Origin of the sequence: Sulfitobacter sediminis (genome assembly GCF_040811725.1) — a bacterium.
In the GTDB taxonomy this organism is placed as follows: domain Bacteria; phylum Pseudomonadota; class Alphaproteobacteria; order Rhodobacterales; family Rhodobacteraceae; genus Sulfitobacter; species Sulfitobacter sediminis.
In genome coordinates this window covers 1-115,343 of the sequence record NZ_JBFNXX010000010.1, presented here as the reverse complement: position 1 = coordinate 115,343, position 115,343 = coordinate 1, and the positions used below count along the sequence as shown (strand labels likewise).

The 115,343-nt window shown below is 65.0% G+C and carries 102 protein-coding genes, 2 tRNA genes and 1 pseudogene (1 of these 105 running past the window's edge); 53 read left to right on the top strand and 52 right to left on the bottom strand.

The genetic code is table 11. From position 1 onward, the window contains the following. Positions 1-101: the beginning of a CtrA inhibitor SciP gene (sciP, locus tag AB2B41_RS14140; RefSeq protein WP_367878454.1), read on the bottom strand. The gene continues 178 nt to the left of window position 1, outside the view; the window shows 101 of its 279 coding nt (coding positions 1-101); its start codon is at positions 99-101; its stop codon lies off the left edge, out of view. 124 nt (positions 102-225) lie between these two features. On the opposite strand from sciP, the gene mnmA reads away from it, so the two are divergent. Then, the gene (gene mnmA / locus AB2B41_RS14135; RefSeq protein WP_367878453.1) at positions 226-1,368 is read left to right on the top strand and encodes a tRNA 2-thiouridine(34) synthase MnmA; all 1,143 of its coding nucleotides are present in this window, start codon (positions 226-228) and stop codon (positions 1,366-1,368) included. Positions 1,369-1,420: 52 nt separating this feature from the next. Here mnmA and lpxB read toward each other — a convergent pair whose 3' ends face one another. From lpxB to pyrH, 13 genes are all read right to left on the bottom strand, one after another. Beyond that, positions 1,421-2,581, bottom strand: coding sequence for a lipid-A-disaccharide synthase (gene lpxB, locus AB2B41_RS14130; RefSeq protein WP_367878452.1), 1,161 nt, complete (start codon positions 2,579-2,581; stop codon positions 1,421-1,423). Then, complete coding sequence (locus AB2B41_RS14125; RefSeq protein WP_367878451.1) at positions 2,578-3,378, bottom strand: LpxI family protein; 801 nt, start codon at positions 3,376-3,378, stop codon at positions 2,578-2,580. Before AB2B41_RS14125 ends, lpxB begins: the two co-directional genes overlap by 4 nt. After that, a complete protein-coding gene (lpxA, locus tag AB2B41_RS14120; RefSeq protein WP_367878450.1) occupies positions 3,375-4,157 on the bottom strand; it encodes an acyl-ACP--UDP-N-acetylglucosamine O-acyltransferase in 783 nt (260 codons plus the stop codon). The genes AB2B41_RS14125 and lpxA overlap by 4 nt, the downstream gene beginning before the upstream one ends. Beyond that, positions 4,154-4,615 carry a 3-hydroxyacyl-ACP dehydratase FabZ gene (gene fabZ / locus AB2B41_RS14115; RefSeq protein WP_367878449.1) on the bottom strand — a complete coding sequence of 154 codons (462 nt, stop codon included), beginning with the start codon at positions 4,613-4,615 and terminating at the stop codon, positions 4,154-4,156. The genes lpxA and fabZ overlap by 4 nt, the downstream gene beginning before the upstream one ends. Positions 4,616-4,682: 67 nt before the next feature. Continuing rightward, entirely contained in the window at positions 4,683-5,246 is a 564-nt protein-coding gene (locus AB2B41_RS14110; RefSeq protein WP_367878448.1) for an OmpH/Skp family outer membrane protein, read from the bottom strand. Positions 5,247-5,250: 4 nt separating this feature from the next. Then, positions 5,251-7,608: an outer membrane protein assembly factor BamA gene (bamA, locus tag AB2B41_RS14105; RefSeq protein WP_367878447.1), complete on the bottom strand. Its 2,358-nt coding sequence runs from the start codon at positions 7,606-7,608 to the stop codon at positions 5,251-5,253. 148 nt (positions 7,609-7,756) lie between these two features. Then, a complete protein-coding gene (locus AB2B41_RS14100) occupies positions 7,757-7,888 on the bottom strand; it encodes a hypothetical protein (protein ID WP_367878446.1) in 132 nt (43 codons plus the stop codon). A gap of 120 nt (positions 7,889-8,008) precedes the next feature. After that, a complete protein-coding gene (rseP, locus tag AB2B41_RS14095; RefSeq protein ID WP_367878445.1) occupies positions 8,009-9,355 on the bottom strand; it encodes an RIP metalloprotease RseP in 1,347 nt (448 codons plus the stop codon). Positions 9,356-9,359: 4 nt separating this feature from the next. After that, positions 9,360-10,532, bottom strand: coding sequence for a 1-deoxy-D-xylulose-5-phosphate reductoisomerase (gene dxr, locus AB2B41_RS14090; RefSeq protein WP_367878444.1), 1,173 nt, complete (start codon positions 10,530-10,532; stop codon positions 9,360-9,362). An 8-nt stretch (positions 10,533-10,540) separates the two neighbouring features. Further along, the gene (locus tag AB2B41_RS14085) at positions 10,541-11,335 is read right to left on the bottom strand and encodes a phosphatidate cytidylyltransferase (protein WP_367878443.1); all 795 of its coding nucleotides are present in this window, start codon (positions 11,333-11,335) and stop codon (positions 10,541-10,543) included. 10 nt (positions 11,336-11,345) lie between these two features. Further along, positions 11,346-12,092 carry a polyprenyl diphosphate synthase gene (uppS, locus tag AB2B41_RS14080; protein ID WP_367878442.1) on the bottom strand — a complete coding sequence of 249 codons (747 nt, stop codon included), beginning with the start codon at positions 12,090-12,092 and terminating at the stop codon, positions 11,346-11,348. 94 nt (positions 12,093-12,186) lie between these two features. Beyond that, positions 12,187-12,750, bottom strand: a complete 564-nt coding sequence (gene frr / locus AB2B41_RS14075) for a ribosome recycling factor (RefSeq protein ID WP_367878441.1) — start codon at positions 12,748-12,750, stop codon at positions 12,187-12,189. A 327-nt stretch (positions 12,751-13,077) separates the two neighbouring features. Then, on the bottom strand, positions 13,078-13,806 hold the full coding sequence (gene pyrH, locus AB2B41_RS14070; protein ID WP_367878440.1) for a UMP kinase: 729 nt from the start codon (positions 13,804-13,806) through the stop codon (positions 13,078-13,080). Between the two features lie 95 nt (positions 13,807-13,901). Between pyrH and miaA the strand changes: the two genes are divergently transcribed. The 5 genes from miaA (at position 13,902) to AB2B41_RS14045 (ending at position 20,725) form a co-directional block, all read left to right on the top strand. Then, entirely contained in the window at positions 13,902-14,786 is an 885-nt protein-coding gene (gene miaA / locus AB2B41_RS14065) for a tRNA (adenosine(37)-N6)-dimethylallyltransferase MiaA (protein WP_367878439.1), read from the top strand. A 75-nt stretch (positions 14,787-14,861) separates the two neighbouring features. After that, positions 14,862-15,650 (top strand): helix-turn-helix domain-containing protein, encoded by a 789-nt coding sequence (locus AB2B41_RS14060; protein ID WP_367878438.1) that lies wholly within the window; start codon positions 14,862-14,864, stop codon positions 15,648-15,650. Between the two features lie 318 nt (positions 15,651-15,968). Continuing rightward, positions 15,969-17,054 (top strand): ABC transporter permease, encoded by a 1,086-nt coding sequence (locus AB2B41_RS14055; RefSeq protein WP_367878437.1) that lies wholly within the window; start codon positions 15,969-15,971, stop codon positions 17,052-17,054. Between the two features lie 267 nt (positions 17,055-17,321). Beyond that, entirely contained in the window at positions 17,322-18,533 is a 1,212-nt protein-coding gene (locus AB2B41_RS14050; RefSeq protein WP_420014301.1) for an ABC transporter permease, read from the top strand. A gap of 101 nt (positions 18,534-18,634) precedes the next feature. Further along, positions 18,635-20,725, top strand: coding sequence for a dipeptide ABC transporter ATP-binding protein (locus tag AB2B41_RS14045; protein ID WP_367878435.1), 2,091 nt, complete (start codon positions 18,635-18,637; stop codon positions 20,723-20,725). 59 nt (positions 20,726-20,784) lie between these two features. On the opposite strand, the gene AB2B41_RS14040 is transcribed toward AB2B41_RS14045, so the two are convergent. Both AB2B41_RS14040 and AB2B41_RS14035 read right to left on the bottom strand, forming a co-directional pair. After that, on the bottom strand, positions 20,785-21,318 hold the full coding sequence (locus AB2B41_RS14040) for a hypothetical protein (RefSeq protein ID WP_367878434.1): 534 nt from the start codon (positions 21,316-21,318) through the stop codon (positions 20,785-20,787). Positions 21,319-21,478: 160 nt separating this feature from the next. Beyond that, positions 21,479-22,075 carry a lytic transglycosylase domain-containing protein gene (locus AB2B41_RS14035; RefSeq protein ID WP_367878433.1) on the bottom strand — a complete coding sequence of 199 codons (597 nt, stop codon included), beginning with the start codon at positions 22,073-22,075 and terminating at the stop codon, positions 21,479-21,481. A gap of 218 nt (positions 22,076-22,293) precedes the next feature. Between AB2B41_RS14035 and AB2B41_RS14030 the strand changes: the two genes are divergently transcribed. Together AB2B41_RS14030 and AB2B41_RS14025 are read left to right on the top strand one after the other, a co-directional pair. Continuing rightward, the gene (locus AB2B41_RS14030; RefSeq protein ID WP_367878432.1) at positions 22,294-22,800 is read left to right on the top strand and encodes a single-stranded DNA-binding protein; all 507 of its coding nucleotides are present in this window, start codon (positions 22,294-22,296) and stop codon (positions 22,798-22,800) included. After that, positions 22,800-23,237, top strand: coding sequence for a GNAT family N-acetyltransferase (locus AB2B41_RS14025; RefSeq protein WP_367878431.1), 438 nt, complete (start codon positions 22,800-22,802; stop codon positions 23,235-23,237). The genes AB2B41_RS14030 and AB2B41_RS14025 overlap by 1 nt, the downstream gene beginning before the upstream one ends. Here the strand turns inward: AB2B41_RS14025 and aroB are convergent. Further along, positions 23,228-24,346: a 3-dehydroquinate synthase gene (aroB, locus tag AB2B41_RS14020; RefSeq protein WP_367878430.1), complete on the bottom strand. Its 1,119-nt coding sequence runs from the start codon at positions 24,344-24,346 to the stop codon at positions 23,228-23,230. The genes AB2B41_RS14025 and aroB overlap by 10 nt on opposite strands. Beyond that, entirely contained in the window at positions 24,339-24,914 is a 576-nt protein-coding gene (locus AB2B41_RS14015; protein WP_367878429.1) for a shikimate kinase, read from the bottom strand. The genes aroB and AB2B41_RS14015 overlap by 8 nt, the downstream gene beginning before the upstream one ends. A 100-nt stretch (positions 24,915-25,014) precedes the next feature. Between AB2B41_RS14015 and AB2B41_RS14010 the strand changes: the two genes are divergently transcribed. Genes AB2B41_RS14010 through AB2B41_RS14000 form a run of 3 tightly spaced genes read left to right on the top strand, consistent with a single transcriptional unit; the run spans position 25,015 to position 27,698 of the window. Further along, positions 25,015-25,164, top strand: a complete 150-nt coding sequence (locus AB2B41_RS14010) for a hypothetical protein (protein ID WP_367878428.1) — start codon at positions 25,015-25,017, stop codon at positions 25,162-25,164. Then, complete coding sequence (locus AB2B41_RS14005) at positions 25,165-26,721, top strand: hypothetical protein (RefSeq protein WP_367878427.1); 1,557 nt, start codon at positions 25,165-25,167, stop codon at positions 26,719-26,721. A gap of 2 nt (positions 26,722-26,723) precedes the next feature. Beyond that, entirely contained in the window at positions 26,724-27,698 is a 975-nt protein-coding gene (locus tag AB2B41_RS14000) for a site-specific tyrosine recombinase XerD (RefSeq protein ID WP_367878426.1), read from the top strand. On the opposite strand, the gene AB2B41_RS13995 is transcribed toward AB2B41_RS14000, so the two are convergent. Continuing rightward, positions 27,635-28,456, bottom strand: a complete 822-nt coding sequence (locus AB2B41_RS13995) for a metallophosphoesterase family protein (RefSeq protein WP_367878425.1) — start codon at positions 28,454-28,456, stop codon at positions 27,635-27,637. The genes AB2B41_RS14000 and AB2B41_RS13995 overlap by 64 nt on opposite strands. Positions 28,457-28,538: 82 nt before the next feature. Between AB2B41_RS13995 and AB2B41_RS13990 the strand changes: the two genes are divergently transcribed. Both AB2B41_RS13990 and AB2B41_RS13985 read left to right on the top strand, forming a co-directional pair. After that, positions 28,539-29,846 (top strand): HlyC/CorC family transporter, encoded by a 1,308-nt coding sequence (locus AB2B41_RS13990; RefSeq protein ID WP_367878424.1) that lies wholly within the window; start codon positions 28,539-28,541, stop codon positions 29,844-29,846. A gap of 174 nt (positions 29,847-30,020) precedes the next feature. Beyond that, the gene (locus AB2B41_RS13985; protein ID WP_367878423.1) at positions 30,021-30,923 is read left to right on the top strand and encodes a hypothetical protein; all 903 of its coding nucleotides are present in this window, start codon (positions 30,021-30,023) and stop codon (positions 30,921-30,923) included. Between the two features lie 5 nt (positions 30,924-30,928). Here AB2B41_RS13985 and AB2B41_RS13980 read toward each other — a convergent pair whose 3' ends face one another. Next, complete coding sequence (locus AB2B41_RS13980) at positions 30,929-33,352, bottom strand: GcvT family protein (RefSeq protein ID WP_367878422.1); 2,424 nt, start codon at positions 33,350-33,352, stop codon at positions 30,929-30,931. A gap of 117 nt (positions 33,353-33,469) precedes the next feature. Beyond that, entirely contained in the window at positions 33,470-34,768 is a 1,299-nt protein-coding gene (locus AB2B41_RS13975) for a DUF2254 domain-containing protein (protein ID WP_367878421.1), read from the bottom strand. A 171-nt stretch (positions 34,769-34,939) separates the two neighbouring features. On the opposite strand from AB2B41_RS13975, the gene AB2B41_RS13970 reads away from it, so the two are divergent. After that, positions 34,940-37,357, top strand: coding sequence for a GcvT family protein (locus tag AB2B41_RS13970; RefSeq protein ID WP_367878420.1), 2,418 nt, complete (start codon positions 34,940-34,942; stop codon positions 37,355-37,357). A 37-nt stretch (positions 37,358-37,394) separates the two neighbouring features. After that, positions 37,395-38,009, top strand: coding sequence for a nucleotidyltransferase family protein (locus AB2B41_RS13965; RefSeq protein ID WP_367878419.1), 615 nt, complete (start codon positions 37,395-37,397; stop codon positions 38,007-38,009). Positions 38,010-38,028: 19 nt separating this feature from the next. Here AB2B41_RS13965 and AB2B41_RS13960 read toward each other — a convergent pair whose 3' ends face one another. Together AB2B41_RS13960 and AB2B41_RS13955 are read right to left on the bottom strand one after the other, a co-directional pair. Beyond that, complete coding sequence (locus tag AB2B41_RS13960) at positions 38,029-40,932, bottom strand: Hint domain-containing protein (protein WP_367878418.1); 2,904 nt, start codon at positions 40,930-40,932, stop codon at positions 38,029-38,031. A 358-nt stretch (positions 40,933-41,290) separates the two neighbouring features. Then, a tRNA-Leu gene (locus AB2B41_RS13955) sits at positions 41,291-41,374 on the bottom strand. A 127-nt stretch (positions 41,375-41,501) separates the two neighbouring features. On the opposite strand from AB2B41_RS13955, the gene AB2B41_RS13950 reads away from it, so the two are divergent. Next, on the top strand, positions 41,502-42,080 hold the full coding sequence (locus tag AB2B41_RS13950; protein WP_367878417.1) for a YqaA family protein: 579 nt from the start codon (positions 41,502-41,504) through the stop codon (positions 42,078-42,080). Continuing rightward, on the top strand, positions 42,077-42,541 hold the full coding sequence (locus tag AB2B41_RS13945; RefSeq protein ID WP_367878416.1) for a disulfide bond formation protein B: 465 nt from the start codon (positions 42,077-42,079) through the stop codon (positions 42,539-42,541). The genes AB2B41_RS13950 and AB2B41_RS13945 overlap by 4 nt, the downstream gene beginning before the upstream one ends. Here the strand turns inward: AB2B41_RS13945 and AB2B41_RS13940 are convergent. Continuing rightward, a complete protein-coding gene (locus AB2B41_RS13940) occupies positions 42,538-42,963 on the bottom strand; it encodes an Lrp/AsnC family transcriptional regulator (RefSeq protein ID WP_367878415.1) in 426 nt (141 codons plus the stop codon). The genes AB2B41_RS13945 and AB2B41_RS13940 overlap by 4 nt on opposite strands. Positions 42,964-43,072: 109 nt before the next feature. On the opposite strand from AB2B41_RS13940, the gene rocF reads away from it, so the two are divergent. Together rocF and AB2B41_RS13930 are read left to right on the top strand one after the other, a co-directional pair. After that, a complete protein-coding gene (rocF, locus tag AB2B41_RS13935; RefSeq protein WP_367878414.1) occupies positions 43,073-43,993 on the top strand; it encodes an arginase in 921 nt (306 codons plus the stop codon). Positions 43,994-44,004: 11 nt separating this feature from the next. Next, positions 44,005-45,057 (top strand): ornithine cyclodeaminase, encoded by a 1,053-nt coding sequence (locus tag AB2B41_RS13930; RefSeq protein ID WP_367878413.1) that lies wholly within the window; start codon positions 44,005-44,007, stop codon positions 45,055-45,057. 303 nt (positions 45,058-45,360) lie between these two features. On the opposite strand, the gene AB2B41_RS13925 is transcribed toward AB2B41_RS13930, so the two are convergent. From AB2B41_RS13925 to AB2B41_RS13915, 3 genes are all read right to left on the bottom strand, one after another. After that, positions 45,361-45,945, bottom strand: a complete 585-nt coding sequence (locus AB2B41_RS13925) for an HNH endonuclease (protein WP_367878412.1) — start codon at positions 45,943-45,945, stop codon at positions 45,361-45,363. Positions 45,946-46,083: 138 nt separating this feature from the next. Next, a complete protein-coding gene (locus AB2B41_RS13920) occupies positions 46,084-46,749 on the bottom strand; it encodes an alpha/beta hydrolase (RefSeq protein ID WP_367878411.1) in 666 nt (221 codons plus the stop codon). Continuing rightward, positions 46,749-47,393 carry a DNA-3-methyladenine glycosylase family protein gene (locus tag AB2B41_RS13915; protein ID WP_367878410.1) on the bottom strand — a complete coding sequence of 215 codons (645 nt, stop codon included), beginning with the start codon at positions 47,391-47,393 and terminating at the stop codon, positions 46,749-46,751. Before AB2B41_RS13915 ends, AB2B41_RS13920 begins: the two co-directional genes overlap by 1 nt. Before the next feature lie 137 nt (positions 47,394-47,530). On the opposite strand from AB2B41_RS13915, the gene AB2B41_RS13910 reads away from it, so the two are divergent. After that, a complete protein-coding gene (locus tag AB2B41_RS13910; RefSeq protein ID WP_367878409.1) occupies positions 47,531-48,745 on the top strand; it encodes an MFS transporter in 1,215 nt (404 codons plus the stop codon). 4 nt (positions 48,746-48,749) lie between these two features. Here AB2B41_RS13910 and AB2B41_RS13905 read toward each other — a convergent pair whose 3' ends face one another. The 4 genes from AB2B41_RS13905 to cysS form a co-directional block, all read right to left on the bottom strand. Beyond that, positions 48,750-49,526, bottom strand: coding sequence for a squalene/phytoene synthase family protein (locus AB2B41_RS13905; RefSeq protein WP_367878408.1), 777 nt, complete (start codon positions 49,524-49,526; stop codon positions 48,750-48,752). Next, on the bottom strand, positions 49,523-50,260 hold the full coding sequence (locus tag AB2B41_RS13900; protein WP_367878407.1) for a class I SAM-dependent methyltransferase: 738 nt from the start codon (positions 50,258-50,260) through the stop codon (positions 49,523-49,525). Before AB2B41_RS13900 ends, AB2B41_RS13905 begins: the two co-directional genes overlap by 4 nt. Continuing rightward, a complete protein-coding gene (gene cimA / locus AB2B41_RS13895) occupies positions 50,257-51,882 on the bottom strand; it encodes a citramalate synthase (protein ID WP_367878406.1) in 1,626 nt (541 codons plus the stop codon). The genes AB2B41_RS13900 and cimA overlap by 4 nt, the downstream gene beginning before the upstream one ends. A 139-nt stretch (positions 51,883-52,021) precedes the next feature. Beyond that, a complete protein-coding gene (gene cysS, locus AB2B41_RS13890; protein ID WP_367878405.1) occupies positions 52,022-53,407 on the bottom strand; it encodes a cysteine--tRNA ligase in 1,386 nt (461 codons plus the stop codon). Positions 53,408-53,633: 226 nt separating this feature from the next. On the opposite strand from cysS, the gene AB2B41_RS13885 reads away from it, so the two are divergent. Further along, positions 53,634-54,803: a pyridoxal phosphate-dependent aminotransferase gene (locus tag AB2B41_RS13885; protein WP_367878404.1), complete on the top strand. Its 1,170-nt coding sequence runs from the start codon at positions 53,634-53,636 to the stop codon at positions 54,801-54,803. A 66-nt stretch (positions 54,804-54,869) separates the two neighbouring features. Here AB2B41_RS13885 and AB2B41_RS13880 read toward each other — a convergent pair whose 3' ends face one another. Continuing rightward, the gene (locus tag AB2B41_RS13880; protein ID WP_420014298.1) at positions 54,870-55,466 is read right to left on the bottom strand and encodes an outer membrane protein; all 597 of its coding nucleotides are present in this window, start codon (positions 55,464-55,466) and stop codon (positions 54,870-54,872) included. 446 nt (positions 55,467-55,912) lie between these two features. On the opposite strand from AB2B41_RS13880, the gene AB2B41_RS13875 reads away from it, so the two are divergent. Continuing rightward, on the top strand, positions 55,913-57,451 hold the full coding sequence (locus AB2B41_RS13875) for a trimethylamine methyltransferase family protein (RefSeq protein ID WP_367878506.1): 1,539 nt from the start codon (positions 55,913-55,915) through the stop codon (positions 57,449-57,451). A 106-nt stretch (positions 57,452-57,557) separates the two neighbouring features. Here the strand turns inward: AB2B41_RS13875 and AB2B41_RS13870 are convergent, their stop codons facing one another. Continuing rightward, on the bottom strand, positions 57,558-57,815 hold the full coding sequence (locus AB2B41_RS13870) for an EF-hand domain-containing protein (RefSeq protein ID WP_367878402.1): 258 nt from the start codon (positions 57,813-57,815) through the stop codon (positions 57,558-57,560). Between the two features lie 242 nt (positions 57,816-58,057). Here AB2B41_RS13870 and AB2B41_RS13865 point away from each other — a divergent pair, with 242 nt between their 5' ends. Next, on the top strand, positions 58,058-58,561 hold the full coding sequence (locus AB2B41_RS13865; protein ID WP_367878401.1) for an RNA polymerase sigma factor: 504 nt from the start codon (positions 58,058-58,060) through the stop codon (positions 58,559-58,561). A 473-nt stretch (positions 58,562-59,034) separates the two neighbouring features. Here AB2B41_RS13865 and AB2B41_RS13860 read toward each other — a convergent pair whose 3' ends face one another. The 5 genes from AB2B41_RS13860 to pdxH form a co-directional block, all read right to left on the bottom strand. Then, positions 59,035-62,676 (bottom strand): vitamin B12-dependent ribonucleotide reductase, encoded by a 3,642-nt coding sequence (locus tag AB2B41_RS13860; protein WP_367878400.1) that lies wholly within the window; start codon positions 62,674-62,676, stop codon positions 59,035-59,037. Between the two features lie 700 nt (positions 62,677-63,376). Next, positions 63,377-63,453, bottom strand: a tRNA-Pro gene (locus AB2B41_RS13855). 56 nt (positions 63,454-63,509) lie between these two features. After that, complete coding sequence (locus tag AB2B41_RS13850; RefSeq protein ID WP_367878399.1) at positions 63,510-64,013, bottom strand: DUF192 domain-containing protein; 504 nt, start codon at positions 64,011-64,013, stop codon at positions 63,510-63,512. Further along, the gene (locus tag AB2B41_RS13845; protein WP_420014297.1) at positions 63,959-64,546 is read right to left on the bottom strand and encodes a cold-shock protein; all 588 of its coding nucleotides are present in this window, start codon (positions 64,544-64,546) and stop codon (positions 63,959-63,961) included. The genes AB2B41_RS13850 and AB2B41_RS13845 overlap by 55 nt, the downstream gene beginning before the upstream one ends. 96 nt (positions 64,547-64,642) lie before the next feature. Further along, positions 64,643-65,248 carry a pyridoxamine 5'-phosphate oxidase gene (gene pdxH, locus AB2B41_RS13840; RefSeq protein ID WP_367878398.1) on the bottom strand — a complete coding sequence of 202 codons (606 nt, stop codon included), beginning with the start codon at positions 65,246-65,248 and terminating at the stop codon, positions 64,643-64,645. A gap of 230 nt (positions 65,249-65,478) precedes the next feature. Between pdxH and fabI the strand changes: the two genes are divergently transcribed. The 8 genes from fabI to AB2B41_RS13800 all read left to right on the top strand — a co-directional run bounded on the left by fabI (position 65,479) and on the right by AB2B41_RS13800 (position 73,712). Continuing rightward, on the top strand, positions 65,479-66,285 hold the full coding sequence (gene fabI / locus AB2B41_RS13835) for an enoyl-ACP reductase FabI (protein WP_367878397.1): 807 nt from the start codon (positions 65,479-65,481) through the stop codon (positions 66,283-66,285). Positions 66,286-66,287: 2 nt separating this feature from the next. Then, positions 66,288-66,896, top strand: coding sequence for a LysE family transporter (locus AB2B41_RS13830; protein ID WP_420014296.1), 609 nt, complete (start codon positions 66,288-66,290; stop codon positions 66,894-66,896). A gap of 1 nt (position 66,897) precedes the next feature. Further along, complete coding sequence (gene gpt, locus AB2B41_RS13825) at positions 66,898-67,416, top strand: xanthine phosphoribosyltransferase (RefSeq protein ID WP_367878395.1); 519 nt, start codon at positions 66,898-66,900, stop codon at positions 67,414-67,416. Positions 67,417-67,504: 88 nt separating this feature from the next. Then, the gene (locus tag AB2B41_RS13820) at positions 67,505-68,683 is read left to right on the top strand and encodes an aminotransferase (protein WP_367878394.1); all 1,179 of its coding nucleotides are present in this window, start codon (positions 67,505-67,507) and stop codon (positions 68,681-68,683) included. A 64-nt stretch (positions 68,684-68,747) separates the two neighbouring features. After that, entirely contained in the window at positions 68,748-70,589 is a 1,842-nt protein-coding gene (locus AB2B41_RS13815; RefSeq protein ID WP_367878393.1) for a peptidyl-prolyl cis-trans isomerase, read from the top strand. A gap of 9 nt (positions 70,590-70,598) precedes the next feature. Beyond that, complete coding sequence (trpE, locus tag AB2B41_RS13810; RefSeq protein WP_367878392.1) at positions 70,599-72,110, top strand: anthranilate synthase component I; 1,512 nt, start codon at positions 70,599-70,601, stop codon at positions 72,108-72,110. 3 nt (positions 72,111-72,113) lie between these two features. Then, positions 72,114-73,157, top strand: a complete 1,044-nt coding sequence (locus AB2B41_RS13805; RefSeq protein WP_367878391.1) for a succinylglutamate desuccinylase/aspartoacylase family protein — start codon at positions 72,114-72,116, stop codon at positions 73,155-73,157. A gap of 54 nt (positions 73,158-73,211) precedes the next feature. Then, on the top strand, positions 73,212-73,712 hold the full coding sequence (locus tag AB2B41_RS13800; RefSeq protein ID WP_367878390.1) for an aggregation factor core: 501 nt from the start codon (positions 73,212-73,214) through the stop codon (positions 73,710-73,712). A 107-nt stretch (positions 73,713-73,819) separates the two neighbouring features. Here AB2B41_RS13800 and AB2B41_RS13795 read toward each other — a convergent pair whose 3' ends face one another. Continuing rightward, a complete protein-coding gene (locus AB2B41_RS13795) occupies positions 73,820-75,538 on the bottom strand; it encodes a divergent polysaccharide deacetylase family protein (RefSeq protein ID WP_367878389.1) in 1,719 nt (572 codons plus the stop codon). Positions 75,539-75,704: 166 nt separating this feature from the next. On the opposite strand from AB2B41_RS13795, the gene AB2B41_RS13790 reads away from it, so the two are divergent. From AB2B41_RS13790 to lexA, 7 genes are all read left to right on the top strand, one after another. Further along, on the top strand, positions 75,705-76,286 hold the full coding sequence (locus tag AB2B41_RS13790) for an anthranilate synthase component II (protein WP_367878388.1): 582 nt from the start codon (positions 75,705-75,707) through the stop codon (positions 76,284-76,286). Next, positions 76,283-77,299 (top strand): anthranilate phosphoribosyltransferase, encoded by a 1,017-nt coding sequence (gene trpD / locus AB2B41_RS13785; protein WP_367878387.1) that lies wholly within the window; start codon positions 76,283-76,285, stop codon positions 77,297-77,299. The genes AB2B41_RS13790 and trpD overlap by 4 nt, the downstream gene beginning before the upstream one ends. Beyond that, positions 77,296-77,964, top strand: a complete 669-nt coding sequence (locus tag AB2B41_RS13780; protein ID WP_367878386.1) for a uracil-DNA glycosylase — start codon at positions 77,296-77,298, stop codon at positions 77,962-77,964. The genes trpD and AB2B41_RS13780 overlap by 4 nt, the downstream gene beginning before the upstream one ends. Next, complete coding sequence (gene trpC, locus AB2B41_RS13775; protein ID WP_367878385.1) at positions 77,961-78,773, top strand: indole-3-glycerol phosphate synthase TrpC; 813 nt, start codon at positions 77,961-77,963, stop codon at positions 78,771-78,773. The genes AB2B41_RS13780 and trpC overlap by 4 nt, the downstream gene beginning before the upstream one ends. Beyond that, the gene (gene moaC / locus AB2B41_RS13770; RefSeq protein ID WP_367878384.1) at positions 78,773-79,246 is read left to right on the top strand and encodes a cyclic pyranopterin monophosphate synthase MoaC; all 474 of its coding nucleotides are present in this window, start codon (positions 78,773-78,775) and stop codon (positions 79,244-79,246) included. Before trpC ends, moaC begins: the two co-directional genes overlap by 1 nt. Further along, positions 79,243-80,415 carry a molybdopterin molybdotransferase MoeA gene (locus AB2B41_RS13765; protein ID WP_367878383.1) on the top strand — a complete coding sequence of 391 codons (1,173 nt, stop codon included), beginning with the start codon at positions 79,243-79,245 and terminating at the stop codon, positions 80,413-80,415. Before moaC ends, AB2B41_RS13765 begins: the two co-directional genes overlap by 4 nt. Positions 80,416-80,480: 65 nt before the next feature. Then, positions 80,481-81,182 carry a transcriptional repressor LexA gene (lexA, locus tag AB2B41_RS13760; protein WP_367878382.1) on the top strand — a complete coding sequence of 234 codons (702 nt, stop codon included), beginning with the start codon at positions 80,481-80,483 and terminating at the stop codon, positions 81,180-81,182. Here the strand turns inward: lexA and AB2B41_RS13755 are convergent. Next, positions 81,146-83,233, bottom strand: coding sequence for a ComEC/Rec2 family competence protein (locus tag AB2B41_RS13755; protein WP_367878381.1), 2,088 nt, complete (start codon positions 83,231-83,233; stop codon positions 81,146-81,148). The two genes, lexA and AB2B41_RS13755, sit on opposite strands and share 37 nt — an antisense overlap. 114 nt (positions 83,234-83,347) lie before the next feature. Between AB2B41_RS13755 and gltX the strand changes: the two genes are divergently transcribed. The 4 genes from gltX (at position 83,348) to AB2B41_RS13735 (ending at position 86,938) form a co-directional block, all read left to right on the top strand. Then, positions 83,348-84,748 carry a glutamate--tRNA ligase gene (gene gltX / locus AB2B41_RS13750; protein WP_367878380.1) on the top strand — a complete coding sequence of 467 codons (1,401 nt, stop codon included), beginning with the start codon at positions 83,348-83,350 and terminating at the stop codon, positions 84,746-84,748. Positions 84,749-84,869: 121 nt separating this feature from the next. Beyond that, entirely contained in the window at positions 84,870-86,165 is a 1,296-nt protein-coding gene (gene gltA / locus AB2B41_RS13745) for a citrate synthase (RefSeq protein WP_367878379.1), read from the top strand. A 267-nt stretch (positions 86,166-86,432) separates the two neighbouring features. Further along, positions 86,433-86,642 carry a hypothetical protein gene (locus tag AB2B41_RS13740; RefSeq protein WP_367878378.1) on the top strand — a complete coding sequence of 70 codons (210 nt, stop codon included), beginning with the start codon at positions 86,433-86,435 and terminating at the stop codon, positions 86,640-86,642. Next, complete coding sequence (locus AB2B41_RS13735) at positions 86,639-86,938, top strand: hypothetical protein (RefSeq protein ID WP_367878377.1); 300 nt, start codon at positions 86,639-86,641, stop codon at positions 86,936-86,938. Before AB2B41_RS13740 ends, AB2B41_RS13735 begins: the two co-directional genes overlap by 4 nt. Positions 86,939-86,944: 6 nt before the next feature. Here AB2B41_RS13735 and AB2B41_RS13730 read toward each other — a convergent pair whose 3' ends face one another. From AB2B41_RS13730 to AB2B41_RS13685, 10 genes and pseudogenes are all read right to left on the bottom strand, one after another. Beyond that, entirely contained in the window at positions 86,945-87,721 is a 777-nt protein-coding gene (locus tag AB2B41_RS13730; RefSeq protein ID WP_367878376.1) for an enoyl-CoA hydratase-related protein, read from the bottom strand. A gap of 74 nt (positions 87,722-87,795) precedes the next feature. After that, positions 87,796-88,248: a cytochrome c-type biogenesis protein gene (locus tag AB2B41_RS13725; RefSeq protein ID WP_367878375.1), complete on the bottom strand. Its 453-nt coding sequence runs from the start codon at positions 88,246-88,248 to the stop codon at positions 87,796-87,798. Beyond that, positions 88,245-90,212 (bottom strand): heme lyase CcmF/NrfE family subunit, encoded by a 1,968-nt coding sequence (locus AB2B41_RS13720; protein WP_367878374.1) that lies wholly within the window; start codon positions 90,210-90,212, stop codon positions 88,245-88,247. The genes AB2B41_RS13725 and AB2B41_RS13720 overlap by 4 nt, the downstream gene beginning before the upstream one ends. 83 nt (positions 90,213-90,295) lie before the next feature. Further along, positions 90,296-90,801: pseudogene (locus tag AB2B41_RS13715) on the bottom strand (3TM-type holin). After that, positions 90,792-91,403, bottom strand: a complete 612-nt coding sequence (locus AB2B41_RS13710) for a holin-associated N-acetylmuramidase (RefSeq protein ID WP_367878373.1) — start codon at positions 91,401-91,403, stop codon at positions 90,792-90,794. The pseudogene AB2B41_RS13715 and the gene AB2B41_RS13710 overlap by 10 nt, the downstream one beginning before the upstream one ends. Positions 91,404-91,476: 73 nt before the next feature. Continuing rightward, positions 91,477-91,920 (bottom strand): cytochrome c maturation protein CcmE, encoded by a 444-nt coding sequence (gene ccmE / locus AB2B41_RS13705; RefSeq protein WP_367878372.1) that lies wholly within the window; start codon positions 91,918-91,920, stop codon positions 91,477-91,479. Positions 91,921-91,924: 4 nt separating this feature from the next. Next, positions 91,925-92,950, bottom strand: a complete 1,026-nt coding sequence (gene argC, locus AB2B41_RS13700) for an N-acetyl-gamma-glutamyl-phosphate reductase (protein WP_367878371.1) — start codon at positions 92,948-92,950, stop codon at positions 91,925-91,927. Positions 92,951-93,010: 60 nt separating this feature from the next. Then, positions 93,011-93,820 (bottom strand): glutamate racemase, encoded by an 810-nt coding sequence (gene murI, locus AB2B41_RS13695; protein ID WP_367878370.1) that lies wholly within the window; start codon positions 93,818-93,820, stop codon positions 93,011-93,013. 16 nt (positions 93,821-93,836) lie between these two features. Beyond that, positions 93,837-94,718 (bottom strand): lysophospholipid acyltransferase family protein, encoded by an 882-nt coding sequence (locus tag AB2B41_RS13690; protein WP_367878369.1) that lies wholly within the window; start codon positions 94,716-94,718, stop codon positions 93,837-93,839. A gap of 62 nt (positions 94,719-94,780) precedes the next feature. Then, entirely contained in the window at positions 94,781-98,179 is a 3,399-nt protein-coding gene (locus AB2B41_RS13685) for an indolepyruvate ferredoxin oxidoreductase family protein (RefSeq protein ID WP_367878368.1), read from the bottom strand. 170 nt (positions 98,180-98,349) lie between these two features. On the opposite strand from AB2B41_RS13685, the gene AB2B41_RS13680 reads away from it, so the two are divergent. After that, entirely contained in the window at positions 98,350-99,249 is a 900-nt protein-coding gene (locus AB2B41_RS13680) for a LysR family transcriptional regulator (protein ID WP_367878367.1), read from the top strand. Between the two features lie 323 nt (positions 99,250-99,572). After that, a complete protein-coding gene (gene purL, locus AB2B41_RS13675; protein ID WP_367878366.1) occupies positions 99,573-101,732 on the top strand; it encodes a phosphoribosylformylglycinamidine synthase subunit PurL in 2,160 nt (719 codons plus the stop codon). 267 nt (positions 101,733-101,999) lie between these two features. Here purL and AB2B41_RS13670 read toward each other — a convergent pair whose 3' ends face one another. Next, entirely contained in the window at positions 102,000-103,271 is a 1,272-nt protein-coding gene (locus AB2B41_RS13670) for a vWA domain-containing protein (RefSeq protein WP_367878365.1), read from the bottom strand. 60 nt (positions 103,272-103,331) lie between these two features. Beyond that, entirely contained in the window at positions 103,332-104,240 is a 909-nt protein-coding gene (locus tag AB2B41_RS13665) for an AAA family ATPase (RefSeq protein WP_367878364.1), read from the bottom strand. A gap of 195 nt (positions 104,241-104,435) precedes the next feature. Here AB2B41_RS13665 and AB2B41_RS13660 point away from each other — a divergent pair, with 195 nt between their 5' ends. The 9 genes from AB2B41_RS13660 to AB2B41_RS13620 all read left to right on the top strand — a co-directional run bounded on the left by AB2B41_RS13660 (position 104,436) and on the right by AB2B41_RS13620 (position 115,211). After that, positions 104,436-105,470: a glycosyltransferase family 2 protein gene (locus AB2B41_RS13660; RefSeq protein ID WP_367878363.1), complete on the top strand. Its 1,035-nt coding sequence runs from the start codon at positions 104,436-104,438 to the stop codon at positions 105,468-105,470. Beyond that, positions 105,467-106,102, top strand: coding sequence for a hypothetical protein (locus tag AB2B41_RS13655; RefSeq protein WP_367878362.1), 636 nt, complete (start codon positions 105,467-105,469; stop codon positions 106,100-106,102). The genes AB2B41_RS13660 and AB2B41_RS13655 overlap by 4 nt, the downstream gene beginning before the upstream one ends. Next, a complete protein-coding gene (locus AB2B41_RS13650; protein WP_367878361.1) occupies positions 106,099-108,450 on the top strand; it encodes a glycosyltransferase family 2 protein in 2,352 nt (783 codons plus the stop codon). The genes AB2B41_RS13655 and AB2B41_RS13650 overlap by 4 nt, the downstream gene beginning before the upstream one ends. After that, entirely contained in the window at positions 108,450-109,499 is a 1,050-nt protein-coding gene (locus AB2B41_RS13645) for a glycosyltransferase family 2 protein (protein ID WP_367878360.1), read from the top strand. Before AB2B41_RS13650 ends, AB2B41_RS13645 begins: the two co-directional genes overlap by 1 nt. Before the next feature lie 107 nt (positions 109,500-109,606). Further along, positions 109,607-110,557, top strand: coding sequence for a phosphoadenosine phosphosulfate reductase (locus AB2B41_RS13640; protein ID WP_367878359.1), 951 nt, complete (start codon positions 109,607-109,609; stop codon positions 110,555-110,557). A gap of 62 nt (positions 110,558-110,619) precedes the next feature. Then, positions 110,620-111,657 (top strand): dihydroorotase, encoded by a 1,038-nt coding sequence (gene pyrC, locus AB2B41_RS13635; RefSeq protein ID WP_367878358.1) that lies wholly within the window; start codon positions 110,620-110,622, stop codon positions 111,655-111,657. Then, a complete protein-coding gene (locus tag AB2B41_RS13630; protein ID WP_367878504.1) occupies positions 111,584-112,534 on the top strand; it encodes a threonine dehydratase in 951 nt (316 codons plus the stop codon). Before pyrC ends, AB2B41_RS13630 begins: the two co-directional genes overlap by 74 nt. A gap of 349 nt (positions 112,535-112,883) precedes the next feature. Next, the gene (locus AB2B41_RS13625) at positions 112,884-113,561 is read left to right on the top strand and encodes an orotate phosphoribosyltransferase (RefSeq protein ID WP_367878357.1); all 678 of its coding nucleotides are present in this window, start codon (positions 112,884-112,886) and stop codon (positions 113,559-113,561) included. Between the two features lie 153 nt (positions 113,562-113,714). Further along, on the top strand, positions 113,715-115,211 hold the full coding sequence (locus AB2B41_RS13620; protein ID WP_367878356.1) for a replicative DNA helicase: 1,497 nt from the start codon (positions 113,715-113,717) through the stop codon (positions 115,209-115,211). Positions 115,212-115,343 lie beyond the last annotated feature (132 nt).

The following is a 115,343-nucleotide window of genomic DNA, read 5'->3' as shown; positions in this document are numbered from 1 at the left end:
ACCCAGCGCCTGGTGTTCTTGGGCGGCAGGTCCGCCTGGCTCATGATACTGCCGTCGGCCAGGGTCACCGATCTGGGACCATCGACTTTCTTAAGGTACATCCCATGCATTCCTCGTTTCGCACCGGGGGCAATCTGACCTCACGCCCTTAACGCGGCATGAAGCCCGCCCTTGTGAGTACTTAGGATTTTCCTATATTCCCCCCGATACCTCCCGGAGACCGACATGCCGCTCGATCAGACCCCACCGCTGAACTCGCTTGGCTTTGCGAAGCCCCCCGCCGAAACGCGGGTGGTCGTCGCGATGTCCGGCGGCGTCGACAGCTCAGTCGTGGCGGCCATGCTGGCCGAGGAAGGCTATGACGTCGTGGGCGTGACGCTGCAGCTTTACGACCATGGTGCAGCGCTCGCCAAGAAAGGCGCCTGCTGCGCGGGCATCGACATCCACGACGCACGCCGTGTGGCCGAGGACATGGGCTTTCCCCACTACGTGCTCGACTACGAAAACGTCTTCCGCGACGCGGTCATCGACGAATTCGCCGACAGCTACCTCGGCGGGGCGACACCGGTGCCCTGCATCCGCTGCAACGAGCGTGTGAAGTTCAAGGACCTGCTGGAAACCGCCCGCGACCTCGAAGCCGATTGCATGGCAACCGGCCATTACATCCAGCGCAAGATGGGCGCCCACGGCCCCGAATTGCATTGCGCCGCCGACGCCAGCCGGGATCAGAGCTATTTCCTCTTCTCCACCACGCCCGAACAACTCGACTATCTGCGCTTCCCGCTGGGGCATCTGCCGTCCAAGGACGACACCCGCGCGCTCGCCGCGAAGTACGGGCTGAGCGTGGCGATGAAGCCCGACAGCCAGGACATCTGCTTTGTCCCGAACGGCGACTACGCCGCCGTGATCCGCAAACTGCGCCCCGAGGCCGCCGATCCCGGCAACATCGTCGACACAGAGGGCAACGTGCTCGGCCAGCACGAGGGCATCATCCACTACACCATCGGCCAACGCCGAGGACTGGGGATCGGCGGCCTTGCAGACCCACTTTACGTGATCAAGCTCGACGCTGACCGCAAGGAGGTCGTCGTCGGCCCCAAGAGCATGCTTGCCACCCGCACCGTCCCGGTGAAAGAGATCAACTGGCTGGGCGACGCCCCGCTCACCGCGCGCCCGGAATGGCCCATCGCGGTCAAGGTCCGCTCCACCCGCCCCCCGCGCGACGCGATCCTGCGCCCGCTAACCGAAACCACTGCCGAGGTCGAACTCCTCACCCCAGAGGAAGGCGTCTCACCTGGCCAGGCCTGCGTCTTCTACGACCCCGAAAGCACCCGCATCTTCGGCGGGGGGTGGATTCACAAGGGCTGACCTGCCCCTCTTTCTGGTCACATAAAGTCCCGGGAGTTTGAGGGCAGAGCCCTCAAGTGTTCGACATCCCCGCCAGCACCGCCCGCGCCGCGCGCAGCCCCGGTGCCTCGCCACCGCGCCCCAGCCGGTCCATGGTCACGCGCATCGCCTCCAGCTGCGCCTCCGGTGCCGCCAGCACCTTGAGCACCTCCGCCGCAATGGGCCCCGGACGGCAATTCGCCCCGATGAATTCCGGCACCGCGCGGGTCTCCGACACAAGGTTCACCAGCGTCACCGTATCCACCTTGACCATCCGCCCGATGATCTGACGGCTCAGCCAGTTCATGTCGTAGGCGATCACCATCGGCGTCTCGCTCGCCGCCAGTTCCAGCGACACCGTGCCCGACGCCGCCAGCGCCACGTCCGCCGCGCGGAAAGCCGCGCGCTTCTCCGCCGCCGGGTCCGCCACATCCTCGGCCAAAGGGTTCAGGATGATGGGCGCGGGCGACCAGTTCTGCGTCAGCCGCCGCACAGCCGCCACCACCGGTGCCGCTGCGGGGATCACGACACGCATCTCGGGCCGCTCCAGCTGCAGCCGCGCCACCACCTGCTGGAACACCGGCCCCAGGCGTGCCACCTCGCTCTGACGCGAGCCAGGCAGGACGAGCAAGAGCGGCGCGTCACCGAGTTTGTTTCGCGCGCGAAACATCTCGGCCTCCGCAACCGTGGCTTGTGGCTCGGCCACCACCGGGTGGCCGACGAAGTCGCAGCGCATGCCAGCGGCTTCCATATAAGGCGGTTCAAACGGGAAAAGCGCAAGCACGTGATCGACATAGCGCGCCATCTTCTCCGCCCGCCCGGGCCGCCAGGCCCAGACCGTGGGGGCCACGTAGTGCACCGTCCGGATACCGCTTCGCGCCTTCACCCGCCGCGCCACGCGGAGCGAGAAATCGGGGCTGTCGATGGTGATCAGCACGTCGGGCTTCATCTCCAGCACCGCCTGCGCCGTCTGGTTGATCCGGGCCATCAGCGCACGGTAGCGCGGCAGGATCTCGGCCAGCCCCATGACACTAAGTTCAGACATGTCGAAGCGGCTTTGCAACCCCTGCGCCGTCATCTCCGGGCCGCCGATTCCTTCAAACCTCACGTCAGGTCGCAGCTCTTTCAGCCCCGCCATCAGCGCCCCGCCCAACCTGTCGCCCGAGGGCTCCCCGGCGAGGATGAAGACCCTCACGCCGCACCCCCCTCTCGGACCCAGAGCACGAGACCGTGCTCATCGGCCAGCGCCGCACAGCGTTCGGGTTCGAGCAGGATGACGTCACCGGCATCGACCACCACACCCGCAAGACCCGCAGCATGCGCGGCTTCAATCGTGGCGGGGCCAATGGTCGGCATGTCGATCTCGCGTATCTGCCCTTCCTTGGGCCCCTTGCAGAGGATCGCGCGCATCTGGCGCGCGCGGGGCGGCAGGGTCGCGAGCAGGTGATCCGTCCCGCCCATGGCCTCCACGCCCAGCACCTGTTCCGCGCCGATCACGCAGGCCTGCCCGATGTCGAGCGGGGCAAGGCCCGCAAGTACCGCCTCGCCCCGCGCCGCATCCCGGCGCATCTGGGCATCGGGCCAGGCTTCAGAGAGTACGCCCTGTGCGGCCACGAGATCGGGCAGCAGTTCGTCCGCGCCGACCACCTCGAAACCGGTCTCTTCGAACAACTCCTTCAGGATTTGCAGCGCGCCGTTGTCGCCTGCGGCCAAGGCCTTCTGGAACAGCGGCACCAAAGGCAGGGTCTCGGCATCGAGCTTCGAGGGATCAAGCTCCGGGCGATCAATTCCGCCACAAAAACAGACCTTTGTGACGCCCTTCTCACCCAGTTTCACCAGTAACGAACCCAAGGTCTCCAGCCGAAAGGTCAGGTCAGCCTCCAGCCCCTCCGGCACGACGCCTTCGTAGGCACAGACCAGCGGGGGCTCCGCCTGCGCGGCGGCCACCTCGGCAGGCAAACGCCCGCGCCCGGCGATCAGCGCGAGGCTCATTTCGGCGTCAGAAAGTGGCGGCCGGTATCGGCCATGACAAATGCGACGATCTCGCGGACATAGTCGCTCTCTGTCTCATCGCCGAGCCGCTGCGCACGGTCCTGAAAGGTGCCCTCGCCCTGCGCCAGCATCTGGAATGCGGCCCGCAACGCGGTGATGTCAGAGCGCGCGACCCCACGGCGCTTGAGCCCCACGAGGTTCAGCCCGTCCAACTCCCCGCGCGGCGCCTGCACGAGGCCATAGGGAATGACGTCGTTCGTCACCATGGTCACCGCGCCGATGATGGCGCCGCGGCCGATGCGCACGAACTGGTGGATGCCCGAAAGGCCGCCGACGATCACGTCGTCCTCGATGATGCAATGCCCGGCCACGGCGGCGGAATTCACGATGATCACCCGGTCGCCCAGTTGCGCGTCATGGGCGATATGGCAGCCCGCCATGAACAGCCCGTCGTCCCCGATGCGCGTCACACCGCCACCGCCCTCGGTGCCGCAGTTCATGGTGACATGCTCGCGGATGCGGTTGCGTTTGCCGATGACGAGGCGGCTCGCCTCGCCCTTGAATTTCAAGTCCTGCGGTATCTCACCGATCACCGCGAAGGAGAAGATCACCGTCCCCTCGCCCACCTCGGTCCGGCCCGTGACGACGGCGTGCGATTTCAACTCGACGCCGGGCCCCAGCACCACGTCGGGGCCGACCACGCAAAACGGTCCGACCTTGGCCGAAGGGTCGATCTGCGCCCCTTCCTCGATCACCGCCGAGGGGTGAATGTTGCTCATTTCGGCAGGTCCGTCATGGCCATGAACTCGGCCTCGGCGGCCATCTCGCCATCGACGGTGGCGACACCCGAGAAGCGCCAGATCTTGCCGCCGGGCTTGCCGCGCAGGGTCTTGATGTCCATCCGCAGGACATCGCCGGGCACCACCTTGCGGCGGAACTTGCAGTTGTCGATGGACATGAAGTAGATCAGCATCTCCTTGTCCAGCAGGTCCAGCGCAACGCCGATCATCACCCCCGCCGTCTGCGCCATGGCCTCGACAATGGTCACCCCCGGCATGATCGGCGTGCCCGGGAAATGCCCCTGGAAATGCGGCTCATTATTGGTGACGTTCTTGTAGCCCACGGCAGAGGCCGTTCCGTCGATCTCTTCCACCTTGTCGACCAGAAGGAAGGGATAGCGGTGGGGCAAGATGCGCTGGATCGTCTGAATGTCCGCGCTTTTCAGTTCCTGGCTCATGCGGGGTCCTTTGCCTGAATTTCGTCTCTCAGGGCTATCAACTTCGCACCAAACCGGCAAGCCGCCGTCAGTTATCGCCGCTGCCCAATGTTTCATCGAGTAACGCGATGGCATCATCCGTGATCTCGATGGCCGAGGCGCTGACAAAGACCGAGCGCCGTTCGAGGATCACCGCCGCCTCCGCCTCGCGCATCAGGCGCTCCAGCACCGGGGCGGCGGCGTTGAGAAAGACCTCGCGCTCCTGCTCGAGCAGCGCGTTCAGCGCACGTCCCTTCGCGGACTGGGCCTGACGGGTGTCCTGTACCTTCCTGTCGAAGGCATCGGCCAGTTCGCGGAATTCCTCGGGGCTCATGGTGGCGCGCTTTTCGGTGAGCTCGCGCTCTTCTGCCTCCAGGTCGGCCTCGATCCGGCGGTTCTCGGCGGTCAGTTCCGCCCCTTTCGCTTCGATCTCGGCGGCGACGCGGCGGCCAAAGGCGCTTTGTAGGAAAAGACGCTCGGAATCGATGGTCAGCACCGGGCTGATCACCGATCCGCGGTCCAGCCCCGCGCCGGGGGTCTGCTGGGCGTGGAGGGACGGCGCGGAACTCAGGGCGGCCAGCGCGACCACGGCTGCAAGTCGCGCGCCGCGCATCACATCAGAACTGCGTGCGCAGCGTGACTTCGAAGGTCTGCTCTTCGTCAAAGTCTTCGCTCTTCAGCGCCTTGGACACGTTGAACTGCAAGGGGCCGACCGGGGTTTCCCAGAACACCGAGAAGCCGATCACGTGGCGGAATGAACCGTCCTCGCCCACGATATTGCCGCCATTCAGGTCCACGTCGTCGAGGTCCCAGAGGTTGCCGATGTCATAGAAGACGCCGCCGGAAATTCCGTATTCCTCGGGCAGACCGATGGGGAATTCCGCCTCGAAGCGCGCGGCGACATAGAGGTTGCCGCCCAGCGGATCATTGACCGAACCGCTGATGTCGCGCGGGCCGATGCCGCCCGGCTCGAAGCCGCGCAGGATCGACGGGCCGATGAGGAAACGGTCGACCACGCGGTTCGTCCCCTCCTGCCAGGCAAGCGCACCGCCTTCGAGCGTGGCGCGCAGGGTCACGTCCTCGTTGAGGATCTTGCGCTCGCCGATGACCTTGGCGGTGGTCTTGATGAAGGTGCTGTCGCCGCCCAGACCCGCGAAATCCTGCGAGAACTGGAACAGAACGCCCGCGTTCGGGTTCAGCCCGCCGCGCCGGTTGTCATAGGTGTATTCATAGCCAAGGGCCGACGACCATTGCGCACCTGCCGCGATATCGGCGGCGACGGTCAGGCCGTTCTCGATCGGGTCACGCTCCAGCATCTCGATCTCTTCTGCGGTGTAGCGCAGCGACAGGCGCCCGTTTTCGCTGATCGGGAAGGTGATCGACGGCTGGAAGACCAGGCGGTTCGTATCGTAGGAGAAGAACGACGAGTTCGTCTCGGCGTAATCGAGGTTAAGACCAAAGGCCACGTCCCGCCCCAGAAGTGCGGGTTCGACGAAGTTGATCCCGTAGCGCGTCGCATCCTCGGCGGTCGAAAGCGACAGCGTCAGTTTCTGACCACGGCCGAGGAAATTTTCCTCGGCAAAACTGATGGCAAGGCCGAAGCCGTCGTTGTTCGAGAAGGAGCCGCCGAAGTTCAGCGATCCGGTGGGCTTTTCCTCGACATCGACGTCGACGACAACCTGCTCGCCGCTGCTGCCTTCGCGTGCGTTGACCGAGGCCGTCTCGAAATAGTTCAGCGCGCGGATGCGTTCGGCCGCCTGGCGGATTTCGCGCGGGTTGAAGGGGTCGCCCTCGACGCTGTTGAACTGGCGCCGGATCACGCGGTCAAGCGTCGTGGTGTTGCCCTCGATGTCGATCCGCTCAACGAAGACCCGCGGCCCGCGCGAGATCACGTAGGTCACATCGAGGGTCAGGTCGCGGTCGTTCCGCTCAATCCGCGGCTCTACGCGCATGAAGTCCACGCCGTCGCGGATCGCCTGCCGTTCAAGACGGGCAATGTCATTTTCGACCAGCGTCGGCGAATAGACCGCACCGGGGCGGACCTTGATGATCTGTCGGTAGGCATCCGCGTCGACGTTCGGCATTTCCGAAACGAGGTCGATCTCGCCGAAGCGGAATTGTTGTCCCTCGACAATGTTGTAGGACACGAAATAGCCGTCGCGTTCCTGCGTCAGCTCGCTGTTGACGGCGGTGGTGCGCATGTCCACGTAGCCGCGCGAGAGGTAGAAGTCGCGCAGAAGCTGCTTGTCGACCTCGACACGGTCCTCGACAAAGGTATCGCGTTGCACGAGGCGGCGGAAAAGGCCGGCCTGCTTGGTGCCCAGCACGCGGCGCAGGCGGCGGTCGGAATATTGGCGGTTGCCGACAAAGCTGATGCGCTCGATCTCGACGTTGTCGCCTTCGAAGATTTCAAAGATCAGGTCGACGCGGTTCTGGTCGCGCTTGATGATCCGGGGCTGCACGCGCGCGGCGATCCGGCCCTGATTGCTGTAGGCTTCGGCAATCGCGGCGGCATCCGCCTCGGCCTGCGCGGGGTTGAAGACGCGCCGCTCGGTCGAGCCGACCAGTTGCTGGAGCTGTTCGTCCTTGATGCGCCTGTTGCCTTCGAAGCGGACGCGGTTCAGCGTCGGCAGTTCGACGACGGTGATGACCAGCGTGCCGCCGCGCGGCTCGATCTCGACCGTCTCAAAGAGGCCGGAGCTCTGCAAGTTCTGGTAAGCGTCGTTCAGCTGGCCGCCGGTCACCGGCTGGCCGCGCCTGATTCCGGCTTGCCGCAGGATCGCCGCATCGCCGATCCGTTCGTTCCCGTTGATCTGGACGGAGTTGAATTGGTACTGCTGGGCCGCGACCGGCACAGAGGTTGCAAAACAAGCCACTGATAACAGTGCACAAACCGAGGCCGACCTCAGCAGCTTGCCGCCATATGAAAATCCCGCCGAAATAGTCGGCGCACTGCCCCAGGTGGTCCGCGTCATGGTTTCAACCCATACTTAAGACTTCGTTGCCAACCTGAGTACGCAGGTTAACCCGGTTTGTCAAAAGCAAGACACGCGAAAATGCACCGCATATTGCAGTGCATTTCATTCCTCAAACATCATGCTGTGGTCTTGCCCGCGCGGGCACTCAGTGGGCGAGCGTCCCGACGTAGGCGCCTGCGGCAAGCGCGAAGGCAATGGTCGCGACGTAAAGCACGCGATCCCAGTTGAGATCCATCAGCAGGCTGAGACCGCGATATGAACTTTGAATGGCTTGCATGTGCCCGTCCTCAAATTGATGCGATCAGGCTAGCCATGGTTTCCGGCACGATTTTGACGAAATGTGGCGATTTTGGGGCATTTCGCCTTTTGCCACGCATTTCTGCAAGCCGCTCACGCTTTACGGGCAGAACAGATCGTTCCCCAGCGCAAAAACCATCAACGACAGCACCAGCGCCAGTCCGACAGACATCAGCACCCGCAGCGCCTTGTCGCTGGGCGGTTTTCCGGCAACCGCCTCGTAGGCGTAGAAGGTCAGATGTCCCCCATCGAGCGCGGGCACCGGGAAGAGGTTCAGCAGACCCACGGCCGTGCTCAGCACCGCAATGAAGTAGATGAAGGACTGCGCCCCCTGGCTTGCCATGGCGCCCGAGGCCTGGGCGATGCCGACCGGTCCGCTGAGGTTGCAGGTCGAGATATTGCCGATGATCATCTCGCGCAGGCCCGAGATGGAGCCGGTGATGATCCGCCAGGTGTTCTCAACCCCGCCGACAAGCGCCTCTCCGATGCCCGGCGTCTCCGTGGCGGGCTCGAAAGCCATACCGCCGGCGATGCCGATCCGAAGGGAGCGCTGGAACGACCCGTCAGGCTGCGGCTCGTCCACGACCTTGGGGGCCATGGTGAAATCAAGCGTCTCGCCGTCACGCCACACCTGCAACGCAAGCGGCGCGCCTTCCGATCCCTCGACCGTTTCCTTGAGTTCCGAGAAGGCAAAGATATCCTCGCCATTGATCGCCGTGATCACATCGCCCACCCGCAGACCGGCATCAATCGCCGCGGATTGCGGCACCAGTTGCAAGGCGATCGGTGGCAGGAAGAACGGGCCCTCAACCGACATTGCGCGACCGTCGCGCAAGACGTCGTAGGTCAGCGTCGGCTGCTTGGGCAACTCCTGAAGGAAGGTTGCGTATTCCGCGGTATCCTCCGGGATTTCCTTGCCGTTGATCCCGGTGATCTCATCGCCGGGTTGCAGCCCTTCGAAAGAAACCGGCAACGGGCGCATTTCGCCCACCGTCAGCGGCTCGCGCGGGACACCGGAGGTAAAGACGACGGCGAAGAAGATCAGGATAGACATCGCGAAGTTGAAGGCAGGACCCGCCGCCACGGTCAGCGCGCGTGCCCAGAGCGGCGCGCCGTGCATGGTGTGCCGCAGCGCCTCGGGGTCATTCGCCACGGCGGCCATCGCCGCCTCGTCCTTGCCGGAGGCCGCATTCGCATCGCCTGCAAATTTCACGTAGCCGCCGAAGGGCAAAGCTGCGAGCTGCCATTTGGTGCCGTGCCTGTCATGACCGGACCACAGCACCGGACCGAAGCCGATGCTGAAAACATCCGCCTTGATGCCGCACCAGCGCCCGACAATGTAATGACCGTATTCATGCACCGCCACGATCACCGACAGGGCGATGATGAAGGCGATCAAAGTCCAGATCACACCGCCGAATTGCGGCACAAGTCCTAGAATATCCAAAACGTCATCCTGCTCTCTTGGCGATGGCGGCTTGAGCCGCCTTACGTGCCAGATGGTCCACTTGCAGCACGTTATCAAGGGTCATGGTGTCAGCAATATGGCCATCTGACGCGCTCATCCGTGCCATTGCGTCCTCGACCACATGGGCCATGTCCGTGAAACCGATCTGCCCCGCGATGAAGCCGTCAAGTGCCGTTTCCTTGGCCGCGTTGAAGACCGCGCCCATCATGCCGCCCGCCTGCATCGCCTCGCGCGCCAGCCGCAGGGCGGGCCAGCGGACCTCGTCCGGGGCGCGGAATTCGAAGGTGCCGATGGCGGCGAGGTCGAGCCGCTCGACCGGCAGCGCGCGGCGTTCGGGATGATGGAGCGCAAAGCCGATGGCATGGCGCATGTCGGGCGGGCCGACGTGGGCCATGAGCGCGCCGTCATTGAACCCGACAAGGGCATGGATCATCGACTGGGGGTGTACCAGCACCTCGATCTGATCGGGGGCGACGCCAAAGAACTCATGGGTTTCAATAACTTCCATGGCCTTGTTGAACATGGAGGCCGAGTCGATGGTGATCCGCTGGCCCATGTCCCAGTTGGGGTGGCTCGAGGCTTCGGCCAGGGTCGCCTGGGCCAGCTTTTCAATCGGCCAGTCACGGAAGGCACCGCCGCTGGCGGTAATCACGATCCGCTCGACGCTGGCCATGTCCTCGCCGATGAGCGCCTGGAAAATCGCGGAATGCTCGCTGTCGACGGGGAGAATCTGCGTGCCATGTGCCCTGGCCGTCCGCAAAACCAGCTCGCCCGCGCAAACAAGGGATTCCTTGTTGGCGAGCGCCAGCGTGGTCCCCTGCTCCAGTGCCGCCAGTCCCGGTGCCAGCCCGGCCGCGCCGACGATGGCGGACATGATCCAGTCGGCTGGCCTGCTGGCCGCCTCGATCAGGGCTTGTGTGCCGGCCGCAGCCTCGACTTCCGTGCCCGCAAGGGCCGCGCGCAGATCGTCCAGCAGGTCCTCGCGTGCCGTGACCGCCAGATTGGCTCTGAGCCGCACCGCGTCTTCGGCAAGTTGTGCGATGTTGCCCGCGCCCGTGAGGGCCACGACGTCATATTCCTCGGGCGCGCGCGCGATGAGGTCGATGGTATTCTGCCCGATGGAGCCGGTTGCCCCAAGGATCGTCACTTTCCGCATGGGGCGGCCTATCCCAGACCGGGCGGAAAGCCGATGAACTGGCCGATCACCAGCAGGAAAAGCGACGCGCCCAGCATCCCGTCGAAACGGTCCATCAGCCCGCCGTGGCCGGGGATCAGGTTCGAGCTGTCCTTGACCCCCATCTTCCGCTTCATGCCGGATTCCGCGATATCACCCATCTGCGAGGCCATCGAGACCGCGATGGAAATGCCCATCAGCTGCAGACCGATGCCGGAGTTGATCGAGAAAAGCAGCCCGACCAGCGCCGCACCGACCCAGCCCGAGGCAGTACCGGCCCAGGTCTTCTTGGGGCTGACGCGGGGCCAGAACTTGGGTCCGCCAATCATGCGGCCCGCGAAGTAGCCCACCACATCCGTCACAACGACGACCATTACCAGCCACAGCAACCAGCCAAAGCCCATGTCGTCGCGCACCTGCATCATGCCGTAGCCCGCCAACAGGATCAGTACCGTAAAGGCCATGTAAATCGTCCGGTTCCGCTCAAGCTGCCCAAAGCCCACCAGCGCCGGGGCCAGCAGGATCGGCAGCGCGAAACCGACAGGCAAATAGATCGCGAGGAACACGGCCGCCCCGGTCAGCGCCCCCAGTTGCAGCTGCGCATGGCGCACGCCGGGGCGCAGCATCCCCACCAGCTCCCAGACCATCAGCCCGCAGATGAGCGCCACCAGCAGGTGAAACACATGGCCGCCCAGCCAAATGCCGATCAGGCCGATCACGACCATCGCCGCCCCTGCGCCCATACGGGCATTGAGGTCAGACCATTGTTCCGAAGGTGCCTTCATCCGTTCCGTCTCAAGCCTTTACGGCGCCGAAGCGCCGGTCGCGCCCGCCGTAGGAGGCGCAGAGTTCGCCGAACTCGGCCCGGGTGAAGTCGGGCCAGAGCGTGTCGATGAATTCGTACTCCGAATAGGCCGATTGCCAAAGCAGGAAATTGGAAATCCGGGCCTCGCCGCTGGTGCGGATCACCAGGTCAGGATCGGGCAAAACACAGGTATCAAGGTATCTTGGCAGCGTTTCTTCATCCACGCTGTCCGGGTCCAGCTTGCCGCTTGCCACGTCTTGCGCCAGCCGGTGGGTGGCGCGCGCCACCTCGTCCCGCCCGCCGTAGTTGATCGCGATGGTAAGGTTCACGGTGCTGTTGTGCGCGGTCGCCTCTTCCAGCTCGTTCATCAGGCTGATGAGCTTGGCGTCCAGCCGCACCCGGTCGCCGATGAAGCGGACGCGCACACCGCGCTCACGCAGATGCCGCGTTTCCTTGGTGATGTAGCGGCGAAAGAGGCTCATCAGCCCTGCCACCTCGGCCTGGGTGCGTTTCCAGTTCTCCGTCGAGAAGGCAAAGATAGTAAGGTATTCGACCCCGAAATCCGGGCAGGCCTCGACGATCTCGCGCACGCGCTTGGCCCCGGCATGGTGCCCGAAGAGCCGCGGCCGCCCGCGCTGGGTGGCCCACCGCCCGTTGCCGTCCATGATGATGGCCACGTGCCGCGGGCCCGTCGGGGGCGTATCGGGGCTCGGGATCGGATCGGGAATGGCGCTCATGTCGGATCTGCCTCGGCTTTGTTCGTTCTCATTCTGCCTCAGGATCGTGGCCCGAGAATGGCAAAAGCCCTCCGGCGGGAGGGCTTTTTGCTGTTCAGACCTGCATGATCTCGCCTTGCTTGGTCTCAAGCTGCTCGTCAATCAGCGCGATGTACTTGTTGGTCAGATCCTGCATCTCGTTCTCCCAGAACTTCTGGTCGTCCTCGGACATGCCGTCCGCCTTGCCCTTCTTGATCTGGTCCATCCCGTCGCGGCGGATGTTGCGGACCGAAACGCGCGCGCTTTCGGCGTATTGGCCTGCGACCTTGGTCAGCTCGCGGCGGCGTTCCTCGTTAAGCTCGGGGATCGGAAGCATGATGATCGTGCCATTGAGCTGGGGGTTGATCCCCAGACCGCTTTCGCGGATCGCCTTTTCCACCTTGCCCACCAGCGCCTTGTCCCAGACGTTGATCGTCACCATCCGCGGCTCGGGCACGTTGACCGTACCCACCTGGTTGATCGGGGTCATGGCACCATATGCATCCACCATCACCGGCTCCAGCATCGATGCCGAGGCACGTCCGGTGCGCAGGGAGGCGAATTCCGTCCGCAAAGAGCTGATTGCGCCTTTCATACGGCGCTCAAGATCGTCGGTGTCGAGAATAAAGTCGTCTGACATGGGATCTCCGAATGCAAAGGGGCCTTTTCTGTTGCGCCGATATAACGTGATGCGCGCGGCATTGTAAGCCCGCGAAGCGCGTTCCGGCAAAAGCGTTTCTCAGGCAGGAAATTGCGCAACAGCGAATATCCCTCCATCGCAAGACCTGCGGCCGACCGTATGGTCAAATGCTGAAGGCGAGCCTAACGCGCCTGTCTCCAAGTGGCCGCTGCCGAGGCTCTGCTCCGCATTTCGTGCGCACCTCCGTTGAAGCGCCGGTTCCGGAACGCGGTGCTGACGTCTGCCAGACCTTCAGCTCTGGTTGGAAACCGAGGGCCCAGCACGGAGTCACCCCTGAACGCGGGTCGAGGTCCCGTGCCCGGACAGGATGCCCTTGAACCCGCCCGGCTCGTCCAGCGAGAAGACGATGATCGGCAGGTTGTTGTCCCGCGCCAGCGCGATGGCGGAGGCATCCATCACCCCCAACCGCTTGGCCAGCACGTCGTCGTAGGTCACCGTCTCGTAGCGTTTCGCATCCGGGTATTTTGCCGGGTCCTTGTCATAGACGCCATCGACCTTCGTGCCCTTGAAGATCGCCTCGCAGTTCATCTCGTTCGCGCGCAGCGTGGCGGCGGTGTCGGTGGTGAAATAGGGATTGCCCGTTCCGGCGGCGAAGATGCAGATCCGTTTCTTTTCGAGGTGGCGCACGGCGCGGCGGCGGATATAGGGCTCGGCCACCTCGTTCATGGTGATGGCCGAAATCACCCGTGTATGAATGCCCAACTGCTCCAGCGCCGACTGCATGGCCAGCGCGTTCATCACTGTGGCCAGCATCCCCATGTAGTCGGCCGTCGTCCGCTCCATCCCCTGGGCTGATCCTTGAAGCCCGCGGAAGATATTGCCGCCGCCGATCACCATGCAGATCTCGACGCCCAGGTCATGCACGCTTTTGACCTCGCGCGCGATCCGCTCGACCGTGGGCGGATGCAGGCCAAAGCCCTGGTCCCCCATCAGCGCCTCCCCGGATATCTTCAGCATCACGCGTTTGAAGGTCACTTTCGGGGTATCTAGGGACATGGGCGCAGCTTTCCGGGGCATGGGATTACATTCGCTCGCAAAATGTCGCAAATACCGGCAAGGTTCAATGCGCGGCAGGGCGGGTCGGAAAAGAAATGCCAAAATCCCAGAGCATGGCGGAAGCGCTGCGGGAAGTCCCCGCAGACCGGCATGTGCTGGTTGCCGGACCGACCGCCTCGGGCAAATCCGCGCTGGCGCTTGAGATCGCCGAACGGCAGGGCGGCACCATCGTCAATGCCGATGCCAGTCAGGTCTATGGGTGCTGGCGGGTGATCACCGCCCGTCCTTCGCCCGAGGAAGAGGCACGCGCGCCGCACGCTCTCTACGGCCATGTCGCGGCGACCGCGCCCTATTCCACCGGACACTGGCTGCGCGAGGTCGCGGCACTGCTGCAAGAAGGCAGTAGGCTGATCATCGTGGGCGGTACGGGGCTCTACTTCCGCGCGCTGACCGAGGGGCTGGCCGAGATACCGCCGACACCCGCCGAGATACGGGCAGAGGGGGACAGGATAGACCTGCCCACCCTGCTGTCACAGCTTGACGCCGGAACGCGAGACCGGATCGACACGCAGAACCGCGCCCGCGTGCAGCGCGCGTGGGAGGTTTTGAAGGCAACGGGCAAGGGTCTTGCCGCTTGGCAGGACGACACCGGTGCCCCGCTGCTGCCGCTTTCGAAAACCCATCCGGTCGTCTTTGATGTCGCCAAGGACTGGCTGAACGCCCGTATCGCAGGCCGCTTCGACCAGATGATCGCGGAGGGCGCGCTGGACGAGGTCGCGGCACAGCGGGCGGTCTATGACCCCTCCCTGCCCGCGCATCGCGCCATCGGCGTGCCCGAGTTGATGGCGCACCTCAAGGGCGAGATGACCCTCGACGCGGCGCGAGAGGCCGCGATCATCGCCACGCGCCAGTTTGCCAAGCGCCAACGCACCTGGATGCGCAGCAAGATGGCGGGCTGGCACCGCGTTCGCCCGGATTGATTATTTTCAAAATCCTATCATTCTGTCCGGTTTTTGCAGTTTTCACGACCAGTTTTTGCACTTAAAGAACAACCCATGCAAACACCCCCGCAAGACATCCAGATCCGCAACCTCGCACGGTTCTCGCAAGGGCAGGACTGGCGCGTGCGGCTTCTGCACGACCGGCCCCATCACCTTTTGCTCTGGATCACCCGAGGCCAGGGACGGATCATCCTCGATGGCCTGAGGCGGGGTACCGGCGCGCACAACGCGATCTTCGTTCCGGCGGGCCATCCCTTTGCGCTCGATCTTGGACGCCAGAGCACGGGGCTCGCGGTGGTTCTGCCGCAGGAGGTGCCGCTGCACCTGCCCCAGATCCCCCGGCACCTGCGCATCCGCGACGTCCAGACCCAGACCGAGCTGACCGGCCTGATCGAGGCCGCAGCGCGCGAGGATACGGCGAAACGCCCGCTTGTGAACGATGCGCTTGAGGCGCATGCGGCGCTGATCTCGGTCTGGCTGCGCCGCCAGATCCTGTCCGACGAACATATCCCCGAAAAGCGCAACGCGGCGGCACGGCTCAGCAAGCGTTTCTGCGATATGCTGCCGACGCGATATCGCTCGGGGGATACGATGGCCGATTACGCGGCCGATCTTGGCGTGACCCCCACGCATCTGACGCGCGCGGTGAAATCCGCCACCGGCAAGACCGCCGCCGACCTTCTGACAGAGCGTGTCCTGCACGAGGCCCGGCGACTGCTGGCCGACACGTCGGAGCCCGCACAGCGGATCGCCGCCTATCTGGGGATCGGCTCTGCCGCCTATTTCACCCGCTTCATCCAGCACCACACCGGGGCCACGCCCAGCAAATCGCGCGGCACCTGATCCTAACCGCCGCCCTTCAAGCGACGCCGGTCATGTCGTTTTTTGCCAAGTCCTTTGTCGCAAAAAGCACCTCATGAGACGGTCGAAGTCATTGACCTGCGAAGGCAAGTCGTGCCTCATAGTCCCCAGGGATCGCAGCACGCCAACGATACGAGCGTCACAGGACGCCGCCTCGCGTTTGCTCGGAAGGGGGACACTTCAACGACAAACCTTTGATCCCGCGCGGATGGCCGTTGGCCGTTCCCGCACGCACAACGGCCAATGGCCGACAAGACTCCGGTGGGGAAAACCCCGCCGCGCCACCAACAGGGGCACCACATGGGAATATTCATCTTGCGTCGCCTGGGCGTGATGTTGCTGACGGCACTTTGCCTGACGTTCATCGTGTTCTGGCTGACCAACCTCTATCCAAACCTCGAAAAACTGGCCAAGACCCAGGGCAATTTCCGCATGTCGGACGAGGCCGTCGCCTCCTACCTCGGGGATCGCGGCTACCTGCAGCCGATGCCGGTCAAATTCGGCCAATGGCTGGGCGTGCTGCCCGGTTGGGTGACCGAAAAGGAGGACGGCAAGGTCTTTGGCCGTTGCTTTGCCGAAGGCACGCCGGAAGAAGAACGTCCCACCCGCTGCGGGGTGATCCAGGGAGACTGGGGGTTTTCGACGGTCTTCAAGGACGAGGTCGGCGCGACGGTGGCGACAAGGCTGGCGCTGACGGGCAAGCTGATGCTCTGCGTGTTGCTACTGATGGTGCCCTCGGCGCTGATTGTCGGGGTGCTGGCGGGCATGCGCGAAGGCTCGAAACTGGACCGCTCGCTCTCAACCTTCTCCATCGCGACAACGGCAACGCCTGAATACGTCTCGGGCGTGATTTTCATCGCGGTGCTCGCCTCGTCGAAGTTCGGCATCTCGCCGCTTCTGGCCGAATGGGGCTGGATCGACGGCAAGACGCTGTTCCTGGGCTCGGCGACCTCGGCGATGGACGACGCGAACTTCTGGAATTTCTTCCTGCCGGTGCTGACGATCTCGCTCTATGGCATGGGCTACATTGCACGGATGACCCGCGCCTCCATGGCCGAAGTGATGACCGCGCAATATATCCGCACGGCGCGGCTGAAGGGCGTGAAATTCTCGGAAATTGTTCTGAAACATGCGCTCAGGAACGCGCTGATCGCGCCCTTCACGGTGATCATGCTGCAGATTCCGTGGCTCCTGAACGGCGTGGTGATCGTCGAGACGCTCTTCAACTACAAGGGTTTCGGCTGGCTGCTGGTGCAGGCGGCGTCAAACAACGACATCGAACTGCTGCTGGCGGTTTCGGTCGTCTCGGTGGTGGTGGTGCTGGTGACACAGCTGATCTCGGACATCGGCTATGTCTATCTCAATCCCCGCATTCGGATTTCGTAAGGAGGCTCTGACATGGAACCATTGACATGGACGGGCTCCCTTTCGGGATTGAACATCGTCTTCTACATCGTGATCGGCCTGCTGGCGATTACCATCGCGCTGTCGATCCTCGCCTCGCTTGCGCCCTCTTCCGGATCGAGGGCCATAGGCGCTGACGGCACGCTGGCCGCGGAAAAAGGGGCCAGCGGCTTCATCAACATGATCACGGGCTACCTTTTCTACGCCGCGCTTGCGCTGATCCTCGTCTACCTCGTCGGCGGGATTTTCATGGGCACGGGTGCCGGGATCTTCGGCGGCATGGCGCAGCGGTTCCTGCCGGTCTGGATCGCGCTGATCGTGACCTTCGCGTTGTCGATCAGCTACAAGCGCAAGCTTGGGCTTTACGGCAAGCTTTTCGACAGCACTGTTGGCATGATCGGTTTCGCCATCGTGATGTTCTGGGTCTACACCGGCATCTTCGGCGGGCTTTTCGACTTGATCGTCACCCACGACAGTCTGAGCCAGGTCTCGGGGATGAAGAACAAGGAACCTGGCACGCCGCTGCGCGGGGCCGAGGAAGGTGACTACCAGTGGTTCCTGCTGGGCGGCGACAACCTTGCGCGCGACGTCTTTTCGCGGCTTGTGAAGGGCTCCTGGGTGGTGGTTCAGATCGCGCCCCTGGCCACGCTTTTCGCCTTCATGGTGGGGATCACGCTGGGCCTGCCCGCGGGATACTACGGCGGCAAGCTCGACACGATCCTGAGTTTCCTGGCGAACCTCATTCTCGCCTTCCCGGTGATCCTGCTGTTCTACCTACTGGTGACGCCCGAGATCGTGCTGACAGGCATCCCGAACTACATGGCGCTGTTCCTCTTCGTCTTTCCCATCGTATTCGTGGCGATCCTGCTGAACTCGCGCTTCTACACGCAGCCTTCGGTGCGCACGCCTTTGCTGATCTTCGTCATCGGGGTGCTGGGATGGCTCTACCTTTCGATGGTCAGCTCGAACGGCACCATCGTCTCGACCGACAGCTACACGATCCCGGGTATACCTGCGATGCTTGACGGTTTCGACATCGACCCCGGCATCCTCGTGGTCTTCGTCTCGGTGGTCTTCGTGAACTCGCCCACGGTCTTCCGGATCGTACGCGGCCTCGCGCTCGACATCAAGACGCGCGACTACGTGGCCGCCGCCCAGACGCGGGGCGAAGGGCCCTGGTACATCATGCTGTGGGAAATCCTGCCCAACGCGCGGGGGCCGCTGATCGTCGATTTCTGCCTGCGGATCGGCTATACCACGATCCTTCTGGGAACCCTGGGCTTCTTCGGGCTGGGGCTTGAATCGGAAAGCCCCGACTGGGGATCGACGATCAACGCAGGGCGGCGGCTGCTGTCGCTTTATCCGCATGCGGCGATTGCGCCGGCGCTGGCGTTGCTGAGCCTCGTGCTGGGGCTGAACCTGCTGGCGGACGGGCTGCGTGAGGAGTCGTTGCGCGACTGATATGTGGGTGTTGTTCGGGGGCTCTGCCCCCGGACCCCCGGAATTGTATTTTGAAAGATGAAGCTGGACCGGGTCCGCCATCTTTCGATTGGGAGAATGAAATGGTCAAAGAGGCGTATAACGGCCCCATTCTAGAGATCGACAAGCTGTCGATTTCGTTCTTCACGCGGCTCCGGGAAATCCCCGCCGTGATGGATTTTTCCGTCACCGTGCAGCCGGGTGAAGCGGTGGGCCTTGTGGGTGAATCGGGCTGCGGCAAATCCACCGTGGCGCTGGGGGTGATGCAGGACCTCGGCAAGAACGGGCGCATCGTCGGCGGGTCGATCAAATTCAAGGGACGTGACCTGGGCACAATGTCCGACGAAGAGCTGCGCGACATACGCGGCTCCGAGATCGCGATGATCTACCAGGAGCCCATGGCCTCGCTCAACCCGGCGATGAAGATCGGCAAACAGCTGATGGAAGTGCCGATGATCCACCAGGGGATGAGCGAGAAGGAAGCCTATGACCGCGCGCTGCAGGTGGTGACGGACGTGAAGCTGCCCGACCCCAAACGCATCCTCAGCGCCTTTCCGCACCAGCTTTCGGGCGGCCAGCAGCAGCGCATCGTCATCGCCATGGCGCTGATGTCCGAGCCGTCCCTGCTGATCCTCGATGAACCCACCACGGCGCTTGACGTGACGGTCGAGGCGGCGGTCGTGGAACTGGTGAAGGATCTGGGCAAGAAATACGGCACCTCGATGCTGTTCATCAGCCACAATCTCGGGCTGGTGCTTGAGACCTGCGACCGGATCTGCGTGATGTACTCGGGCGAGGCGGTCGAGCGTGGTTCCATCGAGGATGTCTTCAACGAGATGCAGCATCCCTATACGCAGGCGCTCTTCCGTTCGATCCCCCTGCCGGGTGCGGACAAGAACGCACGCCCGCTGATCGCGATCCCGGGCAACTTCCCCCTGCCCCACGAGCGCCCGTCGGGCTGCAACTTCGGCCCGCGCTGCGATTACTTCGAGGCCGGGCGCTGTGACCTCACCGATATTGCCATGGCGCCGGTGCCGGGCAACGACCGGCACCACACCCGCTGCCTACGGTTCAAGGAGATCGACTGGAGCGCGCCGCCGCAGGTCGGCGAGATAAAGACCAAGGGCGAGATCGGCGATGTGGTTCTCAAGATGGAGAAGCTCAAGAAATACTACCAGGTCGCGGCCAACGCCATGTTCGGCGGCGGCGACACCAAGGTCGTCAAGGCCAACGAGGAACTCACCTTCGAGGCGAGGGAATCAGAGACGCTGGCCATCGTGGGCGAGTCGGGCTGTGGCAAATCCACTTTCGCCAAGGTGCTCATGGGGCTGGAGACGGCGACGGACGGCCATGTGTTGCTGGACAACCAGGACATCGGCGGCGTGCCCATCGAGGAGCGGACGACCAAGAACGTGGCTGACGTGCAGATGGTCTTTCAGAACCCCTTCGATACGCTCAACCCGTCGATGACGGTGGGTCGCCAGATCATCCGGGCGCTGGAGATCTTCAAGGTCGGCAAGAACGAGGCGGAGCGCAAGCAGCGGATGCTTGAACTGCTGGACCTGGTGAAGCTGCCCCGCGAATTCGCGAACCGCATGCCGCGCCAGCTGTCGGGCGGGCAGAAACAGCGCGTGGGCATCGCCCGTGCCTTTGCCGGAGACGCGCGCATCGTGGTGGCGGACGAGCCCGTCTCGGCGCTCGATGTGTCGGTGCAGGCGGCGGTGACGGACCTGCTGATGGAAATCCAGCGCGAGCAGAAGACGACGCTGCTGTTCATCTCGCATGACCTCAGCATCGTGCGTTACCTCAGCGATCGGGTCATGGTCATGTACCTTGGCCATGTGGTCGAACTGGGCGATACCGAGCAGGTCTTCGCCCCGCCCTATCATCCCTATACCGAGGCGCTGCTGTCGGCGGTGCCCATCGCCGATACCTCGGTCAAGAAAAAGCACATCGTGCTGGAGGGCGACATCCCTTCGGCCATGAACCCGCCGCCGGGCTGCCCCTTCCAGACGCGCTGCCGCTGGAAATCGGAGGTGCCGGGTGCGCTTTGCGAAAAGGAAGTGCCGCCGATGCGGACAATGGGCGGCGGTCACCAGATCAAGTGCCACCTGAGCGACGAGAAGCTGGCCGAGATGGAGCCGGTGATCGAGGTGGGCGTTGCCGCCGAGTAACCGACCAACGAAAAACGCGGCCCCCGGGAGGGGACCGCGTCCTTTTGCCTTGATCCGGGTCAGCGGTTGATCGAACCGACCCCCACGAGGTTCAGATCGGCAAACTCTTCTGCGACGTTCTGGGCGAATGCCACAACCATCGCGTTGTAGAAATCCGTGAGCGAGGGCGAGATCGCGGTGTAGCCTGGAGGCACGGCACCGTCAGCGGCAACCGCCTTGATGGCCACGGGGAAGCTTTGCGCGCCATTGCCGCTTTCGGTCTCGATGGAAACCACGCCTTCCAGCTCATTGAATTCCTTGCTGTCGGGCAGCACCGTGTCACCGTTCAGCGCAACCTTGCGGATGTCGACACGGATGATCGGATCGGCACCGTCATCGCTTTGCGGCACGAGGTCAGCGATTGCCAGCGCGATGTCGCTGGTGATCTCGGGGAACATCTCCTGCGCGTTGGTGTCCTGCGCCGCGTCATATGACGCGCTGACGTCGATCTCGGAGACCAGCGGCATTTCCTTGGCCCCGACGGCACCGCTCAGCGCGATCAGGCTCACGGTTGTGGCAAGGGTCAGCTTCTTCATCGTTTTGAACATTTTCATGCTCCTTTCCTGTCAATGTTCCGGGGCGGGAAGGCCGCGCCGGTGGATTGGCAGGAGAACGGGATGACCCCGAAACCGGTTCCCCGGCAAGGGTCCGGCCGGGGCATGATTTCGGCGGTATGCCGCCGAATACCGAAAATTATGTATGTATTAAAGGGGCTTACTGACCGCCGATGATACGCACGTAATTGCGCGTCTCCTTGTAGGGCGGCACGCCCCCGTGCTTTTTCACCGCACCCGGACCCGCGTTATAGGCCGCCAGCGCCAGCCGCCAGGTGCCGAAGGTCCGGTATTGCTGCTTGAGATAGCGCGCGCCGCCATCGAGGTTCTGCTGCGGATCCGTCGGATCAACCCGCAAGAGCCTTGCGGTCTCGGGCATCAGCTGCGCGAGGCCAATCGCACCCTTGTGAGAGACCGCTCCGGGGTTCCAGTTGCTTTCCTGCTGGACCAGCCGCAGGAAGAGGTCGACCGGCACGCCGTGGCGCGTCGCCGCCTGTTTCGCCATGGCAAGGAACTGGCCGCGGTATTTGCCGGTATAGCGCGGCGTCTGCCACTTGCTGGGCGTATTGACCGACGGGGGCTGAAGCCGGACCGAAGCCGAATATTGCTTGGAAGCGCGGTTATCGAGAATTTTGGCCTGCGACTTGAAGATCGCCTTGCGGTTCTTGGAGGAAAACACATCCGCCGACACCGGGGCGACCGCGCCCAAAGTCAGCCCAAGGGCCGCAAGCCCTGCCAGAACACCCGATCTCAGCATCCTCTAGACGCCCTCACCCGTTTCTTTGGGGCGCTTATACCAGAAAACCGTATTTCCGCCAGCATTCGATTGGGTCGGCGACCATTGATCGGCAATCTCAGGACTTTGTTAACCACGAATGGTTCATTTTGCATGGCAGCCCCTCGCCGGGGCCGATATAACACCTGAAAACCTGGGCGCGGATTCTACCGCGCGAATGAGAAGACGACGGGGGATGTATGGCTGGCTCAGTGAACAAAGTGATCTTGATCGGCAATCTGGGCCGCGACCCGGAAGTCCGGTCGTTCCAGAACGGGGGCAAGGTGTGTAACCTGCGCATCGCCACGTCAGAAAACTGGAAAGACCGCAACACAGGCGAGCGCCGCGAAAAGACCGAGTGGCACAGCGTGGCAATCTTCTCCGAACCCCTGATCCGCGTGGCCGAGCAATACCTGCGCAAGGGCTCCAAGGTCTATATCGAAGGTCAGCTTGAGACCCGCAAATGGCAGGACCAATCCGGGCAGGACCGCTATTCGACCGAGGTCGTGTTGCGCCCCTACCGGTCCGAGCTGACCATGCTCGACGGTCGTGGCGAGGGCGGCGGCGGCGGCAATTACGGTGGCGGCTCCTCGGGCGGCGATTACGGCGGTGGCGGCTATGACAGCGGCGGTGGCGACTACGGCGGCGGCGGTTCGTCGCGCGGTGGCGGCTCCTCGCGCGATCTGGACGACGAAATCCCGTTCTGATGGCCCCGGCGCGCAGCGTCCGGGCGCTCACTGCGGCGGACGCCGAACAGGCGCTGGTGCTCTACAACGAACTGACCGTGGGACCGCCGGCAGATGATCCGGCGGTCTTTTCGTCGGTGATCGGGCATCAGGGTACTGAGGTGTTCGGAGCCTTCGAGGGGGACAGGCTGGCCGCGATGGTGACGTTGCACCTGCTCCCCAATGCGGTCTGGTCTGGCAGGCCCTACGGACTGATCGAAAACGTGGTGACGCGGGCGTCCCACCAGCGGCGCGGTTTCGGCCGGATGGCGATGCAGGCAGCCCTTGATGCAGCACAGAAAGCCAATGCCCACAAGCTCATGCTGCTGACCGGTGTCGGGCGTGATGCCGTGGGGTTCTACGAGGCGATGGGGTTTTCGGCCAGGGACAAGACCGGCATGGTCATCCGCTACCCCTGACGCTGTGCCAGCGCATCCCGCAGAACGTCCAGCACCGTGTCGCGCGGCACCTCCGAGGTGACGAAAGCCTCCCCGATCCCCCGCGCGAGAATGAACCGCAACCGCCCGTCCACCACCTTCTTGTCCTGTCCCATCAGGTCGAGCAGCGCCTCGGCCCCCGGCAGATCGCCCTCGATATCCGACAGGTCGGTCTTCATCCCCATCGCGCGCAAATGCGCGCGCACGCGGCTCGGTTCCTCCTGCGGGCACAGCCCCAGCCGTGCTGACAGTTCGAAGGCCAGCGCGCAGCCGATCGCGACGCCTTCGCCGTGCAGCAGCCGGTCCGAATAACCCGTCGCGGTCTCAAGCGCGTGGCAGAAGGTGTGCCCGAGGTTCAGCAGCGCGCGGTCCCCCTGCTCGGTCTCGTCGCGCATGACGATCTCGGCCTTCATCTCGACCGACCGACGCACGGCGGCAATGCGCGCTTTTTCGTCACCCTTTGCGAGCGCCGGACCATTCTCTTCCAACCACGCAAAGAAAGCAGCATCGCCGAGGAGCCCGTATTTCACCACCTCGCCATAGCCCGCGAGGAAATCGCGCGGGCGCAACGTGCCGAGGATGCCGGTATCGGCCAGCACCAGCGCGGGCTGGTGGAACGCGCCCACAAGGTTCTTGCCCTGTCGCGCGTTGATCCCCGTCTTGCCGCCCACCGAACTGTCCACCTGCGCCAGCAGCGAGGTCGGTATCTGAACGAAGCGCACGCCGCGCCGCAGGATGGCGGCGGCAAAGCCCACCAGATCGCCGATCACCCCGCCGCCAAGCGCCACGACCACGTCCCGCCGCTCGACCTGCTGGTCGAGCAGCCAGTCGACGCAGCGCTCAAGCTGCGCCCAGCTTTTCGTGGCCTCGCCGGGCGGCAGGCTCAGCGCCTCCATGGCAATCCCCGAGGCGTCGAGCCCCGCGCGCAGCGCGTCGAGGTGCAGGGCCCCCACGGTTTCGTCGGTGATCACAGCGACCCGCTTGCGGGACAAAAGCGGGGCCACATGCGCCCCCGCCGACCTGATCAGCCCCGGGCCGATCAGGACGTCATAGGCCCGGCCCGGCAGATCGACATGCACTTTCTCAAGCATCTTCGCGCTCCAACACATCCTTCCGCTCCACCAGCTTTGCGATCACCCGCTCGGCCATGGCGTCGATGCTCAGCGCCTGATCGCAGGAGACCGAGAGATCGGCCAGCCGGTAGATCGCCACGCGTTTTTCGTAAAGCGCGGTGAGCGTCGCCTTGGGGTCGGAAGTCCTCAGCAATGGCCGCGTGTCCTTGTGCTTCACCCGGTTCCAGAGCAGCTCCAGATCCGCATTCAGCCAGATCGCGACGCCTCGTTCGGAAATCATCTTGCGGTTCACTTCGGACAGATACGCGCCGCCCCCCACCGACAGGATCCCGTGGGTCGAGGTCAAAAGACGCGCAATCACCTCCGTCTCCCGGCGGCGAAAGAACGCTTCGCCGTCGCGCTCGAAAATCTCCGGCACGCTGAGGTTCGCCGCCGCCTCGATCTCGGCATCGCTGTCAAGGAACGGCACGCCAAGCTTTTGCGCCACCGCACGGCCCACTGCCGTCTTGCCGGCGCCCATCATGCCCACCATGACGACCGTCTTTTTCAGGTGGTATCTGGGGGCTGACGCTCGGTCATCGGCCATGGATTGCTCAATTTCTCTCATTTTTGCCTGAATGACGTGATCTTGGTCGAAAGGCCATATATAGATTGCACAAAGAGCGCGCAAAGAACAGGCAAAACCCATGGGTCGACTATTCAAGCTTCTGATTTTCCTCATTGTTGTGGGGTTCATCGGGCTGGTGGCCTATGCCTATGTCGGCCCGTTCTTCGGGGCCGAATTCGCGCCAGAGCAGACCGAGACGCGGGTGCCCGTGACACTGGGGACGGACTGAATGGTCCGCGTCGGGGTGGCAAGGCTGGCGGCGGCAGGACTGTGCGCCTGCTGGCTTGGCTTTCCCGTACCTCCGGCCGTGGCGGAAACCCAGGCGCCGCTTTCGGTCATCGACTGGCTGGGCGCCCAGGGAGGCCAAATCGCGCCTCAGCCGACCGCACTGGCCAATCCTGACGAGCCCCCTGTCGCCCGCACGGCGACGGTACCCGACGTCAACGTCACGCCCCTCGGCGAAGGTGGCCCGCGCCTGATCGGTCTGGTGCCCTCCAGCGTGACCGGCCTGCCCGAAAACCTCTGGACCGGCAGCGATCCCGCGCGGCTGGCCCGGCTCATCGCCGATCTGCCCGACCTGCAACTGCCCGCCGCTCAGGCCCTGCTCTATACCGTTCTGCTGGCCGAGGCGCGCGCGCCGGGCAACCGTCCCTCAGATGGCGACAAACTGGCGCTAGCCCGGGTGGAGAAGCTGGTGGCGCGCGGCGCGCTCGATCCCGCACTCTCGCTTGTCGAGCAGGCGGGTGTCACAACGACCCCTGCGCATTTCGAGCTGTGGATGCGCATCAGCCTGCTGACCGGGACCGAGGACCGCGCCTGCGCCGTGCTCGACGCGGCACCGCATCTGACGCAGGATTACGGCACGCGCATGTTCTGCGATGCCCGCGCCAGCCGCTGGGAGAATGCAGCCCTCACCTACGGCTCGGCGCAGGCGCTTGGCCTGATGCCGCCCGAGACGCTCGAGGTGATGGGCCGTTTCCTTGACCCGGAGACGGCGGACGGGCTGACCGCACCCGAAATCCCGCGCCAGATGGATCCGCTGACATTCCGCCTTTTCGAAGCGATTGGCGAGCCTGTGCCCACCGGAAACCTGCCCCGCCCCTATGCCGTCGCGGACCTGCGCGACATCGCGGGCTGGAAGGCCCAGATCGAAGCGGCCGAACGGCTGACACGCGCCGGCGCCCTGCCTGACAACCGCCTTCTGGGCCTCTACACCGATCGCAAGCCCGCCGCTTCGGGCGGCGTCTGGGACCGCGTCTCGGCCCTGCAACGGTTCGAGACGGCGCTGGCCTCCGGCAGTAGCGAGGCGGTGGCCAAGACATTGCCCGCCGTCTGGAAGGCCATGCAGGAGGCCGGTCTGGAGGTCACCTTCGCCGCGCTTTTCGCCGAACCGCTTGCCCCATACACGCTTGCCGGAGAGGCGGGCAATATCGCGGAGAAGGTGCAGCTGCTTTCCCCCGCCTACGAGGTGGCGGGGCGGCAGGCCCTGGAAAACCCGCTCGCCGCCCGGATCGCGCTTGGCGAAGCGCCGTCCAAGCGGCCCGGTGACGTGATCCCCGCCGCGATCCACGATGCTTTCACCGGCGCGCCGCCCCGCGCCGACCTTGTGGGCATGGTGGCCGAGGACCGTCTGGGCGAGGCAATCCTTCAGGTGCTAGACATGCTTCACGAAGGTGCGGGCGGCAAGGCGCGCGCGCTGACCGATGCGCTTGCAACCCTGCGCGCGCTGGGGCTCGAGGACACCGCGCGCCGGGCGGCGCTGCAGATCCTGCTGCTGGAGCGCTAGGGATGCAAACCGCCACCTTTCACTGGATATCGAATTTCCTCGAGGCACAGGCCGCCGAGCTCGGTGCCGCGACCAACACGCAGCTTGCCTACGGCCGCGATCTGAAGGACTTCGATGCCTACCTCGCGCAGCACGACCGGAATTTCGCCAATGCCACGCGCGGGGATGTGGAGGACTACCTTGTCTATTGCGACGCGAAGGGCCTTGCCAAATCCACCCGCGCACGGCGCCTGTCGGCCATCAAGCAGCTCTACCGCTTCGCCTTCGAGGAAGGTCTGCGCGAGGACAATCCGGCAATCCAGATCGCGGGGCCGGGACAGGACAAGCGCCTGCCGAAGATCCTCAGCGAAGAAGAGGTCGACCGCCTGCTCGACGCCGCCCGTGCCTCGGGCCGCAACCAGACGGACCAGCTGCGCAACATCTGCCTGATGGAATTGCTCTATGCCACCGGCATGCGGGTCAGCGAATTGGTCAGCCTGCCCATCGCCGCCACCCGGGGCGATCCGCGCCTGCTCTTGATCCTCGGCAAAGGCGGGAAGGAACGCATGGTGCCGCTGTCACCACCGGCCCGTGCTGCGCTGGCGGAATGGCTGGTCGTGCGCGACCGGCAGGACGAGGACAACCGGGTCAAGCGCAAGCCCGCCTCGCGCTTCCTTTTCCCCTCGGGCGGCAAGTCCGGGCATCTGACGCGGCACCGGTTCTACCTGCTGATCAAGGAATTCGCAGTCGCCGCCGGGGTCGAACCCTCCAAGGTCACCCCCCATACCCTGCGCCACGCTTTCGCAACGCATCTGCTGGCCAATGGTGCCGACCTGCGCGCGATCCAGACCATGCTGGGCCACGCCGACGTGGCGACGACCGAGATCTATACCCATGTGCTTGAGGAACGCCTGTCCGAACTGGTGCTCGAACGTCACCCGCTGGCCAAGGAAGGCACCCGCAAACCGGGCGGCAAGACATCCTCGGACGGCCAGTAACCCGTCAGCAGCCCGCGCCGGTAGCCTTCGGGCAAACCGGCCCGCGCCATGTCCGCCGCCGCCGCGTCCGCGTCATAGCTCAGCCGTCCGATACGCACCTCTCCGCCATCCAGGATCGCGTAGCGTGTCTGTTGCCGCCCGTCGTGGGGCGGCATGCCGATGACGCCCGCGTTGATCCACTGACCGCCGGGCGTATCGGTGATGAACGGAATGCCGCAATGCCCCGCGATGATGCGCTCCACCGGACCGATGGCCTTCGACACCGCCGCGAATTCCTCGGCAAAGACACCCGGCTCCGACACCGGCCAGATAAACCGCGCGACATCCGTGAGCCCCCCATGGATGACCGCATAGCGCGCGCCCTGATGCCGAAAGCTCAGGAGATTGGGCAGGCCCGCCATCCAGGCCGTATCGTCGGGTCCAAGCACCCGCCGCGCGTATCCGTACCAGCCAGCGCTCAGCAAATCGCAGGCGGTGCCCGCCTCGAAGCCGCAGCCGCAATCCTGCGCTCCCCCGCCCAACTGTATCTCGCAATTGCCTGCGACCACCGGGCAGCCAAGCGCCCGCATCCGCGCCACCGTCTCCACCGGCGCGCCGCAATAGGCCACCACGTCACCGGTGCAGATCATCTGCCCGGGCGGGATGTGGTGCCCTTCCGCCACGTCGACCAAGGCCGCCAGCGCCTGCGCGTTCGAATAGGGCCCGCCGAAGATCAACAGCGGCCCGTCCAGCACTCCCAGATCGCGATGCGTGACCAAATGCTCCCCGCCCTGCCCTTGAACGCCGGGGCGCGCGGCCCCATAACCCTATGAACCAACTTAAACCACGGACTTGGCACCAATGGAAACCGCCCCCGCGCTGATTGACGGCGCATTCTGGTTCAGCGCAGGCATCATCCTGTTCCTGCTGATCCTCTCCGGCTTCTTCTCCGGCTCGGAAACCGCGCTCACCGCCGCCTCGCGCGGCAAGCTGCGCACCCAGGCCGACAAGGGCTCACGCGGCGCGGATCGGGCGCTGAAAATCACCGAGGACAACGAGCGGCTGATCGGCTCGGTGCTTCTAGGAAACAACCTCGTCAACATCCTCGCGGCATCGCTCGCCACGGCCCTCTTTACCCGCCTCTTCGGCGAAAGCGGCGTGGCGCTGGCCACGTTGGTCATGACATTCCTCGTCCTGATCTTTGCCGAGGTGCTGCCCAAGACCTATGCCATCACCAATGCCGAACGCGCGGCCGCCCTTGTCTCGCGCCCCATCGGCCTGGTGATCCTCGTCTTCGCCCCCGTCGTCTCGGCGGTGCGGCTCTTCGTGCGTGGCGTCTTGCGTCTCATGGGCGTGCAGGTGGACCCGGACAGCAACATCCTCGCCGTGCGCGAGGAGATCGCGGGTGCCCTGCAACTGGGCCATTCCGAAGGCGTTGTCGAAAAAGAAGACAAGGACCGCATCCTCGGCGCGCTCGACCTGCGCGAGCGGGTGGTCGAGGAGATCATGCTTCATCGTTCCGGTATCGAAATGATCGACGCCGACAGCGATCCCTCCGACATCCTCAGCCAGTGTCTGCAATCAAACCACACGCGCCTGCCGGTCTTTCGCGACGATCCCGAGAACATCATCGGCGTGATCCACGCCAAGGACCTGCTGCGCGCCATGTACAAGCTCATTGGCGGGCCGGATGGCGATGCCTCGGCGCTGAAGAAATTCGACGTCTCTTCGGTCGCGATGAAGCCCTACTTCGTGCCCGAGACCTCGACGCTGGACGAGCAGATGCGCCAGTTCCTGCGCCGCCGCACGCACTTTGCTCTTGTGGTGGACGAATACGGCTCCCTGCAGGGTCTCATCACCCTCGAAGACATCCTCGAAGAGATCGTGGGCGAGATCACCGATGAATTCGACCCCGATGCCGACCATCCGCTGACCCCGGCGGAGGACGGGCATTACTACGTCGACGGCGCGATGACGATCCGCGATCTCAACCGCGCGACAGAATGGTCGCTGCCCGATGACGAGGCCAACACCGTCGCGGGTCTCGTCATTCACGAGGCGCAGATGATCCCCACCCCCGGCCAGGTCTTCAGCTTCCACGGCTTCCGCTTCGAGGTAACCGCGCGGGACGGCAACCGGATCACGCAGCTCAAGATCAGGCCGCTCTGACCCTTTCTTGCACCGGTTAAGCCAGCGGAAAGACTCGGGACGCTAGGCTCCCGCCGGACCGAGGGCGGTCCGGTGAAGAGAGCGGGAAAAGTGCGTGTCTTGTCCACCATAATCTGCGCCTGCGCACTGTGTTGGGCCCTTGCCAAAGGGGCAGTCGCCGGTTGTTCCGACCTGTTGCAGAGCATTGAACTGGCAGAGCGGAACTTTGGCGATGGGCAATCATCGCAGCCTGCGGAACTGCGGGCACTCAACACGACGATCAGCGGCATGAACAACGATGCGCTGCTTTTGGCGCTGAAGGGCTCGGGGCAGGCCTACGCCTTCGGCGATCTGCGGAACTTCCTGACCCAGCTGAAATTCCTGAGCGCTGCCGCGCATCAAGGCCGCTATCAATTCACCGACCAGATGGCAGAAGACCTGCGCCGCGCCCGGACCGTGGCCGACACCGCCTGCGGCAGCGCCACGTCCGCCGGAGCGGCAAGCAATGCGGCAACGCAGGGTGATGCAGCGACGGCGGCAAGAGGGACATACAAGTCACTCGAACTCGGGTCGCGGGAGAAACCCGTGCTGACACTGGCGCAGCGTGAATTCCTGCAGCAAAGCTTTCAGTTTGGTACGCTGGCCCGGCTGTTTACCGGGATAGCCGGTGCGGCAGCCCTCGCCTTGCTGGCCCACTACGGGCTGCTCGTGGCCCGGGTCCTGCGGCGCAACCGGCGGATTTGCGAGGTCCCGGCGGAACTGCACTGCATGATGGAGGCGGTACCTGGAAGAATCACCGTCCTGGGCCGATACGGCTGCGTTTTCACACCCGATGCGCCAGACCTTTTCGACCCCCTTGCCGGGATAAGCGCGGGCACCTATTGCACGGTCCGGCCGACCGACGCGGAACTGGGCGCAAAGCTCATGCGCGATCTGTCGGACGACTGCAGTCTGCTTTTCACGACGCCGCTCGACCTGCCCCAGATGCGCGACCTCCTTGCGGCGTCCGAGATACCGGCCCGCTACGATTTCTCCGTCATCAAGGGCACCAGCCGCGCAACACGCCGGTTCGGCATCGGGCGCATGCCGCAGGCGTGACAGGATCATGCCCTGAGCCGCGCCCCTGCCGGATCGAAAGGCGGCTCGGACAGGATCACCGCACGGTGCGGCCGCCCCAGCACCATAACCTCGACCGTGTCTCCTGCGGCGGCATCCTTCACGAACCCAAGCGCCAGCGACTGGCCCACGGAATAGCCATAGGCCCCGGAGGTCACCCGCCCGATGCCCTTGCCATCCTTGAAGATCGGCTCGCCGCCCGTGGCATCGGCATTCGATGCGTCCGTCTGTGCCGCATCGAGCGACAGGATCACCAGCCGCTCCCGCGCGGGCCTTGCCAAGGTCTCGGCCACCGCCGCCTTGTTCAGGAAATCCTTCTCCATCTTGCACAGCCGGTCGAGGCCCACTTCCTGCGGCCAGTATTCCGGCGAATATTCCCGGCTCCAAGAGCCATAGCCCTTTTCGATCCTGAGCGACATCAGTGCACGGCTGCCCACCGGCCCCGCGCCGTGTTCCTTACCCGCAGCGATCAAGGCGTCGAACAACCGCGCCTGATCCTCCGTCGCACAATGCAGCTCCCACCCCAGATCGCCCGTGAAACTGACCCGCAGGGCAAGGCAGCGCACCCCTGCCAGGTCGATCCATTGCGAGCGCATGAACGGAAAATCCGCCGTCGCCAGCGAAGCATTGGTCAGCCGCTGCAACAGATCGCGCGCCTTGGGCCCCGCGACGTTGAAGCCGCACATCGCCTCTGTCCGGCTCTCGAAGGTCGTCCCTTCGGGCAGCGGCACCGCGCGGAAGAACCGCTGGTGATAGCGTTCGGCCATGCCCGAGCCGATGATCCAGAAGTCATCCTCGGCCAGCCGCGTGACGGTGAAATCCCCGGCGATCCCGCCCCGCACACCAATCAGCGGCGTGAGGCACGACCGCCCCATCGCCTTGGGCATGGTGTTGGCAAAGAGACTGTTCAGCCATTCCTCCGCCCCCGGCCCCTTGCAGCGGTATTTCGCAAAGTTCGAGATATCGATGATGCCCGCGTTCTCCCGCAGCATCCGGCATTCGCGGCCTACCTGTTCCCACCAGCCCTGCCGGGTAAAGCCGTGGGTCTCATCCACCGCCCCCTCCGGGAAGCCGTAGTAGAGCGGGTGCTCCCAGCCATAGTTCAGGCCAAAGACCGCCCCCAATTTGCGCTGCGCGTCATAGGCGGGCCGCTGACGCATGGGCCGCCACGCCTGCCGTTCCTCGTTGGGGAAATGGATCTTGAAGCGGTTCGCGTATTGGTCGCCCACCCGCGCCTTGGTGAAAGCCGCATCCGCCCAGGCCCCGAAACGCGCCACGTCCCAGGCGAACATGTCATAGCGGCTTTCCCCGGTGACAATCCAGTCGGCGGCGAGCAATCCCATGCCACCCGATTGCGAGAACCCCGGAATGATCCCGTTACAGCAGAAATAGTTGCGCAACTCAGGCACCGGCCCGAACAGCACGTTGGAATCGGGCGACCAGATCATCGGCCCGTTGATCACCCGCTTGATCCCCGCCTCGCCCACCGCAGGCACTCGCGCGATGGCACGCATCATGTTGTCTTCGATCCGCTCCAGATCGTCGGCGAAAAGCTCGTGCCCAAACCCCTGCGGTGTGCCCTCCTCCGCCCAGAACCTGAGGTTCTTCTCGTAGGCGCCAACCAGCAGCCCCTTGCCCTCCTGCCGCAGGTAATACTCCCCGTCCCGGTCTGCGACCGACGGCAGCCGCCGATCCATCCCGGCGATCTCGGCGATGGTCTCGGTCACGAAATACTGGTGTTCCGTAGGTTGCAGCGGCAGTTTCAGCCCCGCCAGTGCCGCCACCTCGCGCCCCCAGAGCCCGGCGGCATTCACCACCCACTGCGTGGCGATATCCCCCTTCTCCGTCCGAACGATCCATGAGCCATCGGGTTGCTGCTCCGTCCCCGTGACCGGGCAGAACCGCACGATCTCGGCCCCGTTCTGCCGTGCCCCCACGGCATAGGCGTTCGTCACGCCTGACGGGTCCACGTTGCCCCCGTTTTCCTCGAACATAATGCAGCGGATGCCGTCGAAATCGACCAGCGGGTGCAGCGCCTCGGCCTCGGTGCGGCTCACCTCGCGAAAGGGCAAACCGTAGTATTTCGCCTTGGCCGCCTGAAGCCGCAACTGGTGCTCGCGCGCCTCGGTCTGCGCGAGGTAGAGCGATCCCGGCTGGAATACCCCGCAGCTTTGCCCCGTCTCGGCCTCAAGCGCGTTGTAGAGGTCCATGGTGTAGTTCTGAATGCGCGTGATGTTGTTGTTGTCATGCAGCCCGTGGATGTTCGCCGCCGCATGCCAGGTCGAACCCGAGGTCAGTTCCGACCGCTCCAGCAGCACCACGTCGGTCCAGCCCAGCTTGGTCAGGTGATAAAGGATGGAGCAGCCGATGACGCCGCCCCCGATGACTACGGCCTGGGCATGGGTGCGCATGTGAGGGTTCCGGTTAGGTGACGCGTTGCCCCGCAATCTGGACCCGCAGCCGCATACAAGAATGCCCGTTCACGACATGCGCCGTCGCCGCTGGTCAAGTCTGGCCGATCCGGGCGCTCACTCGGCTCCGGCGATGGCCCGCCCCACCGCGTCCTGCACATCCTCTCGCGCCGAAGACATCACCCGCTTGCGATCCGGGTCGAAGTCGATGGCATGGAGCGTGCGGCGCAGGAAGTCCTCGGCTGCCGCCCGTGCGGCGCGGCTCAGCCCCTCGTCGGGATGCCGCATCAGCCCCGACAGGATCGCCTGCAAGCGCTGCTGCACCTCAACCACCGACCGCCCGTCGCGCGCCAAAGCCCCAAAACCGTCGTCGATCAGGTCGCGCGGGTCCAGCGGCCGCACGTAGAGATGCTTGAGCTTGGTCTCCCGGTCTCGGCCTACCTCGTCCGAGTAATCCGACAGGATTCGCCCGATCCGGGTGATCACGTCAATCGCGGTCCCCGGATCGTTCACCCCCGGCGACAGCGCCTTGGACGCGACCTCGCCCATGACCACCAGCCCGAAACGCGGGTCCTGGTCGTAGGTGCGCAGATCGCCCATCACGATGCATTCGCGGATATCCTCCGCCAGCGTCTCCATGTCCGGGGCGTCGCCTTCGGCATCCTCGCGCCGGACCACCATCATCAGGGGCTCGTTGAGAAACACGAAATGCCCGATGTTGCGCGTCATGTAGAAATCCAGCCCCTTCGCCTTGGCAAGGTTGTTCAGCGCCTCGGGGTAGATGTGCTGGATGTAGCCGCTCTGGCTGGCGCAGACCGCCTCTGCCGCCTCAGGCACCTCCTGCGTCAGGGCATTGGCCCCCAAACAGGGGTTTTCCAGCCGGTCGCGGAACTGCGCACGCGTGACGTCTTCGATCTGGCGCGTTGTGTCGATGAGGCTTCCGAAGGTCTGCAAATGAAGCACCCAGCGGATAAGGTAGACGACGATCACCACGAGCACGATCACCGTCATCGCGAACAAAACCAGCGCCCGTTCGTCCACGTACACCCCCAGCTCGCGCAGGATGATGGCAAGCAGCGCATAGACATAGGCCCCGATGAAGACCGCCAGCGTGTTCTGCGTCGTCCGGTCCTGGATGATCAGCCGGTGCACCCGCGGCGTCCACTGGGTCGAGGACGAGCGGTAGACCGTCACCATCACCGTCAGAGAAAAGATTGTCACCGACAGCATCGCGTTGGCGATGATCTGCAAGAGCCGGTCGGCTGCACTTCCTGTAAGACTTGTCGCGATCTCCTCGGGGACCAGCGGTTCGATCAACTGCGTCAGCCCAAGGGCGACAAAAGCCAGCAGTCCCATGATCGACACGCGCACCCACAGCCTGCGGGCATATTCCCGCGCTTTGCGGATCAGGGTCATGGGGGCGAAGCGGCTGAGGTCCATAACCAGTGACATAGCATGCGACGGCCCGCCGCACAGGGCCGATAAGCATTTGATCACAAGCCATTACCGACACGACTTGTCGGAAACCCGCATGATGCACCCTCAGGCGGGCGGCAATGTCGGCCAGAGCAGTCAAGGAGCGAGCCCATGCAAACCACAACCCGCGTTCTGATCATCGGCGGCGGCGTCGTCGGGGCCTCCTGCCTCTACCACCTGACCAAGCTGGGCTGGTCCGACGTGATGCTGGTCGAGCGCTCGGAACTCACCTCCGGCTCCACCTGGCACGCGGCGGGCGGGTTTCACACGCTGAACGGCGACACCAACATGGCGGCGCTTCACGGCTACACCATCCGGCTTTACAAGGAGCTGGAAGAGATCACCGGCATGTCCTGCGGGCTACACCACGTGGGCGGCGTGACGCTCGCGGACAACCGCGACCGGTTCGACATGCTGCTTGCCGAACGCGCCAAACACCGGTTCATGGGGCTGGATACCGAGATCGTCGGTCCCGAGGAAATCAAGCGCATCGCGCCCGTCACCAACGTCGACGGCATCATCGGCGCACTCTACGACCCGCTCGACGGCCACCTCGACCCCTCCGGCACCACCCACGCCTATGCCAAGGCCGCGCGTATGGGCGGGGCCACGATCGAGACGCATTGCATGGTGCAGGAAACCAACCAGCGCCCCGACGGCACCTGGGACGTGGTCACGAACAAGGGCACGATCCACGCCGAGCATGTGGTGAACGCCGGCGGCCTCTGGGCGCGCGAGGTCGGCGCGATGGCGGGCGTCTATTTCCCCCTGCACCCGATGGAGCATCAATACCTCGTCACCGAACCCGTGTCGCTGATCGAAGAGATGATGGCCGACGGCAAGGAACATCCCCACGTCATGGACCCCGCTGGCGAAAGCTATCTGCGCCAAGAAGGCAAGGGGCTTTGCATCGGCTTTTACGAACAGAAATGCCGCCCCTGGGCCGTGGGCGGCACGCCATGGTCCTTCGGTCAGGACCTGCTGGCGGATGATTTCGACAAGATCGAGGACAGCATCGCCTTCGCCTACCGCCGATTCCCCGACCTGGAACGCGCGGGCGTGAAGAACGTGATCCACGGCCCCTTCACCTTCGCCCCCGACGGCAACCCGCTCGTGGGCCCCGTGCCCGGCATGCGCAACTACTGGTCCGCCTGCGGTGTCATGGCGGGCTTTTCCCAAGGCGGCGGCGTGGGCCTGACGCTTGCCCAATGGATGATCGAAGGGGAGCCCGAGCGCGACGTCATGGCGATGGACGTCGCCCGCTTCGGCGACTGGATCACCCCGGGCTACACGCTCCCGAAGGTCATCGAGAACTACCAGAAGCGCTTTTCCGTCTCCTACCCGAACGAGGAACTCCCCGCCGCACGCCCCCACCGCACGACGCCGATGTACGACATCTTCACCCAAATGGGCGCCGTCTGGGGGCAGCAATACGGGCTCGAGGTCGCCAACTACTTCGCGCAAGGGGATGAGCCGACCTATGAAACCCCGTCCTTCCGCCGCTCCGATGCCTTCGCGGCGACGGGCCGCGAGGTTATGGGCGTGCGCAACGGCGTCGGCATCAACGAGGTCCAGAACTTCGGCAAATACAGCGTCACCGGCCCGCGCGCCCGCGCATGGCTCGACCGGATCATGGCGGGCCGAATCCCCCAACCGGGCCGGTTGTCGCTCACCCCGATGCTATCGGAGAAAGGCAAGCTCATCGGCGATTTCACCGTCTCCTGCCTTGCCGAGGACCGCTTCCAGCTCACCGCGTCCTACGGATCGCAAGCCTACCATTTCCGCTGGTTTCTCAATCATCCGGAAGACGGTGTTCACGTCGAAAACATCTCGGATCGCCGTACCGGTTTCCAGATCGCGGGGCCGAAGGCACGCGACGTTCTGCAGGCCTGCACCCTCACCGACATCTCCGGCATGGCCTTTCTCGACGTGCGGGAAATCACCGTCGGCCAGACCGCCTGCATCGTTCAGCGCGTCAGCTACACCGGTGATCTGGGCTTCGAGATCTACTGCGATCCCATGGACCAGCGCGCCTTGTGGTCCACGCTCTGGACCGCCGGTCAGCCGCACGGCATGATCCCCTTCGGCATGCGGTCAATGATGTCGCTCCGCCTCGACAAGTTCTTCGGCTCCTGGATGGCTGAATTCTCGCCCGATTACACCGCCGCCGAAACCGGCCTCGGCCGGTTCATCAGCTTTGCCAAGAACGCCGATTTCATCGGCCGCGCAGCAGCGGAAGCCGAGCGCGCCACGCCACCCGCGCGGCTCCTCGTGGCCTTTGAGGTCGATGCCGACGACGCCGACGTCCACGGCTACGAGCCGATCTGGCTCGACGGCACGGTCGTCGGCTTCTGCACCTCGGGCGGCTATTCGCACTACGCGGGCAAATCCATCGCGCAGGGCTTCGTCCCCCGGGATCGCGCCACCAATGACCTTACGGTCGAGATCGAAATCCTCGGCCAGATGCGCCCCGCCCGGCGGCTCGTCACCCCGCTTTTCGACGCCGACGGCGCGCGGATGCGCGGATAGGTTTCTTCATCCGGTTCCCAAGCATAGACTGTCGCCCATGGCCCGGTTTTCCTTTCCGATCATCCTCCTTGCCGCGGGCAGTTCCAGCCGGATGCGTGGCCGCGACAAGCTGCTCGAGGAGGTAGACGGCGTACCGCTCTTGCGGCTCCAGGCGCTGAAGGCAATCGCGGCAAGCGGCGGCCCCGTTATCGTCGCCTTGCCCCCCGCGCCGCATCCGCGCTACGCCGCACTCAAGGGTCTCGACGTCGCGCTGGTCCCCGTCCCGGATGCCACAGAAGGCATGAACGCCAGCCTGCGCGCGGCTTTCGCGGCCCTACCCGGGGACGCCCCCTGCGCCATGGTACTGCTGGCCGATCTGCCGGATCTGACAGCCCAAGACCTGATGCGTGTGGGCGGCGCGGTCGATCTGCAAACCGACACGCTGGTCTGGCGCGGTGTGACCGAGACAGGCGCGCCCGGCCATCCCATCGTTTTCCGATCCGACCTTTTTCCTGTCTTCGCCAGCCTCACCGGGGACAGCGGCGGGCGCGAGGTGATCGCGCGGGCGAAGGGCCGGGTGAAGCTGATCCCGCTTGCGGGCACCCGCGCCCGCAATGACCTCGACACGCCCGAGGACTGGGCGGACTGGCGCGCGCAGCGCGAGGGAAGCTGAAGGGCAGCCCCGAGTTCGCCTAGCCCATCAGCAGCCGCGCCTCGTGCTTCTTCAGCGCGCGCCGGGCCGAAACATATCCTTCGATCCCCTCCGGCGTCGCAAGCCCCTGAAAAAGATCGAAAATCTCGCCCCGCTGCGCCTGCCCGACACCGGCAAGCGACATGTCCCCGGGCTGAAAGCTCTCCGTCCATGACCCGTTCGACAGGATCACCTCGTGATGATCGAAGAGCAGGTGAATGTAGGTCGTGGCCGAAACATGCACCCGGTCGACCCCCTTCATCCCCGTCAGATGCTTGGCCGCCACCAGCTCCTCGCGCTCTTCGAAGAAGAGCGCGCTCATGTCGCTGACGACAAGCACACGGTGGTTGGGCGACACCATCGTATCCCGCTCCGGCAGCCCCTGCCCCAGTGCGCCGCGCTGGATCAGCACCGGACGCATGTGCGGCGCCCGCTCGAACGCCGCGGCACTCATCCGCCGCGCGCCGACCCAGCGGATCTCCTGAATGCCGTTGTCACGGGTGATCACCCGGTCGCCTACGTGCAAATCCTCGACCAGCCGCTCGCCCTGCGGCGTGGCGATCCGGGTGCCGGGGGTGAAACAGGGCACCACGTTCTCGATCTCCTGAAAGACCAGCACCCGGTCCTCGGGGCGATTGTCGGCATCGAAATAGGTGACAAAGCCGTCCTCCCGGTCGTCCGACGTATAGGTCACCTCCAGCCGCCCGCCTTCGACAACCGAGCCGCGCAGATCGAGCGTATCGATATCCTCCGCCCCCGATCCGCCGTCCACGCTGTCGCCTGCGTTCACCCGGTCAAAAAGGTCGCGTCCCGCGCCGCCCGTCATTACGTCTGCCCCGAGGCCGCCGCGCAGCGTGTCGTCACCCTCGCCGCCCAGCAGTGTATCCTCGTCCGCGCCCCCGTCGAGCAGATCGTTCTCTTCCCCGCCATCGAGCAGGTCGCCGCCCGCGCCGCCGAAGAGCAGGTCATCGCCCCGCTCCCCGCGCAACAAATCCGCACCGGTGCCGCCGATCAGCGTGTCTTCGTCCTGCCCCCCGCTCAGGCTGTCGTCACCCCCGCCGCCCAGCAAGCTGTCGCTGCCGGTCATGCCAAAGATCACGTCGTCGTCGGTCTGCCCATCGATGGTGTCGTCGCCCGCCCCACCCAGAAGCGTATCGCCGTCATCCGCGCCAAAGATCAGGTCGTCGCCCCCGCCGCCATCGACAAAATCGCGTCCGTTCAACGGGTTGCGGTCTGGCGAAAAGAGCGCATCGGCGCTCAGCCGGTCGGGAATGTCGACCACATCGGGGATACGGTCCGGGTCATTGCCCGCAAAGATCGTGTCGTCGCCCGTGCCGCCCATCAGCGTATCGCTGCCCTCCCCCCCGACGATCCGGTCAGCCCCGGCACCGCCCGAGATGCTGTCCCGGTCATCCCCGGTCTTGATCGTATCGTCGCCATCGCCGCCGCTGACGCTGTCGCGGTCGTCCTCGGGGTCCACATCGGGCGCATAGCCCAGCGGGTCACGCTCTGGCGCGAAGGGATAGCCGCTGTCCGGGGCCAGATCGCCGCTCGCGGTGTCGATCTCGTCGTTGCCCGCCCCACCGCTGACCGTATCGCGCCCCGCCGCACCGATCAGCCGGTCGTCCTCGTCGCCGCCGCTCAAATTGTCGTCCCCCGCACCCGCCTCGACCGTGTCATTCCCCGCACCGGCCAGCACGATATCGTCGTCAGGCCCCTGCCCGCCGATCACCGCATCACCGCTGTCGATACAGTCGCCATCGGGATCGCCCGTATAGGCCAGATCGATCAGATCGTCCCCCTCCGTCCCCTCGACAATGCCGTCCCGCGCGCCCGGCGCGCCGACGTTGACGACCAGCAGGCCGGTGTCCGTCAGCGCCTCCGCATCGCCCTCCGGCCGGTCCGAGATCATGTAGGTGATCTCGGCCGGACCCGAGAAACCGGCCGCGGGCGTGAAATTCAGCGTCCCGTCTGGGTTCACCGTCACTGCGCCCGCCGCACTCATCGCGCCGACGACACGCAGCGCATCGCCATCGGGGTCCTGGTCGTTCGCCAGCACCGCGATGTTCTCGACCGGCGTGCCATAGGGCGTGCCGATGACGTCGTCCCCGGCCACCGGTGCGTTCTGCATTGCCCCGACCATCACCGTGACCTTGGCGCTGTCAGCGTTCATCTCGGGGTCCGTGACGCGGTAGGTAAACACCGCCGCGCCCGTGAAATCAGCATCCGGCGTGAACGTCACCGTGCCGTCGCCATTGTCCTCCACCGTTCCGTCGGGACTGATGAAATCACCGATCCGCAACGCCGTCCGGTCGTCATCCGGGTCGACATCGTTGCCCAGCAGGTCGATCACCACCGGCGTGCCTGCCGCAGTCACGGCGGTATCGTCCACCGCGACTGGCCCCTCACCGGACCTGTCATCGACGAAGGTCAGGTTGTCGATGGCCCCCGCCCCTTCCAGCCGAACCTCCATCCGGGCCACGCCCTCCACGAAAAGCTGGACCGTACGCTCGCCGCCCTCTCCGGTGGGATCGACGAAATGGTTCTCCATCACCGCCCCATCCGCGCCGTAGAAGATCATCCGCGTCCCCTCGCCCACCGGGTCGAGGATGTTCTTGAAGGACAGGCTCTTGATCCGCACATTCTGCTCGAAATCGAAAAAGATGCTGCCCCCCGCCGCGCTTGCGTCCGGGTTTGCGCCATCGCCGTCCTCGGACAGAATCAACATTCCGCCCAAGGTCCCCGAGGCGAGGCCGCGGTCATCGCCTGTCGGGCTCTCGCTGTCGAAGATCATCGCCTGCGCCACCGGATCGGTGGCCGAGACCCGCACACCGTCCGGGCGCAGGTAGTCGTCGTCGATCAGCGTGCCGGCGGGAAAGGCGTTGAAGTCGATGGTCCTGATCATCGGCTGAATCTCCTATGCAGCGGCAGGAAGGCAGCGTCAGACACGAAGCCGTGCCGGAACCAAAACGTGGTAACGAATGGGTTTTCTTTCATGCTGCGAATTGCCACAAACTCTCTTCAATTGCCTCTCACCCTGGAAACAGATTGCTTAATTTCGGCTTAACCATGAGGGGTTGCAGCGGGGCAGCGGCATGATCGCGGCGAAAAACACGGCCCTTTTTGAGAACAATTTTATGAGACGCCCCGCTCAGCCCCTGCGCGAAGGCTATCGTGGCGCAACGCCTGCCAAGGGCGGCATAGGCGGCAATCGAGCGGAAAATTGCGAAAGATCCAGCGGTCTCTGAGGACAGATATCTGGATGGTACCCAAGGCCGGACTCGAACCGGCACGCCCGAAGGCGGGGGATTTTGAATCCCCTGCGTCTACCATTCCGCCACTTGGGCACGCCTTGCGGTCTAGCGCGCCGCGTCGCAGGCGGCAAGATCAATTTGCCGGAGGATACGCTGTGCGGGCTTGACCCTGCGCAAGCGACATGGTGTTGCAAGGGGACGAAATTCGGGCAGCCATATCATGCTGAAAAGCCTCTACGACTGGACCATGGGCCTTGCCCGGCACCACCACGCCCTCTGGGGACTGGCGGCGGTCTCTTTCGTGGAAAGCTCCTTCTTCCCGATCCCGCCCGACGTGATCATGATCCCGATGATCGTCGCCCGCCCCGACCGCGCGTTCCTCATCGCCTTCGTCGCTCTTGTTTCCTCTGTCCTCGGCGGGCTGTTCGGCTACGCCATCGGTGCCTTCGCCTATGAGACCATCGGCCAGCCGATCCTCGCCGCCCTTGGAAAGGCCGACGCGATGGAGGCCTTCTCGGACCGTTTCAACGACGTAGGCTTCTGGGCGGTGCTGACAGCGGGGGTGACGCCCTTCCCCTACAAGGTCATCACCATCATGTCAGGCTGGACGGCCATGCCCCTGGGGACCTTCATCGCCACCTCTATCCTCGCGCGCGGCCTGCGGTTCTTCATCGTGGCAGGGCTGCTGTGGCGCTTTGGCGCACCCATCCGGGAGTTCATTGAAAAACGCCTCGGCCTGATGTTTACCCTCTTTGTGGTCCTCCTCCTGGGCGGTTTCATGGCGATCAAGTTCCTATGACACGCAACTCCCTGATCCTCCTCGCCACCCTCGGCTCTGCGGCCCTCCTGCTCGGCGCATGGGGCTTTCAGCACATCGGCGGCCTTGCCCCCTGCAAGCTCTGCATCTGGCAGCGCTGGCCGCACGGGGCCGCGGTTCTCATCGGCGCAATCGTCCTCGCAGGCGGCCCACGCCTTCTGGCCTGGCTGGGCGCTTTGGCTGCCGCAACCACAGGTGCCATCGGTGCCTATCACGCAGGCGTGGAATGGCGCTGGTGGGAGGGCCCGACCTCCTGTTCAGGCGGCGGCGCCGACCTCGGCGCAATGGACGGCAACGCGCTTTTGTCGCTCGACACCCCCACCGGTGTCGTGATGTGCGACGAGATCGTCTGGCAGTTCCTCGGCCTCTCCATGGCCGGCTGGAACGCGGTGATCGCCTTCGGCCTCATGGCCCTCTGGATCGCTGCAGCGCGCCGGGCTTAGCCCGCCTTTCGCGTTTTCAACAACAGGTTCGTCTCGCTCGCCACGATCCCGTCAAGCCGCCTGATCCGGGTCAGCACCGCGTCGAACGCCTCCAGCGTCTCCGCACCGATCTCCACGATCACATCCCAGCGTCCGTTGGTCGAATGCACCGCCCGCACCTCGGGCAAGCCACCCAGCTGCCGGATGATGCGCTCCGCACCGCGCCCCTCGATCCCGATCATCATCAGCCCGCGCACCGGATCACGCAGAACATCGGCGCGCGTCAGCACCGTGAACCCCACGATCTCGCCCCGTTCCTGCAACCGCGCGATCCGCGCCCTGAGGGTGGTCCGCGACACGCCCAGAGCGGTGGCGAGGTCCGACAGCGGCACCCGCGCGTCGTGACGCAGGGCCGCGATGATTCGACTGTCCAAATCGTCCAAGCATTCCTCCAATATGATCAGACTATGCACGTTACGGCCAAGATGATCCCTTGTCGATGGCCAGATGCGCACGATATCCAGCAGGCAACCCTATACGAAAGGACATCCCATGACGGCACAGCACTGCATCCTGATCGGCGCGCCCATGGACAGCGGCAAGACCCGCAAGGGCTGCCTGATGGGCCCCGACGCCTACCGCACCGCGCGCCTGCCCGAAGCACTGCGCACCCTCGGCCACACGGTCGAGGACCGCGGCAACGTTGCGCCCCGCCCCTTCACGCCCAAGGATCACCCCAAGCTCATCGCGCTCGAGGAAACCATCGCCTGGACCGAAGCGCTCGCGGATGCCGCCGAGGCCGCCATGGCCGACGGCACCCCGATCTTCATGGGCGGCGATCACGCGCTCTCACTCGGCACCGTGCTAGGCGTCATGCGCCACGCTGAAAGCGTCTCGCGGCCCCTCTTCATCCTCTGGCTCGACGCCCATACCGACTACCACACGCCCGTCACGACCGAGAGCGGCAACCTCCACGGCACGCCCCTCGGCTATGTGACAGGCCGCCCCGACTTCGATGGCTTCCCCGCCATCGGCACGCCCGTCCCGCAGGAAAACGTCGCCATCATCGGGCTGCGCTCCGTCGATCCGGCCGAACGCGCGGACCTTCAGGAAACCGCAATCACCCATGTTGACATGCGCGAAATCGACGAGAACGGCATCGCCCGCCCCCTACAGGCCTTCCTCGACCGGGTCGAAGCCGCCAACGGCCTTCTGCATGTCTCCCTCGACGTCGACTTCCTCGATCCTTCCGTAGCACCTGCCGTCGGCACCACCGTGCCGGGCGGTGCCACGGTACGCGAAGGCCACCTCGTCATGGAAATGCTCCACGACAGTGGCCTGATGACCTCGCTCGACCTCGTCGAACTCAACCCCTTCCTCGACGAACGCGGCCGCACCGCACAGCTGATGGTCGACCTCGCCGCCTCCGCCCTCGGCCGCCGCGTCTTCGACCGGCCCACCCGCGCCTTCTAAGGACCGCTCACATGCCCGCCCTCACCCCTTCCGACAAGGCGCTCGTGCCCTTCGTCTCTGTCGATCACATGATGAAGCTCATCCACCACATCGGCGTGGAAGAGATGATGGCCGGCATCGCCGATTACATCGAGGCCGATTTCAAACGCTGGGAGCTTTTCGACAAGACCCCCCGCGTCGCCAGCCACTCCGAGAAGGGCGTGATCGAGCTCATGCCCACCTCGGACGGCGATGTCTACGGCTTCAAATACGTGAACGGCCACCCCTCCAACACCAAGGCGGGCCTGCAAACCGTCACCGCCTTCGGCCTTCTGGCCGAGGTCGCCTCGGGTTACCCCGTGCTGCTCAGCGAAATGACCCTGCTGACAGCACTCCGCACGGCGGCAATGTCCGCCCTCGTGGCCCGCGTCCTTGCCCCCAAGAACGCCCGCTGCATGGCGATGATCGGCAACGGCACCCAGTCGGAGTTCCAGTCGCTGGCCATGAAACGCATCGTCGGCATCGAGGAAGTGCGCCTTTACGACATCGACCCCGCCGCCATCCGCAAATGCGCGGCCAACCTCAAGGGCCAGGGCCTGCGCGTGACCGAATGCACCTCCGCCGAGGACGCGATGGAGGGGGCCGAGATCATCACCACCTGCACCGCCGACAAGCAATACGCCACGATCCTCACCGACAACATGGTCGGCAGCGGCGTACACATCAACGCCATCGGCGGCGACTGCCCAGGCAAGACCGAGCTTGCCCCCGCGATCCTGCACCGCTCCGCGATCTTCGTGGAATATCCTGAACAGACCCGGATCGAGGGCGAAATTCAGCAACTCGCCCCCGACCACCCGGTCACCGAGTTCTGGCAAGTTCTGACCGGTGCCGCCAAGGGCCGCACCAGCGACAGCCAGATCACGCTTTTCGACAGCGTGGGCTTCGCGGTCGAGGATTTCTCCGCCCTGCGCTACGTCCGCGACCGCATCGCGGGCACCGATCTCTTCCACCCCCTGGACCTGCTGGCCGACCCTGACGACCCGCGCGACCTCTTCGGCATGCTGCAGAGGGCCAAGGGTTAGGCCCTCTCTGGACACGGCCCATCCCAAACCCGCTCTGAGATGGAGCCGCCCTTGCTTGAGCATCAGGCGGGCGGAAGGACGGCGGCTTGCCAAGGGAAATCGCGGAGGGACCCGGCTCTGCCGGGATACCGCTATTTCCCTTGGGAAGGCGGCGGCCTTCTGCCAGACAGGGGATCAATCAAGGGCGGGTCCGTCTCTGAGATGGTGGGTCCCGCAGCGCCCGCACCACCGGCCACAATCACACCGTCAACAACTTCGCCGAACCGGCGAAGAGCCCCCGTCAGGGGCGCGATGAGCCCCGCCTCAGGCCTCCAGCTCCGCATCCCAGTAGAGAAAATCCATCCAGCTCTCGTGCAGATGGTTCGGCGGGAACTTCCGCCCCATGTTGCGCAATTCCTCCGCCCCTGGCTGGCGCGGCGGTTTGCGCAGGTGCAGCCCCGTCCGGTGCAGCGGCTTCGAGCCCTTCTTCAGATTGCAGGGCGAACAGGCCGCCACCACGTTCTGCCAGGACGTCACCCCGCCGGCCGAGCGCGGCACCACGTGATCAAAGGTCAACTCCCCCCGCGCGCCGCAATACTGGCAGCGGAATTCGTCCCTCAGAAATAAATTAAAGCGCGTGAAGGCCACGCGCTTTTGAGGTTTCACATAGTCTTTCAACACCACGACCGAGGGTATCTTCAGCGCCATCGTCGGGCTTCGGACCACATCGTCGTATTCGGCCACGATATCGACCCGGTCCAGCCACTTGGCCTTGATCGCTTCCTGCCAGGGCCAGAGCGACAGCGGATAGTAGCTGAGCGGCCGGTAGTCCGCGTTCAGCACCAGCGCGGGCCGGTGTTTCAGCCCCGCGGGCTGCCGGGTGAATTCGGTTCTGAAATCGCCATCCATGTGACTGCGTCCTCTGCCCCTTTTATTCGACTATATCTCGTGGTTTTGCTCTGGCAAGACAAAGCTTGGCACAAGATGTCGCGGACAGACCTAGCGGCGATACGTAACTGTTTTTTGACAGTTTCCCGATGCGCGGGCTCAGAGGCTCAGCTTGTCCCGCATGAAGGCCAGCGCCACGCTCAGCCCGTCGGGCGCGATGCCGTGCCCGGTGCCTTTCATGATATGGGCATAGACGTCCTGCCAGCCCGCCTCCTGCAGCGCTTCGGCCGCCTGTGGCAGCGACTGGGGCGGCACCACGTCGTCGGCATCTCCATGCACCAGCAGCACCGGTGGCCTGACCCGCGCTTCCTCCGCCAGCGTCTCTGGGTTCAGCAACCGCCCGGAAAAAGCGACGATCCCCGCCACCGCATCCTCGCGGCGCGGTGCCACGTGCAGCGCCATCATCGTTCCTTGGGAAAAGCCGAAAAGCACCACCTGCTCGGGCAGCACGTCCTCGTCCACCATCAGCGCATCGAGAAAGGCGTTGAGATCCACCACCGCCTGCTCCATCCCGCGCATCGATTCCTCTTCCGAAGACCCGTCGATCCAGGGGATCGGGAACCACTGGTAGCCACCCATCATGCCAGGCACGTTCTCGGGCGCATCGGGGGCCACGAACATCGTGTCGGGCAGATGCTCGCCCAGTGGATCGGCCAGCCCCAGCAAATCCGCACCATTGGCCCCGTAGCCATGCAGGAAGACAACGATCGACCGGGTCTCCCCCGATTTCGCCGCGCGGCGCTCTGCGTTCAATACACGTGTCATCACAGCCCTTCCCTGTTCTTCATCACCCGGTAGTAGGCAAACAGCGCGCGGGCTGCAACAGACCGCCAAGGCGACCAGTCCTGTGCCATCTCGGACAAGGCCTCCGGGCGCGGCCTCTCGCGCAGACCGAATAGTCCCTCGGCTGCAACCTGAAGGGCCAGATCGCCTGCCGGAAAGATATCCGCCCGGCCCAGACAGAACATCGCATAGACCTGCGCCGTCCATGGCCCGATCCCGGTGATTGCCGTGAGCCGCGCAAGGACCGCCGCATCCGGCATCGAGCGCAGCGCCGCGTAATCGACCTCTTCTTCCGCAAGAATCAGCGCATACCGCGCCTTGGGCCGGCTGAGCCCCGCCGCGCGCAACCCTTCGTCGCCCGCCGCAAGAACCGCATTCTCCGAGGTCAGCCCCCCTTCCACCATCCGCGCCCGGATCGCATCGGCAGAGGCCACGCTGACTTGCTGGCTGATGATGATATCGAGCAGCCCCGCGAACCCGTCCGGCCGCAACCTCAAGGGCAGCGGCCCGCAACGCTCAAGCGCCTCGGCAAACCGCACCTCCCGCGCCGCAAGCCACTCGGCCCCTTCGGCGACATCCGCCTCGCAGCGGATCACCCTGCCTTCCGCCGTCACTGCACCTGCCACGTCATGCGCCCCATCCCGCCCAAGTCCCGCATCCCCGCGACCATATCCGCGCCTTCCCGGCACACAAGTGCCGCAGCCACCGGGGGTTGCCCCTGACCCTGCGTCGGAGTATCGCATTCACGAAAAGGAATACCTGCATGATCGACGATACCCGCGCCAAGCGCAACGTGGCCGTGCTCGTGGCCGCACAGGCCTTTCTGGGCAGCCAGATCACCATGATCTTCGTGATCGGCGGCCTCGCCGGTCAGCAGCTTTCCCCCATCGTTTGCCTTGCCACCCTGCCGATCTCGATGATCGTTTTCGGCTCCATGACCACCGCGCCATGGCTATCGCCGCTCATGCAGCGCCACGGACGGCGCACGGGGTTCCTCATCGGCGCCTCGGGCGGCCTCATCGGTGCCGCGATCTGCGCCTATGCGCTCACGATCTCGAATTTCTGGGTCTTTCTCGTGGGCAGCTACCTCACCGGCATCTACATGTCCTCGCAGGGCTTTTTCCGCTTCGCCGCCGCCGACACAGCCTCGGACGCCTTCCGCCCCAAGGCGATCTCCTACGTCATGGCAGGCGGCCTCATCTCCGCCGTGATCGGCCCGCAGCTCGTCTCTGTCCTTACCGCCGGCCCTGACGCCACCGTCATGCGCTTCTTCCCGGTCTACCTCGCCGCGATGACGCTGAACGTTCTCGGCATGGCGCTCTTTTTCCTTCTGGACATCCCCAAGCCCCCGGTGCCCAGCGTCGACGCCCCCAAAGGCCGCAGCCGGATGGAGCTTCTCACCACCCCCCGCATCGCCGTCGCGGTGATCTGCGGCATGGTCTCCTACGCGCTGATGAACCTCGTGATGACCTCCACCCCGCTCGCCGTCGTCGGCTGCGGTTTTGCCGTCGCCGATGCCTCGAACGTGGTAACAAGCCACGTGCTCGCGATGTTCGCGCCTTCCTTCTTCACCGGTCACCTGATCGCCCGCTTCGGCGTGGAAAAGATCATGGGCCTCGGCATCGCCATCCTCGCCGCCGCCGGCGCCGTGGCGCTCAGCGGCGTGGACCTGCCGCATTTCTTTGTCGCACTCGTCCTCCTGGGTCTCGGCTGGAACTTCGGCTTCATCGGGGCGACCACCATGCTCGCCGGGGCCCACGCCCCGCACGAGCGCGGACGGATGCAGGGCCTGAACGACCTTTTGGTCTTCGGCGGCGTGACCTTCGCCTCGCTGGCCTCGGGCGGTCTGATGAACTGCTCGGGCGGCGATGCGGTCACCGGCTGGGCCGCCGTGAACATGGCGATGATCCCCTTCCTGATGCTGGCCGGAGCCTCGCTCATCTGGCTGGTCATGCGACCCAAGACCACGGCCGCCTGAATCCCTACCAGCGCCCCGTCAGCGCCCTGAAAGCCAGCTTCATCCGGTCCGCCTCGACCGGATCGGGCAACCTCCCCTCGGCAACCGCCACTGGATCGCGCGCCGCCGCCCGCAAGACCGGCTCCGCCGCCCCCACGTGCAGCAGGGCCGCCGGCGCGCCACTCGACACCTTCGCGCGGTCCTTGCGCGCAGACGCCAGCCGATCGAGCGCGCCTTCCGCCAGCCGCGCCACGCCGTCCCGCGTCCCATCCAAAAGCGGTATCCGCCCGCTCGCCTCCAACTCTGGAATCGCCCTGAGCCAGGCGGCAATCCCCGCCGCCACGGCGGCATCCCGCACCACGCGCTCCTCCGCCGTCCCCAGACGCCGCGCCGCGACCCAGGCCAGATGCCCCGCCGTCCGGTCCATGTACTCGGTGAAATGCCCCTCGTCCTCGAAGGCATCCTTGTAGACATCCCAACGCCTTGCGGCGACAAGCTCATCCAGCAGCCGGGCATCCTCCGCCGTCACCGCCGCCGCCAGAGGTGTCGCCACCTCGTGCCGCCTGACCGGTTTGCCCTCCGCAATCTCCTCGCAGACATCCCGCCACCACTGCAGCCGCATCTCGGCGATCATCGGCTCCTGCGTGACCCAGGGCGCGCGGGCCACCTCGACGTTGAAGGCATATAGCGGAAACAGCACCCGCCGCGCTGCGACCGGGGCCGCCATCGCCGCACGAAAGCGCCAGGGGTCCGCGCGTTCGACCAAGGCCGCGCAGGCGTTGAGGTCCGCGTCGAAACTCATGCAGGACGCGCGACCGTCAGCAGATAGCCAAAGGCATCCCGGTGCGCGCGCCAGACCGCAATTTCCTCTTCGGCCTCGTCCAGCACCTCCGTCAGCGCCGCATCCGCCCCCGCACGCAGCATCGCGATCCGCGCCTCGATCGGCTGGAAATAGGCCTCCCACGCCGCGTCCTGCAGCCGCCGCGTGCCCAGCACCTCGTAACCAGCCGCGCTCACCTTCTCCAACACGCCAGCCTCATCCGTCATCGTCGGGTACTCTGCCGCAAAGTAGGCCTGCGCCCGTTCAGGGCGCTGTTCGGTGAACCAGCAGGCCTCGGAAAAGGCGACAACACCGCCCGGCAGGATCGACTTGCGCCAGCCGCTCAGCGCTTCGGTCACGCCGAGAAAATAAACCGCCCCCGCGCACCAGATCAGATCGTACTGATTCTTGATCCGCGCCATATCCGCCCGCAGGATCGTCACACGCCCGTCACCCGCGTATCGCTCCCGCGCGGCCTCGACGAACTGCGCCGTCTTGTCGAGCGCGGTCACATGCCCCTCCGGTGCCACGCTCAGAAGAGATCCAATATCCGCCCCGGGGCCGCAGCCCACATCGGCCATCTGTGCGTTGCGGGGCGTGCCCGCGACACCCGCCGCCCATTCGATATCCGCAGGCTCCCCCGGCCCCTCCCGCGGCAAGTCGCGGTGAAGCGTGAAAAACGCGGTCATGTCCAGTCTTGGAGTATCATCGCTCACGCCGACTTCCCTCCCATGTCACGCACCAGCTTCCAGCGGATCGCATCGAGCAGCGCCTCGAAGGACGCGTCCACGATGTTCGCACTCACCCCCACGGTCGACCAGCGGTGCCCCTCGCCATCCTCGCTGTCGATGATGACGCGGGTGACAGCCTCGGTGCCGCCCTGCGTGATGCGCACCTTGAAATCCACCAGCCGCATATCCTCCAGCATGGCCGAATACTGCCCGAGGTCCTTCGCCAAAGCCTTCGCCAGCGCGTTCACCGGTCCCCGGTCGCTGCCCGCCGCATCCATCGACTCGCTGACCGAGAGGCGCTTCTCGCCATCGACCTTCACCACCACGACGGCCTCCGAGACGCTGATCATCTTGTTGTACTTGTTCTTGCGCCGCTCCACTGTCACCCGGTAGCGCTTGACCTCGAAGAAGTCCGGCATCTGCCCCAGCGCATCCCGCGCCAAGAGCTCGAAAGACGCCTGTGCCGTGTCATAGGCATAACCCTCAGCCTCCCGCGCCTTGACCTCTTCGAGGATGCGCCCCAAAGCCGGATCGCCCTTTTCGACCTTCAGCCCCGCCTCCGACAGCCGTTTGCGCAGGTTCGACTGGCCCGCCTGGTTCGACATCGGGATGATCCGCGCGTTGCCCACCAGTGCGGGGTCGATATGCTCGTAGGTCGACGGGTCCTTCAGGATCGCGCTCGCGTGCAGCCCCGCCTTGTGGGCAAAGGCCGAAGCCCCCACGAAAGCCGCCTGCTTGCGCGGCACGCGGTTGAGGATTTCGTCGAGCATCCGGCTGGTGCGCACAAGCCCTTTGAGCGCCTTGGCACTCACCCCCGTCTCGAACCGGCTGGCATAGGGTTCCTTGAGCATCAGGATCGGAATCAGCGCCGTCAGGTTGGCATTGCCGCACCGCTCTCCCAGCCCGTTGAGCGTGCCCTGCACCTGCCGCGCTCCCGCGTCTACGGCGGCAAGCGAACAGGCTACCGCGTTCTCCGTGTCGTCATGGGTGTGGATACCCAGCTTCTCCCCGGGTATCCCCGCGTCGATCACCGCCTTGGTGATCTCGTGCACCTCCGCCGGCAGCGTGCCGCCATTGGTGTCGCAGAGCACGACCCACCGCGCCCCCGCCTCCAGCGCCGTCTTGAGGCAGTCGAGCGCGTAACCGGGGTTCGCCTTGTAGCCGTCAAAGAAATGCTCCGCATCGAAGAGCGCCTCCCGCCCCGAGCCCACCAGATGCGCGATGCTGTCGCGGATCAGCCCGAGGTTTTCCTCCAGCGTGATCCCCAGCGCGGTCTCCACGTGGAAATCATGGGTCTTGCCCACGATACAGACCGATTGCGTCCCGGCGTTCAGCACGGCGGCCAGCACATCGTCGTTCTGCGCCGACATCCCCGGCCGCTTGGTCATGCCAAAGGCCGTCATCCGCGCCCGTGTCTGCGGTGCCGCGTCGAAGAACGCATTGTCCGTGGGGTTCGCCCCCGGCCAGCCGCCTTCGATGTAGTCGACGCCCAATGCATCGAGCGCCCGGGCGATCTGCTGTTTCTCCTCGGTCGAGAACTGCACGTCCTGCGTCTGCTGCCCGTCGCGGAGCGTGGTGTCATAAAGGTAGAGGCGTTCCTTGCTCACGGCAGCGCCCTCCGGTTAACCCGTTGTTTACCCGAATGTTTCGCGCGCGAAACAAATGCGGCGGCGGGTGCAGTGAACTGCACCTTACGCGACCCCCCGTAAGGTGGACGCCCCGTCCACCCCTGCCCGGCCAGACCGCTCACAACACCCCCTCCAGCTGCGCCCGGTCGAACCCCGGCGGGGCGGTCAGCTTGACGCCCTCCTTGCTCATCTGCACCTCGATCCCGGCAGCGACCAGCGCCGCCTTGATCCGGTCGACTTCCGCGAAATCCTTGGTCTCCATCGCGGTGGCCCGCGCATCCGCGAGGAAGGCTTCGAGGTCGGTCAGATCGAAGGCTTTCTCGACCGCCCATTCGGGAATTCTTTCATCGAGCAGCCCCAAGATACCCAGCGCCGCGCGCAAGCCGCCGATGTCGCCCTCGCCGCTCATCCGGTGGCATTCTGCCAGCACCCCGTGGGTGTTAAGGTCATCGGCCAGAAGCGCGATCACCGTCTGTGGAAGCTCTGCCGTCTCGGCCCCCGCCACCTGCTCATACCACTTGCGCAACACCTTCTCCGCCTCGGCCCGCTTCTTCTCGGTCCAGTCCATCGGCTTGCGATAATGCGTGGAGAGGAACACGAAGCGAATGACCTCCCCCGGCACCCCCTGATCCAGCAGATCGCGCACGGTAAAGAAATTGCCCAAGGACTTGGACATCTTCCTGCCCTCGACCTGCAGCATCTCGTTGTGCATCCAGAACCGCGCAAACCCGTGGCCTGCGCAACGCGACTGCGCGATCTCGTTCTCGTGGTGCGGAAAAGTCAGGTCATTCCCGCCGCCGTGGATGTCGAATGTCTCACCCAGCAATTCATGCGCCATGGCCGAGCATTCGATATGCCAGCCTGGACGCCCCCGGCCCCAGGGGCTGTCCCATCCGGGCGTGTCGTCGTCCGAGGGCTTCCAGAGTACGAAATCCATCGGGTCTTCCTTGAAGGGCGCCACCTCGACCCGCGCGCCCGCGATCATGTCGTCGACCGACCGCCCCGACAGCTTGCCATAGTCCGCATAGGACCGCACACGGAACAATACATGCCCCTCGGCGGCATAGGCGTGATCCTTAGCGATCAGATCCTCGATCATCGCGATCATCTCGCCGATATAGGCCGTCGCGCGCGGCATCGCGTCCTCGTGGCGCGCGCCCCGGATCGACGGCTCCAGCACGCCGACCGCCGCCATGTCGTCAAGATACCACTGCGTCGTCTCCGCCGTGATCTCGCTGATGGGCCGCCCGCTTTCCGCCGCCCGCGCGTTGATCTTGTCATCGACGTCGGTGAAGTTGCGCACGTATGTCACGTGATCGGCCCCATAGACATGGCGCAGCAGCCGGTAGAGCACGTCAAAGACAATCGCGGGCCGCGCGTTGCCGATATGGGCGCGGTCATAGACGGTGGGTCCGCAGACATACATGCGCACATCATCGGCGCGAATGGGCTCGAACACCTCCTTGCGGCGGGTCGCGGTGTTGTAAAGCTTGATCATCGTCATGGTTCATCCTCGCGGAAGGCTCCCGCGGGCTTGCCACATATCTATCTGAATGAAAACGACATGGATGACGGCCCGCGAGAAATCTCTCAGCAGGTAATTTCGCAGGTAATTGTGCACATCGTCATTGCCATGCCAGAGGCGTAGCCGATGCGGCCGCTGCCGGTCAACAGTTGATTGACGAATCAAGACGCCTCTGCGCCCCTGCCCGCCAATAACGGAGGGCGGCATGCAGGCATCGAAGCGGATAGAGAACCTTCTCGGCGGAGGTTCGGACGGCTGGGACGTGTTCAACAAGGCCCGCGCGATGATCGCTTCCGGCATACCGGTAACGGAGTTGACGATTGGCGAGCATGACATCCGCACCGCCGCGCCGATTCTTCAGGAAATGCACCGCTCGGCCATTGATGGGCATACCGGCTATGCCTCGATCCCCGGCGTGGCCGCCTTGCGGGACGCGGTGGCGGCGCGGGTGAGCACGATGACGGGGGTGCCGACGGCGCGCGAGAACGTGATGATCACGCCGGGCGGGCAGTCGGCCCTCTTTGCTGCGCATATCGCGGCCTGCGATCCGGGCGACCGGGCGCTTTACCTCGATCCCTACTATGCCACCTACCCCGGCACCCTGCGCGGTGCCAGCGCCGAGCCAGTGCGCGTTGAGACGCGGGCCGAAGACGCTTTCCAACCGCGCGCGGAAGACATTGCCGCGCATGCGGAGGGTGCTGCGTCGCTGCTGATCAACACGCCCAACAACCCTACGGGTGTCGTCTATTCGAAAAGAACATTGGAGGGCATCGCGCAGGTCTGCCGCGACCATGATCTCTGGCTGATCTCGGACGAGGTCTATGACAGCCAGGTCTGGGAGGGCGAACACCTCTCGCCTCGCGCCTTGCCCGGCATGGCCGAGCGGACGCTGGTGGTGGGCTCCATGTCCAAGAGCCACGCCATGACCGGCTCGCGCTGCGGCTGGGTCATCGGGCCGGCGGATGTGATCGGCCACCTGATCAACCTCGGCACCCATACGACCTACGGCGTCCCGGGGTTCATCCAGGATGCCGCCGTCTTTGCCCTGGGTCAGGGGCCGGGCTTCGAGGCGGAAATCGCAGAACCCTTCCGCCGCCGCCGCGCGCTGGCGCAAAAGGTTCTCGCGGCGCAGAACGCCGTGGCGCTGGTACCCTCGCAGGGGGCAATGTACCTCATGCTCGACGTCCGCAGCACCGGTATGAGCGGCGAGGATTTCGCGCTGGCGCTGCTGGAGAAACACCACATCGCCGTGATGCCCGGCGAAAGCTTCGGTCAGGCCGCGGCAGGCCATCTGCGCGTGGCCATGACCATCGAGGATCGGGCCTTCGAGGGCGCGCTGCGCACGCTCTGTGCCTTTGCCGAAAGCCTGATCTGAAACGGGAAAGGCCGGCACGCCAAACGCGCCGGCCTTCGCTGCTCTGCCACGTTCTCGGCGCGGTCCTCAGAACCGCAGCGAACCGCGCAGCGTGATCGTGGTGGCGTCGACATCGGCGCCCGCCGTGCCGCCCACGTCTTCGAAACGGTGTTCCAGAATCTCGGCACCGATGGTGTAGCGGTCGGTCACCCGGTAAGTGATCCCGAGACCCGCGAAGGGACCGGTTTCATCGCCGAGCGAGGTATCGGCACGCGCCACGCCCGCGGTGGCGTAGATCAGCGTATTGCCGAGGTCATAGCCGCCCTTGAGCTTCAGACGCGCGACCGAATCGAGCGTCTCCACCCCGCCGTTGAGATCAACGTCGGCCTGATCGTAGTCCAGTTCGCCGCCGAGGACGAAATCGCCGAAGTCGTAGTCATACCCCGCGTGAAAGCCGAAGATGCCATTGTCACCCTCCAGCCCCGCGTCGCCGTCGACATCGGCATAGCCAAGCTGCAGACCGGTGTAGAACCCGGTCCAGTCGCCGCTGACGGGCACCGCCACGGGCGGTGCGGCGACCGGCGTTTCCACGACGGGGTCCTGCAGGCTCCCTGCGAGGGCGCTGCCGCCGATGCTCATGCCGCCGAGCAGGGCGGCGATGCTCAGTGTCGCTTTGTAATTCATCATTCTGCTCCTTCCTTATCTTGTCGAGCGCTCAGTCTCTGCCCCGCCTTTTCCGGCGGGATCATCCGGGCAATCCCCGAGATAGTCGGAGAGTTCCAGGCTTTCACCTCACGGCCTTGCGATGGGCGGGAAGTTGCGCCGGAGGGCCTCGGACATCGGCCAAATCCAGCGCAGCAAGGGGTACGGGCCGGAGATCGGCGGAGTGCCGCCGGTGCCAGTGCTGCACCTGCACGGGTCGCAAACAGGCGGCGGTGGCGCAAACGGGACAGAATGTCGCGGCCCGGTTGCGCAGTTTCGATCAAAAGGGAACGCGGGATGAAAGCGGATATTTGCATCATCAGCAGGGTCAGCCGGACCATCGGTGCGGATCGCGGTCGCGCGGCGCGCGGCAGACCCCTGGCGGTTTGAACCGCCCCCCTTTCCCTGACCCTATCCGGACCATGACAATGACAGACCAGACCCCCTTGCGCAGTGGCGGCCGTGCCGCCCGTCGTGCGGCCCGCGCCAAGGCGCTGCCCGACCACATGCGCCCCATTCGCCCCGGCATGGAGGGCGGCACCTACAAACCCCTGACCGAAGCCGGCGTCGAGGCCATCCACCGCGCGGCGCTGACCGCGCTAGAAGAGATCGGCCTTGCCGATGCGCCGGAAACCGGCGTGGCGTACCTGACCGAGGCGGGTGCTGTGCAGGGGGATGACGGGCGCATCCGATTCCCTTCCGCACTTGTCGAGGACGCGCTGGCGCGCGCCAACCGGGCGGTGACGCTATTCGCCCGCGATCCCGCACATGATCTGGAACTCTCTGGTACCCGCGTCCACTACGGCACGGCGGGTGCGGCGGTGCATCTGGTGGATGTGGAGGACAACAGCTACCGCGAATGCGGTGTACAGGACCTGCACGATGCGGCGCGGATCACCGATACGCTCGACAACATCCACTTCCTGCAGCGTCCCATGGTCTGCCGCGACATCCCCGACAACCGCGAGATGGACCTCAATTCGATCTACGCCTGCTGCGCGGGCACGATGAAACATGTCGGCGTCTCCTTCACCGATCCCGACTTCGTGGCCAACGGGCTGGAATTGCTGCACATGATCGCGGGCGGCGAGGACAAGTGGCGCGAGCGGCCCTTCGTGTCGAACTCCAACTGCTTTGTTGTCCCACCGATGAAATTCGCCACCGAAAGCTGCCGGGTGATGGAGGAATGCATCAAGGGCGGCATGCCGGTGCTGCTGCTGTCGGCGGGCATGGCAGGGGCCACCGCGCCCTCGACCGTCGCGGGGGCCATCGTGCAGGCGGTCGCGGAATGCCTTGCGGGGCTGGTCTATGTGGACGCGGTCAAGCCGGGGCATCCGACGATCTTCGGCACATGGCCCTTCGGGCTCGACCTGCGGTCGGGCGCGATGACGGGCGGCTCGGGCGAACAGGCGCTGCTGACGGCGGGCTGTGCGCAGATGCACCATTTCTACGGGCTGCCGGGCGGCGCCGCTGGCGGGATCGCGGATGCGAAGATGCCCGACATGCAGGCGGGATGGGAGCAGATGTGCTCGAACGTCATGGCCGGACTTGCAGGGCTCAACATGGTTTACGAGGCGGCGGGCATGCATGCCTCGCTCCTGGGGTTCTGTCACGAATCGCTGATCCTGGGCGACGATCTGATCGGACAGGCGCTGCGCTGCGTGCGGGGGATCGAGGTGAACGACGAGACGCTGGCGCTCGACCAGATGCGCGAGGTCTGTCTGGGCGGGCCCGGTCATTACCTCGGCACCGAGCAGACGCTGAGCCGCATGGAGACGGATCACGTCTATCCGCGTCTGGGAAACCGGTCTTCGCCCAAGGAATGGGACGAGCTGGGCAAGCCCGAGCTGGTGCGCAATGCCACGGCCAAGAAGGAAGAAATCCTAGCGCAGCGGTCACGCGCGCGGTTCGATGCCGAAACCGATCGGGCGATCCGGGCGCGGTTCAACATTCACCTGCCCGCGTAAGGCACTGGAAACGCAATAAATGAGGCCCGGCGCTGGGGGTGCCGGGCCTCTTTCATGCGTTGCGGCGACGGCTGAACTGCCGCGCCCCCACCGCACCGCATGACCCCTACCCCTCGGAGGGCGCGGGCATCAGGCCCGCTTCCTGCGCGGCCTGCACCTCGCCATCGTCCAGCGCGCCATCCGCGTTCAGGTCCATGGCCGAGAACTGCTCGGCGGTGACATCGGGATAGACGGCCTGCACTTCCGTCGCGCTGAGGATGCCGTCGCCGTTGGCGTCCACTTCCGCGGCGCCTGCGCCCATGGCGAAGGCCGGCAGGCAGGAAGCCGCAAGGGCGGCGAAGGTCAGTTTGATCGTCTTGGTCATCTGGATACTCCCTTTCTGGGGTTTGGTTTGCTCGAAGGCTTTGCCGCCTTCACCCCGTCAGATGCCTGAGCCGCCGCTTCCATCCCGGCCGGCTGGCCCCCCTGCAGCGCGCCGCCGATGGGCGCTGTCGCGATGGGCAAGGCACCGCCCAAAAAGGGCCCTGCCGCGCGATCGGCGGAATCTCCCGCGGTGATTGCGAGCCGCAGGTGCGTCATCCTCCGCGCAAATGATCGGAGGTGACCATGAGCAAGATCGAGAGGAAGGATGGGCCCGGGACCCTGTCGGACCTCATGCCCAAGCTTCTGCGCCGCGCGCGCAGGCTGAGCGCCCGGTCCGAGGAGGCCGAGGACATGGCCCAAGAAACCGCGCTGCGGCTCTGGCAGGTGCTGGTCGAGAAGCGCCGCATCGAGGCACCCGAGCGCTATGCCATGACCATGCTGCGCAACATCGCGCGCCAGCGCTGGCGTGGCAGGCAGGTGACGGAGGAGCTGACCGAGGACATGGTCGAGGCCGCCCCCCTTGCCCCTGCCCGCATCGCCTGCGCGGAGCTTTGCGCGGCCATTGACAGGCTGCCCGAGGACCAGGCGTTGCTGATGCGGCTGGTGATGGGCGGCGAGACGAGCCCGCAGGTGCTGGCCCGGCGGCTGGGGCTGCCCGTGGGCACGGTGATGTCGCGACTGGGGCGAGCGCGGGCGCGGTTGCGGGTGGAGATTGGGCTGGAGGGGTCGGTGGTGGAGTTGCTTTGAACGCCTGGGCTGGTTGCGGGGGCGGACTGGGGCTCTGCCGTCGCCCATTGCGCTTGAGCAATGGCGCACAATGGGCAACCCCCGGGACTTTATATGGCCAGAAAGAGGGGCATGTCGGGGCAAAAGACAAACGGGAGAGCCGGGACATCGAAGCGTGTTTGGATGTCTCTTGCCTGTCAGTCATCCGGGCCGGGCTGAGACGCTTTGGCTAAAGGGGGGCTTGTCCGGTTTGGAGCAGTGAGAAGAAAAAACGGAGGACCGAAGCCCTCCGTTGAGTTTCGCCGTTCAGGCTCAATATGTTAACCGCTCGGTATTTTTTGCCTGCGGCCTGAACGTCGTCCAGAGCGAGCGCACCCGCTCCGTGTCCGTCGCCCCGCGTCGCGGGGCGACGAGTGGGTGGCAGCGTATCGCAACGCGATACGCGAGAACCCACCCGGTCTCAGTTGGAGCGCCTTTCAGCGCCCCGAAGTCCCTCAGCTACACCCCGACGTCCCGCCGCAGGTGTTGCACTTCATGCAGGTGCCGTTGCGCACCAGGGTGAAGTTGCCGCATTCGCCGCAGGCCTCGCCCTCGTAGCCCTGCATCTTGGCCTTGGTGCGTGCATCCAGCGTCACGGCTCCGGTAGCGACGGCGGTGGTCGCCGTCATCTCGGCAACGATGCCGCCCTGGCTCAGTTCCGGGGCGAGGCTTGCCGTTGCATCGATGCCCCCCTGCACCACCAGCAGCTCCTGCGGCAGGCGGTTGCGCAGATAGCCGGTCGAGCTGATCTGGCGCAGCACCTCCAGCGAGTTGGCGGCGGCGGTCTCGGACAGTTCGGAGACGTTGCCGACCGATTCTTCCTTCTCGCCCGCGCCGATGGCGTCGAAGGTGGCACCTTCGGGCTTCACATGGGCCAGATCCGTACGGTCGAGGTAGCTGACCGCCAGTTCGCGGAAGATATAGTCGAGGATAGAGGTCGCGTTCTTGATGCTGTCATTGCCCTGCACCATGCCCGCCGGTTCGAACTTGGTGAAGGTGAAGGCGTCGACGAATTCCTCCAGCGGCACGCCATATTGCAGGCCGACCGACACCGCGATGGCGAAGTTGTTCATCATCGCGCGGAAACCGGCACCTTCCTTGTGCATGTCGATGAAGATCTCGCCGAGGGAGCCGTCCTGATATTCGCCGGTGCGCAGGTAGACCTTGTGCCCGCCGACGATGGCCTTTTGCGTATAGCCCTTGCGGCGCTGGGGCATGCGTTCGCGGTGCGACTTGACGATCTCCTTGACGATGACCTTCTCGACGATCTTTTCGGCCAGCACGGCGGCTTTTTCCTGCGGCGTCCCGGTTTCGAGCGTTTCGGCTGCCTCGTCGTCGTCCTCCACCAGTGCTGCGGCCAGCGGCTGGCTCAGCTTGGAGCCGTCGCGGTAGAGCGCGTTGGCCTTGATGCCGAGGGACCACGACAACTCGTAGGCCTTCTGACAGTCCTCAATGGTGGCATCGTTGGGCATGTTGATCGTCTTGGAGATCGCGCCCGAGATGAAGGACTGGGCGGCCGCCATCATGTGGATGTGGCTGTCCACGCTGAGGAATCGCTTGCCCTTCTTGCCGCAGGGGTTGGCGCAGTCGAAGACGGCGTAGTCCTCGGTCTTGAGGTGCGGGGCGCCTTCGAGGGTCATGGTGCCGCAGACGTGGTCATTGGCGGCCTCGATGTCCTTGCGGGAGAAGCCGAGGGACTTGAGCAGGTCGAAGGTGGGGTCTTTCAGCTTTTCCTTGGGGATGCCCAGCACCCCGGTGCAGAACTCCTCGCCGAGCGTCCACTGGTTGAAGACGAAGCGGATGTCGAAGGCCTGCTTGAGCGCGGCGTCGACCTTGGCCAGCTCGTTCGGGCCGAAACCGTGGCCCATGAGCGTGGTGTGGTTGATGCCGGGCGCATTGCCGATGGTGCCATGGCCCACGGCGTAAGAGATGATCTCTTCGATCTGGGCGGAGCCGTAGCCGAGCTTTTCAAGGGCGGCGGGCACCGACTGGTTGATGATCTTGAAGTAGCCGCCGCCGGCGAGCTTCTTGAACTTCACGAGGGCAAAGTCGGGCTCGATGCCGGTGGTGTCGCAGTCCATGACGAGGCCGATGGTACCGGTAGGGGCGATCACGGAGACCTGCGCGTTGCGGTAGCCGTGCTTTTCCCCCAGCTTCAGCGCCTCGTCCCAGCAGGACATGGCCACGTCCACCAGACCCGGCTGCGGGCAGTTGTCGTGGTCGAGCGGCACGGGCTTCACCGCGAGCTTTTCATAGCCCTTGGTGCTGCCGTAGGCGGCGTTGCGGTGGTTGCGGATCACGCGGAGCATGTGCTCGGCGTTCTTGGCGTAGCCCGGGAAGGCGCCCAGCTCGCCCGCCATTTCGGCGGAAGTGGCGTAGGAGACGCCCGTCAGGATCGCCGTCAGGGCACCGCAGAGGGCGCGGCCCTCGTCGCTGTCGTAGCTGTAGCCCATGTTCATCAGCAGGCCGCCGATGTTGGCGTAGCCCAGGCCCAGCGTGCGGAAGTCGTAGGAGCGCTGTGCGATTTCCTGGGAGGGGAACTGCGCCATCAGCACGGAGATTTCCAGCGTCACGGTCCAGAGGCGCGTGGCGTGCATGTAGTCTTCGACGTTGAACGTGCCGTCCTCGAGGAAGGTGAGCAGGTTCATCGAGGCGAGGTTACAGGCGGTGTCGTCGAGGAACATGTACTCAGAGCACGGGTTGGAGCCGCGGATTTCGCCGTCTTCGGGGCATGTATGCCAGTCGTTCACGGTGTCGTGGTACTGAATGCCCGGATCGGCGCAGGCCCATGCGGCGTGGCCCACCTGCTCCCACAGGTCGCGGGCGCGCACGGTCTTGGCGATCTTGCCGGTGACGCGGTCGGTAAGTTCCCAATCGGCGTCCTTTTCCACGGCCTTGAGGAAGGCGTTGGTGACACGGATGGAGTTGTTGGAGTTCTGGCCGGAGACGGAGTTGTAGGCCTCGGAGTCCCAATCGGTGTCGTAGGTCGGGAATTCGATGCTGGTATGGCCCTGCTTGGCGTAATCCAGCACGCGCTTGATGTAAGTCTCGGGGATCGCAGCCTTTTTCGCGGCGCGGATCGCGGTTTTCAGCTGCTCGTTCTTGGCCGGATCGTAGGCGTCGGCCTCAAGACCGTCCCAGGCGCCGATGGCGGCGAAGATTTCGTTGAGCTGGCGCTCGTGCATCTTGGAGCCGGCGACAATACTTGCCACCTTCTGCTCTTCGAGCACCTTCCAGTTGATGAATTCCTCGATGTCCGGGTGGTCGGCGTCGACGATCACCATCTTGGCCGCGCGGCGGGTGGTGCCGCCCGATTTGATGGCGCCGGCCGCACGATCGCCGATCTTGAGGAAACCCATCAAACCGGACGACTTGCCGCCGCCCGACAGCTTCTCACCCGCGGCCCGCAGGGAGGAGAAATTGGTGCCCGTGCCCGAGCCGTACTTGAAGAGACGCGCCTCGCGCACCCAGAGGTCCATGATGCCGCCGTCACCGACGAGATCGTCCTGCACGGACTGGATGAAGCAGGCGTGCGGCTGGGGGTGTTCGTAGGAAGACTTGGAGCGGGTGAGCTTGCCGGTCTTGTAGTCCACATAGTAGTGGCCCTGCGCGGGGCCGTCGATGCCGTAGGCCCAGTGCAAACCGGTGTTGAACCACTGCGGAGAGTTCGGTGCGGCACGCTGCGAGGCAAGCATGTGGCGCATTTCGTCATAGTAGGCGCGGGCGTCTTCCTCGGTCGAGAAATAGCCACCCTTCCAGCCCCAGTACGCCCAGGCACCGGCAAGGCGGTCGAACACCTGCTTGGAGGAGGTTTCACCGCCCAGTTCCGCGCCTTCGTCGGCCTCGGAACGCCACAGGAATTCGGGCACGCCCTTTTCCTTCACCTTCTTCAGCTTCGAGGGCACGCCTGCCTTGCGGAAGTACTTCTGCGCAATCACGTCGCTGGCAACCTGGCTCCAGCTTGCGGGCACCTCGACGTTGTCGAGCTTGAAGACAACAGAGCCGTCGGGATTGCGGATTTCGGAGATCGTGTGGACGAAATCCAGGTCTGCATAGGCATCCTTGCCGGCCTTGGTGAATTTGCGTTCGATTTTCATTTGCGCTGCCTCTAGCTAACTGTCCTAATTTCCAGAGCGCCGCTTGCCTTTTTCGCAGCTTGCGCCCACCCCTTCCTTCGCCAAGCGGACACGGAAATCCCGTTCACCGACCCTCGAATGGGCGGTGTCCCTGCAGTTTCTGACTGAACTTGTGCCGTCTTTCCCCTGCGCCGTGCCCTGATGCTGCCCTTAGTGTTTACCACTACATGTTGTGGCAGCAACTTCAGCCCGCACAAATTGACGTATGTGCCCCCGATCGGTCAACGATCTTTTTAGGAAATTTTCGAATTCTTTTGGTTGACGCAGCGGGCATTTTTTGGTGCGGCCACCCTCGCATGATTCATGTGATTAATATCCCCAGAAGCATCCGCAGACCGGGCTGACAACCGCAGACGGAATAGTCGAGAGTTGCGGGGTGTTTAGGCCGATCCGCTCACCCAAAGCTTGAAGTTATCCACAGATTCCGATCGCCGGGATAAGGGAGGGGTGCCGGGTTGGAAATTTTTCGACGCGCGCCGGGAGATTTCACAAATCTGCAACACTCCAGCCCCGAAAGTGGACAGAATCAACGGACGGGAACCACTAGAGAAGGTGAGATTTGTCGGCGAAAATACCAGATATAGATAACGCGATGCGGAGGCAGCGTTTCAGATAATCACGCGCCGCTGTAGCGACCCGGTCCAAGCAGGATTCGATCAAGTGGTCGGAGCGAGAGGATTCGAACCTCCGACCCCCTGTACCCAAAACAGGTGCGCTACCAGGCTGCGCCACGCTCCGACTGGCGTCTCTTTAGACACATGTCCGTGGAAAGAAAAGCCCTTCGGTTGCCGATCTCAGCAGGGCCAGGCGGGGTCCCACGCCGCATGGGCGGGATGGCGGACAAGGCTGCCCTCGGTGATGCCGAGGCGCCGCGCGAGGCCGCCGTTGATCTCGAGCACGGTCAGGATGCCCCGGCCCCCGTCGATCGGCGTCTCGTCGAGGGGCACCGCCTCGTGATGGATGTGGCGCACGACGCCCTGGGGATCGATGAAAAGCACGTCGAGCGGGATCAGCGTGTTGCGCATCCAGAAACTGGCGCGGCGGGGGCGGTCGTAGACGAAATACATCCCCGCCCCCAGCGCCAGCTCCTCGCGGTTCATCAGGCCCTGTGCACGCTCGCTGTCGTCATCGGCGACCTCGACGCTGAAGCGCGCCGCACCCCAGTCCCCCTTGAGGATCACCGTCCCGGGTTCGCAGGTATCCTGTGCCGCAACTGCCGTGGCCGCGACGAAAAGCGACGCGATCAGCGGCGCGATCCGTCGTCCGGTCCGCCATGCCCTCCAAGCACCTTTTCCCATGCCTGTACCTCAACCGCCATGTTGCCCCGCTTACCCGCGATAACGCGCAGCGCCACCGCCTCGCCCGGCTGCAGGTCGGACAACCCGGACTTGCGCAGAATCTCTATGTGCACGAAGACATCTTCGGGCTTGCCGAAGACATTTGCAAAGCCGAAACCCTTGGTCTTGTCGAACCACTTGACGCGGGCGGGCTCGATCGGGACGTCGCGCAGCGCTTCGTCGTCCAGACCGGCGAGATCGGGTAGCGCCGCGGGTTCCGCCTCCCGGGGCGGATGAATGGCGACGACTTCGGCCGCCTGGACGCCGCGGCTGGTATTGTGAACCACCAGATCAACCCGCGCGCCGTCCGCAACCGAGCTTTGTCCGAAGTTCCGCAGGACATTCACGTGCAACAGAATGTCCGGCCCACCCCCATCCGCGACAACGAAGCCGAAGCCCTTCATCGGGTCGAACCATTTGACCACGCCGCTGACCGGCCTCTGGTCAAGGCCCGACATCATGCCATCGGCGGTGTTGCTTAGATCCTCAGCCACGTGTGCCCTTCGTTGTACTCTATCTCTTTTTCATCAATGCCGCGCTCGGCGCGGTTCTGGAATGGGTCATCGGGGTCATATTGTCGTCTAGGCAAATCAGGGGTTTAGGCGGGTCACATCCCAGTCGGAGCCGGGCGCGGTGCGGGTCCATCTGAAACGGTCGTGCAGGCGGTGCGCCCCGTCGGCCCAGAATTCGATCTCGACCGGGGTGATCCGGTAGCCGCCCCAGTAGGGCGGCCGGGGGGGATTGGGCCCCTTTGTCGCCGTGACCTTTGCGACTTCGGCCATCAGGGCCGCGCGGCTGCTCAGCGGTTGGGATTGTCGGGAGGCCCAGGCCCCAAGGCGGCTCTGGAGCCCGCGGCTTTTGTAATAGGCGTCGGCCTGCGGACCGTCCTCACGGGTCACGGTACCGCGCACGCGGATCTGGCGGCGCAGGGACTTCCAGTGGATGACGAAGGCGGCCTTCCCCGCCTGGTCGATCTCCTGCGCCTTCTTGCTTTCGTAGTTGGTGTAGAAGACGAAGGCATCCGCCTCGATCTCCTTCAGCAGCACCATGCGTATGTTGGGCAGGCCATCCGCATCGACTGTCGAAAGCGCGATGGCGTTGGGATCGTTGATCTCGGATTTCTCCGCCTCGGCATACCAGGTCTGCGCGATCACGAACGGGTCATCGCCCGCAAATATGCCTGATCGACCTGACATGATGTCCACCTGCCCCGAGAAACTGGCTGCCGCAAAAATGAAATAAAATGTTTCGTTACGCGCTACAGGAAAAGCACGGGCGCGACAACTAAAAGCTGAACATCAAAGAGAAAAAGTGGCCGTACGCGCGATGGCTGCCGCAGTTCCGGGCGCCACGTGCCGCAGCAGCCTTGATGGCCTGCACGCAATGGCCTAAACGAAAATGACGCAAAGACAGGGGGCACGCGGCCATGGCGAACGATCTGATGCAGGGCAAGAAGGGTCTTATCATGGGCCTTGCCAACGACAAGTCGATTGCCTGGGGCATCGCCCGCACGCTGGCGGATGCGGGGGCGCAGCTTGCCTTTTCCTACCAGGGCGAGGCGCTCAAGAAACGTGTCGATCCGCTGGCGGGCCAGTTGGGCAGCGACATCGTGCTGCCCTGCGACGTGGGTGACGAGGCGTCCATCGACGCGCTTTTCGCGGAGCTGGAAGAGCGCTGGGGCACGCTGGATTTCGTGGTCCACGCCATCGGGTTCTCGGACAAGAACGAGTTGCGCGGCCGCTACGTGGATACCAGCCGCGCGAATTTCGCCATGTCGATGGATATCTCGGTCTATTCCTTCACCGCTGTCATGCAGCGGGCCGAAAAGATGATGAAAGAGGGCGGCAGCGCGCTGACGCTGACCTATTACGGGGCCGAGAAAGTCATGCCGCATTACAACGTCATGGGCGTGGCCAAGGCGGCGCTAGAGGCGTCGGTGCAATACCTTGCCGAGGATCTGGGCAAGGACGGCATTCGCGTGAACGCCATCTCCGCCGGTCCGATCAAGACTTTGGCGGCCAGCGGTATCGGCGATTTCCGCTACATCATGAAGTGGAACGAGTACAATTCGCCCCTGCGCCGCAACGTGACCATCGACGACGTGGGCAAGGCTGCACTTTTCCTGCTGTCGGACCTTGGCAGCGGCACCACGGGTGAAAACCTGCACGTCGATGCGGGCTATCACGTGGTGGGGATGAAGGCGGTCGACGCCCCCGACATGGCCAAGGAATGAGCGTGAGCCTGACCCTCGTTGACCTTCTGGCCTTCAATGCGGTGCTGATCGCGGCGATCGCGGCGCCGGGGGCGGCGCTGCTCTATTTCGTCAAGACCACCGTGGCCTCGGGCCGCGCGGCGGGGATCGCCACTGGCTTGGGCCTTGGCACGGCAGCGGCACTCTGGACGCTGGCGGCGCTGCTGGGGCTGGAGGCGGTTTTCGCCCTCTTTCCCTGGACATACACGGCGCTCAAGCTCGGCGGGGCCGCCTATCTGATCTGGATCGCAGTGCAGACCTGGCGACATGCCCGCATGCCGCTGGGCGATGCCCCTGCCCCCCGTGGCCGGGCGGTTCTGTCGGGACTGCTGCTGAACCTCGGCAATCCGAAATCCATGCTCTTTGCCGCCGCCGTCATCGTCGTGGTCTTTCCGCAGGGTCTGGCACCTGCCGATATCGCGGTGATCACCCTGAACCACTGGCTGCTGGAGCTTGCCTTCTACGCCGGTTTCGCGCTGTTGCTGGACACCGGGCCGGCGCGGCGCGGCTATCTACGCCTCAAGCCGGTGCTGGACCGGGTTGCCGCCACCCTGCTCGGCGCGCTTGGCCTGCGCCTCATTCTGGAGAAATGACATGACGGATCGCCTGCCCCACGAGAAGGGCTTTCACATTTCCTGGGACCAGATCCACCGCGACAGCCGCGCGCTCGCCTGGCGGCTGGACGGCAAGGGTCCGGACAATGGCGCCTGGCGCGCAGTGGTGGCGATCACCCGGGGCGGCATGGCCCCCGCGATGATCGTGGCGCGCGAGCTCGATATCCGCACCGTCGATACGATTTCGGTGATGTCCTACCATTCGGGCGGCGGCAAGGCCGACCAGCGGCGCGAGGCGCAGGTGCTGAAGGGTCCGGATGAAAAGATGATGGGCGACGGCACCGGTATCCTGATCATCGACGACCTCGTCGACAGCGGCAAGACGCTGGAACTGGTGCGTCGCCTTTACCCGCAGGCGCATTTCGCAACCGTCTACGCCAAGCCCGAGGGCGAGCCGCAGGTCAATACCTTCATCACCGGCGTCAGCCAGGACACCTGGATTTTCTTCCCCTGGGACATGGCCCTGCAATACGTGGAACCCTATCGCGGACGGGACTGACGCCCGGATCGAAGCGCCCCCTCTCCTCTTTCTGGCCAGATAAAGTCCCCGCCGGAGGCACTCCCGCCCCCTCCAAAGGAGCCGACGCATGAGCATGCCGCGCACCGCCGCCACCTTCGCCCCGCCCGTGATGGAAGCCCGCCGCTGGCTGGAGGGTGTCACCCACCCCGCCGACTGCCCGCTGATGAACGTCAGCCAGGCCGCCCCCGTAGAGCCGCCCACGCGGGCCCTGCGCGAACATATCGCGCAGACCGCGCTCACCAGGGACGATGCGCATCTCTACGGGCCGGTCCTCGGCCTGCCCGCCCTGCGGGCGGAGCTCGCGGCGACGACAGCGCGCCTCTACGGAGGCGCGGTGGAGGAGGCGCAGGTCTGTATCACCTCGGGCTGCAATCAGGCCTTCGCGGCCGCGATTGCGATGCTCTGCGGCGAGGGGGATGAGGTTATCCTGCCAACCCCCTGGTATTTCAATCACAAGATGTGGCTCGACATGGCGGGGGTGCGCAGCGTGGCACTGCCCACAGGGCCCGACCTGCTGCCCGATCCGGACCGGGCGGCGGGCCTGATCACCAGCCGAACCCGCGCGATCACGCTGGTCACACCGAACAACCCGGCGGGCGTCGAATACCCCGCCGATCTGGTACAGGCCTTCTTCGATCTGGCACGCGCACGGGGTATCGCGCTGATCACCGACGAGACCTACCGCGACTTCGACAGCCGCTCCGGCCCGCCGCACGCGCTATTCCAGGACCCTGACTGGGACGACACGCTGATCCATCTCTATTCCTTCTCCAAGGCCTACCGGCTGACCGGGCACCGGGTGGGCGCGATGGTGGCAAGTGCCGCGCGGCTGCGGGAGGTGGAGAAGTTTCTCGATACCGTCGCGATCTGTCCCAGCCAGCTGGGCCAGCACGCAGCGCTCTGGGGGATGCAGAACCTCGGTCAGTGGCTGGCGGGAGAGCGGGACGAAATCCTCGCGCGCCGGGCGGCGATTGCCGAGAACATGCCCCGGCTTGCACCGCAGGGATGGGAGTTGCTGGGGCTGGGGGGATACTTTGCCTACATGCAGCATCCCTTTGCCGAAAGCTCCGCGGCACTTGCGCAGCGTCTGGTCAGGGACGCAGGGATCCTTTGCCTGCCCGGTACGATGTTCTGCCCCGAAGACGATCCCAGCGGTGCGCGGCAACTGCGCATCGCCTTCGCCAATCTGGACGGGCGAGGTATTTCACGGCTCTTTGAAAGGCTGGCGGCCCTGCCCGTGACCTGAGCCCTTGCCCCGACCCGCGGCAGCGCATAGACAAGCGCAAAGTCGCGACAGGAGGACGGCAGCGATGGCAAAAAGCGGGGGCATCGGCAAGACCGCGATGTGGGTTCTCATGGGTCTGCTGATCTTGGGTCTGGGCGGTTTCGGCGCGGTCAACCTCAGCGGCAACATCCGCAGCATCGGCACCGTCGGCAGCAAGTCGATCCCGGTGGACAGCTACGCGCGACAATTGCAGAACGAGATCCGCGCCATCGAACAGCAGACCGGCCAGCAACTGCCGTTCGCGCGCGCACAGGAGATCGGGCTGGACCGTGCGGTGCTGCAGCGGCTGGTGCGCAACCGCGCGCTCGATCACGAGGCAAGCGAGATTGGCCTGTCCATCGGGGACGCGGCACTGCGCGAGGAAATCCTTGCCATCAGCGCCTTTCAGGGTGTGAACGGGGAGTTCGACCGCGAGGCCTACCGTTTTGCGTTGCAACAGGGCGGGCTGAGCGAAGCGGAGTTCGAGACTTCCTTGCGGGAGGAGGCCGCGCGCACCTTGCTGCAGGGCGCGATCCTGGGCGGTGTGCGCATGCCCACGGCCTATGGCGAGACGCTGGTGAACTACGTGGGCGAGCAGCGCAGTTTCACCTGGAGCCTGCTGGACGAAAGCACCCTTGCCGCGCCCCTGCCCGAGCCCACCGATGCGGACCTGCGTGCCTTTTACGAGGCCAACGCCGATCTCTTCGTGCTGCCGGAAACCAAGCGCATCACCTACGCGCTCCTGACCCCCGATGCGCTGGTCGACGAGATCGAGGTGCCAGAGGACGAATTGCGCAGCGAATACGACGCGCGCGCCAATGAATACAACCAGCCCGAGCGCCGCCTTGTCGAGCGTCTGGTCTTCTCGGACGAGGCTGCAGCAGAACAGGCCGCCGCCAACCTCGAAGTGGGCGGCACGACCTTCCGCGCGCTGGTCGAGGACCGGGGACTGAGCCTGTCGGATATCGACCTTGGCGACGTGGGCCGGCTTGAGCTTGACGCGGCGGGTGAGGCGGTTTTCGCCGCCGAGGTGGGTGCCGTCGTGGGCCCGCTTCCCTCCCCGCTTGGCCCGGCGCTTTTCCGGGTGAACGGTATCCTGCCCGCGCAGAACGTCTCCTTCGAGGAGGCCCGCCCGGCGCTGCAGCAGGAACTGGCGATCAGCCGCGCCGTCCGCGCGGTCGAGGCGCGGGCCGAGGAATTCGACGACCGCCTCGCGGGCGGTGCAACGGTCGAGCAACTGGCCGAGGAAACCCAGATGGAACTGGGCCGGATCGACTGGACGCCCGAGACCGACGAGGGCATCGCGGCCTACAATGACTTCCGGGAGGCGGCGAGCGCGCTGAAGATCGGCGATTTCCCCAAGATCGAGCAGCTGGACGACGGCGGCATCTACGCGATGCGGCTTGACGAGGAACTGCAGGAACGCCCCAACCCCTTCGAGGATGCGCGCGACGACGTCCGGGCGGCATGGGAGGAAGAGCAGGTTGTCACCGCGCTGAGCGCGCAGGTCAACGATCTGATCGGCACGCTGGTCACCGAAGGCGCTTTCGAGGCCGCGGGCCTTGATGCGATCGTCGAGACGGACATGACCCGCGATGCCTTCGTTGACGGGACGCCTCCGGGCTTCATGGCCGAGGTTTTCGAGCTGGAGGCGGGCGGCGTGGCCGTTCTGCCCGGTGAAGGCTCCGTTGTGGTGGTGCGCCTTGATGAGATCACGCCCGCCTCCGAGGATGCGCAGAGTGCCGCGCTGCTGGCGCAGTTGAACGCGCAGCTGAACCAGACTCTGGCGGCGGATCTGTTCAACATCTACGCCGATGACGTGGTGCGCCGCGCCGGGCCGCAAGTCGATCCGCGCGCGCTGCAGGCCGTGCATGTGAACTTCCCCTAAGGGCATCCCATGGCGCTGACCCCGGATTTCGACACTTTCGCCAGCGGCTATGCCGAGGGGCGCAACCAGATCGTCTACACGCGGCTTGCCGCCGATCTGGATACGCCCGTCTCGCTGATGCTGAAGCTGACGGGGGCGGCGGAGAATGCATTCGTGCTGGAATCCGTGACCGGCGGCGAGGTGCGGGGACGGTATTCGATCATCGGGATGAAGCCGGACCTGATCTGGCGCTGCCGGGGCGAGACATCGGCCATCAACCGCGCCGCGCGCTACGATGCGGAGGCGTTCGAGGAGGCGGACGGCAACCCTTTGGATGTGCTGCGCGCGCTGATCGGGGAAAGCCGGATTGATTTGCCAGAAGATCTGCCGCAGGCGGCGGCGGGCCTGTTTGGCTATCTCGGCTATGACATGATCCGGCTGGTAGAACACCTGCCGGATGTGAACCCCGACCCCTTGGGTCTGCCCGATGCGCTGATGCTGCGGCCCTCGGTTGTTGCCGTGCTGGACGGGGTGAAGGGGGATGTCACGATCGTGTCGCCCGCATGGGTGTCGGACGGGCAGACCGCGCGCGCGGCCTATGCACAGGCCGCCGAGCGGGTGATGGACGCGGTGCGCGATCTGGAGCGGGCGATGCCGGGCACCTCGCGCGATCTGGGCGATGCCTCGGAAGCGCCGCCGCCGGTCAGCAACTTTACCCGCGAGGGCTACAAGGCCGCCGTGGAAAAGGCGCGCGACTACATCGTGGCGGGCGATATCTTTCAGGTGGTGCCTTCCCAACGCTGGGCGCAGGAATTCCGGCAACCGCCCTTTGCGCTCTACCGCTCGCTGCGGCGGACGAACCCGTCGCCTTTCATGTTCTACTTCAACTTCGGCGGCTTCCATGTCGTGGGGGCGTCGCCGGAAATCCTTGTGCGGGTCTTCGGAAACGAGGTCACGATCCGGCCCATCGCGGGCACGCGGCCCCGCGGGGCGACACCCGAGGAAGACCGGGCGCTGGAGGCCGACCTGCTGCTCGACGAAAAAGAACTGGCCGAACACCTCATGCTGCTTGATCTGGGGCGCAACGACGTGGGGCGCGTGGCCAAGATCGGGACGGTGCGGCCGACCGAGGAATTCATCGTGGAGCGGTATTCGCACGTGATGCACATCGTGTCGAACGTGTTGGGTGAATTGCGCGAGGATTGCGACGCGCTGGACGCCTTCTTTGCCGGGATGCCCGCCGGGACCGTCTCGGGCGCGCCCAAGGTGCGGGCGATGGAGATCATCGACGAGCTGGAGCCGGAAAAGCGCGGCGTCTATGGCGGCGGCGTCGGCTATTTCAGCGCGGGCGGCGACATGGACATGTGCATCGCGCTGAGGACCGCTGTGATCAAGGACGACACGCTTTACATCCAGGCGGGCGGTGGCGTGGTCTATGACAGCGATGCAGAGGCCGAGTACATGGAAACCGTCCACAAGTCCGGCGCGATCCGGCGCGCGGCAGCGGATGCCGCGCGCTTTGACGGCTCGGGGCGGAACTGACCCATGACAGCCCCGCGCCCCGGTTTCGAGCTTGCAGGCAAGACCGTCGCACCCGGCACCGTCAAGGACATTACCCTGCCCGTCTCGATCCTGCCGGATCACACGCCCGTCGGCCTGCAGGTGCAGGTGCATCATGGCAAGAAGCCGGGACCGACGATGTTCGTGAGTGCTGCCGTGCACGGCGACGAGGTGATCGGGGTCGAGATCGTGCGGCGGCTGTTGCGTGCGCCGCAACTGAGCTCGCTCAGGGGCACGCTGCTGGTGGTGCCGGTGGTCAATTCCTACGGGTTTCTCTCGCACTCGCGCTACCTGCCGGACCGGCGCGATCTGAACCGCTGTTTTCCTGGGCATCCCTCGGGCTCGCTGGGATCGCGACTGGCCTACAAGTTTCTCAACGACATCGTGCGGCGCTGCGATTTCGGGATCGACCTGCATTCGGCAGCGATCCACCGCACCAATCTGCCGCAGGTGCGCGTGTCGCCCGGGGACCGGGTGACGCGGAAGATGGCGATGGACTTCGGCGCGCCCGTGGTGCTGACCTCCCCCTTGCGGGACGGATCGCTACGCGGGGTGGCGGCCAAGCACGGGGTGCCGATTATCCTCTATGAAGCGGGCGAAGGGCTGCGTTTCGACGAGATGGCGGTGCGCGCGGGCGTGGCGGGCATCCTGCGGGTGATGCGCGGGCAGGAGATGCTGCCCGCCAAGGGGATCGCGAAGGCCAAGGCGAGCCCGCACATCTGCAGCAGTTCGGCCTGGCTGCGCGCCCCTGCGGGCGGGCTTTTGCGGACCTTCCGGGCGGAGGGAGAGTTCGTGTCCAAGGGCGATGTGCTGGCCACCGTGTCGGACCCCTTCGGCGCTGTGGAGACCGACCTTGTCGCCCCCGGCCCCGGTGTGCTGATCGGGCGGGCGATCCTGCCCGTGGTGAACGAGGGCGACGCGGTCTTTCATTTGGCACAGGTGAGCCCCAAGGCCAGCGAGGGGACCATTGACGACCTCGCGAGCCAGCTCGAGACCGATCCGCTGTTCGACGAGGACGAGATCATCTGAGCGTTGCCGGCAGGCGGCCGTCGCCTATCTCCGTCTTATGCACAGGAGATCGCCATGCTCAGACCATCCGCCCTTGCCCTGCTTCTGACGGCCTCCGCCGCCTCGGCCGACCTGATCGCGCGTTTCGACGAGGGCGCGCCGAAGGACCGGTTCACCATCACCAACGACGGGGCCTGCCCCCTGCCCGCGATGACGGTGGTTCTGGATCTTGCGACCGCGCCAGCCGGGCTGATCTTTGACGTCACGGGCAGCGGTGCGGGGGTTAGCGTGTATCAGCCCTTCGAACTGGTTGCGGGGGCGGAGGTGCTGCGCGGCGTGCCGGAGGTGCTGGACGGCGACGCGGCGATTGCGCTTGACCTGAGCGGGTTGGGCACGGGGCAGAGCGTGGCCTTTACCATCGACGTGGACGATACGGGCGGCAGCGCGCCGACGATCGTCAGCGGTTCCGAGATCGCGGGGGCAAGCCTGCGGGCTGAAATGGGTGGGCGGAGCGTGAGTGCGACGTTCGGGCCGGATGCTGTCGCGCGGCTGGGGATGGCGGCCTGCTTGTCCTGAGACACAGGGAATACCCTTAGACCATCGCGCCCCAAACATGATCCGAAGTCTCCGTGTTGGGCCGGAGAGGTGGCGGCGTGAAGCCGGAACGCGGCGAGGGAGGAGCCCTAGGAGCCTTCCTCGCGCGTCAGCACGGCGGTGACCGGGGCGATCGCGACTGAGCCCGCGCGGTCCTGCAACCCCCAGAGCAAAAGCGCCGAGATCGTATCGGGGCGCAACCGTCCCAGCATGATCACCGCGCCCTCCTGCCCGGCCTTGAAAGCCGCCTGGTCGAGGAACCGCCGGATGACCGTCGCGCTTTGATCCTTGCTGTCGAAGTCGCGGAAGATGGCTGCGGCGGGCACGCCCTCTTTTCGGGCGAGATTGGGCATCGTGTTCAGCCCCCGGTTCTGGGTAACCAGCCCGTGTCCCGTCTGCGCGAGTATCGCGTTGACCTGGTCGGAGACCTCGCGCGAGCCTTGCAGGCCGGTGCCCGGCCCCTCGAGCACGCCGACCACCTCGTCCATCCGGTCGAGGATGACGGAAAGCGTCGTCTCTGCGTCCGTGGGTCGTGCGCCGTCCGGCAGGTCGATCATCGCCAGCACCTCGAATCCTTCGGCGCGGTAGAGCGCCATGCGCTCGGCGGCGTCGGGCAGGCTGCTGTCGACGGCAAAACTCAGCGTGTAGGGAAAGCTGCGCAGGGCGGCGACGCCAGCGGCGCCAGAGGTCGGTTTGGAGCCGTCGTCGATCAGGATGACCGACATGAGCGGCTTGGCCTCGGGGTTTTCGAAGGGCTGGGCGAAACGGTCAACCGGCGGCAGGTCCGCGTCGAGCGCCGTCGCGGCTGTGGAGGTTTCGGCGACCGGGGTCGTGTCTTCGGCGGTGCCGATGCTCAGGCGATTGACGACAACGCCGGTGTCACGGTCCGTGAGCGTGCCGGCCGGTGTGCCGATCTGCGGACGGCCCGCGGGAGCGACCATGGCGACCTCGGGGGCATCCGCCTCCTCGTCCCCGGCGGCGTCGGCGGTCGCGGGTGGCGCGATCGTCGGTGCCTCGGCGGGTGACGGAGGTCTTTCGGCGACCACGGGGGCGGCAGGTTCTGCCGCGATGGTGCTGTCGCCGTTTGCGGGGGCCGCGTTCTCTTCGGAGGTTTCCAAGGCACTTGTCTGAACCGGCGGCACAGTTGCCGCTTCCGTGGCGGTTTCTGCGGCCTCGGCGGCGGCGTCGGTTGCTTCTCTGGCCGCCTGTGCCGCATCTTCGGTCGCGGCCGCAGCGGCCTCGGTGGCCTCTTCGGCGGCATCGACAGATGCCTCGGCCTCCTCTGCGGGAGCGGGCGTGTCTTCGATCCCCGCCGTGCCAAAAGCGCTTTCTTCGGGGGCGGGTTCAGGCTGCGGCGGCTGGGCAGGTTCGGTGCTGATCGACAGCTCATCCGCCGGTTGCGGCTCCATCGGGGCAAGCGCAAGCGGGTTCTGCAGTACCGGTTCCTCGGCTTGCGGCGCGGGCGCGCTCTCGGTCACCGGCGCCGTGGGCGTGGCGAGGTCCGTGGCTTCACCCGTTTGCGGCGCGGCGGCGGTGCTGGTGGTCTCTTCATCCAGCGCGGTCAGCGTATCGGGATCGGGTGCGGGCGCCTGCGGTGCGCTGGCCCCCGGCGCGGCAGCGCTGTCCTGCATGGAGGTTTCGGTTTCTGCCGTCGGCGCCTCGGACACGTCGGGGACCGCGACAGCGCCGGGGGCCGCGTCGCTGACCTCGGGCCTCGGGGGCGGCGGCGCGATGACCGAGGCCAAGCCGGCCACCACGACGGACAGCACTCCGCCCCAAAGCGCCCCGCTTACAAATCCGCGTGCCATCTCGCTCTCTCCTCATCCCGGGTGCGACTTCGCTCCTGCCCCGGTCGATTTGGCCCGCCCACGCTCTTGACGGCGCGCGGCAAGCCTGAACATCTATGCACCGTATATACCCCGGCGGCGGGCAAAATCTCCAGCCCTAAGCCCTTCTGAGGCAAAGAATCGACCATTGTTGCTGCTTATCGATAACTACGACAGCTTCACCTACAACCTCGTGCACTATCTGGGCACGCTGGGGGCCGAGGTGGCGGTGCACCGCAATGACAAGCTGAGCGTGGCCGAGGCGCTGGCCATGAAGCCCGCGGGCATCCTGCTGTCGCCCGGGCCCTGTGACCCGGATCAGGCGGGCATCTGCCTTGAGCTGACCTTGGCGGCGGCGGAGGCGCGGATTCCGCTCTTGGGGGTTTGCCTCGGCCATCAGACACTGGGGCAGGCCTTTGGCGGCAAGGTGGTGCGCGCGGGCGATATCGTGCACGGGAAGATGGGGCAGATGCATCACGACGGCACCGGGGTCTTTGCCGGGCTGCCTTCACCCTTTGCCGCGACACGGTATCATTCGCTGATCGTCGAGCGCGAGAGCCTGCCGGACGCGCTGCGGATCACGGCACATCTGGAGGACGGGACGATCATGGGGCTCCAGCACCGCGAACTGCCGCTGCACGGGGTGCAGTTCCACCCGGAATCGATCCGGTCCGAACACGGACACGCGCTTTTGCAGAATTTCCTCAATGAAATGAAGGTTCCGGCATGAGCGAAGCGTTGAAACCCCTGATCGACGCGGCGGCCAACGGTCCGCTGACCCGCGCGCAGGCCGCCGAAGCTTTTGAAATCCTGTTCGAAGGTGAAGCCACGCCAAGCCAGATCGGCGGTTTCCTGATGGCGCTTCGGACGCGGGGCGAGACGGTTGACGAATATGCCGCCGCCGCCAGCGTCATGCGCGCCAAGTGCCATGCGGTCAAGGCGCCTGAGGGGGCGATGGACATCGTGGGCACCGGCGGCGACGGCAAGGGAACGCTGAACATCTCGACCGCGACCGCCTTTGTCGTCGCAGGTGCGGGGGTTTGCGTGGCCAAGCACGGCAACCGGAACCTCAGCTCCAAGTCTGGCGCGGCGGATGCGCTGACGCAGATGGGGCTGAACGTGATGGTCGGGCCAAAGGTGGTCGAGCAGGAACTGGCCGAGGCCGGGATCGGCTTCATGATGGCGCCGATGCACCATCCGGCGATTGCCCACGTGATGCCGACGCGGGCGGAACTGGGCACGCGCACGATCTTCAACATCCTCGGGCCGCTGACCAATCCGGCCGGCGTCAAACGCCAGCTTACCGGCACCTACCGGCGCAATCTGACCAGGCCCATGGCCGAGACGCTTCTGGCGCTGGGGTCCGAGAAGGCCTGGCTGGTGCATGGCTCGGACGGGACGGACGAGCTGACGATCACCGGTGTGAGCTGGGTGTCAGGTGTGGCGGACGGCACGGTCAGCGATTTCGAGGTGCATCCGGAGGACGCGGGCCTGCCCGTGCATCCCTTCGAGGCCATCGTGGGCGGCACGCCCGAGGAAAACGCGCGTGATTTCAGGGCATTGCTTGAGGGTGCTCAGTCAGCCTACCGCGATGCCGTCCTGCTGAACGCGGCAGCGGCGCTGATGGTGGCAGACAAGGCATCCGACCTGAAATCCGGCGTCGCCATGGCCGCCGAGAGCATCGATTCCGGGGCGGCGAAGGACAAGATCGCCCGCGTTGCGGAAGTCTCGCACCGGAAATGACCGCGCTCGACCTGTCGCGGCTTGGCGGTTGGGGGGATCTGCCGTTCTTTCGCGAGTCCCTGCCGGGGATCGAGGCAGCGCTGGCCCGGGAGGAAAGCCCGGTCTTTCCGCCAGCCCCAGCCATCTTTGCCGCGCTGGAGCGCACGCAGCCCGATAACTGCCGCGTCGTTATTCTGGGACAGGACCCCTATCACACACCGGGCAAAGCCGATGGCCTCGCCTTTTCCATCCCGCAGGAGTTTGGTGGCCGGTTGGACAGCCTTGGAAATATCTTCAAGGAAATCGGCGAGGATTTGGGCGTGACACGCAGCCGGACGGACCTCTCCGACTGGGCGGACCAGGGCGTTCTGCTGCTCAACACCGCCTTGACGGTGCCGCAAGGCGCGCCCAAGGCCCATGCGCGGCTGGGCTGGTCGGAACTGGTGGATCAGGTGCTTGACCGGCTGGGCGACCGCCCGCGCGCCTACCTGCTTTGGGGCGGCCCCGCACAAAAAGCGGCAAAGCGTGTGGCCGTGGATCGAAATCTGAAGATCGAAACGGCCCATCCTTCGCCGCTTTCCGTGCACCGCGGCTTTTTCGGCTCCCGCCCCTTTTCGCGCGTGAATGCGTGGTTGCAGGCGCAGGACTTGCCCGCCATAAACTGGGGCGACCCGGAGGGACCATGACCACGACAGTTCTGGACAAGATCAAGGCCTACAAGCTGGAAGAAGTGGCCGCCGACAAGGCGGCCAAGCCGCTTGACGAGGTGGAAGCCGAGGCCGCCGCCGCGCCGCCCGTGCGGCCCTTTGCCGACGCGATCCACGAGGCATCGCGCGAGGGTTACGCGCTGATTGCCGAGATCAAGAAGGCGAGCCCCTCCAAGGGGCTGATCCGTGCCGATTTCGACCCGCTCGCGCTTGCGCAGGCTTATGCCGAAGGGGGGGCGACCTGTCTGTCGGTCCTGACCGATACGCCGAGTTTCCAGGGGGCCAAGGAATACCTCACGCAGGCGCGGGCCGCCTGCGATCTGCCGGTGCTGCGCAAGGATTTCATGTACGACCCCTACCAGGTGGCCGAGGCGCGAGCGCTGGGGGCGGATTGCATCCTGATCATCATGGCGTCGGTCTCGGACGCGCAGGCGGTCGAGCTTGAGGACGCGGCGGCGCGTTGGGGGATGGATGCGCTGATCGAGGTGCATGACGCCGAAGAGCTGGAGCGCGCAAGCCACCTCAAGAGCCGCCTTCTGGGCATAAACAACCGCAATCTCAAGACTTTCGAGACCTCTCTTGATGTGACGCGCAAGCTGTCGAAGCAGGTGCCGGACGACAAGATCATCGTCTGCGAATCCGGGCTAAACACCCCCGAGGACCTCGCAGATATGGCCCGCTACGGTGCGCGGACCTTCCTGATCGGGGAAAGCCTGATGCGGCAGGAGGACGTTGCGGGCGCGACACGCAGACTGCTGGCCAATCCGCTGACCGCAGGGGGCATGTGATGACGCTCACGCATTTCGACGCGAAGGGCGACGCCCACATGGTCGATGTATCGGACAAGGCGGTGACGGCGCGCATTGCGGTGGCCGAAAACCACGTGAAGATGCAGCGCGAAACCTTTGAAATGATTACGGAAGGGCGCGCCAAGAAGGGCGATGTTCTGGGTGTGGCGCGGCTGGCTGGGATCATGGCGGCCAAGCGGACGCCGGACCTCATTCCGCTCTGCCATCCGCTGCCGATCACGAAGGTAAGCGTGGAGCTTGAGCCTGACGCGGAGTTGCCCGGTATCCGCATCACCGCGACGGTCAAGACCACCGGGCAGACCGGTGTGGAGATGGAGGCGCTGACGGCGGCCTCGGTCGCGGCACTGACCGTCTACGACATGACTAAGGCTGTCGACAAGAGCATGGAAATCAGCGGCTTGCGCGTGGTTCTTAAGGACGGGGGCAATTCCGGGCGGTACGAGGCCCCATGATCTCGGTCGAGGAGGCCCGGGCCGCGCTGCTGGCGCTGGTCTCTCCGCTTGACATCGAACAGGTGCCGCTGCGCAGCGCCGCTGGCCGCGTGCTGGCCCGCGATGTCACCGCCAGCCGCACACAGCCGCCCTTCGCCGCCTCCTCCATGGACGGATACGCCCTGCGCCGGGCCGAGGTGGAGGCCGACGCCATGTTCAAGGTCGTGGGCGAAGCGGCGGCCGGGCACCGCTTTGAAGGGGCGCTGCGCGCCGGTCAGGCCGTGCGCATCTTTACCGGCGCGCCGGTGCCAGAGGGCGCGGATTTCGTCGTCATTCAGGAGGATGTGACGCGCCGGGGCGACTTGATCACGCTGGGCCATGAAATCGGGGACAAGGACAACATCCGGCCTGCCGGGGGTGACTTCAAGGAAGGCGACTGCGTCAAGGCGCCCTTGCGCCTGCGGCCAGCCGACATCGCCCTGCTCGCCGCGATGAACATCCCCGCCGTCCCGGTGACGCGAAAACCCAAGGTCGCGATCCTTGCCACGGGGGACGAATTGGTCCAGCCGGGCGAGGCACCGGGCCCGGATCAGATCGTGGCCTCCAACAGCTACGGGCTGGCCGCGATGCTGGAGGGATTGGAGGCCGAAGTGCGGCTTTTGCCCATCGCGCGGGACAGGGTCGAAGCGATCAAACAGGGGTTCTCGCTCGCGCGGGGTGCCGATCTGGTGCTGACCATCGGCGGGGCCTCGGTCGGAGATCACGACCTGATCGCCCCGGTCGCCGCGGAGCTGGGGATGGAGCAGAGATTCTACAAGGTTGCGATGCGGCCGGGAAAGCCGCTGATGGCCGGACGTCTGGGGGATGCGGCGATGATCGGGCTGCCCGGCAACCCGGTGTCGGCCATGGTCTGCGGAACGGTCTTTGTGGCACCGCTGATCCGCAAGATGCTGGGGCTTGGGACCGACATCCAACCGATGAGACAGGCCCCCGTCGCCATGGACCTGCCCCCCAACGGCCCGCGTGCCCATTACATGCGCGCGAACCTGCGGGACGGAAGACTGTATCCGGCACAGAGCCAGGACAGTTCGCTGTTGTCGGTCCTGGCCACGGCGGACGCACTGCTTGTCCGGCCCGTAGCCGACCCGGCGCGGCGCGCGGGGGACACGGTGGAATACCTCGAAATCTGAACAGCGTTGACACAAAACGGGAACATCCCTAGAACAAAGTAAAATAATGTTCGGAGGGCGTGGCAGTGCTGACCAAGAAACAACTCGACCTATTGGCGTTCATTCACAAGCGTGTGCAGCGTGACGGGGTGCCACCCAGCTTTGACGAGATGAAGCTTGCGCTGGACCTGCGGTCGAAATCGGGGATTCACCGGCTGATCACGGCGCTGGAGGAACGCGGCTTCATCCGCCGACTGGCCCACCGCGCCCGCGCGATCGAGGTCGTGAAATTGCCCGAAAGCCTCGGCGGCGCGCCGCAGGCGGGCTTTACTCCCCGCGTGATCGAGGGCGACCGGCCAGACGCGCCCCCGCCCCGTGCTGCGCGCATGGTCAGTACGTCGGAGGCGCTGGAGGTACCCGTGATGGGCCGCATCGCCGCAGGTGTGCCGATCGAGGCGATCAACCACATGACCCATTCCGTCACGGTGCCGGGCGGCATGATCTCGGGCAAGGGCGAGCACTACGCGCTTGAGGTCAAAGGCGATTCGATGATCGAGGCGGGGATCAATGATGGCGATGTCGTCGTGATCCGCGAAACGAATGTGGCCGATGACGGCGATATCGTCGTCGCACTGGTCGAGGACAGCGAGGCGACGCTCAAGACCTTCCGCCGCAAGGGGGCAACCATCGCGCTCGAGGCGGCGAACCCGGCATACGAGACGCGGGTTCTGCCCGCCGATCAGGTCAAGGTTCAGGGGCGGCTTGTGGGATTGATCCGCACGTATTGATCGCCCTCCGGCGGTTGGTCGGGCCAGGCGGTCCAGAGACGGTCTCCGGCCGCATCCCGCGCGGTGCGCATCCGCCAGCCCTCCCCCTGCCTGTAAAGCGCGACAGCGCCCGTATGCCGCAAGCGCGGCGGGTCGAAGAGCGTGCAACTGTTCTGCAGATGGGCTGCCTCGACCGAGGCGACGACGGTCTGCGCCCGCGCGCAGCCCTTGAACCCGGCGACCGCCCGCTTGCCTGACAGATGCACCAGCGGCCCCGGCTGCCAGAGCTTGGCCGCCGCCGACTGCGACACGCCGCTGCCGTCGTTCTCCAGCCAGTTGCGCGCGACAAAGCTCGCGCCCTTCGCCTTGCTGAGCGCGCGGCCCTCCGCCGTCATCACGCCGACCAGGGTGCCGGTGTCGGAAATCAGCACATCTGGCCGCTCGGCTGTCTGCCAGAGGGCGAAACTGGCGGCCATGGCGGCCAGTCCGACCCATCGCAGGCGGCCCTGCCAGAGGATCAGGAGCAGAAAGCCGAGCGACAGCAGCGGCAACACCCAGGGCCCCGGCCCCACCACATGGCCGCGCGCGCCGTCGATGGCAGCGACCCAGTGGGCGACGCCAAGGATCCAGTCGAGCCCGAGGCCCATCAGCCACAGCCCGATCCATTCGAGCCCAAGCGGGGCAAGGACCAGCGCCAGCACGGCCGCCGGGATCACCAGCACGCCCATCAGCGGCACGGAGAGCAGGTTGGCGATCAGACCGTAATGCGCAATGGCGTTGAAATGCGCCGCCGCTATGGGCGCCGTGGCCAGCCCCGCCACCAGCGAGGAGATGAAGACGCCGAAGGCGGGCCGCGACCAGCGCGGCAAAAGCCCATGTTCGACCCCGCGCAGCCAGCCGAAGACCGCGACCAGCGCCGTTGTCGCGGCAAAGGACATCTGGAACCCCGGTCCCATCAGCGCCTCGGGCCGCAGGATCAGCACCAGCGTCGCCGCCACGGCAACGGCCCTGAGCGAGATCGCCCGTCGTCCGATGATCAGCGCCGCCAGTGCCACGGCCACCATGATGAAGGCGCGCTGCGTGGCGACATTGCCACCCGAAAGCGCCAGATATCCGCAAGCGGCGATCAGCGCGCCGGTGGCCGCGATGCCCTTGGTAGGCCAATGGAGTGCCGTGTGCGGATGCGCGGCGAAGATCAGGCGCAGGGCGGCAATGACCACGGCTGTCAGCAACCCCATGTGCAGCCCCGAGATGGCCAGCAGATGCGTCAGGTTGCTGGCCCTCAGCGCCTCCAGCGCGTCCCGGCTGATGGCGCTGCGGTCGCCGGTGGTCACGGCGGCGGCGAAGCCACCCGTATCGCCGGGCAGAGTTGCGCGGATATGGGCCGAGGCCGCCATGCGGATGCGAAAGACCAAGAGCCCCGCCTGCCCCGCCTCGGGCGACGCCACGCCCACCAAAGGCACACGGGTATAGCCCACCGCGCCCAGCCGCGCGAACCAGGCGTGGCGCTGGAAGTCGAAGCCGCCGGGCTCTACCGGGCCCGAGGGCGGCGAAAGATGCGCGGTGGTCATAACCCGCAACCCCGGTTCGGGGGTGATGCCTGTCGTCCCCTCGCCATGGAGCGAGATGCGGACGCGTTCGGGGGTGCGGTCGGGCGGCACGCGTTCGAGGCGCACCCGGTCGAGCGTCAGGCGCAGCGCGTCGGACTGGCTGCGGTCCATGGCGACGACGCGCCCCTCGACCGGACCGTAATAGCGCCAGTCGAGCGTCGGGGCCGCCACCGCATGGGCGCGGACGCCTGCGATGCCGAAGCCCGCAAGGCAAAGCGCAAGCGCCACAGGCAGGAAGGACAGGCTTTCGGGCAGCGCGCGCGCTGACAGGATCAAAGCGCCCGCGACCAGCGCGAGCGTGACGAAATCCGAGGTTTCCGGTTCGGACTTCACCGAGAAATAGGTGCCGATGCCCACCGCGAGGCAAACCGGCACCCAGCACAGCAGATGTCCCCGCTGCGCGATCAGCACGGCCCCGATCTGTGCCGCACCACGCTCTGACAACCGGCTCAGGCCGCCCATGCTTGCCCCCGTTCACCGCACTGGATAGACAGGCGTCAAACCCTAGGGGGCCCATGGTTAGCAAAGCCTTAACGCTGACCGGCCCCGGTGACATTCAGTTAAGAAAGACCCCGCATGACCGCCCCCGTCGTTACCCGTTTCGCTCCCTCGCCCACCGGTTACCTGCATATCGGGGGGGCGCGGACCGCGCTTTTCAACTGGCTCTACGCACGCGGGCGCGGCGGCAAGTTCCTGCTGCGGATCGAGGACACCGACCGCGCGCGCTCGACCCCCGAGGCGACCGAGGCGATCCTGAGAGGTCTGTCGTGGCTGGGCCTTGACCATGACGGCGAGATTGTCAGCCAATTCGAGAACGCGCCGCGACACGCGGAGGTGGCGCGCGAGTTGCTGGCGCTAGGAAAGGCCTACAAGTGCTTCTCGACGCCGGAGGAAATCGAAACCTTCCGCGAAGAGGCGCGCGCCGAGGGCCGCAGCACGCTCTTCCGCTCTCCCTGGCGGGATGCGGACCCGGCCACGCACCCCGATGCACCTTACGCGATCCGGATCAAGGCGCCGCTCGAAGGCGAGACGGTGATCCGTGACAGGGTTCAGGGCGATGTGACCATCCGAAACGATCAGCTGGACGACATGATCCTGCTCCGGTCGGACGGCACGCCTGTCTATATGTTGGCCGTTGTCGTCGATGACCATGACATGGGCGTGACCCACGTGATCCGGGGGGACGATCACCTGAACAACGCCGCGCGGCAGATGATGATCTATGACGCCATGGGCTGGGACGTGCCGGTCTGGGCGCATATCCCGCTGATCCATGGGTCGGACGGCAAGAAGCTGTCCAAGCGGCACGGCGCATTGGGGGCGGATGAATACCAGAAGATGGGTTATCTGGCGGCAGGCATGCGCAATTACCTGGCAAGGCTGGGGTGGAGCCACGGAGACGACGAGTTCTTTACCGACGCCCAGGCGCAGGAGTGGTTCGATCTGGACGGTATCCGCAAGAGCCCGGCGCAGTTCGATCTGAAGAAGCTCGAGAATATCTGCGGGCAGCATATCGCGGTCGCGGATGATGCTGCGTTGCGGCAGGAATGCGAAGCCTATCTGGCAGCCGCAGGGCTGGCGGCGCTAACACCTCAGCAAGGCGACGGTTTGCAGCGCGCCATGTACTGCCTGAAAGAACGCGCGAAGACTTTGCCGGAACTGATTGAAAAAGGTCACTTTATCCTGACATCCCGTCCGGTCGAGGCGGATGAGAAGGCGGCAAATGCGCTCGATACGGTATCCCGTGGTATACTGAAGGAATTGACGCCGCACCTGCAGAATGCTAGCTGGGACCGTGAAACGCTGGAGGCGGTAATGAACGGCTTTGCGGCCGAGAAGGACACCAAGTTCGGCAAACTCGCGGGGCCCCTTCGGGCGGCACTTGCAGGGCGCGCAGTGACCCCATCTGTTTTCGACATGATGCTGGTGTTGGGACGTGAAGAAACCCTCGCCCGCCTGACGGATGCAGCGGCCTGAGTTAAGGTTAACACCTTCTCAACGGACGCTGCTATAACACCAAGGAACGGCCCCCCGAATGGGCCGCGCCCAAGACGGCCCGGCACAGACGCCTTGCCGCCAAACGGACGAAAGGGACCGCATGACAGAGAGTACGAAATCCGCAAAACTCAGCTTTGATGGCAAGGAATTCGACCTTCCCATCTTCACCCCGACAGCCGGCCCGGACGTCATCGACATCCGCAAGCTTTACGGCCAAGCGGGCGTTTTTACCTACGATCCCGGTTTCACTTCCACCGCGTCCTGCGACAGCACCATCACCTATATCGACGGCGATGCGGGCATCCTCTTGCACCGCGGCTATCCGATCGACCAACTGGCCAGCAAGTCGCACTACCTCGAGGTCTGCTACCTGCTGCTTTACGGTGAGCTGCCGACCCCGGCGGAGCTGGAAGACTTCGAATCCCGTGTGACCATGCACACCATGCTGCACGAGCAGATGATGAACTTTTTCCGGGGCTTCCGCCGGGACGCGCATCCGATGGCGATCATGGTGGGCGTGGTGGGCGCGATGTCGGCCTTCTATCATGACAGCACCGATGTGAACGATGAGTGGCAGCGCGAGGTCGCCTCGATCCGTCTCATTGCCAAGATGCCGACGATTGCCGCCTGGGCCTACAAGTACTCCATCGGCCAGCCCTTCGTCTATCCGCGCAATGAGCTGGACTATGCGTCGAACTTCCTGCGCATGTGCTTTGCGGTGCCCGCCGAGGATTACGTCGTCGATCCGATCCTGAGCCGGGCGATGGACCGTATCTTTACCTTGCATGCGGATCACGAGCAGAACGCCTCGACCTCGACGGTGCGTCTGGCGTCGTCCTCGGGCGCGAACCCCTTCGCCTGTATCGCTGCCGGTATCGCCTGCCTCTGGGGCCCGGCCCATGGCGGGGCGAACCAGGCGTGTCTGGAGATGCTCAAGGAAATCGGCACGCCCGACCGCATCCCTGAATTCATCTCGCGGGCCAAGGACAAGAACGATCCCTTCCGCCTGATGGGCTTTGGTCACCGGGTCTACAAGAATTTCGACCCGCGCGCGACGGTGATGAAGGAAAGCGCCGACGAGGTGCTGGAGCTGCTGGGCGTGGACAACAATCCGATTCTGCAGGTCGCGAAAGAGCTGGAGAAGCAGGCGCTGGAGGATCCGTATTTTGCAGAGAAGAAGCTCTTCCCGAACGTGGACTTCTATTCTGGCATCATCCTCGAGGCGATGGGCTTCCCCACGTCGATGTTCACCCCGATCTTTGCGCTCAGCCGCACGGTGGGCTGGGTGTCGCAGTGGAAGGAAATGATCGCCGATCCGCAGAACAAGATCGGGCGCCCGCGTCAGCTTTACCTGGGCGAGACGACCCGTGATTACGTGGATATCGAGAACCGCTGATCCCCGCGACAGATTGCAGAGACCGCCCCGGCCCGCCGGGGCGTTTTCATTTGCGGCTTTGTTCACGTAATGGCAACAGGCGTTGCCGCAATGTGCACACGCATGAGGCGAAGCGCCGACGTGCAGCGCGAATCAAGATCGCTGACGCCGAAAGAGCGCCGGATTCGCCCGCGAGACCTGCGCTAAGACCGGTCTGAGACAGGGACTTTCATGCCAGCCCGTGATGAAACGTGGCACAATTAAGGCATTGTTTCTGCGCCGATTACAATGACCGGCCCTTTCTTGACCGGTGCTGAAATGCCCTGCTACCGTCATCGCGACACTGCACAAGGGGGCACCATGTTCTTCGAATATTCCGTCGCGACTGCAGCCATCGCATTTGCACTCTTCTCGATCTTCGGCGGTTTCCGCCGATTCCCGCGCAAAGAAAGCCAGCGTGCCGAAGCCAGAGAAGACCGGAACAGGCTGGCAAAATGATTGCGCAGCCGCATGAATCCGGCCTGTGCTGGGATCAGGTGACCGGCCTTATGCCCTTTCCCGACCGCGCGCAGCGGTCGCCGCAGGGCATTCTTGTGCCCAACAGCCGGACCAAGCGGGACGCCGTCGCCGTGGTCTATACCAAAGGCGCGCCGCCACCCGAAATCACGGTCAAGGCAATCTCGGGGTCTGTCACCTCGGTTCTGGCGGACGGCGTGGCGGTCGCCGTGGTGGCGCACGCCAAGGGTCCGGACCTGACGCCGGAGGATGTGTTGCTGGTGGAGCAGAGCCTATAGGCGGCGTCAGCGCCCCTCGAAGGTGGCCGGTCGTTTCTCGACAAAGGCCAACACGCCTTCCTTGAAGTCACGCGACTTGCCGCAGGTGCCCTGCGTCTGTGCCTCGAGCGTCAGCTGATCCTCAAAGCCGTTGTCCCATGAGCCCCGGATGACCTCCTTGATCCCCGCGTAGGCGACGGTGGGGCCTGCCGCGAGGTGCGCGGCCTTCGCCCGCCAGTGGGCGTCGAACTCCGCGTCCGGCACCGCCTCCCAGATCATGCCCCAGTCGTCGGCCTGCCGCGCGCTGATCTTGTCGGCGAAAAGCGCCGCCCCCATGGCCTTGGCGGTGCCCATGGAGCGCGGCAGGACATAGGTGCCGCCCGCGTCCGGGATGAGCCCGATGCGCGAGAACGCCTGCATGAAGTAGGCACTCTCGGCCGCAAAGACGACATCGGCGGCCAACGCCAGGTTGGCCCCTGCCCCCGCCGCAGGCCCGTTCACGGCGGCAATCGTCGGGATCGGGCAATTCACGATGGCGCGCAGCATCGGCGCGTATTCGTCGCGCAGGGTGCGTTCAAGGTCGATGGACGATCCCGCCGCGCGGTCGCCAAGGTCCTGGCCCGAGCAGAAGGCGCGGCCCTCGCCGGTGATCACCAGCACCCGCGCATCCTTGCCTGCCTGCGTCGCCGCATGGGTGATCTCGGCCCGCATCTGTGTGGTGAGCGCGTTCATCTTGTCGGCACGTGCCAGCGTGATGATGGCGACGCCATCTTCAAGCGTATAGGTGATGGTCTGGTAGTCCATGATCGGGCGTCCTCTGTCGGCGGTCTTTGCGCGACACTACCAAAGTGACGCCGCACTGCCAGCCCAACCGGACGTCAGCGGCCCAAAATATCGTCAAGCCGCGCCTGTTCCTCGGCGCTGAGCGGGGTCTGATCCGGCCCCTGCGCCCGCGCGCGGCCTCGCAGGTAGCCATAGCCGAGGCCGCCCGCCAGCAAGAGCATCAGCGGCCCCGCGCCCCAGAGAAGCCAGTTCGCCCCGGTCGCGGTGGGGGTCAGAAGCACGTATTCGCCATAGCGGTCGACGATGAACTCTACCGCTTCCTCATCGGTGTCCCCGGCCACCAGCCGCTCGCGCACCAGCAGGCGAAGGTCCCGCGCAAGGCTTGCGTTGCTTTCGTCGATGCTCTCATTGCGGCACACAAGGCAGCGCAGGCCCTTGGAGATTTCCCGCGCACGATCCTCGAGCACCGGGTCGTCAAGGATTTCATCCGGCTGCACGGCCCAGACGGGAGCCGCCAGCAGTATCAGGATCAGCAACAGACGCTTCATTCCGCCGGTACCGGTTCGGGCCCACGCCGCGCGGCACCTGCCGCCACGCGGAAGCGGCGGTCGGTCAGGCTCAGCAAACCGCCAAGCGCCATTAGGGCCGAGCCGACCCAGATCCAGTTTGTCATCGGCTTGATGTAGGTCCGGATCGTCCAGCCGCCCGAATTCTGCTGATCACCGATCACGACATAGACGTCACGCTTGAGGTCATAGTCGATAGCCGCCTCGGTCGTGGGCATCTGCGCCACCGGGTAGAAGCGTTTCTCGGGCCGCAGTTCGGCAATCTGACGGCCATCCTGCGCGAGCGTCAGGAACCCCATGGTCGAGACGTAGTTCGGCCCGCGCACCTCCTGCACGTCGTTGAGGGTCAGCTCGTAGCTGCCCACCTCCCACGGCTGGCCGATCTGGGCCACGCGGATGTCGTCCACCGTCCAGGCGGTCAGCCCGGCAACGCCCGCCATGGTCACGCCGAGCCCCGCATGAGCCACCGCCTTGCCCCAGTCGGCGCGCGGCAGGCGCATCAGGCGGCCAAGGCGGTCGCCCCCCCGGCCCGTGCGCTGCGCCAGTTCGACGATGACACCCATCACCAGCCATGCGCCGAGGAACATGCCGATGGGGCCGATCAGGCTGCGCCCCGTCTGCATGGCAAAGGCCAGACCGCCCACGGCGATGGCCAGCACGAAGACATAGCGGAAAGGCTTCATCGCGCGCAGAAGCCGCGCGCGCTTCCACGGCAGGACGGCACCGATGGGCAGGATCAGTCCCAGCGCCACCATGAAGGGCGTGAAGGCGGCGTTGAAGAAGGGCGGGCCGACGCTGAGCTTGCGGTCGAAAAACATCTCGGCCACCAGCGGCCACATGGTGCCCACGAAGACCACGAAGCAGGAAACGGCAAGCAAAAGGTTGTTCACCACCAGCGCAGATTCGCGGCTGACGAGGCCAAAGACGCCCTTTGCTTCCATCGCCCCCGCGCGCAGGCTGAAGAGCATCAGCGCCCCGCCCATGAAGAAGGCCATAATCAGCAGAATCCACACGCCCCGCTCGGGGTCATTGGCGAAGGCATGGACAGAGGTCAGCAGGCCCGAGCGCACGATGAACGTCCCGATCAGCGAGAAGCCGAAGGCGAGGATCGCCAGCAGGATCGTCCAGCTTTTCAGCGCCTCGCGCTTTTCCACGACGATGGCCGAGTGCAGGAGCGCTGCGGCCAGAAGCCAGGGCATGAACGACGCGTTCTCGACCGGGTCCCAGAACCAGAAGCCGCCCCAGCCGAGCTCGTAATAGGCCCACCACGATCCCAAGGCGATGCCGATGGTCAGGAACACCCAGGCCGCCAGCGTCCATGGTCGCACCCAGCGGCCCCATGCGGCATCGACGCGCCCTTCGATCAGGGCGGCGACCGCGAAGCTGAAGGCCATCGAGAGGCCCACGTAGCCGAGGTAGAGGAAGGGCGGATGGAAGGCGAGGCCGGGGTCCTGTAGCAGCGGGTTCAGGTCCTGCCCGTCGAAGGGAGGCGTGTCGAGCCGCAGGAAGGGGTTCGAGGTGAAGATGATGAAGGCGAAGAAGGCGACGCCGATGGCCCCCTGAACCGCCAGCACTCGCGCCCGTAAGGTGGGTGGCAACCCACCGCCGAACCATGCGGCCATGGCCCCGAACAGCGTGACGATCAGCACCCAAAGCAGCATGGAGCCCTCGTGGTTCCCCCATGTGCCGCTGATCTTGTAGAGCATCGGCTTCATCGAATGGCTGTTGAGCCACACAAGCCGCAGCGAAAAGTCGGAGACGACGAAGGCCCACATCAGCGCACCGAAGGCGACGGCGGTCAGGGCGAATTGCGCCCCCGCCGCCGGTTCGGCCACGGCCATCCAGCCCTGCCAGCGTTTCTGTGCGCCAATCAGCGGCACGATGGTCTGAACGATCGCCACGAGAAAGGCGAGGATCAGCGCGAAATGTCCCAACTCGGTAATCATGGGGGAAATATAATCGGCAATCCGGGCAGTTGCCATGTCAATTCCGCGTCATCGACGCGGGCCGTGGGGGCAAAGCGTCGCAGTCAGGCGCGGCCCGCGCGCCACTCTGCCAGTACCGCGTTATCCTCCGCCTCGGTGGCGGATTGTGCCAGCGCCGCATCCGTCCGCGTATCCGCCGCCATCGGCGTCCCGGCCCGCAGCTTGCCGATGCTTTCAATGTTCTCCAGCACCTGCGGCACGCGGGCCACGGTACCCACGATCTCGCGCTGGAATTCCTGCGCCTTCACCTGATGCCGCGCGCCGAAGTAGAAGGAGACGATCACGCCCAGCAGCCACCAGAGTGGCTCTGGCACCAGCGCGATGCCCTGCATGCGTTCGGAGAACCACAAGGGGCTCACCATGGCCGAGATGAAAAGCCCCAGCGCGGCACGACGAATTCAGCCCCGTACTGCGCCATCGCCTGCCCCTGCACGCCGGCGTCGCGTTGCGCCCCGGCTTCCGCGTTCTCGCGAAAGACCTCGACCGTCTCGCGCACCACGTTGCGCTGGCCGCCGAAGACCAGCGAAAAAACCTGTTCGATCAGTCCCACGCCGCCACCCTTTGCCTGAAAGCCGCCTCGCTGAGATGATAACGCGGCGCGATGAAGGCCTCGGCCCGCGTGATCCAGCCGCCCTTGCCGCCTGCCCTCGTCCGGGCGTATTTGCGGCTTGCCGGACGGCGGTCGGCGAGGCGGAAGTAGTAGTTCCGCCGCGCGATCCCGTAGGCATCGACCAGATGATCGGGCGCCATCCGGATTGCCTCATGCGCAGCCCCGAGGCTCACAGGGCCAAGAACGCCGTCCACGGCGACCTCCAGCTCCATCTGCCCCAGGAGACGTTGCAGGATCTTCACCGCATTGGCTCCGGCGTTGACGTACATGTCGAAAACGCTCGGCTGCAGCGGCGCGGGCAACTCCCCGATCCGGGGGCGCTCGAAGTAATGGGCGATGAAGATGTCCACCGCCTGCGCGCGGCTCAGGTTGCGGACGTCCGTGACGTTCACCTGCCCGTCGCCGTCCAGATCGAGGCCGAGGCGGCGCATGGTCTGGATGGTGACGCCGTATTTCGTGGCCCCGCCCGGATCGTCGGGATCGTTCACGAACCCGCCTTCCCGCGCCACGATCTCTTCCGCGATGTCCCTGACCGACAGCATCTGCACCCCTCCCACCGGATGGCGCACAGAGGGTCAGAAATTGGTTAACGGCAGATGGCCGGACCGTGCGGTCTCAGCTCTCGGGCTCTACGTAGACACCCTGTTCCTTGAGTGCGTCCACGACTTCCTTGGGCATGTAAGTCTCGTCGTGTTTCGCAAGGATTTCAGTAGCTTCAAAGACGCCGTTCACGTAACGCCCGGTGCCCACCATGCCCTGGTTCTCTTCAAAGAGATCCGGCAACACCCCGGTGAAGGTGACCGGCACCGATGCGCCGCCGTCCGTCACGTTGAAGCTGACCGTCTCGCTCTCGCCGCGCATCAGCGAGCCTTCCTCCACCAGCCCGCCGATGCGGAATACCTCTTCGGGGCCCGGCGGTTCGGCGATGATCTGGCTGGGGGCACGGAAGAAGTTGATGCCGTCGCGCATGGCGTAGCCAATAAGCGCGGTCGAGGCGATCAGCGCCACGACCGCCACCGCGATCACCTGGATACGTCTTTGCTTTTTGAGGCTCTTCATCGGCTCACGGGAACAGCGGGGCCATCATCAGCCCTTCGGTCTCTTCGATATTTAACATCAGATTGGCGTTCTGCAACGCCTGCCCGCTGCTACCTTTTGTCAGGTTATCAAGGGCCGCCACCACGATGGCGCGTCCCTTGATCCGGTCCGGGCTCACCCCGATGTGGCAGAAGTTCGAGCCGCGAATGTGCCGGGTCGAGGGCACTTCGCGGAACGGGATAACCTCGATGAACGGCTCGTCGAGGTAGGTCGCGGCAAGCGCCTCGTAGACCTCCTCCGGGTCGCCCTTGACGTAGCAGGTGGCCAGAATGCCCCGGTTCGCGGGAATCAGGTGCGGCGTGAACTGCACCTTCACCGGCCGCCCGGCGAGGGCCGAGAATTCCTGATCGAACTCGCCCAGATGCCGGTGCGTCCCACCGATGGAATAGGCGTGATAGCCCTCCGATAGTTCGGCATGCAGGAGGTTTTCCTTGAGCGCCCGGCCAGCGCCGGAGACGGCGCATTTCATGTCGAGGATGATCTCGTCGAAATCGATCACCTCCCGCTCGATCAGCGGACGAATCGCGAATTGCCCCGTCGCCGCGTTGCAGCCCGTGCCAGCGACAAGCCGCGCACCCCGGATTTCGTCGCGGTAGAATTCGGTGAGGCCATAGACCGCCTCTTTCTGCTGCTCGAGTGCTGCATGGGGGTTGCCGTACCATTTCTGGTAGGCGTCGGGATCGCGCAGCCGGAAATCGGCGGACAGGTCCACGATCTTGAGGTCCTTCGGCAGGGCCGCGATGACCTCCTGGCTGGTCTTGTGCGGCAGGGCGCAGAAACAGAGGTCAATGTCCGAGAAATCGATTTCGGCGATGGTGACAAGGTCCGGCAGATCCATGTGGCGCAGGTGCGGAAAGGCCTCGGCCATGCTCTGACCCGCCTTGGAGTTGGCCCCCAAGGCCTTGATTTTCATGGAAGAGTGTCCGGCGATCAGCCGGACCAGTTCTGCCCCGGTATAGCCGGAGGCCCCAAGAATGGCGATGTTGTACATTTCAGGATTCCCTTGTTCGGGTGACGTTTACTGCGTTTCGCAGCAAACGGGAACGATTATTCAGGCGGCGGTGAACTGAATGGATCGTCGGAGGAATTGCGTCGCACGGCTGCTGACGCGGGCCGGATCGCCGGTGGTCAGGAAGGCTGCGTCGCCCGTCCCCAGCTTGTCGGGATGACGTTCGAGATAATCGGCAAGGCTTTCCGCAACCAGGTTGGCCTGCGAATAGACCGCGACCCCTTCGCCCAGCGCCTTCTGGAAGGCGTCCTGCATCAGCGGATAATGCGTGCAGCCGAGGATCGCCGCCTCCGGATCGGGCATCTTGCGCTTGAGCGCGTCCACATGGCTTTGCACCAGCGCCTCAGCGAGGATGAAATCGCCGTCCTCGATGGCATCGACCACACCGCCACAGGCCTGCGCCTCGACATCGACGCCGATCGCGCGGAACGCCAGTTCGCGCTGAAACGCGCGGCTTGCGACGGTCGCGGGCGTGGCAAAAAGCGCCACATGCTTCACCGCCACCTCGCGCGGCGGGGAATTGTCGCCCCACTGCCGTTCGGTCAGCGCCTCGATCAGCGGCACGAAGACGCCGAGCACGCGCTTGTTGGGCGGCACCCAGTTCTCCTGCATCCGCCTGAGCGCTGCCGCCGAGGCGGTGTTGCAGGCCAGAATCACCAGATCGCACCCCGCATCGAAGAGCCGCTGCACGGCCTTGGTCGTCAGGTCGTAAATGTTATCGGCGGTGCGCACGCCATAGGGCGCATGTGCGCTGTCGGCGAGGTAGATGAACTCGACCTCCGGCAGACGCTCCTGCACCGCTTGCAGAACGGTCAGCCCGCCCAAGCCACTGTCGAATATTCCTACAGCCATGCCGCCCTTCGCCCGTTCAGGCGCGATAGTGTTCCTCGAACTCAAAGCCGAACTTGGTTGCACCCAGCGGCTCTGGCGACAACTCATACGTGGCTTTGCGCAGGAAATCCATCATGGCTTTGGCATCGCCCGCAAGCGGGTCCAGAATGTCACGGCCCATGGGCGCGCCAATGGCGATCCGGACAGGCGTATCGACGCGTTTGCGGAATTCCTTGATCAGAAGCCCCATGCGCAGGGTGAAATGCAGATGGCTCGCGATCTGGAACAGGCGGCTGGTGTGGCCGTCGAAATAGACCGGGACGACCTGCGCGCGGCTCTTGGCGATCATCCGCGCGGTAAAGCTGCGCCAGACGGGATCGAGGGGGCGGGAAAACGGTCTGGCGGCGGTGCTGACGGTGCCGCCGGGAAAGATACCCACGGCCCCGCCCTGCCCGAGATAGTCCAGCGCGCTGCGCCGGGTGGCGATGTTCAGCTCAAGCGCTGCCTTGTCCTGATCAAAGCTGATCGGCAGCAGGTGCCGGTTCAGATCCGGCGCACGGTTGAAGACGGAATGCGCGACGATGCGGAAGTCGCGCCGGGTCTGGCCCATCAGGTAGCCCAGCATCAGGCCATCAAGGATGCCGTAGGGATGGTTGGCGATAAAGATCACCGGTCCCTCGCGCAGAATGAGGTCGAGCGATCCGCCCACGATGTCGAGGCTCAGCCCATAGCGCTCGGCCATGACCTCGAAAAAGCTGCGCCCGCCGCTGACCTCGTCCTCATACCCCCGCGCCCGCTTGATCAGGCCCAGCCGCCCGGTGGTGTTCTCCATCAACCGGATCATCGCCCTCCCGGGCCGTGTTTCAGCCGAATAGGCATAGCTGATCTCGCGCGTGATTCTGCGGTGCTGGTTCGTCATCGTAGCCCCGGTCCCGGTTGCGCGCCGTCTCTACTGCCAGATTGTGACAGGCGGGTGACAGATCACTCCGCCGCCTTCGCCAGTTGCGGGCCGCCTGCCCGTATCACCGCCAGCAATTCCTCGCGCCGCTTGGCCGCCTTGACCTCGTTGGCCTGCTTAACGGGACCAAAACCCCTGATCTGCTTGGGCAATTCCGCCAAAGCGACAATCGCGTCGCGGGTGGCACCGCTCAGCTTCGGCAGCACCTCCGCCATGTCGCGCTCGTACTGCTTGATCAAGGCCCGCTCCATCTTGCGTTCAGCGGTATAGCCGAAGGGATCAAGGGGCGTACCCCGCAGCCCCTTGAACTTGGTCATGATCCGCAAGGGCCGTTCCATCCACGCGCCGAATTCGCGCTTCATGGGCCTCCCGTCGGGGCCCTTCTTGGACAGCATCGGCGGGGCGAGGTGGAAGGTCATCTTGAAATCCCCCTCGAATTCCTCCGCCGCTTTCTCGCGGCTGGTAAGCAGCAGGCGCGCCACCTCGTATTCGTCCTTGTAGGCCAAGAGCTTGTGATAGCCCTCCGCCAGCGCGCGCTTGACCTCCCGGTCCTCAACCGAATTCACCAGTTTAGCATAGCGCTTTGCCAGCCGCTTGCCCTGATAGGCGGTCAGATGCTCCATCCGGTAGGCGATCTTGTCATCCAGCGATTTCGGCAGGTCGATCACCTTGGGTCCGATATGCTTGGCCGCTTCCTCGGGATAAAGCGCCGCCCAGCGCCCCAGCTCGAACGCCCGCAGGTTCCTCTCGACCGCCGCGCCGTTAAGGCGAATGGCCTCCTGCAGGCTTTCCAGCGACAGCGGCAGCAGGCCCTTCTGCCACGCGCAGCCAAAGACCATCATGTTGGAATAGATCGAATCGCCCAGCATCGCCTTGGCGAGGTCCGAGGCGTCAAAGAGCGTGACGTCATCCTTCAACCGCGCTTCCAGCGACAGAGTCAGCCGGTCGTAGGGCAGCTTGAATTCCGTATCGCGGGTGAAATCGCCGGTGACGATCTCGTGGCTGTTCACCACCGCCCCCGTGCGCCCCGCCTGCGTCAGCCCCAGCGTCTTGGACCCCCCGGAAACCACCAGATCGCCGCCGATCAGCGCGTCGCATTCGCCCGTGGCCACACGAATGGCCGAAATGTCTTCGGGCCGGTTCGCCAGACGACAGTGGATATGCACCGCACCGCCCTTCTGGGCGAGGCCCGCCATCTCCATCATCCCGGCCCCCTTGCCATCAAGCTGCGCGGCCTGCGCCAGCACCGCGCCGATGGTCACAACACCCGTGCCACCCACGCCCGTGATCACGACATTATGGGTGCCCTTGATCTGCGGCAGCGTCGGCAGCGGCAGGTCCGGCAGGTCCACGTCGCTCGTGGCTTCCTTGCGCACCTTGGCCCCTTGCAGCGTGACGAATGACGGGCAGAAGCCCTTGAGGCACGAGAAATCCTTGTTGCAGGACGACTGGTCGATCGCCCGCTTGCGGCCCAGCTCGGTCTCTTTCGGGACGATGGAGACGCAGTTTGACTGCACCCCGCAATCGCCACAGCCCTCGCAAACGTCGGTGTTGATGAAGACACGCTTGTCCGGGTCCGGGAAGAGCCCGCGCTTCCTCCGCCGCCGCTTCTCAGCCGCGCAGGTCTGCACGTAAACGATGGCGCTGACGCCTTCCTTCTTGGCGAAATCCTCCTGAACGGTATTCAACTCGGCCCGTTCGTACATCGGGATACCGGGGAAGGCTTTCGCGTCGACGTCCTCTTTCTCGTCATAGACCACGGCGAGGTGCTTGACCCCCATCGCCTTCAACTCGGCAGCGATGCGCGGGGCGTCGAGATCCCCCTCGTTGTGCTGGCCGCCAGTCATGGCGACGGCGTCGTTATAGAGAATCTTGTAGGTGATGTTTGTCTTGGCCGCGATGGCCGCGCGGATGGCCTGCACCCCGGAGTGATTGTACGTCCCGTCCCCGAGGTTCTGGAACACATGCGCACGGGTCGAGAACGGCGCCTCACCGATCCAGTTGGCCCCCTCACCGCCCATGTGGGTGAACCCCAGCGTGTCCCGGTCCATCCACTGCGCCATGAAGTGACAGCCGATCCCCGCATAGGCGCGGGAGCCTTTGGGCACCTTTGTCGAGGTGTTGTGCGGACAGCCCGAGCAGAAATAGGGCAGCCGCGCCGCGATCTCCTCGGCATTGTCCGCCCGCCGCGCCTCATCGAGCTTGGCGAGCCCCGCCTTGATCCCGTCTGTCTCACGTCCTTCTTCGCAGAGCACGCGGCCCAGCTTCTCGGCGATGTCGACCGGATCGAGCGCCCAGCGCGCCGAGAAGAATTCCTCGCCGTTCTTGCGCCCGCCATAGACCCGGTGGCGCAGGTCGTCGTCAAAGAGCGCTTCCTTGATCTGCACCTCGATCAGCTTGCGCTTTTCCTCGACCACGATGATCAGGTCGAGATTCTCGGCCCAGTCGTGGAAGCCCCGCATATTCAGGGGCCAGGTCTGGCCCACCTTGTAGGTGGAGATGCCCAGCCGCTCGGCCTCTTTCTCGTCGATATTGAGAAGGCTCAGCGCATGCACCAGATCGAGCCAGTTCTTGCCCGCCGCCACAAGGCCGATCTTGGCACCGTGATTGGTCCAGACGCATTTGTCGATCCCGTTGGCATGGGCAAAAGCTTCGGCGGCATAGCGCTTGTAATCGATGAGCCGCGCCTCCTGCGCGATCCGGTCGTCCACAAGGCGGATGTTCAGCCCGCCCTGCGGCATGTCGAATTCGGGCGTCACGAAAGACATCCGGTGCGGGTTGCCATCCACCACGGAGGTCACTTCGACCGTGTCCTTCATGGTCTTGAGGCCAACCCAGAGCCCCGAATACCGCGACAGCGCCCAGCCATAGATGCCGTAATCGAGGATTTCCTGCACGCCCGCCGGACTGACCACCGGCATATAGGCATCGACCATGGCGAATTCCGACTGGTGCAATACGGTCGAGGATTCGCCGGTGTGGTCATCCCCCATCGCCATCAGCACACCGCCGTGCTTGGAGGTGCCTGCCATGTTCGCGTGGCGCATCACATCGCCCGAACGGTCCACGCCCGGCCCCTTGCCGTACCAGAGGCCAAAGACGCCGTCGTACTTCCCCTCGCCCCGCAACTCCGCCTGCTGCGCACCCCACAATGCCGTGGCGGCCAGGTCCTCGTTCAGCCCCGCCTGGAAGGTGATGTTCTTCTCGGCCCGGAACTTTTCCGCCTTCATCATCTGCATGTCGACCGCGCCCAGTGGCGAGCCGCGGTATCCGGTGACCAGCCCCGCCGTGTTCAGCCCCGCCACGCGGTCCCGCTCGGCCTGCATGAGCATCATCCGCACCAGCGCCTGCGTGCCGTTCAGCAGGACGGGGGATTTCTCCACATCGAAGCGGTCGTTCAGTGAAATGCTTGGCGTGGTCATGGCGGCCTCCCTGGCTTCCGTCACTCTTGCATAATTTCAAATCGATTATAGGTCACATATGCTGACCTGTATAGACGATATTTGCGCCCAAGCGCGCAAGTGGCGTCACATCCCCGTGTTCTTTTGCGCGTTATGCTTTAGGACATAGCCTTGAATCGAAAGAGAAGACCATGGACTGGGACAAACTGCGCATCTTTCACGCCGTCGCCGACGCGGGGTCCCTGACCCATGCGGGTGACAAGCTCAACCTGTCGCAATCCGCCGTCTCGCGTCAGATTCGCGGGCTGGAAGAACAGTTGAACACCAACCTTTTTCACCGCCATGCGCGCGGGTTGATCCTGACCGAACAGGGTGAGCTGCTGTTCGACGCCACCGCCGCCATGACCAAGCGGCTCGACGCCGCCGCCGCGCGCATTCGCGACAGTGAAGAAGAGGTGTTTGGCGAGCTGCGCGTGACCACCACCACCGGTTTCGGCACCCTCTGGCTCGCGCCGCGCCTGCCCAAGCTCTATGAGAAATATCCCGACCTCAAGGTCGACCTGATGCTCGAAGAACGCGTGCTCGACCTGCCGATGCGCGAGGCCGATGTGGCCATCCGCATGAAGGAACCCAGCCAGGCCGATCTCATCCGCAAGAAGCTCATGATGATCAAGATGTGCCTCTATGCATCGCCTGCATACCTCGAAGCCAACGGCACCCCAGAAACCATCGAGGACATGTCCGAGCACCGCCTGATCTGCCAGAACACCGACAGCGACCAGGTCAGCGCCGGCCTGCAGCTTGTCCAGCAACTCATGCTGAATGACATACGGTCGCTTCTGACCGTGAACAACTATTTCGGCGTCCTACAAGGGGTTCTGCACGATCTCGGCATTGGGGTTTTGCCCGACTATCTGATCCAGGATTTCCCCGATCTCGTGCAGGTCCTGCCGGAAGTGGAATCCGCCGACGTGCCCGTCTTCCTCGCCTACCCCGAGGAATTGCGCCAATCCAAGCGTGTTGCAGCCTTCCGGGACTTCGTTCAGGACGAGATCATTACCTACCGCAAGTTGCTCAAAGAAAAGCAATAAGGGCGTGTTATGCGCCCTATGCATAGCAGATATGCTGCGAAAAGTTCTGACTTTGACTTGATCGCGGGCATTCCGCCACCTAATTCAGCCTCATAAAGTTTGACGGACCAAGGGTCTGTTGCTTTATACCTCCCTGTTGGACTTGGCCGAGCTTCGCGCTCGGCCTTTTTTTTGCATTGTTTCTCATGCATGGAAGCTCCTTTCGATTGTTCTGGGACACATCTTCCGAATTCGTGCAGGCCCACGGCCCGACATCCCCCTTCCTTCCCCCACCCCCTTGCACTAAGAGACGGGGCAACATCCGCCACGGGGGAATTTGGCCCATGCAAGAGCCCGCCATCACCGAAGACGTCATTGCCGCCCACGGCTTCACGCCCGAGGAATTCGCCGAGGTGAAGACCATCCTCGGCCGCGAGCCGAACTTCACCGAGATGGGCATCTTCTCGGCCATGTGGAACGAGCACTGCTCGTACAAGTCTTCGAAGAAATGGCTGCGCACCCTACCCACGACCGGCCCGCAGGTGATCTGCGGCCCCGGTGAGAACGCGGGCGTCGTGGACATCGGCGACGGTCAGGCGCTGGTCTTCAAGATGGAAAGCCACAACCACCCCTCCTACATCGAACCCTACCAGGGTGCCGCGACAGGCGTCGGCGGCATCCTGCGCGACGTCTTCACCATGGGCGCGCGCCCCATCGCCGCGATGAACGCGCTCAGCTTCGGCCGCCCCGATCATCCCAAGACACGCCAGCTCGTGCACGGCGTCGTCGCAGGCATTGGCGGCTACGGCAATTGCTTCGGCGTCCCCACCGTGGGCGGCGAGGTCCGCTTCGACAAAGCCTACGACGGCAACTGCCTTGTGAACGCCTTCGCGGCGGGCCTCGCCGATGCAGACAAGATCTTCTATTCCGCCGCCTCGGGAGTCGGCATGCCGGTGGTCTACCTTGGGGCAAAGACGGGCCGCGACGGTGTGGGCGGGGCGACCATGGCCTCCGCCGAATTCGATGACACCATCGAGGAAAAGCGCCCCACCGTGCAGGTCGGCGACCCCTTCACCGAAAAGCGCCTGATGGAAGCCTGCATGGAACTGATGGCCACCGGAGCGGTGATCTCCATCCAGGACATGGGCGCCGCTGGCCTGACCTGCTCGGCCGTGGAAATGGGCGACAAGGGCGGCCTCGGCATCCGGCTCGACCTCGAAAAGGTTCCCTGCCGGGAAGAGAACATGACCGCCTACGAGATGATGCTGTCCGAGTCACAGGAACGCATGCTGATGGTCCTGCGCCCGGAACTCGAAGCCGAGGCCAAGGCCGTCTTCGACAAATGGGACCTCGATTTCGCCATCGTGGGCGAGACCATCGAGGAAGACCGATTCCTCATCATAATGAACAACACCGTGAAGGCCGACCTGCCGCTGAGCAAGCTCGCCTCCACCGCCCCCGAATACGACCGCCCCTGGGTCGAAACACCCGCCGCCGAACCGTTGGGCGACGTGCCGGGTGTCGATCCCATCGACGGGCTTAAGGCGCTCATCTCCGATCCGAACTACGCCGCCAAGAACTGGGTGTTCGAACAATATGACACCATGGTCATGGCAGATACCGCCCGCACGCCGGGGCTGGGTGCCGGGATCATCCGGGTGCATGGTACGGACAAATGCATCGCCTTCACCTCCGACGTGACCCCCCGCTACGTCAAGGCGAACCCCTTCGAGGGCGGCAAACAGGCGGTGGCAGAAGCCTACCGCAACCTCACCGCCACCGGCGCGAAACCGCTGGCCACCACCGACAACATGAACTTCGGCAACCCCCAAAAGCCTGAAATCATGGGCCAATTTGTCGGCGCCATCAAGGGCATCGGCGCCGCGGTCTCAGCACTCGACATGCCGATCGTGTCCGGCAACGTCTCGCTCTACAACGAGACCGACGGCAAGGCGATCCTGCCCACGCCCACCATCGGCGCGGTGGGTCTCATCGACCATCCCGACCAGATCATCGGCACCGAGGTCCGCGACGGCCACGTCGCCCTCCTCCTCGGTGAGACCGCCGGCCACCTCGGCCAGTCCGCACTGCTGTCAACCGTTTTCGGCCGCGCCGAAGGCGATGCACCGCCCGTCGATCTGGAGACCGAAAAGGCCCACGGCGATTTCATCCGTGCCAACCGCGACCTGATCGCCGCCTGCACCGATCTCTCCGACGGCGGCCTCGCGCTCGCCGCTTTCGAGCTGGCCGAGAACTCCGGCATCGGCATCACCCTTGACGCGGGCGACATGCCTACGCTCTTCGGCGAGGACCAGGCGCGCTATCTCATCGCCTGCAGCTTCGACCAGGCCGAGGCACTGATGACCGCCGCCGCTGCCGCAAGCGTGCCTCTTGCCAGTGTCGGCAAGTTCGGCGGCAGCGACGTCAGCTTCGGCGATAGCACGGCCCCCCTCGCTGAGCTTTCCGCGATCTACCGCTCTGCCTTCGAGGCCACCTTCGCCTGAACCCTTGGTTTCGGAGCCGCCGTTGCCTGAGACCGGGCGGACATGAGGCGGACCGGTTGCCAAGAGAAATCGCGGAGGGACCCGGCTTTGCCGGGAGACCGCTATTTCTCTTGGGAAGCGGGCTGGCTCATGTCAGGCAGGGCTCGGGCAACGGCGGGTTCGAAAACCTTTGGTTTTGGTGGGCCAGCAGCGCAGCAACACCAGCTGCAAGCACCACCTTCCAATCCATCCATCCGCAAGGGCGAAGAGGTCTAGGGGCTTGCCCCCTTAGAGCCGATGAGCCGCCACTTCGGCCATCAAACGCGCTTTCTCGCCCGCGTCCTCGGGGCGCGAGATCACGGCAGCCAGCTCCTCCAGCGAAGCAATCGAATGGCCCGCCCGAAAACTGTCCACATGCGGCAGCATGGCCCGAATCCCCGCCGCCTTTGGCGCGAAGCCGTCCCACCGAAGCAGCGGATTGAGCCAAATGAGCCGCCGCGCGGTCAGGTGCAGCCGCTCCATCTGCCGTGCCAGCGCCTCGGGCGCATCGCGGTCGAGCCCGTCGGTGATCAAAAGCACCACCGCCCCCTGCCCCATGACCCGGCGCGACCAGTCGCGGTTGAAGGTCTCAAGGCACGCCCCGATCCGCGTCCCGCCTTCCCAGTCCTGCGCTTCGGCCCCTGCGGCGGCCAGCGCCGCGTCCACATCCCGTGTCGCCAGATGCCGGGTGATATTGGTCAGCCGCGTGCCGAAGGTGAAAGCATGGACCTTCGCCCAGCCCGCGCCCTTGGTGTTGCTGACCGCATGCAGGAAATGCAGGATCACGCGGGAATACTGGCTCATGGAGCCTGAGATATCGGAGAGCACCACGAGGTTCGGATAACGCGGCCGCGGGGTTTTGAAGGCCAGACGGTCCATCTCGCCTCCCCGCCGCAGGGCCGCGCGCAGCGAGCGCGCCGCATCGACCCGGCCCCGTGCGGCGCCCGCCGTCCGGCGCGAGGGCAAGGGTTTGACCGGCAGCGTCAGCCGCGCAAGCATCCGCTTGGCCTCGGCCATCTCGGCAAGGCTCATCTGTTCGAAATCCAGCGTCCGCAACCGCTCCTGCGGCGACATGGTGAGGCTTGCATCCACCTCAACCACCGTGTCCTCTTCGGAGCGATCCTCCTCCTCATCGCCGAAATCAGGGGCCTTCGCCCCGTCGAGCAGCGCCTCGGCCGCGCGTTTCTCGGCGGCCTGCGCCGCGCGGTCCTCCTGGACGCCGCGCACCATGGGGGTGAGCATCGCCATCATGTGCTCCATGAAGCGCGGATCGCGCCAGTAGAGCCGGAAGAGCTGGGCAAAGACAGTGCGGTGCTCGGGCCGGTTCACGAAACAGGCGTGCAGCGTCCAGTAGAAATCCCGCTTGTCGGTAAAGCCCGCCGCCTCCACCGCGCGGATCGCATCGATCACCCGGCCCGGACCGATAGGCAGCCCCGCACGGCGCAAAGCGCGGGCGAAATGAGTAATGTTGCCCGCTAGTTTCGGATCATCCGGCAGCTCAAGCGGGGGCAGTTCAGCCATGCTGGCTGATTGGAGGCTCTGCCTCCAAACCTCCGGGACTTGATGTGGCCAGAAAGAGGATCATGCCGGTTCCAGCGCGGCCTTGGCTTCATCGAGGATGCGCTTGGCCTCGGAACCCTGAAGCTTGGCTATGTCATCCTGGTATTTCAGGATCGCGCCCAGCGTGTCGGCGATCACCTCGGGCGAGAGCGTCATCACGTCGAGCGCCAGCAGGCATTTCGCCCAGTCGATGGTTTCGGCAACGCCGGGTTTCTTGAAGAGATCCTCGGTCCTGAGCTGCTGAACAAACGCCACCACCTCGCGGCTGAGGTTCTCGGCGGCCTCGGGCGCGCGGGCGTGCAGGATCTCCATTTCCCGGTCGAAATCGGGGTAGTCGACCCAGTGATAGAGACAGCGGCGTTTGAGCGCGTCATGCACCTCGCGGGTGCGGTTGGAGGTGATGATCACGATGGGCGGCTCGGGGGCCTTGATCGTACCCATCTCGGGGATCGTAACCTGGAAATCGCTCAAAGCCTCCAGCAGGAAGGCCTCGAAGGGTGCATCGGTGCGGTCCAACTCGTCGATCAGCAGAATGGGCGCGCCGCGCGGATCGGGGCGCAGGGCCTCCAGCAGCGGGCGTTCGATCAGGAATTCATCGCTGAATAGCTCCGTGGTCAGCGCCGCGCGGTCGGCCTCATGGGCTGCCTCGGCGGCGCGGATCGCCACCATCTGCGCGGGGAAGTTCCATTCGTAGACGGCGGAATTCGCATCGAGCCCCTCGTAGCATTGCAGCCGGATCAGCCGCCGGTCGAGCCCTGCCGCCAGCGCCTTGGCGATCTCGGTCTTGCCGACACCCGCCTCGCCCTCGAGAAACAGGGGCCGTCCCAGGCGCAGGCTCAGGAACACCACCGTTCCCAGGGCGCGCCCGCAGATATAGCCCTGTTGGCCCAGCATGTCCTGCACCGCGTCGATGCTCGATATATCGCTCATGAAACCTCTCCCCGATGGGGACAAAGGTGCATGTGCGCTTGCCGGGGTCAAGGCCGCCCGCGCGATTGACGCATTTCGGCCCGGCTGTCATAGTCTTTCCAAAGAATAAGGGTTTGACCGGCATCCTGCCGCAAGGCCCAGAGGCAGAGATGAGCGACGACCGGAATACGGCAGCGGTCAGGCACGGGCGGTGACATGCGCATCACCGCCGTGACCTGTGTCAAGAACGAGGGGCCTTTCCTGCTGGAATGGATCGCCTTTCACCGCCTGCTGGGTGTGACGGATTTCCTATTCTATTCAAACGATTGCACCGATGCGACGGACCGCCTGCTTGACCGGTTGCAGGACCACGGGATCGTCGCGCATCTGCCCAACCCGGCGCGCGGGCGCAGGTACCAGATGCAGGCGCTGAAGGCGGCGCGCAGGCATCCGCTGGTGCGCGGGGCGGACTGGGTCTGGGTCGGCGACGTGGACGAATTCCCCAATATCCACGTGGGCGATCATACCTTTTCCGCGCTGATCGCGGCCTGCGGCAATCCGCAGGCGATATCGCTCAGCTTTCAGTACATGGCCAATGGCGGCGTTGAGGCCTTCACCGATAGGCCCGTAATATCGCAATTCCTCCGCACCCATAATCCCGATATCTGGGGCAGCGACTTTGCCATCGAGGTCAAGACGCTGGTGCGCAAGGATTTTCCGCTGGCATATTACGGCGCGCACCGCCCCTTCCACGACGAGGACAAGGCGCAACCCGCCTGGACAGACGGTTCGGGCCGCCCCGTCCCGCGCCCCTTTCGCCACCGGGTGGGCAAACGGCGCGTCCGCGCCTTCCAGGCGCGTGGCGCGCGGGCCTTCGCCACGCTCAACCACTACGCCCTGCGCTCGCTCGACAGCTATCTGGTCAAGGCCGACCGGGGCGATGTGAACCGGGCAGATCGCGTCTTTGACGCGGGCTACTGGCGGGCGCGCAACGATAGCGCGTGGCCTGACGACAGCATCCTGCGCTACCTTCCCCGGCTTGAGGAAGAGATAGCCCGCCTCAAGGCCCTCGACGGCGTGGCGGACCTCCACGACCAGGCCGTGCGCCTGCATCGCGCGCGGATCGATCTGCTTGTCCAAGACCCCGCCTACGAGGACCTGCGCGCACGCACCCGCGCCTGCCCCCACCTGCCGGAGGCCGAGGCCGCCCTCTGCGCCGAACTGGGCCTGCCTGCCGGGGCTGCCGCATGAGCCGTCCGCGCCTGGTCAACCTCGCCCTGCCCAAAACCGGGACCACCACGCTGACCGATGCGCTGCGTCACGCAGGCCTGACCGTGGCCGACTGGAAAATCCGGCCGGGCCAGAGCAAGCGGCGCGACATCGCCCGCGAACATCTGGCAAGGATCATCTACGACGACTATTTCGCCAGCGGCGATCCGCTCGCCCGGCTCACCGAATTCGACGTCATCAACGAGATGTCCGCCGTCCGCGCCGACCGCTCGCTCTGGCCCCAAACCGATTGGGGCCTTATCCGTGCGATCGAGGCGCATCATCCTCAGGTCAAACTCATCCTCACGATGCGCGATCCCGCCGCGACCGCGGCCTCCATGATGCGCTGGAACAACCTCGGCACCCGCCGCCTGCCCGCCGCCGACATCCCCGGTCTGCCGCGCGGCTATGGCACGACCGAGGCGGAACTCGCGCGCTGGATCGAGGGGCACTACGCCTTCTGCAACCGTGTCTTTGCGGGGGCGACGCATTTCATGGCCTATGACATCGAGGACCCCGAGGCGCCGAGGCACATCGGCGCATTCCTCGGCATAGACCTGCCGTGGTGGGGCCGCAGCAACGCAGGCAAACCACGGGCGGTTTCAGACGCATGAGGCTGGTGCTGCTCATCGGACCCACAGGGCCTGCCTGCACACGCATCCGCAGCCTGTGTGAGGACCACGGCAAGGCGCTGGCGCGTGCGGGCATCGCCACGCCGGACTGGAACACCGTGCGCCTCTACGCCGCCTGTGCAGGCACAGTTGACACCGACATGCTGCGCCACCGCAGGGGCCTCGACGCGCCGCTGGTGGCGCAGGCGCTCATGGCGGAATGGCAGGAATTGCTAAGCGATGCACTGCCGCAGCTCAATGCCGATTGTCTGCTTCTCTGCGCGCCGCATCTGGGGCAGCTGATCCACGATGCCGGGGCGCGCGACCGCCTTCAGGCATTGCTCGCGCCGCATTTCGACGACATTCACCTTGTCGCGCATATCGGCGAACAGGCCCGGATGCTGGCGCAGCACTATGGCGCGGCCGTGATGAGTGGCCGCACGGCGCCGCTTGATGCCGAACTTGCACTCGCCGGACACAAGGACTGGTGGCACGGGGCGCTCTCGGCACGGGGCGCGGCAGAGCCCTTCCACGGCGTCTTCAACGAGGTGGAACACCCTCCCTTCTGGCTCGACTACGCGGCATTCCTGCGTTTCTGGGAGGAAGGTTTCGGCGCGGGTCACGTCCTGCTGCGCCCGCTCGACCCCGACCACCTCCATGGCCCCGACGCCATTGCCGAGATCTGCGCCCTGCTCGATATCGGGAACACCTTTGGCCCCGCCGACCCCGCCCCGGCACCACAGGCCGAACCCGCCGCCTCCCTCGCCCGGATGCGGCAGTTCAACGAGGTCCTGATCCGCTTCTCCCGCGCGCGGAAACTGATCATCCCGCCCGAGGTCTGGACCGGCGCACATCGCTACATGCGCATCCCCGGCGAGCCGATCCCGCCGGGCAGCCTGTCGCCGGTCTCGAAGCGCTTCAAAAAGGACAACGCCGCCCTTGTCCGCCGCTTTCCCGCCTTGAAGGCCGTCCTTCAGCCTGACGCCCCCCTGCCCGACTGGAAGGAGGCCGACCCGACCCTCGGGTTCCGCGCCACCCAATACTTTGCCGCCAATCTCCCCGCGATCCGCAAATACGCGACACCCATCGCCGAAAAGGAGGCCGAGGCGCGCAAGCACGAGGCCGCGGCAGAGAAGTTCGAGGATATCATCCCCGATGAGCCTGAGGCAGCAGCACCCGAACAACCCAGCCTGCTCGACCGGGTCAAGGTCAACCACCAGATGATCCTCTCCTCGCGTTTCCGCCCCCATAACAACCTCGGCGCGGTGAACGAGGAAGAGCTTGCCGCCGCCTTCGCGCCCGCCTCGCCCCGCTGGCTGGACGCAGGCACTACCGGCAACGTCATCGTTGCCTGCATGAAGAACGAGGCCCCCTATATCCTCGAATGGTTCGCCTATCACCGCGCCATCGGGGTCGATAACTTCCTGATCTACACGAACGATTGCGAGGACGGCACCGACACGCTTCTAGACCGGCTTGACGCGATGGGCCTCGTCACCCACCGCCGCAACGACAACTGGAAGGGCAACTCGCCCCAGCAGCACGCCCTCAACCGCGCGATGAAAGAGCCGCTGCTGCGGCAGGCGGAATGGATCATCCACATCGACACCGACGAATTCATCAACATCCGCACCGGCAACGGCACGCTTGCCGATCTCTTCGCCGCCGTGCCCGATGCCACCAATATCGCGATGACATGGCGGCTGTTCGGGCACAACGGCATCACCACGCTGCAGGACGCTTTCGTCATCGACCAGTTCGATGCCTGCGCGCCGAAATTCTGTCCCAAGCCCCATACCGTCTGGGGCTTCAAGACGATGATCCGCAATATCGGCGCCTACGAGAAACTCTCCTGCCACCGCCCCAACAAGCTGAAGGCAGGTTTCGAGGGACGGGTGAAATGGGTCAACGGTTCGGGCCGTGACATGACCCGGGATGCCGCCAAGAACGGCTGGCGGTCCTCCAAGGCCAACATCGGCTACGACCTTTTGCAACTGAACCACTACGCCCTGCGCTCCGCAGACAGTTTCCTGATCAAGCGTCAGCGGGGCCGCGCGCTGCATGTCGACCGAACCATCGGTCTGAATTACTGGGTGCGCATGGACTGGTCCGACCACCGCGACATCACCATCAAGCGCAACATTCCCCGGTTGCGCGCCGAATACGACCGCCTGATACAGGACGACGCCCTGCGACAGGCCCACCAGGTGGGGTTCGACTGGCACCGGGAAAAGGCGGCAGAACTGCGCGCGACACCTGAATTCGCCGACCTGCTGGAGCGCGCCCTGCAAATCGACCTCAGCCAGACCGAACGCGTCGCCTATGCCATGGCACTGGATACGGAGAGCTAATGACCCATCTCGCGATCCTCTGCGTCCGGAACGAGGCGGCCTTCCTTCTGGAATGGCTGGGCCACCACCGCGCGGTGGGGTTCGACGATTTCCTCGTCTTCTCGAACGACTGCCAGGACGGCACCGACCTGATGCTCGACCGGTTGGCCGAGATGGGTCTCTTGACCCACGTCCGCAACACCGGCCCCTATGACAAGGGCGGCATCCAGTTCACCGCCCTCAAGGCCGCCGCCAAAATGGAGCAGGTCAAACAGGCCGACTGGATTCTCCCCCTCGACATCGACGAATTCGTCAACATCCATACGGGCGACCACACCCTCTCGGCCTTGCACGCCGCCCTGCCCGACGCCACCGCGATCACGCTCACTTGGCGCCTCTTCGGCATCTCCGGCATCACCCGCTACGAGGACACTCCGATCCTCGACACATTCACCCGCTGCGCCCCCGCCATAATGCACTGGCCCTGGCGCGCGTCGATGTTCAAAACGCTCTACCGCAACGACGGCACCTACCGAAAACCCGGCGTCCACCGCCCCCGCGACCCTGTGAAATCCAGACTGCCCGAGGCCCGCTGGTTCGACGGCGCGGGCCGCCCCCTGCCCGATCTCTTCAAGACCACGCGCCTATTCTCCGACTATGGACAGGACAACTACGCGCTTGCCCAGCTCAATCACTACCCCATCGGCGCGCTTGAATCCTTCGTGCTCAAGGCCGACCGGGGACGCGCCGTGCATTCGGACCATATCCTCGGCCTCGACTACGTGGTCGAGCGGAATTTCAATACCGAGACCGATACGTCGATCCAATCGCTCTCCGGACCAAGAAACGCGGAACATGCCAGGCTGATGGCAGACGCCACGCTCGCGGCGCTCCACGAAAAGGCCGCCGCCTGGCGCAGGGCCCGTTTCGAGGAATTGCTGCAACAGGACGACTATCGTGCCCTCTTTGGCCGCCTGCTGATGTGCCCGCCAAGTCAGCCGCTGCCCCGCGATGCCGCGCAGTTCCTGCTGCGCCACGCGCTCTTGGCCCGGCAAGAGGAGCAAGGCTAGCACAGCCCCAAATCCCCAAGCATTTTCCTAACTTTTGCCGTATTACCCCGCTATCCCTTGGCCCAAATCGCGCAAAACAAGCGATAAATGCTATTGAGGACGCGGCAATGACAGACGACATGCCCACGCTTGAGACTTCTCTGGTCGATCTGCCCCGGCAGGACTGGCTGTCCCTTGTCGAAGAGATCGTCGATGCCGATGGCTATGTGGAAGACCTCGGCAAACGGCATCACGCGATCCTGCTCGAGGAAGGCGATACGCTGCTTGTCACCTTCGAGACGCTGCAGGGCATTCAGGCGCTTTCCGACCTTGGCCAGCCGCTCGGCTGGGAAATGGTGCGCGCATATGGCTGGTCGCATCTGTGCCTGGCCAGCTACGGCGATACATGGTTCCGCGAGAAGGCGGTCTATGGATACTTCGACCGGCTGATCGACGATGGTTTTTTCGACGATTTCGAACGGGTGATCTTCTACGGCGCGGGCCCCTGCGGCTATGCGGCGGCCGCCTTCTCCGTGGCCGCGCCGGGCGCCACGGTTGTCGCGGTCCAGCCGCAGGCGACACTCGACCCGCGCGTGACCGAATGGGACGACCGCTTTACCGACATGCGTATCGAGGATTTCACCTCGCGCTACGGCTACGCGCCCGACATGCTGGACGCCGCCGAGCAGGCTTTCGTCTTCTACGACCCGCGCGAAACCCTCGACGCGATGCACGCGGCACTCTTCACCCGGCCCAATGTCACCAAGCTGCGCATGCGCTTCATGGGTGACGCGCTGCAGACCGACATGCTCGACATGGAGATCTGGACTGACATTCTGGAAGCTGCTGGCACCGGCAAACTGGACGAAAAGCGTTTTGCCGCACTCTACCGCAAGCGCCGCGATTACCGCCCCTACCTGCGCAACCTGCTCGCCGTGCTGGACATGGGCGAGCGCGAAGGCCTGATGGAAGCGCTCTGTGCCAATGTCACCAGCCGCATGAACGCGCGCAAGTTCGCCCATGTCCTGCGCCACCTGCAACGCAAGCGCGCGACAGCCGAGGCAGAAGCCAAAGACTGAGAGCGACGCGGGGACGCAAAATTCGGTGGCCCTGACCGCCTTTGCCGTGCTAGCGCATCCGCATGACCCAGACCCTCACCATCCGCCGCCCTGACGACTGGCATCTGCACCTGCGTGACGGTGCCATGCTGCAGGCCGTGCTCCCCCAGACTGCCGCCCATTTCGCCCGCGCGATCATCATGCCCAACCTCGTGCCCCCCGTGGTCACCGGCTCCGATGCCACCGCCTACCGCGAACGGATCATGGCGGCACTGCCCGAGGGCATGGATTTCACCCCCCTGATGACGCTCTACCTGACAGAGGACACGGACCCCGAAGACGTGGCCGCCGCCCATGCCTCGGGCCTTGTGACAGCGGTCAAACTCTACCCCTCCGGGGCCACGACAAACTCCGCGAGCGGCGTGAAGGATTTCTCCAGGGTCGCCCGCGTCTTCGAGAAAATGGCCGAGATCGGCCTCACCCTCTGCACCCATGGCGAGGTGACGGACGCGAATGTCGACATCTTCGACCGCGAGGCGGTCTTTATCGACCGCGTCCTCGACCCCATCCGCCGCGATCACCCGGACCTGCGCGTCGTGATGGAGCATATCACTACCGCCGACGCGGTGGACTACGTGAAAGCGTCCGAGAAAAACCTCGCCGCGACGATCACCACCCATCACCTCGTCATCAACCGCAACCACATCCTCGCAGGCGGCATCCGCCCGCATTACTACTGCCTGCCCGTGGCCAAGCGCGAGACCCACCGCCTCGCCCTGCGCGCCGCTGCCACCTCCGGCGATCCGCGCTTCTTCCTCGGCACGGATTCCGCCCCGCATACCGACGCAAACAAGCTCCTGCCCTGCGGCTGCGCGGGTTGTTTCACCGCCACCAACACGCTCTCGATCCTTGCCGAGGTCTTCGAACAAGAAGGCGCGCTCGACCGCCTCGAAGGCTTCACCTCGCTCTACGGCCCAGCATACTACGGCCTGCCCGTGAACGAGGAGACGATCACGCTGACCCGCACGCCGCCCAGCTACCCCGACCATATCGACACCGGCGACGGCCCCGTCACCGTCTTCGACCCGCAAATGCCGCTTCACTGGAGCGTCGCGGGCTGATGTTTTCCCGGGCGGAGTTCGAGGCGGCCAGCGCCATCGTCTACGAACACCTCCAGCCCACGCTGCAACACAACTGGCCGCTGCTGGCAGAGGAACTCGGCTGCGAGCTCTGTGGCTCAAGCACGAGAACCAGACGCCGCTCGGTGCCTTCAAGGCGCGCGGCAGACTCGTGCACATGCGCCGCCGCAAGGAGGCGGGCAAGCTCAACGGCGTGATCACCGCCTCAACCGGCAACCACGGCCAGTCCATCCCCAACGCCGCGCGCCTCGAAGGGATCAAGGCCACCGTCGTCGTCCCCGAAAACAACTCGACCGAGAAAAACGCCGCCATGCGCGCGCTCGGCGCGCGCCTGATCGAGACCGGTCGCGATTTCAACGACGCGGTCGCCTTCGCCCGCCAACTGGCCGAGGACGAAGGCCTCGACATGATCCCCAGCTTTCACGAAGACCTCGTGCAGGGCGTGGCGACCTATGCCCATGAACTCTTCGAGGCCGCGGGCGAACTCGACGTCGTCTACGTCCCCATCGGCCTCGGCTCCGGCATCTGCGGCGTCATGGGCGTGCGCGACATGCTTGGCCTGAAAACCCGCGTCGTCGGTGTGGTGGCAACCGGTGCCAACACCTACGCCCAGTCCTTTGCCGCAGGTCACGCCGTGCCCACCAATGCGGTCCATAGCTTCGCCGAAGGCGTCGCCGTCCGCGCCCCGGACCCGACCGCCATCGCCCTTATCCGCAAAGGCGCCGACCACATCACGCAAGTCACCGACCGGCAAATCCGCGACGCCATGCGCCTGACCTTCCGCGCCACCCACAACATCACCGAAGGCGCAGGCGCCGTGGCCCTCGCCGCCGTCATGGCCGAGCGCGAGGCGCTCTAGGGCCAGCGCGTCGGTGCGATCCTGAGCGGCGGCAACATCGACGCCGCGAAATACGCCGCCATCCTCGGCAGCACCGACTGAGCCTTCCGGTCTCCCCACTTCGCCAAAGAAAACGCGGCATGACGAACGCGCTGCCCGCGCTTCATCTTTCCAATACAACTCTGACACGACAATTCAGCCCACACCACACAAACGGCAATGCGCAACCCTCCCAGACAGGCTGGCCCCTGCGCCCCTCTGGCGCTACAAGACTGTCAAAGAAAACCGGCCCGCCCCGCGCGGGTCAAATTTCTTCAAAGAAATTTGCCAAGACTTTTTTGCAAAAGTCTTGCCCGCCAAGGAGAGACCGATGATCCCCAGCAGCTACCCGACGCCTGAAGAAATGGCCCGCCTCACCGCGCGCATGCTGCTCGAGATCAAGGCCGTGCACTTCAACGCCGAAACCCCCTTCACCCTCGCCTCCGGCCTGCCCAGCCCGACCTATATCGATTGCCGCAAGCTCATTTCCTACCCCCGCATCCGCAGCACCCTGATGGATTTCCTGACCGTCACCGTCATGCGCAACGCGGGCTTCGAGGCCTTCGACAACATCGCGGGCGGCGAGACGGCGGGCATCCCCTTTGCCGCCATGGTGGCCGAACGCATGGGCCTGCCCATGACCTACGTGCGCAAGAAACCCAAGGGCTACGGCCGCAACGCCCGGATCGAAGGGGCCATGACGGAGGGCCAGCGCGTGCTGCTGGTCGAGGATCTCACCACCGACGGCGGCTCGAAACTCAGCTTCGTCGATGCGATTCGCGACACCGGCGCCACCTGCGCCCATACGGCGGTGATCTTCTACTACGGCATCTTCTCCCAGACCGAAAAGACGCTGGGAGACCACGGCGTTAGCCTCCATCACCTCTGCACGTGGTGGGACGTTCTGGCCGAGGCCAAGGCGCAGGACGCCTTCGACGCCACAACCCTGACGGAAGTGGAAAGCTTTCTGCACGCCCCGAAAAAATGGCAGGATGCGCACAAAGGCTGAGGCCCGCTCAACACCCGATGTTGACGGATTGCCCCCATCCGGGGCAAGATGTGGTGCGCAACAAGCCTTCCACGGCTTATCCACAGAAACATACAATTTGCGCCAAATCGCCCCGGTCGCTAAGAACGGCCCCGGGACAAATCGGGTGAGAGCATGAACGAGATTACCTCGCTGAACGCGACCAACATTGCTGTGCAGGCGCCGGAGTCGATGCCGCACTCCATCGAAGCCGAACAGCAGCTTCTGGGCGCGATCCTCACCAACAACGACATCTATGACCGCGTGGCCTCAATCATCGGGCCCAAGCATTTCTACGACCCCGTGCACGCGCGCATCTACGACATCGCCGCCCAGCGCATCGCCAAGAACAACCTCGCCTCGCCCGTCACGCTCAAGGCCTTCATGGAGGACGACGAGGGACTCAAGGAATTGGGCGGCCCCGCCTATCTCGCGCGCCTCGCCGGTGCCGCGATCAGCGCCTTCGCCGCGCGGGACTACGCCCAGATCATCTACGACCTCGCCGTGCGCCGCGATCTCATCCAGCTGGGCCGGGACATCTCTGCCAAGGCCGCCCAGGTCGATGTGGCCTCAGAGCCGCGCGAGCAGATCGTCGAGGCCGAACAGCAGCTTTACAAGCTAGCAGAGCAAGGGCAGGTCGAAAGCGGTTTCCAAAGCTTTCTCAGGGCCGTAACGGACGCCGTTAATGTCGCCAACGCCGCCTACCAGCGCGACGGGGGCCTCTCGGGCGTCTCCACCGGCCTCATCGACATGGACGCCAAGCTGGGCGGTCTGCACCGCTCTGACCTCCTGATCCTCGCAGGACGCCCCTCCATGGGCAAGACCTCGCTTGCCACCAACATCGCCTTCAACGTCGCCAAGGCCTACAAGCGCGGCATCCTGCCCGACGGCTCCGAAGGTGCCGTGAACGGCGGTGTCGTCGGCTTCTACAGCCTTGAGATGAGCGCCGAGCAGCTTGCCGCCCGTATTCTCTCCGAGGCCGCCGAAATCCCCTCGCAGCAGATCCGCTCCGGAGACATGACCGAGGCCGAATTCCGCCGCTTCGTCGACGCCGCCAAGGCGCTCGAGGCCTGCCCGCTCTACATCGACGACACGCCCGCCCTGCCGATCAGCCAGCTGGCCGCCCGCGCGCGCAGGCTCAAGCGCACCCACGGCCTCGACGTGCTGATCGTCGACTACCTACAGCTTGTGCGCGGCACCGGCCGCTCCGAGAACCGGGTGAACGAGATTTCCGAGATCACCATGGGCCTCAAGGCCATCGCCAAGGAACTCGACATCCCCGTCATCGCGCTTTCCCAGCTCTCCCGCCAGGTCGAGAACCGGGAAGACAAGCGCCCGCAGCTTTCTGACCTTCGTGAATCAGGCTCTATCGAGCAAGACGCCGATGTCGTGATGTTCGTCTTCCGCGAGGAATACTACAAAGAACGGGAAAAACCCGGCGATCACGATCTGGAGGCCATGGCCCGCTGGCAAGAAGAGATGGAACGGCTGCACGGACGCGCCGAAGTCATCATCGGCAAGCAGCGCCATGGCCCCATCGGCACCGTGGACCTCAGCTTCGAGGGCCGCTTCACGCGCTTCGGCAACCTTGTCAAACCCTGGCAGCAGGGCGCGGGCGACCAGGAGTTCTGATCAGACTGCAAATCGGAGGTTTTTCACCTGCACGCCGGGACCTTTCGCACTTTATTGTCTAGCCCCCACGGACTGGGCCACTTCTTTGTAGAGTCTCGGGCATTGGCGGTCGCATGTTGAGCGCCTGGTGCG

Coding starts and splice junctions, on each gene's coding strand:
- mnmA (WP_367878453.1), top strand. CDS start 226: ATGCCGCTCGATCAGACCCCACCGCTGAACTCGCTTGGCTTTGCGAAG.
- AB2B41_RS14125 (WP_367878451.1), bottom strand. CDS start 3,378: ATGAGCCTCGCGCTGATCGCCGGGCGCGGGCGTTTGCCTGCCGAGGTG.
- lpxA (WP_367878450.1), bottom strand. CDS start 4,157: ATGAGCAACATTCACCCCTCGGCGGTGATCGAGGAAGGGGCGCAGATC.
- fabZ (WP_367878449.1), bottom strand. CDS start 4,615: ATGAGCCAGGAACTGAAAAGCGCGGACATTCAGACGATCCAGCGCATC.
- AB2B41_RS14110 (WP_367878448.1), bottom strand. CDS start 5,246: ATGCGCGGCGCGCGACTTGCAGCCGTGGTCGCGCTGGCCGCCCTGAGT.
- bamA (WP_367878447.1), bottom strand. CDS start 7,608: ATGACGCGGACCACCTGGGGCAGTGCGCCGACTATTTCGGCGGGATTT.
- AB2B41_RS14100 (WP_367878446.1), bottom strand. CDS start 7,888: ATGCAAGCCATTCAAAGTTCATATCGCGGTCTCAGCCTGCTGATGGAT.
- dxr (WP_367878444.1), bottom strand. CDS start 10,532: ATGCGGAAAGTGACGATCCTTGGGGCAACCGGCTCCATCGGGCAGAAT.
- AB2B41_RS14085 (WP_367878443.1), bottom strand. CDS start 11,335: ATGAAGGCACCTTCGGAACAATGGTCTGACCTCAATGCCCGTATGGGC.
- uppS (WP_367878442.1), bottom strand. CDS start 12,092: ATGAGCGCCATTCCCGATCCGATCCCGAGCCCCGATACGCCCCCGACG.
- frr (WP_367878441.1), bottom strand. CDS start 12,750: ATGTCAGACGACTTTATTCTCGACACCGACGATCTTGAGCGCCGTATG.
- pyrH (WP_367878440.1), bottom strand. CDS start 13,806: ATGTCCCTAGATACCCCGAAAGTGACCTTCAAACGCGTGATGCTGAAG.
- miaA (WP_367878439.1), top strand. CDS start 13,902: ATGCCAAAATCCCAGAGCATGGCGGAAGCGCTGCGGGAAGTCCCCGCA.
- AB2B41_RS14060 (WP_367878438.1), top strand. CDS start 14,862: ATGCAAACACCCCCGCAAGACATCCAGATCCGCAACCTCGCACGGTTC.
- AB2B41_RS14055 (WP_367878437.1), top strand. CDS start 15,969: ATGGGAATATTCATCTTGCGTCGCCTGGGCGTGATGTTGCTGACGGCA.
- AB2B41_RS14050 (WP_420014301.1), top strand. CDS start 17,322: ATGGGCACGGGTGCCGGGATCTTCGGCGGCATGGCGCAGCGGTTCCTG.
- AB2B41_RS14045 (WP_367878435.1), top strand. CDS start 18,635: ATGGTCAAAGAGGCGTATAACGGCCCCATTCTAGAGATCGACAAGCTG.
- AB2B41_RS14040 (WP_367878434.1), bottom strand. CDS start 21,318: ATGAAAATGTTCAAAACGATGAAGAAGCTGACCCTTGCCACAACCGTG.
- AB2B41_RS14035 (WP_367878433.1), bottom strand. CDS start 22,075: ATGCTGAGATCGGGTGTTCTGGCAGGGCTTGCGGCCCTTGGGCTGACT.
- AB2B41_RS14030 (WP_367878432.1), top strand. CDS start 22,294: ATGGCTGGCTCAGTGAACAAAGTGATCTTGATCGGCAATCTGGGCCGC.
- AB2B41_RS14025 (WP_367878431.1), top strand. CDS start 22,800: ATGGCCCCGGCGCGCAGCGTCCGGGCGCTCACTGCGGCGGACGCCGAA.
- aroB (WP_367878430.1), bottom strand. CDS start 24,346: ATGCTTGAGAAAGTGCATGTCGATCTGCCGGGCCGGGCCTATGACGTC.
- AB2B41_RS14015 (WP_367878429.1), bottom strand. CDS start 24,914: ATGGCCGATGACCGAGCGTCAGCCCCCAGATACCACCTGAAAAAGACG.
- AB2B41_RS14010 (WP_367878428.1), top strand. CDS start 25,015: ATGGGTCGACTATTCAAGCTTCTGATTTTCCTCATTGTTGTGGGGTTC.
- AB2B41_RS14005 (WP_367878427.1), top strand. CDS start 25,165: ATGGTCCGCGTCGGGGTGGCAAGGCTGGCGGCGGCAGGACTGTGCGCC.
- AB2B41_RS14000 (WP_367878426.1), top strand. CDS start 26,724: ATGCAAACCGCCACCTTTCACTGGATATCGAATTTCCTCGAGGCACAG.
- AB2B41_RS13990 (WP_367878424.1), top strand. CDS start 28,539: ATGGAAACCGCCCCCGCGCTGATTGACGGCGCATTCTGGTTCAGCGCA.
- AB2B41_RS13980 (WP_367878422.1), bottom strand. CDS start 33,352: ATGCGCACCCATGCCCAGGCCGTAGTCATCGGGGGCGGCGTCATCGGC.
- AB2B41_RS13975 (WP_367878421.1), bottom strand. CDS start 34,768: ATGACCCTGATCCGCAAAGCGCGGGAATATGCCCGCAGGCTGTGGGTG.
- AB2B41_RS13970 (WP_367878420.1), top strand. CDS start 34,940: ATGCAAACCACAACCCGCGTTCTGATCATCGGCGGCGGCGTCGTCGGG.
- AB2B41_RS13965 (WP_367878419.1), top strand. CDS start 37,395: ATGGCCCGGTTTTCCTTTCCGATCATCCTCCTTGCCGCGGGCAGTTCC.
- AB2B41_RS13960 (WP_367878418.1), bottom strand. CDS start 40,932: ATGATCAGGACCATCGACTTCAACGCCTTTCCCGCCGGCACGCTGATC.
- AB2B41_RS13950 (WP_367878417.1), top strand. CDS start 41,502: ATGCTGAAAAGCCTCTACGACTGGACCATGGGCCTTGCCCGGCACCAC.
- AB2B41_RS13945 (WP_367878416.1), top strand. CDS start 42,077: ATGACACGCAACTCCCTGATCCTCCTCGCCACCCTCGGCTCTGCGGCC.
- rocF (WP_367878414.1), top strand. CDS start 43,073: ATGACGGCACAGCACTGCATCCTGATCGGCGCGCCCATGGACAGCGGC.
- AB2B41_RS13930 (WP_367878413.1), top strand. CDS start 44,005: ATGCCCGCCCTCACCCCTTCCGACAAGGCGCTCGTGCCCTTCGTCTCT.
- AB2B41_RS13925 (WP_367878412.1), bottom strand. CDS start 45,945: ATGGATGGCGATTTCAGAACCGAATTCACCCGGCAGCCCGCGGGGCTG.
- AB2B41_RS13920 (WP_367878411.1), bottom strand. CDS start 46,749: ATGACACGTGTATTGAACGCAGAGCGCCGCGCGGCGAAATCGGGGGAG.
- AB2B41_RS13910 (WP_367878409.1), top strand. CDS start 47,531: ATGATCGACGATACCCGCGCCAAGCGCAACGTGGCCGTGCTCGTGGCC.
- AB2B41_RS13905 (WP_367878408.1), bottom strand. CDS start 49,526: ATGAGTTTCGACGCGGACCTCAACGCCTGCGCGGCCTTGGTCGAACGC.
- cysS (WP_367878405.1), bottom strand. CDS start 53,407: ATGACGATGATCAAGCTTTACAACACCGCGACCCGCCGCAAGGAGGTG.
- AB2B41_RS13885 (WP_367878404.1), top strand. CDS start 53,634: ATGCAGGCATCGAAGCGGATAGAGAACCTTCTCGGCGGAGGTTCGGAC.
- AB2B41_RS13880 (WP_420014298.1), bottom strand. CDS start 55,466: ATGAATTACAAAGCGACACTGAGCATCGCCGCCCTGCTCGGCGGCATG.
- AB2B41_RS13875 (WP_367878506.1), top strand. CDS start 55,913: ATGACAGACCAGACCCCCTTGCGCAGTGGCGGCCGTGCCGCCCGTCGT.
- AB2B41_RS13870 (WP_367878402.1), bottom strand. CDS start 57,815: ATGACCAAGACGATCAAACTGACCTTCGCCGCCCTTGCGGCTTCCTGC.
- AB2B41_RS13865 (WP_367878401.1), top strand. CDS start 58,058: ATGAGCAAGATCGAGAGGAAGGATGGGCCCGGGACCCTGTCGGACCTC.
- AB2B41_RS13860 (WP_367878400.1), bottom strand. CDS start 62,676: ATGAAAATCGAACGCAAATTCACCAAGGCCGGCAAGGATGCCTATGCA.
- AB2B41_RS13850 (WP_367878399.1), bottom strand. CDS start 64,013: ATGGGAAAAGGTGCTTGGAGGGCATGGCGGACCGGACGACGGATCGCG.
- pdxH (WP_367878398.1), bottom strand. CDS start 65,248: ATGTCAGGTCGATCAGGCATATTTGCGGGCGATGACCCGTTCGTGATC.
- fabI (WP_367878397.1), top strand. CDS start 65,479: ATGGCGAACGATCTGATGCAGGGCAAGAAGGGTCTTATCATGGGCCTT.
- gpt (WP_367878395.1), top strand. CDS start 66,898: ATGACGGATCGCCTGCCCCACGAGAAGGGCTTTCACATTTCCTGGGAC.
- AB2B41_RS13820 (WP_367878394.1), top strand. CDS start 67,505: ATGAGCATGCCGCGCACCGCCGCCACCTTCGCCCCGCCCGTGATGGAA.
- AB2B41_RS13815 (WP_367878393.1), top strand. CDS start 68,748: ATGGCAAAAAGCGGGGGCATCGGCAAGACCGCGATGTGGGTTCTCATG.
- trpE (WP_367878392.1), top strand. CDS start 70,599: ATGGCGCTGACCCCGGATTTCGACACTTTCGCCAGCGGCTATGCCGAG.
- AB2B41_RS13805 (WP_367878391.1), top strand. CDS start 72,114: ATGACAGCCCCGCGCCCCGGTTTCGAGCTTGCAGGCAAGACCGTCGCA.
- AB2B41_RS13800 (WP_367878390.1), top strand. CDS start 73,212: ATGCTCAGACCATCCGCCCTTGCCCTGCTTCTGACGGCCTCCGCCGCC.
- AB2B41_RS13795 (WP_367878389.1), bottom strand. CDS start 75,538: ATGGCACGCGGATTTGTAAGCGGGGCGCTTTGGGGCGGAGTGCTGTCC.
- trpD (WP_367878387.1), top strand. CDS start 76,283: ATGAGCGAAGCGTTGAAACCCCTGATCGACGCGGCGGCCAACGGTCCG.
- AB2B41_RS13780 (WP_367878386.1), top strand. CDS start 77,296: ATGACCGCGCTCGACCTGTCGCGGCTTGGCGGTTGGGGGGATCTGCCG.
- trpC (WP_367878385.1), top strand. CDS start 77,961: ATGACCACGACAGTTCTGGACAAGATCAAGGCCTACAAGCTGGAAGAA.
- moaC (WP_367878384.1), top strand. CDS start 78,773: ATGACGCTCACGCATTTCGACGCGAAGGGCGACGCCCACATGGTCGAT.
- AB2B41_RS13765 (WP_367878383.1), top strand. CDS start 79,243: ATGATCTCGGTCGAGGAGGCCCGGGCCGCGCTGCTGGCGCTGGTCTCT.
- AB2B41_RS13755 (WP_367878381.1), bottom strand. CDS start 83,233: ATGGGCGGCCTGAGCCGGTTGTCAGAGCGTGGTGCGGCACAGATCGGG.
- gltX (WP_367878380.1), top strand. CDS start 83,348: ATGACCGCCCCCGTCGTTACCCGTTTCGCTCCCTCGCCCACCGGTTAC.
- gltA (WP_367878379.1), top strand. CDS start 84,870: ATGACAGAGAGTACGAAATCCGCAAAACTCAGCTTTGATGGCAAGGAA.
- AB2B41_RS13740 (WP_367878378.1), top strand. CDS start 86,433: ATGACCGGCCCTTTCTTGACCGGTGCTGAAATGCCCTGCTACCGTCAT.
- AB2B41_RS13735 (WP_367878377.1), top strand. CDS start 86,639: ATGATTGCGCAGCCGCATGAATCCGGCCTGTGCTGGGATCAGGTGACC.
- AB2B41_RS13730 (WP_367878376.1), bottom strand. CDS start 87,721: ATGGACTACCAGACCATCACCTATACGCTTGAAGATGGCGTCGCCATC.
- AB2B41_RS13725 (WP_367878375.1), bottom strand. CDS start 88,248: ATGAAGCGTCTGTTGCTGATCCTGATACTGCTGGCGGCTCCCGTCTGG.
- AB2B41_RS13720 (WP_367878374.1), bottom strand. CDS start 90,212: ATGATTACCGAGTTGGGACATTTCGCGCTGATCCTCGCCTTTCTCGTG.
- AB2B41_RS13710 (WP_367878373.1), bottom strand. CDS start 91,403: ATGCTGTCGGTCAGGGACATCGCGGAAGAGATCGTGGCGCGGGAAGGC.
- ccmE (WP_367878372.1), bottom strand. CDS start 91,920: ATGAAGAGCCTCAAAAAGCAAAGACGTATCCAGGTGATCGCGGTGGCG.
- argC (WP_367878371.1), bottom strand. CDS start 92,950: ATGTACAACATCGCCATTCTTGGGGCCTCCGGCTATACCGGGGCAGAA.
- murI (WP_367878370.1), bottom strand. CDS start 93,820: ATGGCTGTAGGAATATTCGACAGTGGCTTGGGCGGGCTGACCGTTCTG.
- AB2B41_RS13690 (WP_367878369.1), bottom strand. CDS start 94,718: ATGACGAACCAGCACCGCAGAATCACGCGCGAGATCAGCTATGCCTAT.
- AB2B41_RS13685 (WP_367878368.1), bottom strand. CDS start 98,179: ATGACCACGCCAAGCATTTCACTGAACGACCGCTTCGATGTGGAGAAA.
- AB2B41_RS13680 (WP_367878367.1), top strand. CDS start 98,350: ATGGACTGGGACAAACTGCGCATCTTTCACGCCGTCGCCGACGCGGGG.
- purL (WP_367878366.1), top strand. CDS start 99,573: ATGCAAGAGCCCGCCATCACCGAAGACGTCATTGCCGCCCACGGCTTC.
- AB2B41_RS13670 (WP_367878365.1), bottom strand. CDS start 103,271: ATGGCTGAACTGCCCCCGCTTGAGCTGCCGGATGATCCGAAACTAGCG.
- AB2B41_RS13665 (WP_367878364.1), bottom strand. CDS start 104,240: ATGAGCGATATATCGAGCATCGACGCGGTGCAGGACATGCTGGGCCAA.
- AB2B41_RS13660 (WP_367878363.1), top strand. CDS start 104,436: ATGCGCATCACCGCCGTGACCTGTGTCAAGAACGAGGGGCCTTTCCTG.
- AB2B41_RS13655 (WP_367878362.1), top strand. CDS start 105,467: ATGAGCCGTCCGCGCCTGGTCAACCTCGCCCTGCCCAAAACCGGGACC.
- AB2B41_RS13650 (WP_367878361.1), top strand. CDS start 106,099: ATGAGGCTGGTGCTGCTCATCGGACCCACAGGGCCTGCCTGCACACGC.
- AB2B41_RS13645 (WP_367878360.1), top strand. CDS start 108,450: ATGACCCATCTCGCGATCCTCTGCGTCCGGAACGAGGCGGCCTTCCTT.
- AB2B41_RS13640 (WP_367878359.1), top strand. CDS start 109,607: ATGACAGACGACATGCCCACGCTTGAGACTTCTCTGGTCGATCTGCCC.
- pyrC (WP_367878358.1), top strand. CDS start 110,620: ATGACCCAGACCCTCACCATCCGCCGCCCTGACGACTGGCATCTGCAC.
- AB2B41_RS13625 (WP_367878357.1), top strand. CDS start 112,884: ATGATCCCCAGCAGCTACCCGACGCCTGAAGAAATGGCCCGCCTCACC.
- AB2B41_RS13620 (WP_367878356.1), top strand. CDS start 113,715: ATGAACGAGATTACCTCGCTGAACGCGACCAACATTGCTGTGCAGGCG.